Here is a 115,343-nt window from a genome sequence, read left to right on the forward strand (position 1 = left end):
CACCAGCTCCGATTTTTCGATGGAGATAGTACCCACCAGCACCGGCTGACCTTTCGCAGTACGTTCTTTGATATCTTCAATGATCGCCTGAATTTTTTCTGCTTCGGTCATGTAGACCAGGTCTGGCAAATCTTTACGAATCATCGGACGGTTGGTCGGAACGACGACGGTATCCAGCTTGTAAATTGAGCTGAATTCGAATGCTTCGGTATCAGCAGTACCGGTCATCCCCGCCAGTTTTTCATACAGACGGAAGTAGTTCTGGAAGGTGATAGAAGCCAGCGTCTGGTTTTCGTTCTGGATCTGCACACCTTCTTTAGCTTCAACAGCCTGGTGCAGACCATCGGACCAGCGACGCCCCTGCATGGTACGACCGGTGTGTTCGTCAACGATGATAACTTCGCCATCTTTAACGATGTAATCGACGTCGCGAGTAAACAGCGCATGAGCGCGCAGCGCCGCCGTTACGTGATGCATCAGCATGATGTTGGCCGGAGAGTACAGCGACTCCCCTTCGTCCATGATGCCTTCTTTCACCAGCAGTTCTTCAATCAGCACCAGACCACGTTCGGTCAGGTTCACCTGGCGAGATTTTTCATCAACCGAGAAGTGGCCTTCGCCCTGGAAGGTTTCGGAGTCTTCTTTTTCCTGACGGATCAAGTGCGGAATAATTTTGTTCACTCGCTTATACATTTCCGAGCTGTCTTCAGCCGGGCCGGAAATAATTAGCGGTGTACGCGCTTCATCGATCAGGATGGAGTCCACTTCGTCCACCAGCGCATAGTGCAGTTTACGCTGTACACGTTCTTCAGGGCTGAACGCCATGTTGTCGCGCAGGTAGTCAAAGCCGTATTCATTGTTAGTGCCGTAAGTAATGTCAGCCGCGTAAGCCTCACGCTTTGCCGGCGCAGGCATTCCCGGCAGGTTGACGCCGACGGTCAGGCCGAGAAATTCAAACAGCGGACGGTTGTTTTCGGCGTCACGTTGCGCCAGGTAGTCGTTGACGGTAACAACGTGCACACCTTTACCGGTTAATGCGTTCAGGTAAGCAGGCAGCGTTGCGGTCAGAGTTTTACCTTCACCAGTACGCATTTCCGCGATGCAACGTTCATTAAGAACCATACCGCCGAGCAACTGTACATCGAAGTGACGCATACCAAAGACGCGCTTACTTGCTTCACGCACGACGGCGAAGGCTTCCGGGATCAGATTTTCCAGCACTTCGCCTTTTTCCAGGCGCGCGCGGAACTCTGCGGTTTTCCCTTTCAGTTCTTCGTCGGAGAGTTTTTCCATCTCCGGTTCCATGGTATTGATGATGTTCACCACTTTGCGCATCCGGCGCAGGGTACGATCGTTACGACTACCGAAAACTTTAGTTAATAATTTGATTAGCATAATAAAATCTCAAACGCCCCGCGTTGCGGAGTTAATAAAATGAAATAAAGGTTTATTGTTGTTAGCTGAGGCGTTGAGGGCCAGCACGGATGCCTTGCGCCAGGCTTATCCAGACGGGCGTGCTGAATGTTGCTTGTGGGGTAAAATGCGCATAATCAATGCGATAATCATTTTCAGACGGCGTGCCTTCCTGGGTCAGCAGCGCGCTGAGCGTATCCAGTAAAGCAAGATGCTGCGCCTGAAGAGGCAAAGATTCTTCGGCAACGGGCAGCGTTTGCGGTGCCATTGCGAAGGAAAGATGACGGATTACCGTGCGAATTGCGTGCTGATGCCAGTAATCAACAGAATAGTTTGAGTTCGGGCGGCGCGTGTTCGCTTCCAGCAAGGCCAACTGACCAAAGTTAACTTTGGCGGAAGGCTCGTGGTTGCGGGTTGTCGCTTTTGCGGGCGCATTTGGTTCGGCGGCGTTGCTGAGCGCAGGCAGACCTAAACTCGCCGCGACCATCCCTAACAAGAGATGCGGCCAGAAGTAGCGTTTACCAAACTGTCGCCAGCGCGTCAGTATTCCACTCACGTTATTGCCATCCCGATCGTATTCAAACGTTTTTAGCGCACAAATCTTACCATTAAAGCCTGAAGTCCACAGCAGGAATGAAGATAAGTTGTGCGTAAAAGTGCTTAAGAAAACAGCGTTCGCACCGTTTCTTACGGCTCTGATAAAAGCTCAAAAAAAACGACTGGTTCACCTGGCCGGAGAGAGTGCCAGATTTGCCAGTCGAATTTTATACGACAGTATAAATGTCGTTATGCCAGTACGGCTGAAGGCGCTTTGAAGGCCAACGGCAGTTCTGCGTCGTCCTGGAAGGTCACATATTCCCAGGCTTCCTGTTTTGCCAGGACAGCCTGCAACAATTTATTATTCAGTGCATGACCGGATTTATAAGCGGTGAATGCACCAATAATGTTGTGACCACACATGAACAAGTCACCGATCGCATCGAGCATTTTGTGACGAACAAATTCGTCTTCAAAACGCAGACCGTCTTCGTTCAGTACGCGATAATCGTCAACAACGATGGCACAATCGAAACTGCCGCCCAGGCACAAACCACGAGACTGCAGGTATTCGATATCACGCATGAAACCGAACGTACGCGCACGGCTGATCTGGCGCATAAACGCATCAGCAGAGAAGTTCATCGCATAACGTTGATTGCTGGAATCGATAGCCGGATGGTTGAAATCGATGGTGAAATCCAGCGAAAAACCATTGTATGGCTTAAATTCAGCCCACTTATCGCCATCTTCGACACGAACAGTCTCTTTGATGCGAACAAATTTCTTGGCGCAGTTCAGCTCGTCGATACCCGCATCAAGCAGCAGGTAAACAAACGGAGCGGCACTACCGTCCATGATCGGGATTTCCGGTGCGTTAACTTCGATAACAATGTTATCGATGCCTAAGCCCGCGAGCGCAGCATTCAGGTGCTCAACGGTTGAAATCCGTACATCATGCTCGTTGACCAGACACGTACAGAGCATGGTATCACGCACAGATTTGGCATCGGCCGGAAAATCTACCGGTGGATTCAAGTCGGTGCGACGATAGATGACCCCGGTGTTGGCCGGCGCAGGGCGTAACGTCAGAGTGACTTTCTTGCCGGTATGTAAACCGACACCCGTCGCCTGAACGATACGTTTAAGTGTCCTTTGTTTGATCATCGTATTATCTCGCCAAATTACCTATCCAACCGAAGTGTACTATACATTCGGCAGGCCAGTTTAGCACAAAGAGCCTGGTAACCCAAATTCCAGCTTAATCTTAGTCAGCTTGCTTACGCAGGAAAGCTGGGATATCCAGATAATCCGGCTCTTTCGCAGTTTGCGGCGTATTGTCGTTCACCACTTTAGCTACCGGTTTCTGCTCTTGCGTCAGCGGTGCCATACCGTGCTGCTGGTAACGATCCATCACCGGCTGCTGAACTTGTTTATTGGTCACCAGAGTGATTTCAGGACGTTTGTCCATGCCGATACCTGTTGCAACCACGGTTACACGCAGTTCGTCGTTCATATCCGGGTCAAGAGAAGTACCGATAACCACAGTCGCGTTATCCGAAGCAAATGCACGGATGGTGTTACCTACGGTTTCGAACTCATCCAGACGCAAGTCGAAGCCCGCCGTGATGTTAACCAGCACGCCGCGCGCACCAGACAGGTCGATGTCTTCCAGCAATGGAGAAGAGATAGCCATTTCAGCCGCTTCTTCCGCACGATCTTCACCGCTCGCCACGCCAGAACCCATCATTGCGTAGCCCATTTCAGACATCACGGTACGTACGTCTGCAAAGTCCACGTTCATCAGACCCGGACGAGTAATCAGTTCGGCGATACCCTGAACTGCGCCTTTCAGCACATCGTTCGCGGCGCCAAACGCATCAAGCAGGGAGATACCGCGACCCAGCACTTTCAGCAGTTTGTCGTTCGGGATGGTGATCAATGAGTCCACATGCTTGGACAATTCAGTGATCCCCTGCTCCGCGAAGGCCATACGCTTCTTGCCTTCAAAGTTGAAAGGCTTAGTCACGACAGCAACGGTCAGGATACCCAAATCTTTTGCCACTTCAGCAACGACCGGCGCAGCACCTGTACCAGTACCACCCCCCATACCTGCTGCAATAAATACCATGTCTGCACCTTCCAGCGCCGCACGTAGTGCATCGCGATCCTCATCAGCCGCATTACGGCCAACTTCTGGATTAGCGCCAGCGCCCAGTCCTTTGGTGATACCACTACCGATCTGAATCGTCTGCCCAACCGCCGTTTTACGCAGCGCCTGTGCATCGGTATTTACCGCGAAAAATTCAACACCTTCAATGCGCTCACGCACCATGTGCTCAACAGCATTACCGCCGCCGCCGCCGACGCCGATGACTTTAATCACCGCGTCGTTGGTAAGTTCCATTGGTTCAAACATAGTTTCTCTCCGATATGTGCCTGTCGCCTGAGGCCGTAATCACCTTCGACCTCATAAAAATTAAAACTCTTTTCGCAGCCAACTATTGAGTCGCTTGATCCACGAGCCAACTGATGCTGTAACACGTTTTTCTACTTCCGCTTCACCGTTAAGATGTGACTCTTTCCCGTAGTGAAGCAATCCCACAGCCGTCGAGTAATACGGCTCCTGAGCATAATCAGTTAAACCGGTGATATTCAGCGGCGCGCCAATACGCACCTGCGTATGAAACACGCGCTGAGCGCAGGCGGCAAGTCCTTCGATCTGCGCCGCGCCACCGGTTAATACAATGCCCGCCGCCAGGTGATGTTTCACGCCTTGTTGGCGAAGCTTTTCCTGGAGCTGCAATATCTCTTCGTTGACCAGGTTGAGCAACTCGGTATACCGTGGCTCAATCACCTCCGCCAGCGTCTGACGTTGCAGACTACGCGGTGGTCGCCCACCTACGCTCGGCACTTCCACGCTCTCATCTTTACCGACGATGGAACCCAACGCGCAGCCATGGCGAACTTTAATCGCTTCGGCGTCGCTTGGCGGCGTGCCAAAGGCATAGGCAATGTCGCTGGTCACCACATTGCCAGCATAAGGAATTACCTTGGTGTGGCGCAATGCCCCACCGGTATAAACGGCGATATCCATTGTACCACCACCGATATCGACGACGCAGACTCCCAGTTCACGTTCGTCTTCCGTCAATACCGAATAACTTGATGCCAGTCCGGCAAATATCAGTTGGTCAACTTTCAGCCCACAACGTTCAACCGCTTTGACGATGTTTTTCGCCATATCGTTGTGACATGTGATCAGGTGCACTTTTGCCTGCATTCGCACGCCCGAAAGTCCTACCGGATTTTTGATCCCTTCCTGATAGTCAATCGCATATTCTTGCGGGATCACATGCAGCACACGATGTTCATCGCGCACACGCACCGATTTCGCGGTATGGACGACGTTTTCCACATCTTCTTGCGTCACTTCTTCTTCAGAAATGGGCACCATACCAATTTCATTCTGGCAGCTGATGTGCTTACCAGAAAGCGCCAGATATACCGAAGAGATCTGGCAATCTGCCATCAATTCTGCCTGGTCAATGGCGCGTTGTACGCATTTGACCACAGATTCGAGGTCGTTAACCCCGCCTTTATCCATACCACGTGACGGGCAGCTGCCCACACCAATGATATTGACCATACCGTCGGGCAGAACTTCCCCTACTAAAGCGGCAACCTTCGCGGTGCCGATCTCCAGTCCTACTACCAGTTTTCTGTCCGTCGCCTTGATCATTGTTGTTCTGCCTGTGCCTGATTTTGTTGCTGAGTAGATTCCTCCGGCGGCAAGGGCGCCCAGCCTACTGCCGCTCCAGAGTCATAACGCAAATCAACGTAGCTAATCCGTTTGCCATCGGTTTGCGCCTGCTGCTGTAAAACCGGATAAAGTTCTACAAAGCGAGCCAAACGTTTCATCGTATCGCCCCGGCCAAGGTTGAGCTTAATATCGTTATTCAGCGTCAACTGCCAGGAACGCCGCGCGGTCATTGCCGCTTCCTTCAGAGTAAATCTGTCCTTTGCCAGCATTTGCCCCATTTCGCGATAACCCTGCAACACTTCATTGGCGCTGCCTTCCGGGCCATACAACATCGGGAGCACCTGCTTGCTGGTGCGATCTGGCGGCACGCTGAAGGTGTTTCCTTCGGCGTCTACCATATGTTGATCATTCCACCGCGCAATCGGCACATATTCAACCAGATGAATCTTCAATTCATCAGGCCACTGCTTTCTGACGCTCACCTGCTTAATCCACGGCAGGCGTTGTTCAATTTGCGTCTGGATGATGTTGACATCCTGAGTCATAAAAGTACCCGGCTCACCCAATGCCAGGATCGACTGCCGGATATCGTCATTACGCGTGTAATGGCGTTCACCGGTCAACACCAGCTTTGAGAGCGGCAGGCGTTGCGCATCTTCCATCCAGCCCAACACGACCCAGCCGCTCACCAACACAGTCGTTAAAACCGTCAGCAGGAAAAGTATCCCCGCCAGACGCGTTCCATTATTGCGGTGAGAAGAAATTTCTTCTTCACTGTTTCGCGTGTTCAGAGCAGCCTGCGACATATTAGTCCGCCAGTTCCAGAATTCGTACTACCAACTGCGAGAAGCTTAAGCCTGCCTGACGTGCCGCCATCGGCACCAGACTGTGGCTGGTCATACCCGGAGAGGTATTGGCTTCCAGCAGATAAAACTGTCCATCGCTGTCCAGCATGACATCAATACGCCCCCATCCTTTGCAACCTAACGTCGTCCATGCTTTCAGCACTAATGCCTGCAAATTGGCCTCTTGTGCCGCGTCTAAACCTGCGGGGCAGAAATACTGTGTCTCATCAGAGAGATACTTCGCCTCATAATCATAGAAGGTTCCGGCGGGTTGAATACGTATTGACGGTAAAATTTCTTCACCGAGTATCGCAACAGTGAACTCCGGCCCACTTAGCCATTTTTCAATCAATACTTCTTCATCGTGCTGAAATGCCAATCTTAATGCATCTTGTAGAGCATTTTCTGCTACTACTTTTGACATTCCCACGCTGGAACCTTCGCGGCTCGGCTTAACGATTAATGGTAAACCCAGAGCAGAAATTTCGGCTAACTGCTTATCGCTAATGCCTTTTTCAAACTCTGCGCGGGTTAACGCTACCCACGGCGCTACGGGTAAACCAGCACCTTGCCACAGCAGTTTGCTGCGTAGTTTATCCATTGAAAGCGCAGATGCCATCACTCCGCTGCCGGTATAAGGCAGTCCCATCAGCTCAAGCATCCCCTGCAATGTGCCGTCTTCACCGCCGCGCCCGTGCAGAGCGATAAATACTTTCTGAAATCCCATCGATTTCAGTTGCGTCACGTCAACTTCTTTCGGGTCGACAGGATGCGCGTCGACGCCGCCTTCGCGCAGCCCGGCTAACACTGCGGCACCAGAGTTCAAAGAAACTTCCCGTTCTGCGGAGGTTCCGCCCAACAGAACCGCGATTTTATCAGTCATGTTGTTCTTCCTCCGGAGTTTGCGGCTTCAGTTTGATTTCAGCTAAAGAACGGGCAATTTTTCCGATATTACCAGCCCCCTGAACGAGAATCAGGTCGTTACCGGTTAATACCGGTGCTAGCATCTCGGCTACCTGCGCCGGGTCCGGCACCAGAATGGGGTCAATTTTCCCACGTCCACGAATCGTGCGACACAGCGAACGGCTGTCCGCTCCCGGAATTGGCGCTTCGCCAGCCGGATACACTTCCAGCATCAACAGGGTATCAACCTGCGTCAGCACATTGGCGAAATCATCATACAGGTCGCGCGTACGGGTAAAACGGTGCGGCTGAAACAGCATTACCAGTTTTTTATCCGGCCAGCCTGCACGCGCCGCCTTAATGGTGGCGTCCACTTCGGTCGGGTGGTGACCGTAGTCATCGACCAGCATTGCTGTACCACTTTTACCGTTGACCGGCTCCAGCGGGAATTCACCGAGGAAATCGAAGCGACGACCGGTTCCCTGGAAGCTCTCCAGCGCACGCAGAATAGCGTCGTCGTCAATCCCCTCTTCCGTAGCAACCGCAACCGCAGCCGCCGCGTTCAGCGCATTATGACGACCAGGCGCATTCAGGGTTACGCGCATTGGCTCTTTGTCCTGACGTAGCAGCGTAAAGTGTCCCTGCGGACCAATCTGCTGATAATCTTCTACACGCACGTCGGCATCTTCGCTGAAGCCGTAAGTTGTGGTCTGACGCCCCACGCGCGGTAACAATTCGCGGATCACCGGATCGTCAACACACATTACCGCACGCCCATAAAACGGCAGGTTGTGCAGAAAATTAATAAAGGTCTGTTTTAAATTCTCAAAGTCGCCCTGGTAGGTATCCATATGGTCGGCTTCGATATTGGTGACAATCGCCACCATGGGTTGCAGATGCAGGAACGATGCATCGCTCTCATCCGCTTCGGCAATCAGGTAGCGGCCATGCCCCAAACGTGCATGAACGCCAGCCGCTTTTACCAGCCCACCGTTAACGAAAGTTGGATCGAGACCCGCTTCCGCATAGATGCTGGAAACCATCGCGGTGGTTGTCGTTTTGCCGTGCGTTCCGGCAATGGCGATGCCATGACGAAAACGCATTAACTCAGCCAGCATTTCCGCGCGACGGATCACCGGAATACGCGCTTCATGGGCAGCAACAATCTCAGGGTTGTCAGCAGAAATTGCACTGGAAACAACGACCACGCTGGCGTCGCGCACATTTTCCGGGCGATGGTTGAAGTAAATCGTCGCCCCCAGATTCATTAACTGCTGCGTGACCGGATTTGGCGCTAAATCTGAACCACTGATCTGATACCCTTCATTGGCCAGAACTTCGGCAATACCGCCCATACCGGCACCACCGATGCCGACAAAGTGAATGTGCCGAACGCGACGCATTTCGGGCACGATGTAACGCAGTTTTGCCAATTGTTGTGTATTCATTCTTTACGCCATTAACTTCTCAAATTCATGCGATGCAAAAGGCATCGCCACAATTACGCCCGGGCAGCCCGGCTCACTTCATTTGCCACTCGCTCGGTGGCATCCGGGATGGATGCAGCACGGGCGCGTTCTGCCATGGTTAATAAGGTTTCTCGCGACCACCCGGCCAGGGTGTTGGCGACAGCATCCACAGTAAGCTGTGGTTGCTCGATAATTTTGGCTGCGCCCGCTTTTTCCAGCGGCAGTGCATTCCAGTATTGCTGGCGGTCTTTATGCTGAAACGGCACAAACAATGCTGGTAACCCCGCCGCAGCGATTTCACTCACCGTCAACGCACCTGAGCGGCAAACGACAACATCCGCCCACGCATACGCCGCCGCCATATCATCAATAAATTCCGTCACTTTATGCTGCGGTTGCCCTGCTTCGGCATACGCTTGTTCAACGGATTGTTGCGAACCTTTGCCGCTCTGATGCCAGATAGTGACTGAATCGCCCAGCTTTGCTGCAACCAGCGGCATTGTCTGGTTAAGAATGCGTGCGCCCTGAGAACCACCCACTACCAACACACGAACCGGACCTTCACGTCCAGCCAAACGTTGCTGCGGCAACGGCAGCGCCAGCACATCGGTACGAACAGGATTACCCACCACTTCCGCATTAGGGAAAGCGCCTGGAAACGCCTGCATCACTTTGGTCGCAATCTTCGCCAGCCATTTATTGGTTAAGCCCGCAATACCGTTTTGTTCATGAAGTACGACCGGAATGCCTAACGACCACGCGGCCAGACCTCCTGGGCCTGAAACGTAGCCGCCCATACCGAGCACCACGTCAGGTTTATACGCTTTCATAATCGCCCGCGCCTGACGCCAGGCGTTAAAGATACGCAACGGAGCTGCGAGTAACGCTTTAATACCCTTACCGCGTAGACCAGAGATACGAATAAAGTCGATCTCGATACCGTGCTTCGGTACTAAGTCCGCTTCCATACGATCGGCAGTACCCAGCCAGCGAACTTGCCACCCCTGGGCCATTAAATGATGCGCAACCGCAAGCCCCGGGAACACATGTCCGCCAGTGCCGCCAGCCATCACCATTAATCGCTTCCCTTGACCACTCATCGTGAACCTCGTACAAACGCCTGCGCTTTCTCCAGACGCGTTTCATAATCAATACGCAACAGCATCATGATGGCTGTTGACATAATCAGTAAGCTCGAACCACCGTAACTGATTAGCGGCAATGTCAAACCTTTAGTCGGTAACATCCCTGCCGCCGCGCCTACGTTAACCAGTGCCTGGAAACTAAACCAGATGCCAATTGAACAAGCGAGAAAACCGGAAAAACGATGGTCAATTTCTAACGCTTTACGACCAATCGACATCGCGCGAAAAGCGACGAAGAATACCATTAAAAGCGCCAGCACCACACCGATATACCCCAGTTCTTCGCCGATAATGGCGAAAATAAAGTCAGTGTGCGCTTCCGGCAGATACTCCAGTTTTTGTACCGAGTTACCTAAACCTTGCCCCCACAGTTCGCCGCGACCAAACGCCATCAGCGATTGCGTTAACTGATAGCCGCTGCCGAAGGGATCTTCCCACGGGTTCCAGAATGCGGTAACACGGCGGATACGGTACGGTTCAGCGAGGATCAGCAACACAACCGCTGAAATCCCCATACCGATAATGGCAATGAACTGCCACAATTTCGCCCCCGCCAGGAATAGCATTGCCAGCGTGGTCACAAACAGCACCACCACCGTACCGAGGTCTGGCTGCGCCAGCAGCAACACCGCCAGCACCAGAATCACGCCCATCGGTTTTAGGAAGCCACGCAGGTTATTACGCACTTCGTCGCCTTTGCGCACCAGATAGTTGGCGATATAGCAAAACAGCGACAGCTTGGTCAGTTCGGCTGGCTGGATACGCAACAAGCCAAGATCGATCCAACGCGATGCCCCTTTAACCGAGCTACCCACCACCAGCACGATCATCAACAGGATGATTGATCCGAGCAGCATCGTGGCACTGTAGCGTTGCCAGAACTCCATCGGCAGACGCAGCGTAATGATCGCCAGAATGAACGCCAGGATCAGATAGACGCCATCACGCTTCGCGAAGAAGAACGGATCGTTGGTTAAGCGTTGCCCTATAGGCATTGACGCCGAGGTCACCATGATAAAGCCAATCGCCGCGAGGCCGAAGGTCAGCCACAGCAAGGTGCGATCGTACATGATCAGGCTGTCGGTATCTTTTTCCCGCGAGCCCATCACCCAGCCCTTTAGCGCCGTGGAGATCCAGACCAGGATACTGAATCCCGGCAGGCGCGGCATTTTCAGGCGAGGGAGAGATAAACGCATCAACCTAACTCCTTCGCCAGACGAGCAAACTCATTGCCTCGTTGTTCAAAGTTCTTGAACTGATCAAGGCTGGCACATGCCGGGGAGAGCAGAACCATATCGCCCGGCTGAACACGCGGAGCCAGCAAGCGCATCGCCTGTTCCATCGTTTCGGTTTGCTCTGCCACTTCCGGGCGTAACGCCGCCAGCTGTGCGCCATCACGACCGAAACAATACAGACGCACGTTATCGCCATTCAGATAGCGCGCCAGTGGGCTGAAGTCTGCCGATTTACCATCGCCGCCCAGCAACAAATGCAGCGTGCCGTCTACGTGCAGGCCATTCAGCGCCGCTTCGGTACTACCGACGTTGGTCGCTTTCGAATCGTTAATCCAGCGCACACCGTTATGCTCCAGCACCACTTCAAAGCGATGCGGCAGACCGGTAAAGGTGGTTAATGCTTTCAGGCTGCTGGCACGCGGTAACCCTGCGGCATCTGCCAGCGCCAGTGCTGCCAGCGCATTGGTGTAGTTATGCTGCCCGGAAAGTTTCATCTCTTTCACGTTCAACACTTTCTCGCCTTTCACCCGCAGCCAGGTTTCACCCTGCTGATGGTTCAGGTGATAGTCACCCATATTGACGCCGAAGCTGACACAACGTTCATCTGCACCGCGAATCGGCATCGTTAAGGCATCATCGGCATTAACCACGCAAACTTTTGCGTTTTCGTAAATACGCAGTTTTGCCGCACGATACTGCTGTAAACCAAATGGATAGCGATCCATATGATCTTCAGTCACGTTCAGAATGGTCGCCGCCACTGCCTGTAAGCTGGAAGTCGTTTCCAGCTGGAAGCTTGACAGTTCCAGCACGTACAGTTCGCACTCAGCATCCAGCAGCATCAAGGCTGGCAGGCCAATGTTGCCACCCACGCCAACGTTAACACCTGCTGCTTTCGCCATTTCGCCCACTAAGGTAGTGACAGTGCTTTTGCCGTTAGAACCGGTGATCGCCACAATCGGCGCTTGTGCTTCGCGGCAGAACAGCTCGATATCGCCAACAATTTCAATTCCGGCATCGGCAGCGGCGCTTAGGGACGGATGCGCCAGCGCAATGCCGGGGCTGGCGACAATCAGATCTGCCGCCATCAGCCATTCATCATTGAGACCGCCAGTATGGCGCTCCACCGCTTCGGGTAATTTATCCAGGCCAGGCGGTGTCATACGCGTATCCATTACGCGCGGCGTCACGCCGCGAGCAAGGAAAAAGTCCACGCAAGAAAGCCCGGTGAGGCCCAGGCCGATAATGACGACATTTTTACCCAGGTAATCAGCCATGATTAACGTACCTTCAGCGTTGCCAGACCAATCAGGACCAGCATCAGCGAAATAATCCAGAAACGCACAATGACGCGCGGTTCCGGCCAGCCTTTCAGTTCATAGTGGTGATGAATCGGCGCCATGCGGAAAATACGTTGCCCGCGCAGTTTAAAGGAGCCGACTTGCAAAATAACCGACAGGGTTTCGACGACAAACACGCCGCCCATAATCACCAGCAGGAATTCCTGACGCAGCAGTACAGCGATAATGCCCAACGCGCCGCCTAACGCCAGCGAACCTACATCACCCATAAATACCTGTGCCGGATAGGTGTTAAACCACAGGAAGCCCAGCCCTGCTCCGACTATCGCGGTACAGACAATGACCAGTTCCCCTGCATGTCGCAGATACGGTATGTGTAAATAGCTGGCAAAGTTCATGTTTCCGGTCGCCCACGCCACCAGCGCAAAACCACCAGCGACAAATACGGTCGGCATAATCGCCAGGCCATCAAGACCATCGGTCAGGTTTACTGCGTTACCGGTGCCGACAATAACGAAGTAGGCCAGCAGGATGTAGAACAAACCTAACTGCGGCATCACATCCTTAAAGAACGGTACAACCAGTTGCGTTGCTGGCGTGTCTTTCCCGGCAAGGTACAAAGCGAAAGCAACACCCAGCGCAATGACCGACATCCAGAAATACTTCCAGCGTGCGATCAACCCTTTGGTGTCTTTGCGCACCACTTTGCGATAGTCATCAACGAAGCCAATGATGCCGTAACCAACCAGCACCACCAGTACGCACCAGACATACGGGTTAGACGGGTAAGCCCACAGCAGTACGGAGATCACAATCGCCGTCAGGATCATAATCCCGCCCATGGTCGGCGTACCGCGCTTGCTGAAGTGCGATTCCGGGCCATCGTTACGCACCACCTGACCAAAGGAGAGTTTTTGCAGATGAGCAATCATGCGCGGCCCCATCCACAATGAGATGAACAGCGCGGTCAGCAGGCTGACGATGGCGCGAAACGTCAGATAGGAAAAGACGTTAAAGCCGGAATAATATTTGACCAAATGTTCGGCCAGCCAAACTAACATGTCCCATTCTCCTGTAAAGCGCGTACTACCTCTTCCATGGCAGCACTACGTGAACCCTTAACTAAAATCGTAATCACCTGTTGCTCTGCAATCAGTGACTTAAGACGCGTAATTAACGCGGGTTTATCAGCAAAATGTTCGCCCACACCGCTGGCGGTACTAATAGCATGACTTTGTTTTCCCACGCTTAACACGCGGTCAATACCAGCAGCTTTTGCCGCTTCGCCCACCTGTACATGGCAAGCTTCGCTTTCAGCGCCCAGTTCCGCCATATCGCCAACGACCAGTACACGGTAGCCCGGCATCTCAGCCAGAACCTGAACAGCGGCGGTCATGGAGCCGACGTTAGCGTTGTAGGAGTCGTCGAGCAGCAACTGGTTTTCCGCCAGTTGAATGGGGAACAAACGGCCAGGAACAGCCTGTAGATTTGCCAGCCCCGCTTTGATGGCATCAAGCGTTGCGCCCACGGACATGGAGAGCGCCGCAGCAGCCAATGCATTCGCAATATTGTGACGCCCCGGCAGCGGCAGCAGGACATCGACGCTACCCGTTGGAGTTTGCAGCGTAAATTCAGTACCGTGCGAGGTCACATGAATATTGGTGGCGGTAAAATCACTGTTGGCGGCATTGGGTGAGAAACGCCACACTTTGCGATTGCCAATCACGCTTTGCCAGTTCAACCAGTCGTTGTTGTCGGCATTCATAATGGCGATACCGTTTTCCGGCAGGCCGGTAAATATTTCGCCTTTCGCTTTTGCCACGCCCGCCAAAGAACCGAAGCCTTCCAGATGCGCCGCCGCCAGGTTGTTGACCAGCGCGGCTTCCGGGCGGGTCAGGCTAACTGTCCAGGCAATTTCGCCCTGATGGTTCGCACCAAGTTCAATGACTGCGTAATCGTATTCTGGCGTTAAGCGCAGCAGCGTCATCGGCACGCCGATGTCGTTGTTGAGATTGCCTGCCGTATAAAGCGTGTTGCCGCACTGGCTTAAAATCGCCGCCGTCATCTCTTTAACGGAGGTTTTACCGGAGGAACCGGTCAGGGCAACCACACGAGCAGGAACTTGCTGGCGAACCCATGCAGCCAGTTCGCCAAACGCCAGATGCGTATCCTTGACGATTAACTGTGGCAGCTCGATATCCAGTGGACGGCTGACCAGCAGCGCACCCGCGCCGCCAGCTTTCGCCTGGTCGGCAAAATCATGGGCATCGAAACGTTCGCCTTTCAGAGCGACAAACAAGCAACCCGGCGTCAGTTTACGGGTGTCAGTCGTTACGGCATCAAGGGTGATATCTGCCCCTTGCAGTTCACCGTTGAGAATATCGGTAAGTTGGCTAAGAGTTACGCTAATCATGCGATCACCCCCAGCAGACGCGCCACCGTGACACGATCGGAGTAGTCCAGACGCTGGTTGCCAACAATCTGGTAATCTTCATGGCCTTTGCCCGCGACCAGCACCACATCATTCTCTTTAGCCTGCATAACGGCGCAAGTCACCGCTTCAGCGCGGCCTTCCATCACTTTGGCATGTCCGGCGTCTAACATTCCCGCCAGAATATCGTTGATGATGGCGCGCGGTTCTTCGGTACGCGGGTTATCGTCCGTCACCACCGCCACGTCAGCAAACTCTTCGGCAATTGCGCCCATCAGTGGACGCTTGCCTTTATCACGATCGCCGCCGCAGCCGAAGACGCACCACAGCTTGCCCGCACAGTGCAGGCGCGCCGCCTGTAAGGCTTTTTCCAGTGCATCCGGCGTATGCGCGTAATCCACCACCACCGTCGGTTTGCCTGGTGCAGTGAACACTTCCATACGTCCGCAAACCGGTTGCAGACGCGCGGCGGTTTTCAGCAGATCGGCCAGCGGATAGCCCAGCGCCAGCAGTGTCGCCAGCGCCAGCATCAGGTTGCTGACGTTAAAAGCGCCCATCAAGCGGCTTTCTATTTCCCCATCGCCCCAACTTGAGCTAAAGCGAATAGTCACGCCACTGTCGTGATAGTTCACGTCGATCGCTTTCAACCAGCGGCCATGACCGTTCGGATTGATATTGTCTTCCATCGACACCGCAACCGCGTCCGGCAGTTTTGCCAACCAGCGACGACCCACTTCATCATCAGCGTTAACAATCGCCTGACCGCAATGATGTTCAGAATAAAGCAGCCATTTCGCGGCTTCGTAGTGTTCCATATCACCATGATAATCAAGGTGATCGCGGCTTAAGTTGGTAAAGACCGACGCCGCAAATTTCAATGCCGCCACACGGTGCTGTACCAGCCCGTGGGAGGAAACTTCCATCGCGCAAAAAGTCGCGCCCTGATCCACCAGCCCCGCCAGCTCATGCTGAACGTCAACTGCCGATCCGGTTGTATTTTCCGTCGGGATGACTTTCCCCAGCAGGCCGTTACCAACGGTGCCCATTACCGCGCTGGTTTCGCCAAGCAATTGGCTCCACTGCGCCAGAAGCTGGGTAGTCGTGGTTTTGCCGTTAGTGCCCGTTACGCCCACGAGACGTAAATTGTCAGAGGGTTCATGGTAAAAGCGGCCCGCCAGTGCAGATAAACGCTCATTGAGCTGGCTGAGATAGATGACCGGTACGCCATGCATTTCACGGATTTCACCGTCGGTCGCCTCATCTTTCGCCTCTGCAATAATGGCAGCCACACCTTGCGCTATCGCCTGCGGGATATATCGACGCCCGTCCGCCTGATGACCTACTACAGCTACAAAGAGATCGCCCGCCGCAGCCACACGGCTGTCGAGTGTCATCTCTCGCAGTGCTCGCGAAGGTGCGTCTGGCACCCACGGAGCAAGAAGGTCGCGCAAATTACGATCTGCCACCTGTCCCCTCGCCTTGATTAATCACAAATTCATTTTTATCGCCCGTTGTCAGCGCATCCGGCTCGATGTTCATGGTGCGCAATACGCCGCCCATGATGGCACCAAAGACCGGCGCGGAAACGGCGCCGCCGTAGTATTTACCCGCCTGCGGATCGTTGATAACAACAACCAGCGCGAAGCGCGGCTGACTCGCAGGCGCAACGCCTGCGGTATAAGCAATATATTTATTGATGTAACGACCATCCGGCCCGACCTTTTTCGCAGTACCGGTTTTAATGGCGATACGATAGCCTTTAATCGCCGCCTTCACGCCACCGCCGCCCGGTAGCGCCACGCTTTCCATCATATGCACCACGGTGCGAACAATGGATTCCGGGAAGACACGTTCACCGGGAACCGGGGGGTCAACTTTAGTAATCGACAGCGGGCGATAAATGCCGTAGCTGCCGATAGTTGCGTAGACTCGCGCTAACTGTAACGGTGTTACCATTAGCCCGTAGCCGAAAGAGAAGGTGGCCCTCTCTATGTCAGACCACCGTTGTTTTTGAGGATATAAGCCACTGCGTTCTCCGACCAACCCCAAATTGGTCGCTTTTCCCAGTCCAAAACGTGAGTAAGTGTCTACTAACGCTGAGGACGGCATCGCTAACGCCAGCTTGGAAACACCGACGTTACTCGACTTCTGTAATACCCCGGTCAGGGTTAATTCGCTGTAGCGCGCCACGTCTTTGATTTCGTGGCCGTTAATTCGATAAGGAACGGTATTCAGTACCGAGTTTTCCCGCACGACGCCGCGTTGCAGCGCAGTCATCACCACCATCGGCTTGACGGTTGAACCTGGTTCAAACACGTCGGTGATGGTACGGTTACGCATCGCCTCTTTCGGCGTGCCACTCAGATTGTTTGGGTTATATGACGGGCTGTTAGCCATCGCCAGCACTTCACCGGTGTTGACATCCACCAGCACGGCACTACCGGATTCCGCCTTGTTAAAGGCCACCGCGTTGTTCAGTTCGCGATAAACCAGCGCCTGCAGGCGTTCATCAATACTCAGCGCCAAGTTGTGCGCTGCCTGGCTGTCGGTGGAAGAAATATCTTCAATTACGCGACCGTAGCGGTCTTTTCGCACAATGCGTTCGCCCGGCTGCCCGGTAAGCCATTTATCGAAACTCTTCTCGACACCCTCAATCCCCTGACTATCGACGTTGGTAAAGCCGATGAGGTGAGCGGTCACTTCGCCAGACGGATAATAACGGCGAGATTCTTCACGCAGATGAATCCCCGGTAGTTTCAGTTTCTTGATGTAGTCCGCCATGTCAGGGTTTACCTGACGCGCCAGATAAATAAAGCGTCCTTTCGGGTTGGCGTTAATGCGGGCTGAGAGCTGATCCAGCGGAATGTTAAGCGCGTTAGCCAGCGCCTTCCAGCGGTCACCGACGCTGATACCACCAGCGTCATGCACTTCTTTTGGGTCAGCCCAGATCGCTTTTACCGGCACACTTACTGCTAATGGGCGACCAGAGCGGTCAGTAATCATGCCGCGTGAGGTGGATACTTGTTGAACGCGAAGAGAGCGCATGTCGCCCTCTTTAACCAGCATATCCGGGGAGATAACCTGTAACCACGCTACGCGCCCGAGCAGAAAAGCCAGCGCCAGTAAAATACAGCCGCATAACAACGCAAAACGCCAACTGATAAAGTTGGCATGTTCTTCCTGACGTTTTGGTTTCTGCGTTTTCGCCGCTGCTTTCATGCGTCGCGTTTATCCTTATTTTTGCACTACGATATTTTCTTGTGATGGATCGACATGCTGCATTTGCAGCTTCTCCGTGGCGATCCTTTCCACCCGGCTATGGTCGCCGAGCGCATTCTCTTCAAGAATCAGGTTGCGCCATTCAATGTCTAAAGCGTCTCGCTCCAGCACCAATTGTTCGCGCTGAGCGGTCAGCAAACGGGTATGGTGTGCTGTGGTCACCACAGTCACCGCCGTCAAAATAATGCAAATGAACAGGCAGAGTGGCAGCTTCCCAAATCGCAAAAGATCGTCACCAATGACGCCAGGCAAGGCATGGCGCTCGTGACTTCCCATCGATCCTTTAACTTTGCTTAGAGCTTCTGTCACTCTGCTGATCATGCGTTCGTCCTCTCTGCAATACGCAGAACTGAACTACGGGCGCGAGGGTTCTCTGCCACCTCTTCTTCGCCCGGCATCAACTTGCCTAGTGCTCGCAACTGACGGCCACCCAGTTTTTTGAGCTGCTCTTCGGTCATCGGTAATCCTGCCGGAACCTGCGGACCACGACTGTTTTCACGCATAAAGCGTTTCACAATACGGTCTTCCAGCGAATGAAAACTGATGATCGAAAGCCGCCCACCTGGCGCCAGCACGTTGAGCGAGCTTTTTAGCGCCTGCTCTATCTCCTCCAGTTCACTGTTTACCCAGATGCGCACCGCCTGGAAGGTACGGGTCGCGGGATGTTTGAATTTGTCCTTCACCGGCGTTGCCGCCGCCACCACTTCTGCCAGTTCTTTGGTGCGTGTCATCGGCTGTTCGCGGTTACGCTCGACAATGGCGCGCGCAATACGTTTAGCGAAACGTTCTTCGCCATACGTTTTCAATACCCAGGCGATATCGGCTTCTTCGGCAGTTTGTAGCCATTCGGCAGCGGATTGACCGCGCGTCGGATCCATACGCATGTCCAGCGGGCCATCGCGCATAAAGGAAAAACCGCGTTCAGCATCATCGAGTTGTGGTGAAGAGACGCCAAGATCGAGGAGAATGCCGTCAATCTTGCCGATAAGATCACGCTCGGCGACATATTCGCCCAGCGCGGAGAAAGGTCCATGTATGATGGAGAAGCGCGGATCATCAATAGTCTTCGCAACGACAATAGCCTGCGGATCGCGATCGATCGCCAGCAAACGTCCCTCTTCGCCAAGCTGCGAGAGGATCAGACGTGAGTGACCACCGCGACCAAAAGTTCCATCAATGTAGATACCGTCAGGACGGATATTGAGGCCATTTACGGCTTCATCCAGCAGCACCGTAGTGTGTTTATAGTTTTCCATCATTTTATAGAGACAAGTCCTGCAGCCGCTCCGATAAGTTTTCGGTAGCCAACTGTTCTGCGTCGATATCTTCCCTGACTTGTTGATGCCAGGTTGTTTCATCCCACAGTTCAAACTTATTGAACTGTCCAACCAACATCACTTCTTTTGTCAGCCCGGCATGTTGCCGCAGTACTGGCGCGATTAACAATCGACCTGCGCCATCCATCTGACATTCGCTGGCATGACCTAACAGAAGGCGCTGCACACGGCGCTCAACCGGGTTCATGCTCGACAGACGCGATAATTTTTGCTCGATAATTTCCCATTCAGGAAGGGGGTAAAGCAGCAGACATGGGTGATGAATGTCAATGGTACACACCATTTGACCGGCAGCGTTCCCGAGCAGCTCTTCCCGATAACGGGTGGGCACCGATAAGCGCCCTTTACTGTCGAGATTGACTAACGTTGCTCCCCGGAACATGCCAGTCTTCCCCCAATTACCACTTTATCCCACAAATTCCCACTAAAAGGAGTTTACGGAGCGGAGGAAAAGCTTGTCAAGCCAGGAACATTCCTTACCGAAGCAAAAAACCCGATGTTTACGACTAATATCTGCATTGTTTAAAAATCGCCCAACGAACGAAGCAAATTAACGTTATGAATAGTTGTAAGAAAAAATCCCACTCATCATTACCGTTTTAAAAACGACTTCTTTTTCCTTAATGAAAATATAAAGTGTCAGTTTGCGACGCGAGCGGCATTTTAGGACATATCGCCCCCGGATAACAGTCCCTGTTGCGCACGCGCCATGCCTGACGTCAGCGACTTTGCGTAAAAGATTAGAAAAGTGTTTGTTTAATCGGCAATTGCCGATTTGCATGTAACAAAATAATGCAATCGCAATCCATCGTTACGACTTAATTATCATTAAGCACATCGAATGAAGTTAATTGGTGAGATATTTAGAAGGTCTTATGGATAATAGTCAGGAATAGTCTTATTTACATAAAGGATATTGATGTCCAATTACGTACTCAATGCGCCAGCCGCAATCAACCGGCGCATCATTTTTTGTTTAACGTTTAGCTACGACTGAGTACGCCGCGACGATAGAGATTTCGTTTGATGCGCGTTAAGCCTGGTTTTGGCTTACGCGGCTCGTCCAGACTCGCCAGGACAATCTCCAGCACGCGCTCAGCGACATCCCGATGACGCTGAGCCACGGCCAGCACAGGACATTGTAAGAAGTCGAGCAATTCGTTATCGCCAAAGGTGGCAATCGCCAGATCGGAAGGCAGTTTACCATCGCGACGCAACGTGACATCCATCACTCCCTGCAACAATGCAAAAGAAGTAGTGAACAGCGCCTGCGGCATCGGATGCGTTTCCAGCCATTTTTCGAATAACTGGGCAGCAGCTTCCCGCTCATAGCTATTGGCATAAAGGAAATGCACTTCGCGCGGATCATCTTTCCAGGCAGTTCGGAAACCCTGCTCACGCAGGAAGCTGACAGAAAGCTCCGGCAGCGCGCCAAGATAAAGCACCGTCTCGGCGGGAAACTTACGTAACTCTTCCGCCAGCATTTCGGCATCATCCTGATCGGCACCAACCACGCTGGTGAAATGTTCACGATCGAGGGCGCGATCCAGCGCGACAATTGGGAACGGGTCATTAGCCCAGCGTTGATAGAAAGGATGCTCTGGCGGCAGCGAAGTCGAAACAATGATGGCATCGACCTGACGCTGTAAAAGATGCTCAATACAACGCATTTCGTTGTCTGGCTGATCTTCGGAACAAGCAATGAGTAGCTGATAGCCGCGTTGACGCGCCTGGCGTTCAAGATAGTTAGCAATGCGGGTATAACTTGTGTTCTCAAGATCGGGGATAACAAGACCAATAGAACGTGTGCGTCCAGCACGAAGCCCAGCCGCCACGGCATTCGGGTGGTAATTGTGCTCACGCACCACTGCCATGACTTTCTCAACGGTTTTGTCGCTCACACGGTATTGCTTCGCTTTGCCGTTAATAACATAGCTTGCAGTGGTCCGCGACACTCCCGCCAGCCGAGCGATTTCATCCAGTTTCACAATTGCCCCTTGCGTAAAATGTAAAAACCATAACCATTGTACTGGTATGGATTAAATTCATTAACATCTAAGCGCAGAAAATTAACTGCGGCAACTGCTTTTATTCCAGGTTCCTACTAAATTCGCAAAAAAAGCCCAACGTGACTTATTGGGCTGCAAATTGCACATTGAGATCATTCTCAACGCATTATTTTATCGCCGCGCGAAAGACCGACGACGCCGGAGCGGGCAACTTCAACAATTTTCGCCACATCGCGAATCGATGCTAAAAATGCGTCGAGTTTATCGCTGGTGCCTGCCAGTTGAACGGTATAAAGCGAAGGCGTGACATCAATGATTTGCCCACGAAATATTTCCGTATTGCGTTTCACTTCGTCACGTCCATAGCCGCTGGCCTGAATTTTCACCAGCATAATCTCCCGCTCAACGTACGCGCCCTGCCCCAGCTCGCTCACGCGCAACACATCGACCAGCTTGTGTAATTGCTTTTCGATTTGCTCAAGCACTTTTTCATCGCCCACGGTCTGGATGGTCATACGCGATAATGTCGGATCGTCGGTTGGCGCAACGGTCAGGCTTTCAATGTTATAGCCACGCTGGGCAAAAAGGCCGATCACGCGGGATAACGCGCCTGATTCATTTTCGAGTAATACTGATAATATCCGGCGCATAATCAGGTTCTCTCCGTTTTGCTTAACCACATTTCATCCATTCCGCCCCCGCGAATCTGCATCGGATAAACGTGCTCACTGCCATCGACGGTGACATCAACAAATACCAGGCGATTATTTCGTACCTGTTCCAGCGCCTCGCCAAGTTTACTTTCCAGCTCATCCGGGCGCGAAATCTGGATACCAACATGACCATAGGCTTCTGCCAGGCGGACGAAATCTGGCAGAGATTGCATATAAGATTGTGAATGACGGCCGGAATAGATCATGTCCTGCCACTGTTTCACCATCCCCAGATAGCGGTTATTAAGATTCACCACCAGCACCGGAAGCTCGTATTGCAAGGCTGTAGACAGCTCCTGAATGTTCATCTGAATACTGCCGTCGCCAGTAACGCAGACCACAGTTTCTTCCGGCAACGCCATTTTGACGCCCAGCGCCGCAGGTAAACCAAACCCCATGGTGCCGAGGCCACCGGAGTTGATCCAGCGACGCGGTTTGTCGAAAGGATAATAAAGTGCGGCGAACATCTGGTGCTGCCCGACGTCGGACGTAACGTAAGCGTCCCCCTTCGTCAGTCGCCAGAGCGTCTCTATCACCGCCTGCGGTTTAATCTTTTCGCTCTGAGTGTCGTATTTCAGGCACTGGCGAGCGCGCCACTGTTCAATTTTCTGCCACCAGTCGCGGATTTCATCCAACGGTTGGTGAGCCGTTTCTTGTGCCAGCAACTCCAGCATTTGATCCAACACCAGCCGCGCATCGCCAACGATCGGGATGTCGGCGGTCACGGTTTTTGAGATAGAGGTTGGATCAATATCAATATGTAACACCGTCGCATTCGGGCAGTACTTTGCCAGATTGTTAGTAGTGCGATCGTCAAAGCGTACACCAACCGCAAAAATGACATCGGCATTATGCATTGTCATATTGGCTTCGTAAGTGCCGTGCATTCCCAACATTCCCAGCGCCTGACGATGCGTTGCCGGAAACGCGCCTAATCCCATTAATGACGAGACGACAGGAAGATTAAGTTGCTCAATAATCTGTTTGAGTTGTTGATGGCAAGCCGCAGTCACTGCGCCACCGCCTACGTAAACGACCGGTTTTTTCGCCGCAGCCAGCGTTTGTAGTGCACGTTTAATCTGCCCTTTATGACCCAACGTTGTCGGGTTATACGAGCGCATACTGACCGATTCCGGCCAGACGTAAGGTAATTTGTTCGCCGGATTAAGAATATCTTTCGGTAAATCAACCACCACCGGACCAGGACGCCCGCTTGCCGCCAGCCAGAAAGCCTTTTTCAGCACCTGCGGAATGTCTTCCGTTTGCTTAACCAGAAAACTGTGTTTAACCACCGGCCGGGAAATTCCCACCATGTCACACTCCTGAAAGGCATCGTAACCTATCAGCGAGGTTGCCACCTGCCCGGAAAGGATAACCAGCGGAATGGAGTCCATATAGGCGGTGGCGATACCGGTAATTGCGTTGGTGGCTCCAGGACCCGATGTCACCAGCACAACGCCCACTTCTCCGGTCGCCCGCGCCAGGCCATCGGCCATATGTACCGCTGCCTGCTCATGACGAACTAATACGTGATCAATACCGCCCACGGTATGCAATGCATCGTAAATATCAAGAACCGCGCCTCCGGGATAACCGAATACTTGCTTAACGCCCTGATCGATAAGCGATCGGACGACCATCTCGGCTCCAGACAACATCTCCATGGCTTGCCTCACTATTTGGCGGAAAAAATGTGTAAAACACATTAACCGTCCGATCTTGCTTAAGCAATTGACAAGCAGAGTCACAAGCGTGAAGAAATAAGAATAAACAGGAGGAAAGGAGAAAATAAACGATAAAATAATCCAGAATGGCGGACAGAATTGATAATAAATCGGTCAAATTCGACCAGTTACAGCAATTTCTCTATTTTTTCATTATTTCTAAAATCAGGGCAAACACGTATTCTTATTTCTAAAATCAGGGCAAACACGTATTCAGAATAAAATTCTACATTTAATAAAAAATGCAGAATAAACCAGAATTACGCGCCTGATTTATTCTGCCTTTGTTTAACGTTTACAAATAGAGACTAATTGCTCTTCCATCCATTGATGGCCTTTATCACGCCCGGCAGCCTCATGCCAGGAGAGGTAACAGGTTCTGCTATTTTGTTTTAATGGCAGCGGTAATACCTGTAACTCTAAGGACTCAGCGAACTCTTCAGCCAGCCAACGCGGCGCAATAGCAACCAGATGCGTTTGCGACACCACGCTAAGAACGCTCATCATTGCCATGCCCTGATACGCGATACTGGCTTGCTTATCTACCGTGTCATACCACGGTTGACTAAATGACGCGAAACGATCAAGCGAAACCGCCGCATGTTGTTCGTTATAAACGTCATGTTTCAGTAATGGGCCTTTAATAGTCGGATGGTTCTTGCTGGCTACCAGCACCATTTCATCTTTAAATAATGGCACACTGGTAAATTCAGGACGATGGAAGTCTTCATAACTAATAACAAACTCCGTTTCCTGATAACGTAGCTGATGTTCGGTGTTCTGATTTAATGAAGACTTGAATATCACATGAATATTTGGCGCGATTTGCTCAATGTGATTATAAATCTGCGAGGTAAGAATGCTATCTAACGGGCTGCAAACGCAAAGATGGAATACACGTTCGCTGCTGGCCGGCTCAAAACCTGAACCTGGTAATTCATTTTGCACTAATTGCAGCGCCTGACGCACAGAGCCAAAAAGTTGAAAAGCGCGGGCAGTCGGTTGGATACCACGCCCATAACGAACAAAAAGCTCGTCATTAAACATCACCTTCAGGCGTGCGACAGCGTTACTGACCGCAGGTTGCGACATGCCCAGAACATGCGCGGCACGGGTAATGTTCTGCTCCTGCATCACGGCATCGAAAACGGTTAATAAGTTTAGATCGACCATGCGTAGCTGTGGCTTGCTTAACTCCGCAATTTCTGGATGATCTGTTTTTACCTCTGACATAGTTAACTCCACTGTCACACTTAACTCCCTTTCCCTTATTGGAATGCAGAGAAATAATCCTGAAAAATATGATTTACCATGCATATAAAATAAGAAAAAGAAAAATGCGTAAAATTAGGAAAACATAAAGATACGGGTTCTGATAAAAACAGAATCCATTGCCGTGCGAAGAGTCATTCACCACAGCATAATAATCCATAATGTTTTTGTTGCGAAAACAATCTAATCATAAGTTCCGCGAATACTCAATCATCCAAAAAATGGATTAAACGTGCGCATTTAATAATTAATTTATATATTTGATGCATTAATTCTTAACATTAATCGATCAATAATATTCATAAAATCAATATCAAAACATTCACTCAAAATATAATTCAATACAAATCATCAGGATAGATAGGGTAAAGAATAAATTTCCCTCCTTCTTACCTCATTGATTAAATGCCATAAATTATTCTGAAGTATGTCCACCAATGAAAGGTATGTGTGGTTAAGCAGAAATTAATATCGACTGTTTTAACCCGCGCAGCACAATTAGCTAATTCAACTCATGCAGAACTCACGCTGACGGGACGTTTTTGTTGCGTCAGGGTTGACATCCGTTTTTGTATCCAGTAACTCTAAAAGCATATCGCATTCATCTGGAGCTGATTTAATGACTCACATCGTTCGCTTTATCGGTCTACTACTACTAAACGCATCTTCTTTGCGCGGTAGACGAGTGAGCGGCATTCAGCATTAAGCCAGCACGCAGTCAAACAAAAAACCCGCGCCATTGCGCGGGTTTTTTTATGCCCGAAGCGAGGCGCTCTAAAAGAGATAAGGACCCAAACCATGAGCCAGCAAGTCATTATTTTCGATACCACATTGCGCGACGGTGAACAGGCGTTACAGGCAAGCTTGAGTGTGAAAGAAAAACTGCAAATTGCGCTGGGTCTTGAGCGTATGGGGGTTGACGTGATGGAAGTTGGTTTCCCCGTCTCTTCGCCGGGCGATTTTGAATCGGTGCAAACCATCGCCCGCCAGATCAAAAATAGCCGCGTATGTGCGTTAGCCCGCTGCGTGGAAAAAGATATCGACGTGGCGGCCGAATCCCTGAAAGTCGCCGAAGCCTTCCGTATTCATACCTTTATTGCTACCTCCCCAATGCACATCGCCACCAAGCTGCGCAGTACGCTGGATGAGGTTATCGAACGTGCTATTTATATGGTGAAACGCGCACGTAATTACACTGATGACGTTGAGTTTTCTTGTGAAGATGCCGGACGCACACCGATTGCCGACCTGGCGCGAGTGGTCGAAGCGGCAATTAACGCCGGCGCCACCACCATCAACATTCCGGATACCGTGGGCTACACCATGCCGTTTGAGTTCGCCGGAATCATCAGCGGCCTGTATGAACGTGTACCGAACATCGATAAAGCCATTATTTCCGTGCATACCCACGACGACTTAGGCCTGGCGGTCGGCAACTCACTGGCGGCGGTACATGCCGGAGCGCGGCAGGTAGAAGGCGCGATGAACGGGATCGGCGAGCGTGCCGGTAACTGTTCGCTGGAAGAAGTGATCATGGCGATTAAGGTACGTAAGGATATTCTCAACGTCCACACCGCCATTAATCACCAGGAAATATGGCGCACCAGCCAGCTAGTTAGCCAGATTTGTAATATGCCGATCCCGGCAAACAAAGCCATTGTCGGCAGCGGTGCGTTCGCACACTCCTCAGGTATTCACCAGGATGGTGTGCTGAAAAACCGCGAAAACTACGAAATCATGACACCAGAATCTATTGGTCTGAACCAAATCCAGTTGAATTTGACCTCTCGTTCCGGCCGTGCGGCGGTGAAACACCGCATGGATGAGATGGGATATAAAGAAAGTGAATATAATTTAGACAACCTGTACGACGCGTTCCTGAAACTGGCAGATAAGAAAGGTCAGGTGTTTGATTACGACCTGGAGGCGCTGGCCTTCATCGGTAAACAGCAAGAAGAACCGGAGCATTTCCGTCTGGATTACTTCAGCGTGCAGTCTGGCTCTAACGATATCGCCACCGCCGCCGTCAAACTGGTCTGTGGCGAGGAAGTAAAAGCGGAAGCCGCCAACGGCAACGGCCCGGTCGATGCCGTCTACCAGGCAATTAACCGCATCACTGACTACAACGTCGAACTGGTGAAATACAGCCTGACCGCCAAAGGCCACGGTAAAGATGCGCTGGGTCAGGTGGATATTGTCGCCAACTACAATGGTCGCCGCTTCCACGGCGTCGGCCTGGCCACTGATATTGTCGAGTCATCCGCCAAAGCGATGGTACACGTGCTGAACAATATCTGGCGCGCCGCAGAAGTCGAAAAAGAGTTGCAACGCAAAGCTCAACACAACGAAAACAACAAGGAAACCGTGTGATGTCGAAGAATTATCATATTGCCGTATTGCCCGGAGATGGGATCGGGCCGGAAGTGATGACCCAGGCGCTGAAAGTGCTGGACGCCGTGCGCAACCGCTTTGCGATGCGCATCACCACCAGCCATTACGATGTAGGCGGCGCAGCCATTGATAACCACGGGCAACCACTGCCGCCTGCGACGGTTGAAGGTTGTGAGCAAGCCGATGCCGTGCTGTTTGGCTCAGTTGGTGGCCCGAAGTGGGAACATTTACCACCAGACCAGCAACCGGAACGCGGCGCGCTGTTGCCTTTGCGTAAGCACTTCAAATTATTCAGCAACCTGCGTCCGGCAAAACTGTATCAGGGACTGGAAGCGTTCTGCCCGCTGCGAGCAGACATTGCCGCTAACGGCTTCGACATCCTGTGCGTGCGCGAACTGACCGGCGGCATCTATTTCGGTCAGCCCAAAGGCCGCGAAGGTAGCGGACAATATGAAAAAGCGTTTGATACCGAGGTGTATCACCGTTTTGAGATCGAGCGTATCGCTCGCATCGCGTTTGAATCTGCCCGCAAGCGTCGCCACAAAGTGACGTCGATCGATAAAGCCAACGTGCTGCAATCCTCTATTTTATGGCGGGAGATCGTTAACGAGATCGCCATTGAATATCCGGATGTCGAACTGGCGCATATGTACATCGACAATGCCACCATGCAGCTGATTAAAGATCCATCGCAGTTTGACGTTCTGCTGTGCTCCAACCTGTTTGGCGACATTCTTTCTGATGAGTGCGCGATGATCACTGGCTCGATGGGGATGTTGCCTTCCGCCAGCCTGAACGAACAAGGTTTTGGACTGTATGAACCGGCGGGCGGCTCGGCACCAGATATCGCAGGCAAAAATATCGCCAACCCGATTGCGCAAATTCTGTCACTGGCGCTGCTGCTGCGCTACAGCCTGGATGCCGATGATGCGGCTTCCGCCATTGAACGCGCCATTAACCGCGCATTAGAAGAAGGCATTCGCACCGGGGATTTAGCCCGGGGCGCTGCCGCCGTTAGTACCGATGAAATGGGCGATATCATTGCCCGCTATGTGGCTGAAGGGGTGTAATCATGGCTAAGACGTTATACGAAAAATTGTTCGACGCTCACGTAGTCTACGAAGCTGAAAACGAAACCCCTCTGTTATATATCGACCGCCATCTGGTACATGAAGTGACCTCACCGCAGGCGTTCGATGGCCTGCGCGCCCACGGCCGCCCGGTGCGTCAGCCAGGTAAAACCTTCGCCACCATGGATCACAACGTCTCTACCCAGACCAAAGACATTAATGCCTGCGGTGAAATGGCGCGCATCCAGATGCAGGAACTGATCAAAAACTGCAAAGAGTTTGGCGTTGAGCTGTATGACCTGAATCACCCGTATCAGGGGATCGTCCACGTGATGGGGCCAGAACAGGGTGTCACCTTGCCGGGGATGACCATTGTTTGCGGTGACTCACATACCGCCACTCACGGCGCGTTTGGCGCACTGGCGTTTGGTATCGGTACTTCCGAAGTTGAACACGTACTGGCAACGCAAACCCTGAAACAGGGTCGTGCGAAGACCATGAAAATTGAAGTCCAAGGCAAAGCTGCGCCTGGCATTACCGCGAAAGATATCGTGCTGGCGATCATCGGTAAAACCGGCAGCGCAGGCGGCACCGGGCATGTGGTGGAGTTTTGCGGCGAAGCAATCCGTGATTTAAGCATGGAAGGCCGCATGACTCTGTGCAATATGGCAATCGAAATGGGTGCGAAAGCTGGTCTGGTTGCGCCGGACGAAACCACCTTTAACTATGTCAAAGGCCGTCTTCATGCGCCGAAAGGCAAAGATTTCGACGACGCCGTCGCCTACTGGAAAACCCTGCAAACCGACGAAGGCGCAACTTTCGATACCGTTATCACTCTGCAAGCAGAAGAGATAGCCCCACAGGTGACCTGGGGAACTAACCCAGGACAGGTGATCTCCGTTAACGAGAATATCCCTGATCCCGCTTCGTTTGCCGATCCGGTTGAACGCGCGTCGGCAGAAAAAGCGTTGGCCTATATGGGACTGAAACCGGGTATTCCGCTGACCGAAGTGGCTATCGACAAAGTGTTTATCGGCTCCTGTACCAACTCACGTATTGAAGATTTACGCGCGGCGGCGGAAATCGCCAAAGGCCGGAAAGTCGCGCCAGGCGTACAGGCACTGGTGGTTCCCGGCTCCGGTCCGGTAAAAGCCCAGGCAGAAGCGGAAGGTCTGGACAAAATCTTTATTGAAGCCGGTTTTGAATGGCGCTTGCCTGGCTGCTCAATGTGTCTGGCGATGAACAACGACCGTCTGAATCCGGGCGAGCGTTGTGCCTCTACCAGCAACCGTAACTTTGAAGGCCGCCAGGGGCGCGGCGGGCGCACGCATCTGGTCAGCCCGGCAATGGCGGCCGCCGCTGCCGTGACCGGACATTTCGCCGACATTCGCAACATCAAATAAGGAGCACACTATGGCAGAGAAATTTATCAAACACACAGGCCTGGTGGTTCCGCTGGATGCCGCCAATGTCGATACCGATGCGATTATCCCGAAACAGTTTTTGCAGAAAGTGACGCGCACTGGTTTTGGCGCGCATCTGTTTAACGACTGGCGTTTTCTCGATGAAAAAGGCCAACAGCCAAACCCGGACTTTGTGCTGAACTTCCCGCAATATCAAGGGGCTTCCATTTTGCTGGCGCGAGAAAACTTCGGCTGCGGTTCCTCGCGTGAGCACGCGCCGTGGGCGTTGACCGATTACGGTTTTAAAGTGGTGATTGCGCCGAGTTTCGCCGATATCTTTTACGGCAACAGCTTTAATAACCAGTTGCTGCCGGTGAAATTAAGCGATGAAGAAGTGGACGAGCTGTTTGCCCTGGTGAAAGCCAATCCGGGGATTCACTTCGATGTGGATCTGGAGGCGCAAGAGGTGAAAGCGGGAGAGAAAACCTATCGCTTTACCATCGATGCCTTCCGCCGCCACTGCATGATGAATGGTCTGGACAGCATCGGTCTGACCCTGCAGCACGACGACGCCATTGCGGCTTATGAAGAGAAGCAACCGGCGTTTATGCGTTAGTTTGTACACCGTCCGGCACTCAATCGCTAAAAAGAAAAAAGCCAGCAGGTATTCACTGCTGGCGTGGCGATTAACACCAATACTCAGTCACACATGATGTCTGCAAATCAGTAGTCAGAATCACTCCCCTCCCACTGCATCTTGTTCTTCAGGCATAGCTAAACGTTGTAGAACACTTAACCCGCGAAGCCAGCACATCTTCTCTGTCACGATAAAATAGTGCCGCTAAAACTGACGCATGGGATACCTCATTGCTTCATCGTTAAGAATTATTGACTTAATATAGGGAAAATAAAATTGCTGACTTTTGCGCAGGAGTTCCCCTTTTATGCCATCTGCTCGTCTGCAACAACAGTTCATCCGCCTGTGGCAATGCTGTGAGGGTAAATCTCAGGAGACAACGCTGAACGAACTGGCGGAGTTATTGAGCTGCTCCCGTCGTCATATGCGCACCCTGCTCAACACCATGCAGGATCGCGGCTGGCTGACGTGGGAAGCGGAAGTCGGGCGCGGCAAACGCTCGCGTTTAACGTTCCTCTATACCGGGCTGGCGCTACAACAACAGCGGGCAGAGGATCTGCTGGAGCAGGATCGCATCGACCAACTGGTACAACTTGTCGGTGATAAAACCGCCGTGCGGCAAATGCTGGTTTCTCATCTGGGGCGTAGCTTCCGCCAGGGGCGACACATCCTGCGCGTCCTCTACTATCGTCCGTTGCGCAACCTGCTGCCTGGCAGCGCATTACGCCGTTCCGAAACGCATATCGCCCGGCAAATCTTCAGCGCGTTAACCCGCATAAATGAGGAAAATGGGGAACTGGAAGCGGACATCGCCCACCACTGGCAACAAATTTCCCCGCTTCACTGGCGCTTCTTTTTACGTCCGGGTGTCCATTTTCATCATGGTCGTGAACTGGAAATGGACGACGTGATCACCTCATTGAAACGGATCAATACGCTGCCGCTCTATTCGCATATTGCTGAAATTGTATCGCCGACGCCCTGGACGCTGGATATCCATCTCACGCAGCCAGACCGCTGGTTGCCGTTACTGCTGGGGCAAGTTCCGGCGATGATCCTGCCGCGTGAATGGGAAAACCTCAGCAACTTTGCCAGCCATCCCATCGGCACCGGTCCGTATGCGGTAATGCGTAACAGCGCCAATCAACTGAAAATTCAGGCATTCGATGACTTCTTCGGTTATCGCGCGCTAATCGACGAGGTTAACGTCTGGGTCTTGCCGGAAATTGCCGACGAGCCAGCCGGAGGGCTGATGCTGAAAGGACCACAGGGCGAGGAAAAAGAGATTGAAAGCCGTCTGGAAGAAGGTTGCTACTATTTACTGTTCGACAGCCGCACCCATCGCGGGGCGAATCAGCAAGTCAGAAACTGGGTAAGCTATGTACTTTCTCCTACCAATCTGGTTTATTTCGCCGAGGAACAGTACCAGCAACTGTGGTTCCCGGCTTATGGAATGCTCCCCCGCTGGCACCATGCCCGCCCGACACATTGCGAAAAACCAGCCGGACTGGAACATCTCACCCTGACCTTTTACCAGGATCATATTGAACATCGGGTCATTGCCAGGATCATGCAGCAGATTCTGGCAAGTCACCATGTCACGCTGGAAATCAAAGAGATCAGCTACGATCAGTGGCACGAAGGTGAGATTGAAAGCGACATCTGGCTTAACAGCGCCAACTTTACGCTACCGCTAGATTTTTCGCTGTTCGCGCACTTGTGCGAGGTGCCGTTGCTACAACACTGTATTCCGATCGACTGGCAAGCCGACGCCGCCCGCTGGCGCAATGGCGAGATGAATCTGGCGAACTGGTGCCAGCAACTGGTCGCCAGCAAAGCAATGGTGCCGCTGATCCACCACTGGCTGATTATTCAGGGGCAACGCAGTATGCGCGGCCTGCGCATGAATACCCTCGGTTGGTTCGATTTTAAATCGGCGTGGTTTGCGCCGCCGGATCCATGATTGCTGGTTGATAACAAAATCACTACACTAACGCCGTTCTCAACGGGGTGCCACGCAGACGCGTGCGCTGAGAAAATACCCGTCGAACCTGATCCGGATAACGCCGGCGAAGGGATTTGAGGCTCCTTCTCAAGTCCTTTGCCACTCTTTTTTGAGGTGCAAAGTGTTAAAAAAATGTCTTCCCCTGCTGTTGCTGTGCACAGCGCCCGTTTTCGCTAAACCCGTTCTGACTGTTTATACCTATGACTCCTTCGCCGCCGACTGGGGGCCTGGTCCGGTGGTTAAAAAAGCCTTTGAAGCCGACTGTAACTGCGAACTGAAACTGGTGGCGCTGGAAGATGGTGTCTCACTGCTCAACCGTCTGCGGATGGAAGGCAAAAACAGCAAAGCCGATGTGGTGCTGGGGCTGGATAACAACCTGTTAGATGCCGCCAGCAAAACCGGACTGTTTGCCAAAAGCGGCGTGGCAGCCGATGCCGTTAACGTTCCCGGCGGCTGGAATAATGACACTTTCGTACCATTTGATTACGGCTACTTCGCCTTCGTCTATGACAAGAACAAACTAAAAAATCCGCCGCAAAGCCTGAAAGAGCTGGTTGAGAGCGATCAGAACTGGCGGGTGATTTATGAAGATCCGCGTACCAGTACGCCGGGGCTGGGTCTGCTGTTGTGGATGCAAAAAGTCTATGGCGATGACGCCCCGCAAGCCTGGCAGAAACTGGCGAAAAAAACCGTCACGGTAACGAAGGGCTGGAGCGAAGCCTACGGCCTGTTTTTAAAAGGCGAAAGCGATCTAGTACTGAGTTACACCACCTCTCCGGCTTATCACATTCTCGAAGAGAAGAAAGATAACTACGCCGCTGCGAACTTCAGCGAAGGTCACTATCTGCAAGTGGAAGTCGCTGCCCGCACCGCTGCCAGCAAGCAGCCGGAGCTGGCGCAAAAGTTCCTTCAGTTTATGGTTTCTCCGGCTTTCCAGAATGCGATCCCAACCGGCAACTGGATGTATCCGGTGGCAAACGTCGCGCTGCCTGCCGGATTTGAACAACTGACCAAACCAGCAACCACGCTGGAATTCACGCCAGCCGAAGTGGCGGCACAACGTCAGGCATGGATTAGCGAATGGCAACGCGCCGTCAGCCGTTAATTCCCGGCTGGTTAATTCCAGGCGTAAGCGCCGCCACGCTGGTAGTAGCGGTTGCACTGGCGGCGTTTCTCGCGCTGTGGTGGAACGCGCCGCAGGGTGACTGGGCGACAATCTGGCAGGACAGCTACCTGTGGCATGTGGTGCGCTTCTCCTTCTGGCAGGCGTTTCTCTCGGCGCTGCTCTCTGTCGTGCCCGCGATATTCCTTGCCCGCGCGCTCTATCGCAGGCGCTTTCCGGGTCGGCTGGCGCTGTTACGTCTGTGCGCAATGACCTTGATCCTGCCGGTGCTGGTCGCCGTTTTCGGCATTCTTAGCGTCTATGGTCGCCAGGGCTGGCTGGCATCACTCTGGCAAACGCTTGGTCTGGAATGGACATTTTCCCCCTACGGCCTGCAAGGCATTTTGCTGGCGCACGTATTTTTTAATCTGCCGATGGCGAGCCGTTTATTACTTCAGGCACTGGAAAATATTCCCGGCGAGCAGCGCCAGCTTGCCGCACAGCTTGGGATGCGCGGCTGGCACTTCTTTCGTTTCGTCGAATGGCCGTGGTTACGGCGACAAATCCCGCCGGTTGCTGCGCTGATCTTTATGCTCTGTTTCGCCAGCTTCGCCACCGTGCTGTCGCTGGGCGGCGGGCCACAGGCGACGACTATCGAGCTGGCAATCTATCAGGCGCTGAGTTACGACTACGATCCCGCCCGCGCGGCGATGCTGGCGCTGATCCAGATGGTGTGCTGCCTTGGGCTGGTGTTGTTGAGTCAGCGATTAAGTAAGGCCATTGCGCCCGGCACCACGATGCTGCAAGGCTGGCGCGACCCGGACGATCGTCTGCATAGCCGCATTTGCGACACTGTGTTGATTGTGCTGGCGCTGCTGTTATTGCTGCCACCGTTACTGGCGGTGATCGTCGATGGGGTAAATCGCCAGCTACCGGAAGTGCTGACGCAACCGGTGCTGTGGCAGGCGCTGTGGACCTCGTTGCGTATTGCGCTGGCAGCAGGCGTATTGTGCGTGGCGCTGACCATGATGCTGCTGTGGAGCAGTCGCGAACTACGGGCGCGGCAAAAAATACTGGCGGGTCAGGCGCTGGAGATGAGCGGCATGTTGATCCTCGCCATGCCGGGTATTGTACTGGCAACGGGTTTCTTTTTGCTGCTCAACAATACGACTGGCCTGCCGCAATCTGCTGACGGCATTGTGATTTTCACCAATGCGTTAATGGCGATCCCTTACGCGCTGAAGGTGCTGGAAAATCCGATGCGCGATATCACCACCCGCTACAGCATGTTGTGTCAGTCGCTGGGCATTGAAGGCTGGTCGCGCTTAAAAGTGGTCGAGTTTCGCGCCCTGAAACGTCCACTGGCGCAGGCGTTGGCCTTTGCCTGCGTGCTGTCGATTGGTGATTTTGGCGTGGTGGCGTTGTTCGGTAACGACGATTTCCGCACCCTGCCGTTTTATCTCTACCAGCAAATTGGCTCTTATCGCAGCCAGGACGGTGCGGTCACCGCGTTAATTCTGCTGCTGCTCTGTTTTCTGCTGTTTACCGTGATTGAAAAACTACCGGGGCGAAATGTTAAAACTGACTGATATCACCTGGCTTTACCACCATTTGCCGATGCGTTTTAGCTTAACGGTGGAACGCGGCGAGCAGGTGGCGATCCTCGGGCCAAGCGGCGCGGGTAAAAGTACCCTGCTGAATTTGATCGCCGGTTTTCTGACGCCAGCCAGCGGTTCGCTGACTATCGACGGCGTTGATCACACCACGACGCCACCGTCACGCCGTCCGGTGTCAATGCTGTTTCAGGAAAACAACCTGTTCAGTCACCTGAAGGTAGCGCAGAACATCGGGCTGGGGCTAAATCCGGGATTGAAGTTGAACGCGGTACAACAGGAGAAAATGCACGCTATCGCCCGTCAGATGGGGATTGATAATTTAATGGCGCGGTTGCCTGGCGAGCTTTCCGGCGGTCAGCGGCAGCGCGTAGCGTTAGCGCGTTGTCTGGTACGCGAACAGCCGATTTTATTGCTTGATGAACCGTTCTCCGCGCTCGATCCGGCGTTACGTCAGGAGATGTTGACGCTGGTGAGCACGAGCTGCCAGCAGCAAAAAATGACGCTGTTGATGGTATCGCACAGCGTGGAAGATGCGGCGCGGATCGCCACGCGCTCGGTGGTGGTCGCCGACGGGCGTATCGCCTGGCAGGGTAAGACCGAAGAATTATTGAGCGGTAAGGCGAGTGCTTCGCCTCTGTTGGGAATTAAAGGTTAAAAGCGCACGGACAGTCCCCTCGCCCCTCTGGGGAGAGGGTTAGGGTGAGGGGAACAAACCAGCGCCGGTGCAAACTATCCCCTAAACCCCAACCACTTTACGCAAAATATCGATATACACCGGCATCAACGGATGGCGAATTAACACCACCAGCGCCACCACGCCAGTGGCAGATATCAACGGTGTCAGCCACAACAAATGACCACGCGACAAATAATGACTTAAACGGTCAGTTGCTTTACCGCTGCGCCATAACCGCCAACACAGCCAGCCGCCAACCCACAAAAACACCGCCGTCGCCAGCAACAGCCACTTAAACTCACCGCTCTGCATTCCGGCAGGAATATCAATCGCCGCGCCCGCCAGAATCCCCGGCAGGAAGTAAAACGGCGGCCACAACAAACAGCCGATAATATTTGGCGTGATAAATTTCGCCACCGGCAGATCCAGCATCCCCGCCACCATTGGCACCAGCGGACGCGTCGGGCCGACAAAACGACCGACCAGAATGGTGAACATGCTGTGCTGATGCAGCGCATGTTCGGTTTTGTCGAGTAGTGCTTTGTTTTTCTTCAGAAATGACCAACGATGCAACGGCTTTTTAAAACGCCAGCCCAGCCAGAAGGAGATCCAGTCGCCCATCAGGCAGCCAATAATCCCTGCCAGCCAGGCGTGCCAGAAACTTAACTCGCCACTGCCAATCAGCGCCCCCAGCCCCGCCATCAGCACCGTACCGGGTAGAATCAACCCGACCAGCGCCAGCGACTCCAGAAAAGCCACCAATAACACCGCCATCAATGAGTACACGGTGGATTGGGTAATAAAGTGTTCCAGCAATGCTTGCATAATGTGCCTGTCAAAGGGACGAAGCAGGGATTCTGCAAACCCATTGCCACTCCGTCAAGCCATCAATTGTCTGATTCGTTACCAGTTATGACAACCTGACAGCTACATCATTCACTTTTTCTTCACAACCGGCACGGAACTCACTAGGGCTCGCCCCGGTACATTTTTTAAATACCCTGGAAAAATAGAGTTGATCATCAAAGCCAACATTGCGCCCGACGGTGGCGATAGGCATCCGGGTGGTGCTCAAAAGCAGCTTCGCCTGACTAATGCGCTGGTCCTCGCGCCAGCTTAAGACGCTAATCCCTAACTGCTGGCGGAACAGATGCGACAGACGCGACGGCGACAGGCAGACATGCTGCGCGACGCTGGCGATATCAAAATTGCTGTCCGCCAGGTGATCGCTGATGTACTGACAAGCCTCGCGTACCCGATTATCCATCGGCGGATGGAGCGACTCATTAATCGCTTCCATACGCCGCAATAACAATTGCTCAAGAAGATTTATCGCCAGTAATTCCGAATAGCGCCCTTCCCCTTGTCCGGCATTAATGATTTGCCCGAACAGATCGCTGAAATGCGGCTGGTGCGCTTCATCCGGGCGAAAGAAACCGGTATTGGCAAATATTGACGGCCAGTTAAGCCATTCATGCCAGTAAGCGCGCGGACGAAAGTAAACCCACTGGTGATACCATTCACGAGCCTCCGGATGACGACCGTAGTGATGAATTTCTCCCGGCGGGAACAGCAAAATATCGCCCGGCCGACAGACAAATTCTCGCCCCTGATTTTTTACCACCCCCTGACCGCGAATGGTGAGATTGAGGATATAACCTTTCATTCCCAGCGGTCGGTCGATAAAAAAATCGAGATAACCGTTGGCCTCAATCGGCGTTAAACCCGCCACCAGATGGGCGTTAAACGAGTAACCCGGCAGCAGGGGATCATTTTGCGCTTCAGCCATACTTTTCATACTCCCGCCAATCAGAGAAGAAACCAATTGTCCATATTGCATTAAACATCATCAGCATTGCGTCTCTGGTGGGCTATCTTCACTAATCCAACCAGCAACCCCGCTTGTGAAAAGCATTTTGTAACAAGGAGGGACGAAAGCCATGACAAAAACGCGTAACAAAAGTGTCTATAATCGCGGCAGAAAAGTCCACATTGATTATTTGCACGGCGTCACACTTTGCTATGCAATAGCATTTTTATCCATAAGATTAGCGAATACTGCCTGACTGTTTTTATCGCAACTCTCTACTGTTTCTCCATACCCGTTTTTTTTGGATGGAGTGAAACGATGGCGATTGCAATTGGCCTCGATTTTGGCAGTGATTCTGTGCGAGCTTTGGCGGTGGACTGCGCCACCGGTGAAGAGATCGCCACCAGCGTAGAGTGGTATCCCCGTTGGCAGAAAGGGCAATTTTGTGATGCCCCGAATAACCAGTTCCGTCATCATCCGCGTGACTACATTGAGTCAATGGAAGCGGCGCTGAAAACCGTGCTTGCAGAGCTTAGCGCCGAACAGCGCGCAACTGTGGTCGGAATTGGCGTGGACAGCACCGGCTCGACGCCCGCACCGATTGACGCTGACGGTAACGTGCTGGCGCTGCGCCCGGAGTTTGCCGAAAACCCGAACGCGATGTTCGTATTGTGGAAAGACCACACTGCGGTTGAAGAAGCAGAAGAGATCACCCGCTTATGTCACACACCGGGCAACGTTGACTACTCCCGCTATATTGGCGGTATTTATTCCAGCGAATGGTTCTGGGCGAAAATTCTCCACGTTACCCGTCAGGACAACGCTGTTGCGCAATCTGCCGCATCGTGGGTTGAGCTGTGCGATTGGGTGCCAGCCCTGCTTTCCGGCACCACCCACCCGCAGGATATCCGTCGTGGACGTTGCAGCGCCGGGCATAAATCACTGTGGCACGAAAGCTGGGGCGGTCTGCCACCAGCCAGTTTCTTTGATGAGCTGGACCCGATCCTCAACCGCCATTTACCTTCCCCGCTGTTCACTGATACCTGGACTGCCGATATTCCGGTGGGCACCTTATGTCCGGAATGGGCGCAGCGTCTCGGCCTGCCTGAAAGCGTGGTGATTTCCGGCGGCGCGTTTGACTGCCATATGGGCGCAGTTGGCGCAGGCGCACAGCCTAACGCGCTGGTAAAAGTTATCGGCACTTCCACCTGCGACATTCTGATTGCCGACAAACACAGCGTCGGTGAACGCGCGGTGAAAGGTATTTGCGGCCAGGTTGATGGCAGCGTGGTGCCTGGATTTATCGGTCTGGAAGCAGGCCAATCGGCCTTTGGTGATATCTACGCCTGGTTTGGTCGCGTACTCGGCTGGCCGCTGGAACAGCTTGCCGCCCAGCATCCGGAACTGAAAGAGCAAATCAACGCCAGCCAGAAACAACTGCTTCCGGCGCTGACCGAGGCGTGGGCCAAAAATCCGTCTCTGGATCACCTGCCGGTGGTGCTCGACTGGTTTAACGGCCGCCGCACACCGAACGCGAACCAACGCCTGAAAGGGGTGATTACGGATCTCAATCTCGCTACCGACGCCCCGGCGCTGTTCGGCGGTTTGATTGCCGCCACCGCCTTTGGCGCTCGCGCGATTATGGAATGCTTCACCGATCAGGGGATCGCCGTCAATAACGTGATGGCGCTGGGCGGCATCGCGCGGAAAAACCAGGTCATTATGCAGGCCTGCTGCGACGTGCTGAATCGCCCGCTGCAAATTGTTGCCTCTGATCAGTGCTGTGCGCTCGGTGCGGCGATTTTCGCTGCCGTCGCCGCGAAAGTGCACGCAGACATCCCATCAGCTCAGCAAAAAATGGCCAGTGCGGTAGAAAAAACCCTGCAACCGCGCACCGAACAGGCACAACGCTTTGAACAGCTTTATCGCCGCTATCAGCAATGGGCGATGAGCGCCGAACAACACTATCTTCCAACTTCCGCCCCGGCACAGGCTGCCCAGGCCGTTCCGACTCTATAAGGACACGACTATGACGATTTTTGATAATTATGAAGTGTGGTTTGTCATTGGCAGCCAACATCTTTACGGCCCAGAGACTCTGCGTCAGGTCACCCAACATGCCGAGCACGTCGTTAATGCGCTGAATACTGAAGCGAAACTGCCCTGCAAACTGGTGCTGAAACCGCTGGGCACCACGCCGGATGAAATCACCGCTATTTGCCGCGACGCCAATTACGACGATCGTTGCGCCGGTCTGGTGGTGTGGCTGCACACTTTCTCCCCGGCAAAAATGTGGATCAACGGCCTGACCATGCTCAACAAACCGTTGCTGCAATTCCACACCCAGTTTAACGCGGCGCTGCCGTGGGACAGTATCGATATGGACTTTATGAACCTGAACCAGACCGCACACGGCGGCCGCGAGTTCGGCTTCATCGGCGCGCGTATGCGTCAGCAACATGCCGTCGTTACCGGTCACTGGCAGGATAAGCAAGCGCATGAGCGTATCGGCTCCTGGATGCGCCAGGCGGTATCTAAACAGGATACCCGTCATCTGAAAGTCTGCCGTTTTGGCGACAACATGCGTGAAGTGGCGGTCACTGACGGCGATAAAGTTGCCGCACAGATCAAGTTCGGTTTCTCGGTGAATACCTGGGCGGTTGGCGATCTGGTGCAGGTGGTAAACTCCATCAGCGATGGCGATGTTAACGCGCTGGTCGATGAGTACGAAAGCAGCTACATCATGACGCCTGCCACACAAATCCACGGCGAAAAACGGCAGAACGTGCTGGAAGCGGCACGTATTGAGCTGGGGATGAAGCGTTTCCTGGAACAAGGTGGCTTCCACGCGTTCACCACCACCTTTGAAGATTTGCACGGCCTGAAACAGCTTCCGGGTCTCGCCGTACAGCGTCTGATGCAGCAGGGTTACGGCTTTGCGGGCGAAGGCGACTGGAAAACTGCCGCCCTGCTTCGCATCATGAAGGTGATGTCAACCGGTCTGCAGGGCGGCACCTCCTTTATGGAGGACTACACCTATCACTTCGAGAAAGGTAATGATCTGGTGCTCGGCTCCCATATGCTGGAAGTCTGCCCGTCGATCGCCGCAGAAGAGAAACCGATCCTCGACGTTCAGCACCTTGGCATTGGCGGTAAAGACGATCCTGCCCGCCTGATCTTCAACACCCAAACCGGCCCTGCGATTGTCGCCAGCCTGATTGATCTCGGCGATCGTTACCGTCTGCTGGTTAACTGCATCGACACGGTGAAAACCCCGCACTCCTTGCCGAAACTACCGGTGGCGAATGCGCTGTGGAAAGCGCAGCCAGATCTGCCAACTGCTTCCGAAGCGTGGATCCTCGCTGGTGGCGCGCACCATACCGTCTTCAGCCATGCGCTGAACCTGAACGATATGCGCCAGTTTGCCGAGATGCACGACATTGAAATCACGGTGATTGATAACGACACCCGCCTGCCTGCGTTTAAAGACGCGCTGCGCTGGAACGAAGTGTATTACGGATTTCGTCGCTAAGTAGCCGCATCCGGCATTCAGCGCCTGATGCGACGCTGGCGCGTCTTATCAGGCCTACACGCTGCGATTTTGTAGGCCGGATAAGCAAAGCGCATCCGGCATTCTTTTCCCCCTCGCCCCTTTGGGGAGAGGGCCGGGGTGAGGGGAAATGACCTCTCTGGAGTCAACATGTTAGAAGATCTCAAACGCCAGGTATTAGAAGCCAATCTGGCGCTCCCAAAACACAACCTGGTCACGCTGACCTGGGGCAACGTCAGCGCCGTTGATCGCGAGCGCGGCGTCTTTGTGATCAAACCTTCCGGCGTCGATTACAGCGTCATGACCGCCGACGATATGGTCGTGGTCAGTATCGAAACCGGTGAAGTGGTTGAGGGCAAGAAAAAGCCCTCCTCCGACACGCCAACTCACCGGTTGCTCTATCAGGCATTCCCGTCCATTGGTGGCATTGTGCATACACACTCGCGCCACGCCACCATCTGGGCGCAGGCGGGTCAGTCGATTCCAGCAACCGGCACCACCCACGCCGACTATTTCTACGGCACCATTCCCTGCACCCGCAAAATGACCGACGCAGAAATCAACGGTGAATATGAGTGGGAAACCGGTAACGTCATCGTAGAAACCTTCGAAAAACAGGGTATCGATGCGGCGCAAATGCCAGGCGTGCTGGTGCATTCTCACGGTCCGTTTGCGTGGGGTAAAAATGCCGAAGATGCGGTGCACAACGCCATCGTGCTGGAAGAAGTCGCTTATATGGGGATTTTCTGCCGTCAGTTAGCGCCGCAGTTACCGGATATGCAACAAACATTGCTGGATAAGCACTATCTGCGTAAGCATGGCGCAAAAGCCTATTACGGCCAGTAATGACTGTATAAAACCACAGCCAGTCAACCAAAACCAGGCTATACTCAAGTCTGGTTTTTTATTGGATTTTCAGCGTGGCGCAGGCAGGTTTTATCTTAACCCGACACTGGCGGGACACCCCGCAAGGAACCGAAGTTTCCTTTTGGTTAGCGACGGACAACGGGCCGTTGCAGGTCACGCTTGCGCCGCAAGAGTCCGTGGCGTTTATTCCCGCTGATCACGTTCCCCGCACTCAACATATTTTGCAGGGTGAGCAAGGATTTCGCCTGACGCCGCTGGCGTTAAAGGATTTTCACCGCCAGCCGGTGTATGGCCTTTATTGTCGCGCCCATCGCCAGTTGATGAATTACGAAAAGCGCCTGCGTGAAGGTGGCGTTACCGTCTACGAGGCCGATGTGCGCCCGCCAGAACGCTATCTGATGGAGCGGTTTATCACCTCACCGGTGTGGGTCGAGGGTGATATACGCAATGGCGCTATCGTTAATGCCCGTCTGAAACCGCATCCCGACTATCGTCCGCCGCTCAAGTGGGTTTCTATTGATATTGAAACCACCCGCCACGGTGAGCTGTACTGCATCGGCCTGGAAGGCTGCGGGCAGCGCATCGTTTATATGCTGGGGCCAGAGAATGGCGACGCCTCCGCGCTCGATTTTGAACTGGAGTACGTCGCCAGCCGCCCGCAGCTACTGGAAAAACTCAACGCCTGGTTTGCCAACTACGATCCTGATGTGATCATCGGTTGGAACGTGGTGCAGTTTGATCTGCGAATGCTGCAAAAACATGCCGAGCGTTATCGTATTCCGCTGCGGCTGGGGCGCGATAACAGTGAGCTGGAGTGGCGCGAGCACGGCTTTAAAAACGGCGTCTTTTTTGCCCAGGCTAAAGGTCGGCTAATTATCGACGGTATCGAGGCGCTGAAATCCGCGTTCTGGAATTTCTCTTCATTCTCGCTGGAAACCGTCGCTCAGGAGTTATTAGGCGAAGGAAAATCTATCGATAACCCGTGGGATCGAATGGACGAAATTGACCGCCGTTTCGCCGAAGATAAACCTGCGCTGGCGACTTATAACCTGAAAGATTGCGAGCTGGTGACGCAGATTTTCCATAAAACTGAAATCATGCCGTTTTTGCTCGAACGAGCAACGGTGAACGGCCTGCCGGTAGACCGCCACGGGGGATCGGTGGCGGCGTTTGGTCATCTCTATTTTCCCCGTATGCACCGCGCTGGTTATGTCGCGCCTAATCTCGGCGAAGTGCCGCCACACGCCAGCCCTGGCGGCTACGTGATGGATTCACGGCCAGGGCTGTATGATTCGGTACTGGTGCTGGACTATAAAAGCCTGTACCCGTCGATCATCCGCACCTTTCTGATTGATCCCGTCGGGCTGGTGGAAGGCATGGCGCAGCCTGATCCAGAGTACAGTACCGAAGGTTTTCTTGATGCCTGGTTCTCACGGGAGAAACATTGCCTGCCGGAGATTGTGACTCACATCTGGCACGGGCGCGATGAAGCCAAACGTCAGGGCAACAAGCCGCTGTCGCAGGCGCTGAAGATCATCATGAATGCCTTTTATGGCGTGCTTGGAACCACTGCCTGCCGCTTCTTCGATCCGCGCCTGGCGTCGTCGATCACCATGCGTGGTCATCAGATCATGCGGCAAACCAAAGCATTGATTGAAGCGCAGGGCTACGACGTGATCTACGGCGATACCGACTCAACGTTTGTCTGGCTAAAAGGCGCACATTCGGAAGAAGAAGCAGCGAAAATCGGTCGTGCACTGGTGCAGCACGTTAACGCCTGGTGGGCGGAAACGCTGCAAAAACAACGGCTGACCAGCGCACTGGAACTGGAGTATGAAACCCATTTCTGCCGTTTTCTGATGCCAACCATTCGCGGGGCCGATACCGGCAGCAAAAAGCGCTACGCCGGACTGATTCAGGAGGGCGACAAACAGCGGATGGTATTTAAAGGGCTGGAAACCGTGCGCACCGACTGGACGCCGCTGGCCCAGCAGTTTCAGCAGGAGCTTTACCTGCGTATCTTCCGCAACGAGCCATATCAGGAATACGTCCGCGAAACCATCGACAAACTGATGGCGGGTGAACTGGATGCGCGGCTGGTTTACCGTAAACGCCTTCGCCGTCCGCTGAGCGAATATCAGCGTAATGTTCCGCCTCATGTACGCGCCGCTCGCCTTGCCGATGAAGAAAACCAAAAGCGCGGTCGCCCCTTGCAATATCAGAATCGCGGCACCATTAAGTACGTATGGACCACCAACGGCCCGGAGCCGCTGGACTACCAACGTTCACCACTGGATTACGAACACTATCTGACCCGCCAGCTACAACCCGTGGCGGAGGGAATACTCCCTTTTATTGAGGATAATTTTGCTACACTTATGACCGGGCAACTTGGGCTATTTTGAGCAAAAAAAGAGTTCGCCAGATACCATTTTGATGCGTGACGAATGCTTTGCCATCCAGTACCATAGCGCCCTTTCCATTCCTGGACCTGAATAACACCACTACCTCATAAGCACGGTAGCGGGTGGTTATTGCCTGCAATTAAAGATATAGAGCCGAACACATATGCCTTTTACACTTGGTCAACGCTGGATCAGCGATACAGAAAGCGAATTGGGACTTGGAACCGTTGTCGCGGTGGATGCGCGAACTGTCACTTTACTTTTCCCATCTACTGGTGAAAACCGTCTGTACGCACGCAGTGATTCCCCCGTGACCCGCGTGATGTTCAACCCTGGTGATACCATTACCAGCCATGACGGCTGGCAGATGCAAGTCGAAGAAGTAAAAGAAGAAAATGGCTTGCTGACCTATATCGGTACTCGCCTGGATACTGAAGAGTCCGGCGTAGCCCTGCGTGAAGTTTTCCTTGATAGCAAACTGGTATTCAGCAAACCGCAGGACCGTCTGTTTGCCGGGCAGATTGACCGTATGGACCGCTTTGCACTGCGTTATCGCGCGCGTAAGTATTCCAGCGAACAGTTCCGTATGCCGTACAGCGGCCTGCGCGGTCAGCGTACCAGCCTGATCCCGCACCAGCTCAACATCGCTCATGATGTTGGCCGCCGCCACGCGCCGCGCGTACTGCTGGCTGACGAAGTCGGTTTAGGGAAAACCATTGAAGCTGGGATGATCCTGCATCAGCAGTTGCTCTCTGGCGCTGCTGAACGTGTGCTGATTATCGTCCCGGAAACCTTACAGCATCAGTGGCTGGTAGAAATGCTGCGCCGTTTCAACCTGCGTTTTGCTCTGTTTGATGATGAGCGTTATGCCGAAGCTCAGCACGATGCTTACAACCCGTTCGATACCGAACAGCTGGTGATTTGCTCGCTGGATTTTGCCCGTCGTAGCAAACAGCGTCTGGAACATCTCTGTGAAGCCGAGTGGGACCTGCTGGTGGTCGATGAAGCGCATCACCTGGTGTGGAGCGAAGATGCGCCGAGCCGTGAATATCAGGCCATTGAACAACTGGCAGAGCATGTGCCGGGCGTTCTGCTGCTGACCGCAACCCCGGAACAGCTGGGGATGGAAAGCCACTTCGCCCGTCTGCGTCTGCTGGACCCGAACCGTTTCCACGATTTTGCGCAATTCGTTGAAGAGCAGAAAAATTATCGTCCGGTTGCGGACGCCGTTGCCATGCTGCTGGCAGGTAACAAACTGAGCAATGACGAACTGAACATGCTCGGTGAGATGATCGGCGAACAGGATATCGAGCCGCTGTTGCAAGCAGCAAACAGCGACAGCGAAGATGCCCAGAGCGCCCGTCAGGAACTGGTTTCGATGCTGATGGATCGCCACGGCACCAGCCGCGTGCTGTTCCGTAACACCCGTAACGGCGTAAAAGGCTTCCCGAAACGCGAGCTGCACACCATTAAGCTGCCGCTGCCGACGCAGTATCAGACGGCTATTAAAGTGTCCGGCATTATGGGCGCACGTAAAAGTGCGGAAGACCGCGCCCGCGATATGCTCTATCCGGAGCGTATTTATCAGGAATTTGAAGGCGATAACGCCACCTGGTGGAACTTTGATCCGCGCGTTGAGTGGCTGATGGGCTATCTGACCAGTCATCGCTCACAGAAAGTGTTGGTGATCTGCGCCAAAGCCGCCACCGCGCTGCAACTAGAGCAGGTGCTTCGCGAACGTGAAGGTATTCGCGCAGCGGTGTTCCACGAAGGCATGTCGATTATCGAACGTGACCGCGCAGCCGCCTGGTTCGCCGAAGAAGATACCGGCGCACAGGTGCTGCTGTGCTCGGAAATCGGTTCTGAAGGACGTAACTTCCAGTTCGCCAGTCACATGGTAATGTTCGATCTACCGTTCAACCCAGACCTGCTGGAGCAGCGTATTGGTCGTCTGGATCGTATCGGTCAGGCGCACGATATTCAGATCCACGTACCTTATCTGGAAAAAACCGCTCAGTCGGTGCTGGTGCGCTGGTATCACGAAGGTCTGGATGCGTTCGAGCACACCTGCCCGACCGGACGTACTATCTACGATAGCGTGTACAACGATCTGATTAACTACCTGGCTTCACCCGATCAAACCGAAGGCTTTGACGATCTGATCAAAAACTGCCGCGAGCAACACGAAGCCCTGAAAGCACAACTGGAGCAGGGTCGTGACCGCCTGCTGGAGATCCACTCCAACGGTGGCGAAAAAGCCCAGGCACTGGCAGAAAGCATTGAAGAGCAGGATGACGATACCAACCTGATCGCCTTCGCCATGAACCTGTTCGATATTATCGGTATTAATCAGGACGATCGCGGCGACAACATGATCGTGCTGACGCCGTCCGATCATATGCTGGTGCCGGACTTCCCTGGCCTGTCGGAAGATGGCATCACCATCACCTTTGATCGTGAAGTGGCGCTGGCGCGTGAAGATGCACAGTTTATTACCTGGGAACATCCGCTGATCCGCAACGGTCTGGATCTGATCCTTTCTGGCGATACTGGTAGCAGCACGATTTCACTGTTGAAAAACAAAGCGTTGCCGGTAGGTACGCTGTTGGTGGAACTGATTTACGTGGTTGAAGCACAAGCGCCGAAGCAGTTGCAGCTTAACCGCTTCCTGCCGCCGACGCCGGTACGTATGCTGTTGGATAAAAACGGCAACAACCTGGCGGCACAGGTAGAGTTTGAAACCTTTAACCGTCAACTTAACGCAGTGAATCGCCACACCGGTAGCAAGCTGGTTAACGCCGTACAGCAAGAGGTTCACGCTATCCTGCAACTGGGTGAAGCGCAGATTGAGAAGTCTGCCCGTGCACTGATCGATGCGGCGCGTAACGAAGCTGACGAAAAACTGTCTGCGGAACTGTCGCGTCTGGAAGCACTGCGCGCAGTGAACCCGAACATTCGTGACGACGAACTGGCCGCCATTGAAAGCAACCGTCAGCAGGTAATGGAAAGTCTGGATCAGGCAGGCTGGCGTCTGGATGCCCTGCGTTTAATCGTTGTGACGCATCAGTAACGGAGCCGAAGATGGGGATGGAAAACTACAATCCGCCGCAGGAACCCTGGCTGGTTGTCCTGTATCAGGATGATCACATTATGGTGGTCAACAAGCCGAGCGGTTTGTTGTCTGTGCCGGGACGTCTGGAAGAGCACAAAGACAGCGTGATGACGCGCATTCAGCGCGATTATCCGCAGGCGGAATCGGTGCATCGTCTGGATATGGCCACCAGCGGCGTGATTGTAGTGGCGCTGACTAAAGCTGCGGAGCGGGAATTAAAACGCCAGTTCCGCGAGCGCGAGCCGAAAAAACAGTATGTGGCTCGCGTCTGGGGGCATCCATCCCCTGCGGAAGGTCTGGTGGATCTGCCGTTGATTTGCGACTGGCCAAACCGCCCGAAACAGAAAGTCTGTTACGAAACGGGTAAGCCTGCGCAGACAGAATATGAAGTCGTGGATTATGCGGCGGATAACACGGCAAGAGTGGTGTTAAAGCCGATTACCGGACGTTCGCATCAGCTACGTGTGCATATGCTGGCGCTGGGGCATCCGATTCTCGGCGATCGTTTTTATGCTTCACCAGAAGCCAGGGCGATGGCACCGCGTTTGCTGCTACATGCAGAGATGTTGACGATTACCCATCCGGCATATGGCAATAGTATGACGTTTAAGGCGCCAGCGGATTTTTGATAGTGACGACGGCGCAGTCCGGTAGTCCGGATAAGGCGTTCACGCCGCATCCGGCAATTTGTGCCGCCGGATGCGACGCTGGCGCGTCTTATCCGGCCTACAATTTCTCACTCGCTCTGAAACTTATTTAAACCCTTTCTGCTGCTTAATCAGCTCATACGCCTGCTGAATTTCCTGCGCTTTCTGCTTCGCCATCTCCATCATCTCTGGCGGCAAACCTTTCGCCACCAGCTTATCCGGATGGTGTTCGCTCATCAGCTTACGGTAGGCTCGTTTAATGGTGGTTGCATCGTCCGTCGGCTTCACGCCCAGCACGTTACAGGCATCTTCCAGCGTCGGGCCACGCTGCGCTTGCTGCCAGTTACCACCGCCAGATTGCTGCTGATAACCGCCGCCAAATTGCGCCCCCCCCTGCATCATGCGCAGAAACTGGTCAAACTGGGCGCGGGAAATCCCTAACTCTTCAGCAATCACATACAGCACCGCCCGTTCATTCGGGTGCAGTGAACCATCAGCAAACGCCGCCTGAATCTGGATCTCCAGAAACATACGAATTAAGTCGAAACGACCAAAGCAAACACTGCGAAACTGACGCATCTTTTCGCGCAGCGGGTAATTGTCTGATTTTCCCACCCGAAATGCATTTTGCGCCGCAGTACGGGAAGCACCGTGTAAATTCATCCGATCCATGAGCAATGTGGCAATATGAATATCAGCCTCAGTAACACGTCCTTTGGATTTGGTTAAATGCCCCATTACTTCAAAAGTGGTGGCAAAAAACAGCGCCTGACGCTCGCGCTGGTTGGCGAACCACGCCATTTTGCGGCTGCGGGCTTTATCAAACATATGGCCGATTAACAGACCTAATACAACGCCCCAAAAGCCGCCGCCCATCAGTAAGGCCACGGCCACGCCAATGATTTTTCCCCAATACTGCATATATTCCCCAAATCGACACACGGATATCAGGGCTATCTCCCACAATATAAAGGTGCTTTTACCGTTTTCCGGCTGCGGTCAATTGTGGGACATCGCCTATAATTTGCATTATCATACCTGTCATTCAATGCCGTGCCTAACACCACTGACGCTATTCGGACAGGATTAACACTAGCGTAGAGATGACGAGTACGTTAGTCTCTGACCGTTTGTCACGCGCAACGTTACCGATGATGGAACAATAAAATCAACGTATGAAAAAACGTATCCCCACTCTCCTGGCCACCATGATTGCCACCGCCCTTTATAGTCAACAGGGACTGGCAGCCGACCTCGCCTCACAGTGCATGTTGGGCGTGCCAAGCTATGACCGTCCTCTGGTACAGGGCGATACTAACGACTTACCCGTGACGATTAATGCTGACCACGCAAAGGGGAATTACCCCGATGACGCCGTGTTTACTGGCAGCGTAGATATCATGCAGGGTAACAGCCGTCTGCAGGCCGACGAAGTGCAGCTCCATCAAAAAGAGGCACCAGGACAACCGGAGCCGATACGTACTGTTGATGCGCTCGGTAATGTCCATTACGACGATAACCAGGTGATCCTCAAAGGGCCGAAAGGCTGGGCGAATCTGAACACCAAAGATACCAACGTCTGGGAAGGTGATTACCAGATGGTGGGTCGCCAGGGTCGTGGTAAAGCGGACCTGATGAAACAACGTGGCGAAAACCGCTACACCATTCTGGATAACGGTAGCTTTACTTCCTGTTTGCCAGGTTCCGATACCTGGAGCGTGGTAGGTAGCGAAATTATTCATGACCGCGAAGAACAAGTTGCGGAGATCTGGAACGCCCGCTTTAAAGTGGGTCCGGTTCCGATCTTTTACAGCCCGTATTTGCAGTTGCCGGTGGGTGATAAACGCCGTTCTGGTTTCTTGATCCCGAACGCCAAATACACCACCACCAACTACTTTGAGTTCTATCTGCCATATTACTGGAACATCGCGCCAAATATGGATGCCACCATCACGCCGCATTATATGCATCGTCGTGGCAACATCATGTGGGAGAACGAATTCCGTTATCTCACCCAGGCAGGCGCAGGCTTGATGGAACTGGATTATCTGCCTTCGGATAAAGTCTATGAAGATGAACATCCAGAAGATAGCAATTCACGCCGTTGGTTGTTCTACTGGCAACACTCCGGAGTGATGGACCAGGTTTGGCGCTTTAACATCGACTACACCAAAGTCAGCGACCCGACCTATTTCAACGATTTTGATAATAAATATGGTTCCAGTACCGATGGTTATGCCACGCAAAAATTCAGCGTGGGCTATGCGGTGCAGAACTTTGACGCCACGCTTTCAACCAAACAATTCCAGGTCTTTGACGATAACAGTGGCAACAGCTACGCCGCTGAACCGCAGTTAGACGTCAATTACTACCATAACGATCTCGGTCCGTTTGATACCCGCATCTATGGTCAGGCTGTGCATTTTGTAAATACCAATAGCAATATGCCAGAAGCCACACGTCTGCACCTTGAACCGACAATCAATCTTCCGTTGTCGAATAACTGGGGGAGTCTGAATACCGAAGCCAAACTGATGGCGACGCATTATCAACAGACCAATCTTGACTGGTATAACAGCAACCCACAAAACAATAAGTTGGCAGATTCTGTTAACCGTGTAATGCCGCAATTCAAAGTTGACGGCAAAATGGTCTTTGAACGCGATATGGAAATGCTGGCGCCGGGTTACACCCAGACGCTGGAACCGCGCGCACAATACCTGTATGTGCCGTATCGCGATCAGAGCGATATCTACAACTACGACTCGTCTCTGCTGCAATCTGACTACTCTGGCCTGTTCCGGGACCGGACTTACGGTGGTCTTGACCGTATTGCTTCGGCTAACCAGGTAACGACCGGCGTCACAACTCGCGTATATGATGACGCAGCCGTTGAACGTTTTAATATTTCCGTTGGTCAAATCTACTACTTCACGGAGTCTCGCACCGGCGATGACAACATAACATGGGAGAATGACGACAAAACGGGCTCACTGGTATGGGCAGGCGATACCTACTGGCGCATCTCCGAACGCTGGGGATTGCGTGGCGGCATTCAGTACGATACTCGTCTGGATAACGTAGCCACCAGTAACACCAGCATTGAATACCGTCGGGATGAAGACCGTCTGGTACAGCTGAACTACCGCTACGCCAGCCCGGAATATATTCAGGCTACGCTGCCTAAGTACTATTCCACCGCCGAGCAGTACAAAAACGGTATTTCGCAGGTAGGCGCAGTCGCCAGCTGGCCAATCGCCGATCGTTGGTCAATTGTCGGGGCTTACTACTACGACACCAATGCGAACAAGCAAGCCGACTCAATGTTAGGCGTGCAATACAGCTCCTGCTGCTATGCGATTCGCGTCGGTTACGAGCGGAAGCTGAACGGTTGGGATAACGATAAACAACATGCGGTATATGACAACGCAATCGGCTTTAACATCGAACTTCGCGGCCTGAGCTCTAACTACGGTCTCGGTACGCAAGAGATGCTGCGTTCGAACATTTTGCCGTATCAAAACTCTTTGTGATTTGTTGATTTACCACGTAATCCGCAGTGCGGTTAATTGAAATGGAAAAAGTATGAAGAACTGGAAAACGCTGCTTCTCGGTATCGCGATGATCGCGAATACCAGTTTCGCTGCCCCCCAGGTAGTCGATAAAGTCGCAGCCGTCGTCAATAACGGCGTCGTGCTGGAAAGCGACGTTGATGGATTAATGCAGTCGGTAAAAATGAATGCCGCCCAGGCAAGGCAGCAACTTCCTGATGACGCGACGCTGCGCCACCAAATCATGGAGCGTTTGATCATGGATCAAATCCTCTTGCAGATGGGGCAGAAAATGGGAGTGAAAATCTCCGATGAGCAGCTCGATCAGGCAATTGCCAATATTGCCAAACAGAACAACATGACGCTGGATCAGATGCGCAGCCGCCTGGCCTACGATGGTCTGAACTACAACACCTATCGTAACCAGATCCGCAAAGAGATGATTATCTCTGAAGTGCGTAACAACGAAGTGCGTCGTCGCATCACCATCCTGCCGCAGGAAGTTGAAGCTCTGGCGCAACAAGTCGGTAATCAAAACGATGCCAGCACTGAGCTGAACTTAAGCCACATCCTGATCCCGCTGCCGGAAAACCCGTCTTCTGAGCAGGTAAACGAAGCGGAAACACAGGCGCGTGCCATTGTCGATCAGGCGCGTAATGGCGCTGATTTCGGTAAACTGGCGATCGCTCACTCTGCCGATCAGCAGGCGCTGAACGGCGGCCAGATGGGCTGGGGTCGCATTCAGGAACTGCCGGGAATTTTCGCCCAGGCATTAAGCACCGCGAAGAAAGGCGATATTGTTGGTCCGATTCGTTCTGGCGTTGGCTTCCATATCCTGAAAGTTAACGATCTGCGCGGCGAAAGCAAAAATATTTCGGTAACCGAAGTTCATGCTCGCCATATTCTGCTGAAACCGTCGCCGATCATGACTGACGAACAGGCTCGCGTAAAACTGGAGCAAATTGCAGCGGACATCAAGAGTGGTAAAACCACGTTTGCCGCTGCGGCGAAAGAGTTCTCTCAGGATCCAGGCTCTGCCAACCAGGGCGGCGATCTCGGCTGGGCTACGCCAGATATTTTCGATCCGGCCTTCCGTGACGCGTTGACCCGCCTGAACAAAGGTCAAATGAGCGCACCGGTTCACTCTTCATTCGGCTGGCATTTAATCGAACTGCTGGATACCCGTAATGTCGATAAAACCGACGCTGCGCAGAAAGATCGTGCTTATCGTATGCTGATGAACCGTAAGTTCTCGGAAGAAGCAGCAAGCTGGATGCAGGAACAACGCGCCAGCGCCTACGTTAAAATCCTGAGCAACTAATGGTTAAAACCCAACGTGTTGTGATCACTCCCGGCGAGCCAGCCGGGATTGGCCCGGACTTAGTTGTCCAGCTTGCACAGCGTGAGTGGCCGGTCGAACTGGTTGTTTGTGCCGATGCCACTCTCCTTACTGACCGGGCAGCGATGCTCGGTTTGCCGCTTACTCTCCGCCCTTACTCCCCAGACTCCCCTGCACAACCGCAAACTGCGGGCACATTAACGCTACTTCCTGTCGCGCTACGTGCACCTGTGACTGCGGGGCAATTAACGGTTGAAAATGGGCATTACGTGGTAGAGACGCTGGCGCGAGCGTGTGATGGCTGTCTGAACGGTGAATTTGCCGCGCTGATTACCGGCCCCGTGCATAAAGGCGTCATTAACGACGCTGGCATTCCGTTTACCGGTCATACCGAGTTTTTCGAAGAGCGTTCGCAGGCAAAAAAAGTCGTGATGATGCTGGCAACCGAAGAACTTCGCGTGGCGCTGGCAACGACGCATTTACCGCTGCGCGATATCGCTGACGCCATCACCCCGCCCCTGCTGCATGAAGTCATTTCTATTTTGCATCACGATTTGCAAACCAAATTTGGTATTGCTGAGCCGCGCATTCTGGTCTGTGGCCTGAATCCGCACGCGGGCGAAGGCGGTCATATGGGCACGGAAGAGATAGACACCATCATTCCGGTGCTCGACGAGTTACGGGCGCAGGGGATGAAACTCAACGGGCCTTTGCCTGCCGATACCCTGTTTCAGCCTAAATATCTCGACAACGCCGACGCGGTGCTGGCGATGTACCACGATCAGGGTCTTCCCGTGCTAAAATACCAGGGCTTCGGGCGCGGTGTGAATATTACGCTGGGCCTGCCCTTTATTCGCACATCAGTGGACCACGGCACCGCGCTGGAACTGGCGGGACGTGGCAAAGCCGATGTCGGCAGTTTTATTACGGCGCTTAATCTCGCCATCAAAATGATTGTTAATACCCAATGAATAAACGAGTCCACCAGGGCCACTTAGCCCGTAAACGCTTCGGGCAAAACTTTCTCAACGATCAGTTCGTGATCGACAGCATTGTTTCTGCCATTAACCCGCAGAAGGGTCAGGCGATGGTCGAAATCGGCCCCGGTCTGGCAGCGTTGACCGAGCCAGTCGGCGAACGTCTGGATCAACTGACAGTCATCGAACTTGACCGCGATTTGGCGGCACGTCTGCAAACGCATCCATTCTTAGGCCCGAAACTGACGATTTATCAGCAGGATGCGATGACCTTTAACTTCGGTGAGCTGGCTGAGAAAATGGGTCAGCCGCTACGAGTTTTCGGTAACCTGCCGTATAACATCTCCACACCGTTGATGTTCCATCTGTTTAGCTATACTGATGCCATTGCCGACATGCACTTTATGTTGCAAAAAGAGGTGGTGAATCGTCTGGTTGCAGGACCGAACAGCAAAGCGTATGGTCGATTAAGCGTCATGGCGCAATATTATTGCAACGTGATCCCGGTGCTGGAAGTACCGCCATCGGCCTTTACACCACCACCAAAAGTGGATTCCGCCGTCGTGCGCCTGGTTCCTCATGCAACGATGCCTTACCCGGTTAAAGATGTTCGCGTGTTAAGCCGTATCACCACCGAAGCCTTTAACCAGCGTCGTAAAACCATTCGTAACAGCCTCGGCAACCTGTTTAGCGTCGAGGTGTTAACGGGAATGGGCATCGACCCGGCGATGCGAGCGGAAAATATCTCTGTCGCGCAATATTGCCAGATGGCGAACTATCTGGCGGAGAACGCGTCTTTGCAGGAGAGTTAACGATGATCAATTCGCCCCGAGTGTGTATTCAGGTTCAAAGTGTTTACATTGAAGCACAATCTTCACCTGATAATGAACGTTACGTTTTTGCTTATACCGTAACCATACGCAACCTGGGGCGAGCGCCAGTGCAGTTGTTGGGGCGTTACTGGCTGATCACCAACGGCAATGGCCGTGAAACCGAAGTCCAGGGCGAAGGTGTGGTGGGCGTTCAGCCGCATATCGCCCCTGGCGAAGAGTACCAGTACACCAGCGGTGCGATAATCGAAACACCGATGGGCACCATGCAGGGTCACTACGAAATGATCGATGAAAATGGCGTTCCATTCAGCATCGACATTCCTGTATTTCGACTCTCCGTTCCAATACTCATTCATTAAAATAATATGGCGACATACCTTATTGGCGACGTTCATGGTTGTTACGATGAACTGATCGCTTTGCTGCATAAAATAGAATTTACCCCTGGGAAAGATACCCTCTGGCTGACGGGTGACCTGGTCGCTCGCGGGCCTGGTTCGCTTGATGTTCTGCGCTATGTAAAATCCTTAGGCGACAGCGTGCGTCTGGTGCTGGGTAATCACGATCTGCATCTGCTGGCGGTATTCGCCGGGATCAGCCGTAACAAACCGAAAGACCGCCTGACACCGCTGCTGGAAGCGCCCGACGCTGATGAGCTGCTTAACTGGCTGCGTCGCCAACCTCTGCTGCAAATCGACGAAGAGAAAAAGCTGGTGATGGCTCACGCGGGGATCACGCCGCAGTGGGACTTAGAGACTGCTAAAGAGTGTGCTCACGACGTAGAAGCAGTATTGTCGAGTGACTCCTATCCTTTCTTCCTCGACGCCATGTACGGCGACATGCCAAACAACTGGACGCCAGAGTTACGCGGACTGGCACGACTGCGTTTTATCACCAACGCTTTTACCCGTATGCGTTTTTGCTTCCCGAACGGTCAACTGGATATGTACAGCAAAGAGTCGCCAGAAGACGCGCCAGCACCATTGAAACCGTGGTTTACCATTCCAGGGCCAGTTAGCGAAGAGTACAATATTGTGTTTGGTCACTGGGCATCGCTGGAAGGAAAAGGTACGCCGGAAGGTATTTACGCGCTGGATACCGGATGCTGCTGGGGTGGGACATTAACCTGCCTGCGCTGGGAAGATAAGCAGTATTTCGTCCAGCCATCGAACCGGCATAAGGATATGGGCGAAGCGGCGGCGTCTTAAACACAGCCTGATACAGGAAGGCCGGATAAGACGCGACCGGCGTCGCATCCGGCACTAGCCGTAAATTCTATACAAACTTACCGCCGTTCCAGAATCTCAAAACAATAGCTATGAGAGTTCTGCGCATCGGCGTCGTGGAATTCGCTGAACACCGATTCCCAGTCATCCGGCTCATAGTCCGGGAAATGGGTGTCGCCTTCCACTTCCGCGTCGATATGCGTCAGATACAGTTTTTGCGCTTTTGGCAGGAACTGCTCATAAACGCGACCGCCGCCAATCACCATAATCTCCGGTACGTCACCACACGCCGCGATGGCTTCATCCACCGATTTCACCCACGTTACGCGATCGTCCGTACCCGGCTGGCTGCTGATGATAATATTCTTGCGTCCTGGCAGCGGGCGGCCGATGGATTCCCAGGTATGGCGCCCCATAATCACGGGTTTATTTAAGGTGTTACGTTTAAACCAGGCGAGATCGGCAGGCAGGTTCCACGGCATGGCGTTTTCCATGCCGATAACGCGATCTACCGCTAACGCCGCAATCAGACTGATCATTGAGATTTCCCGATAAAAAAAATTGTCGCCACTATACGTAAAGCGTAAACCGTCGTCGACTGGTGTGAGGATGATGTTGAGGAAAATTTTATATTCTGCTGGCGAGTCCACGCTCTCCCCCTGGACTCGCCGCATTACAATGAAACAAAAACAAACAGTTAGCTGTAAAGTGTGATTTACGTCACTCTTTATTAGGATGAGGGTTTCGTTTCCGGTTCATCCGCCATGTTGCCGGTATGTTTACCTTCTTCGGTTCCCTGCCAGCCATGTCGTTGAATTAATGACAGATGTTCACGGTCTTCGGTAATGATCTCACTTAACATCGCGCTGGTGCGTTTATAGACCGCCGCGCGGGCTTTGGTGTCGTTCTCAACCATTGCCATCTCTTCCACCATCTCAATATTAAAGCGGCGGAACACATCGGCACGTTCTCGCGCTTCATATGGCCCAAGACCTAAACTTTCCAGCGCCAGACGCCCGGTTTTCAGCGCACCTTCAAAGGTTTCACGCTCCGGCTTTTCAACGCCAGCCTGTCGCAAACGGATGTAGTGATCGACATCGCGGGCGCGGGCAATAATCTGCAAATGCGGAAAATGTTCTTTCACCATCTCCGTCAGTTGCAGATTGGTTTGCGGATCGTCGATGGCGTTAATCAGCACTTCCGCTTTCGCCGCTCCCGCAGATTCCAGTAAATCCATCCGCGTGGCATCACCGTAAAAGACTTTCATGCCGAATTTACGCAAGGTTTCGATATGGTCAGGATCGTGATCGAGCACCACCATTTTCACCCCACTGGAGAGCAATAAACGTCCGGTTATCTGCCCAAAACGACCGAATCCAGCGATAATCACACGCGGCTGTTCTTCGTCGATCTCATCGGCTTCACGCGCTTCTTCAGTAGAAGATTGCTCAAGGCGATTGAGGATCACCAGCAGAATCGGCGTTGCTGCCATCGACAGCGCCACCGCCAGGGTCAGCGATTTCGCCCACTCCGGCTCCAGCACATTCGCCATCTGCGCCGCGCCAAATACCACAAAGGCAAACTCACTGCCCTGCCCTAACAACACCGCAAACCAGCGACGCTGTTTATTTGGCACCTGCAACGGTCGGGCAATCAGCCACAGCATGGCGATTTTGATGATGAGGAAACCAAGCAGCAAAATGACAATGCGCAATGGGTTTTCAAGCAGCGTGCCAAAGTCTATCGACATGCCAACACCGATGAAAAACAGCCCCAGCAGCAAACCTTTAAATGGTTCGATATCGCTTTCCAGCGCATGACGGTATTCCGAGCTTGCCAGCAGTACGCCCGCCAGAAACGCGCCCATCGCCATCGACAAGCCAACCTCTTCCAGCAGCAAACCAAAGCCAAACACGAGGAATAACGCCACGGCACTAAACACTTCCCGCAAGCCAGAGCGGGCAACAAAACGCAGCGCCGGACGCGTGACATAGCGCCCCAGCAATACCACCAGCGCCAGCGCCCCCGCCACTTTTAACGCCGAGAGAGCAAATGCGCCCATCGTCGTCGAGGCACTGCTCGCCGCCAGTAGCGGGATCATCGCTACCAGAGGGATCGCGGCGATATCCTGGAACAGCAGCACCGCAAAGGCGCTGCGTCCCATTTGCGTCACCATCAGGTTACGCTCATTCATCGCCTGCATGGCAATCGCCGTAGAAGAGAGCGCCAGCGTCATGCCGATCAATTCCGCTACCTGCCAGCGCAGCCCAAGTAACATACAGAACAGCCCCAGCAGGCCGCCGCAAATCACCATCTGCAATGCGCCACCGCCGAACACTGCCGCACGCAGCTTCCACAACCTTTGTGGATCGAGTTCGAGGCCGATAATAAACAGCATCAGCACCACGCCGATTTCAGCAAAGTGCAGGATAGATTCGGCATCGGTCACCAGTCGCAGCCCCCACGGGCCAATAATGCAGCCCGCGATCAGGTAGCCAAGTACCGATCCCAGACCGAGGCGTACCGCAATGGGTACAATCAGCGCCGCCGAACCGAGATAAATCAGCGCCTGAATCAGCGTATGGCTATCCATGATGTGCCTCCTGCCATTCCAGCAGACGTTGCTTATAGTGACGCGCCTGCCCTTCGAGGGTTTCGTCGTCACAAATAAAGGTGCAGTGCATGGCAAACGGCGGCAGCCAGTTCAGCCCGCAGTAGATTGCCGTCGCCTGTAGCGGCTGCGACAGCACATCAAAGCCCGGATGCGCACCAATTTCAAAATGGCTTTCCCCGCCGCCGGTCGTCACCGCCCACAGCAAGTGTTTGCCATGCAGCGCCGTACCGCCGTGACCGTAAGCCCAGCCGTGCGAGAGGACTTTATCGATCCAAAGTTTAAGGAGCGGTGGAATGCTGTACCACTGCATCGGGTGCTGCCAGACGATCAGATCGGCGCGAGACAGCGCCTCCTGCTCGGCGGCAATATCGATATTGAAGTCAGGATAGAGTTGATAAAGAGAGCGAATTTCGACGCCTTCCAGCGTCCTTGCCTGTTCAAGCATCCGTTTATTCGCATGGGAATGATGCGGATACGGATGCGCATAAATTATGAGGATCATAGTTATTAGCCCGCGTGTTTACGCCTTTATTTTCCCACAAAGTGTAGTCACATATTCACGCGGCTTATAGTCAATAATATTGATTCAGAAAAGAGAGAAATCTGAATAAATTACCCCGCTCGCTGCCTGCGGATCGTCATATTGCTGGTCTGCGCCAGTGACATCCCACGTGTTTCCGGGGCAAACGCTACGGAAATCAACAAGCCAAACAGCGAGATCCCCGCCCCCATTAGCATCGTGTTACTGATACCGTAATTATTGATAAAGATCGGCAGTGCCCAGGTCGAAACAATGGTGCCAATACGGCTTAAGGACATAATCACGCCCACGGCAGAGGCGCGAATATCTGTCGGGAAGAGTTCATTAGGATAGAGCCACTGCAAATTACCCGGCCCGCCAGAAAAAAAGGCATACACCGCAAAGGCCATTACTACCAGCCAGATCCCCATATCCGGGATCAGCCCCAAAACCGCCAGCGCCAGCGTCATCATGGCAAAACTGCCAATCAACAATGGACGCCGTCCGGCAGTGTTTAACCACAGCATCGGCGGAATACAGCCGAGCATAAAGAACAGGCTAATCACCACATTCCCCAGTGCCGCGTTTTTGCCAACACCCAGCCCCAACAAACCAACGATTTGCGGGCCAAAGGTGTAGATGGCGAACATTGGGATCACCTGGCAGGTCCAGATGGCGGCAACAAACAGGACAAAAGGAAAATGGCGGCGATTAAACAGATCGCGAAAACGGGTTTGCTGCGGCTGCTCTTCATCGAAAGCCACCGGTTCGCCAAACAGTTTGATCATCATCTCTTCGCACTCTTTTACTCGCCCTTTGCGTAACAACCAGCGGGGAGATTCAGGCAGTTCGAATCGACCAATCAAAATCAACAAACAGGGGATCGCCGCGCTGCCCAACATCCAGCGCCAGCCACCTTCCACATCATAAAGCCAGTAGCCAACCAGATCGGCACAGGTTGCGCCGACATACCACATGGCAGCAATAAAGCTGATGGAAAACGCCCGCTGACGGGTGCTGGAGAACTCGGTGATCATCGAGGTGGCGATGGGATAATCCGCGCCGATGACAATGCCGATGAGTACCCGCATCACCAACAGTTCGACGGGGGATGAGACAAACATCGTCGCCACCGATATCACGCCGATGGCGATGATATCAATGAGGAACATTTTACGCCGTCCAACTTTATCGGAGATATAGCCAAACAGCGATGTGCCGACGAACAGCCCGGCGAGCGTTCCCGCGCCCAGCAAGCCAATCCAGTCTGCATCCAGTTTCAGTGCCGGAGTCAGTTGCTCCAGCGCCACGCCTATCATTACCAGGACATAACCATCCAGAAACGGCCCACCGCTTCCCCACAGCAAAATGCGGCGGTGAATAGAGGAGAATTTGAGATCGTCAAAGTTTCTGGACGGTTGCATGGGTTATTCCTGTTTTTTTGCAATGAGAGTCAGTACGGCGTTACGTATCAAACCAACATCAGCCGTAACGGAACTCCACACCAAAGGTGCCGCGCGGGTATTCCCACTGTTCCAGCGCCGACCCCAGCCCCAGAATGCGACAGGTGCCGCACTCCAGACATCCGGCGTAATCGAAGCGCACACTGCCGTCATCCTGCTTCTTGTACAGACCAGCGGGGCACGCTTTCACCAGCAGTTCCAGCGCCTGTTTATCGGCATCGGCCTTCACAACGATGTGCGGATGCTCTTCATCGACATTGAATTTATTGACGCCCAGTTTGACGTCCACATTGACGGGAGAAGTCATAAAACGGTCACTCCTTTCATGCCATCCTTGATTAGATTGATGAAGCCCACTTTCTTACCGTGGCGGAGGATTTTCTTGCGCATCAGTTCCGGCGCGCTGCCGTCAATGGTGAACAGGTCACGCGCCACACCCACCGCCAGTTCCGGGTAGCCGCTAAACATGCGTGGGTTATCAAGGAACGCCGGTAGTTTCTGGTACATACGCATATCGCGCAGCGGGCCACTCTCAAGATGCTGACGATATTCCGCCAGTTTTTGCTTACTGAAATCGTCGCTTTTCATCGCTGAAAGCACGGTTTTTGCTGCGGCTTCCCCGGCGGCAATCGCCAGATCCATACCGCGAATGGTAAAACCGAGGTTCATACACATTCCGGCGGCATCACCGGCAATCAGTACGCCGTCACCGACCAGCTCCGGCAGCATGTTGATGCCTGCTTCCGGCACTACGTGAGCGGAATATTCCACCAGCTTGCCGCCTGCGATCAGCGGTGCAACGGCCGGATGTTGTTTGAAATCTTCCAGCATTTGCGGCACCGATTTTTTCGCGTCATGCAGATGATGCAGACCACAAACCAACCCCAGCGACAGAGTGTTTTCATTGGTATAAAGAAAGCCGCCGCCCATCAGGCCATCGGTGGGTGATCCCGCAAACAGGCAAGCCGCGCCCTGATTACCCTGCAACTGAAAACGGTCTTCGATTACCGACTTCGGTAACTCGATCAGTTCCTTCACGCCAACCGCCACATCCGTCGGTTTAACGCGTTTTGCCATCCCCAGCTTTTCGGCAAGAATGGAGTTCACCCCGTCAGCAAGGATCACCGTTTTCGCTTCAATTACATCGCCATCGGCTTCTACACCGACGACTTTACCATCGCGCTGTACGAGGTTATCGACACGAATCCCGGTAATTAACTGCGCGCCCGCTTCTTCGGCCTGCTCCATTAACCAGGCATCAAATTTACTGCGCAAAACAGAGTAAGAACGCTGGGATGGCGAGGTTTCGTCACCGTTGCAGTAGTCCATAGTCATCGCTGACTTTTCCGTCATAAACGCGAGTTTTTCATGGGTAATCAGGCGTTCTACGGGGGCGGATTCGGCGAAACCTGGAATAATGTGTTCCAGACTGTGGGCATAGAGACGCCCGCCGGTGACGTTCTTGGCACCTGCGGAATTGCCACGCTCGATAACTAACACTTGCGCCCCTTCGCGGGCGAGCACCAGTGCGGCAACCGAACCGGCAAGCCCTGCACCGACGATGATGGCGTCAAAGATATCTTCGGACATAAGAGCTCCCTGTCAGCGGCAGGGCCGAAATGCAGCCCTGCCAGAGTGGATCAACGCGCTAAAGCTGCGGTCAGCGCCGGAAGGATCTTCACGGCGTCGCCAACAATGCCGTAATCCGCGTACTGGAAGATCGGCGCATTTTTATCTTTATTGATGGCGAAAATGGTTTGCGACGCGTTAGCGCCAACCATGTGCTGGATCTGCCCGGAGATCCCCACAGCCAGGTACAGTTCAGGTTTCAGCATCAGGTTGGAGATACCGACATAGCGTTCGTGCTCCATCCATTTTTCGTTTTCTGCCACCGGACGAGAACAGGCCAACTCCGCACCTATCGCCCTGCAAAGCTGTTCTGCCAGCGCAATGTTCTCTTTGCTGCCAATACCGCGACCGACGCTGACCACCAGGCGGGCTTTGTCGAGATCGACGCTGTTGCTCTGGCGCGCCTGGGTTGCCGTGCGGGTAATCGCCACAGCCGGAGCCTGCCACTCCACGGTGTGCGTTTCGCCAGTACGTGACGCGTCTGGCTGAGCCGCATCGAACGTGCCGCTGCTGATGGTCAGTACCGCATACGGCGTGACAATGCGTTCTTCGCCAATCGCCAGACCACCGTAAACCATGTGTTTCACTGTCGCTTTACCGTCCTGTACGCTGACGGTGCTAGCATCGTTAGACACCGCCGCTTTAAGGCGATAACCCAGTTTTGCCGCCAGTAATTTGCCGCGACGGGTGTTTGGCAACAGCACCAGACCGTCTGCGCCGTGCTGGCGAATAGTGTCAGCCATGACACCGGCGTAATCTTCGATCATCCGATCGTCCGGTTTGCCGTTTAATTTCCAGACATGATTAGCGCCGAGCTGGATTGCCTGTGCGCCGTCGGCATCATTGAGGACAAAGGTGTTGATTTGATTAGCTAAAGCCTGCGCACCGTTCATCAGTTCCGGCAGACGAGAAGGGGTATCGCTGAATACCCAGACTTGAGAAAACGTGTTCATAGCATCCCCTGTAATTAAATGACTTTGCGAAGATTTTCAGCAAATGCGGCGATCTGTTCTTCGCCGTCGCCTTCAATCACGATGCGCTGACGCTCGCGCTGTTTCGGCGCGGCAACCTGTTGTTCTGACCAGGCTGCCTCTGCGTTAAAACCGATATCCGCCGCCGACCATACCTGGACGGGCTTTTTCGCCGCGCCGAGAATGGCTTTCATCGAAGGAATTTGTGGGGAGTTGATATCAGTGGAAACAGCAACAACCGCAGGCAGCGGAATGCTTAAGGTTTCGGTTTCATCTTCCAGTTCGCGCTCAACGGTGAGGGTATCTGCCGTCAGGGAGATAATTTTGCTGACGCCGTTAACTGCCGGAATATTGAGGATTTCGCCCACCAGCAGACCAACCTGCTGGGCATAAAGGTCGGAAGAACCATCGCCACAGAGGATCAGATCAAATCCTGCTTTCTGGGCGGCTGCAGCCAGTGCGCTCGCCGTTTGTTGCGGCAGTGCCTGCTCGAACTGGTCATCAATCACCACAATCAGTTCATCCGGGCCGCGCGATAGCACATCTTTACGCCCTTTGGCGTTGGTCAGGGCTTTACCGCCCACACTTAAGGCTGTCACCTGCGCCTCTGCTGCCTGTTGCTTTAGCTGGCAAGCCGCTTCAATAGCGTTGAGATCGTATTGGCTTATTTTGGCATCGGCTTTGCTGAAGTCTAATGAACCATCAGCATTATTGACCGCAATATCCTGTTCATCAGGCACGCACTTATAGCAAGTAATAATCTTCATTGCATCTCCAGAAATCATGAAGGAAACGTCGTTCATATCGGTGGTGTTAATTACAGATATCACGCCCTTTAATTTGGAAATAAAACTTTAATCACCAATATTGAAAATGTCACACGCAGATAAATCCAACTTTCAATATTGTTAAGTCCCTCACCAATATTGAAAAAATGGCGTAGCAAAAAGAAATTTTCAATATTGTTTTATAGATCACCAATATTGAAAGTCAGATGCTATTTTTTTACTCACAAAAGAGCATAACAAACTGATTAATAACAAAAATTAACGGAAAAACATCCTCTATTCACCCGAAACAAAAATGTGACACCAATCACAGAATACAGCTTATTGAATACCCATTATGAGTTAGCCATTAACGCGTCCACGAGGTTAATAATAATTATATTAAATGTTAACAAAAATAAAACAAACGGGAACGCAAAATAAATATTCGTTTTCACAGTGGAATTAACTCATGAAGAATGAAAAGAGAAAAACGGGAATAGAACCGAAGGTTTTCTTTCCGCCGTTAATAATCGTCGGCATACTTTGTTGGCTTACAGTCAGAGATCTGGATGCGGCGAATGTCGTTATTAATGCTGTATTCAGTTACGTCACCAATGTATGGGGATGGGCATTTGAATGGTATATGGTAGTGATGCTTTTCGGTTGGTTCTGGCTGGTGTTTGGCCCGTATGCCAAAAAGCGTTTAGGTAACGAACCACCTGAATTTAGTACCGCCAGTTGGATCTTTATGATGTTCGCCTCCTGTACGTCTGCTGCCGTACTGTTCTGGGGATCGATTGAGATCTACTACTACATCTCCACCCCGCCGTTTGGCTTAGAACCGAACTCGACAGGGGCGAAAGAGTTGGGGCTGGCTTACAGCTTGTTCCACTGGGGACCTCTGCCGTGGGCCACTTATAGCTTCCTTTCTGTCGCCTTCGCTTACTTCTTCTTTGTCCGCAAAATGGAAGTGATTCGCCCCAGCTCCACCCTGGTGCCGCTGGTAGGTGAAAAACACGCCAAAGGGTTGTTCGGCACTATCGTCGACAACTTCTATCTCGTCGCCTTGATCTTCGCGATGGGCACCAGTCTGGGCCTTGCCACGCCGCTGGTGACCGAGTGTATGCAATGGTTGTTTGGTATTCCACATACCCTGCAACTGGACGCTATCATCATTACCTGCTGGATTATCCTCAACGCCATTTGCGTCGCCTGCGGTCTGCAAAAAGGGGTACGTATCGCCAGTGACGTGCGTAGTTACCTGAGCTTCCTGATGCTGGGTTGGGTGTTCATTGTCAGCGGTGCCAGCTTCATCATGAACTACTTCACCGATTCGGTGGGGATGTTGCTGATGTATCTGCCGCGCATGTTGTTCTATACCGATCCCATCGCTAAAGGCGGCTTCCCGCAGGGCTGGACCGTGTTCTACTGGGCATGGTGGGTGATTTACGCTATCCAGATGAGTATCTTCCTCGCCCGCATCTCCCGTGGTCGTACCGTGCGTGAACTGTGCTTCGGCATGGTGCTGGGGCTGACAGCGTCAACCTGGATCCTGTGGACTGTACTCGGTAGTAACACTCTGCTGTTGATAGATAAAAACATCATCAACATTCCAAATCTGATCGAACAGTACGGTGTGGCGCGCGCCATCATCGAAACCTGGGCCGCTCTACCACTCAGCACCGCCACCATGTGGGGCTTCTTCATCCTCTGCTTTATTGCCACCGTTACGCTGGTTAACGCCTGCTCTTATACCCTGGCGATGTCCACCTGCCGCGAAGTACGCGACGGCGAAGAGCCGCCGCTGCTGGTGCGTATCGGCTGGTCAATTCTGGTTGGCATTATCGGCATTGTTCTGCTGGCGCTCGGCGGCCTGAAACCGATTCAAACCGCCATTATCGCCGGAGGATGCCCGCTGTTCTTCGTCAACATTATGGTGACGCTCTCCTTTATTAAAGACGCGAAACAGAACTGGAAAGATTAATTAACCCCCAAAATATCAAGAGGTTGAAAGATGGATTTTAATTTAAATGATGAGCAGGAACTGTTTGTCGCCGGTATCCGTGAACTGATGGCCAGTGAAAACTGGGAAGCCTATTTTGCCGAGTGCGACCGTGACAGCGTCTACCCGGAACGATTTGTTAAAGCACTGGCGGATATGGGTATCGATAGCCTGCTGATCCCCGAAGAACACGGTGGTCTGGACGCGGGATTCGTCACCCTCGCCGCCGTGTGGATGGAACTGGGGCGTCTGGGGGCGCCAACCTACGTGCTGTACCAGTTGCCGGGTGGGTTTAACACCTTCCTGCGCGAAGGCACACAAGAGCAGATCGACAAGATTATGGCGTTCCGTGGCACGGGTAAGCAGATGTGGAACTCGGCGATTACCGAGCCGGGCGCTGGCTCCGACGTGGGTAGCCTGAAAACGACTTATACCCGTAGAAATGGTAAGATTTATCTTAATGGTAGTAAGTGTTTTATTACCAGCAGTGCCTACACCCCGTACATCGTGGTGATGGCGCGCGACGGTGCTTCTCCGGACAAACCTGTCTACACCGAATGGTTTGTTGATATGAGCAAACCGGGCATCAAAGTGACCAAACTTGAGAAGCTCGGTCTGCGTATGGATAGCTGCTGTGAAATCACCTTTGACGATGTGGAACTGGACGAGAAAGACATGTTCGGTCGGGAAGGTAACGGCTTTAACCGCGTGAAAGAAGAGTTCGACCACGAACGTTTCCTGGTAGCCCTCACCAACTACGGTACGGCGATGTGCGCCTTTGAAGATGCGGCGCGCTACGCCAATCAGCGTGTGCAGTTTGGCGAGGCTATTGGTCGTTTCCAGTTGATTCAGGAAAAATTCGCCCACATGGCGATCAAATTAAACTCCATGAAAAACATGCTGTATGAAGCAGCGTGGAAAGCAGACAACGGCACCATCACCTCTGGCGATGCTGCGATGTGCAAATACTTCTGCGCCAATGCGGCATTTGAAGTGGTGGACAGCGCAATGCAGGTGCTGGGCGGCGTCGGGATTGCGGGTAACCACCGCATCAGCCGCTTCTGGCGTGACCTGCGTGTAGACCGCGTCTCCGGGGGATCTGACGAAATGCAGATCCTGACGCTGGGTCGTGCGGTGCTGAAGCAATACCGCTAAGTCCGTGCGCTGCCTGATGCGACGCTTGCCGCGTCTTATCAGGCCTACGGTTGGCCGGATAAGGCGTTTACGCCGCATCCGGCAGTCATGCGCTACATAAATTTTTCAGGAGCTAATATGGATCATCTACCCATGCCGAAATTCGGGCCGCTGGCCGGATTGCGCGTTGTCTTCTCCGGTATCGAAATCGCCGGGCCATTCGCCGGGCAAATGTTCGCAGAATGGGGGGCGGAAGTTATCTGGATCGAGAACGTCGCCTGGGCCGACACCATTCGCGTTCAACCAAACTACCCGCAGCTTTCTCGTCGCAACCTGCACGCGCTGTCATTAAATATCTTCAAAGATGAAGGCCGCGAAGCGTTTCTGAAATTAATGGAAACCACCGATATCTTCATCGAAGCCAGTAAAGGCCCAGCCTTTGCCCGCCGTGGCATTACTGATGAAGTCCTGTGGCAGCACAACCCGAAACTGGTTATCGCTCACCTGTCCGGTTTTGGTCAGTACGGCACCGAGGAGTACACCAACCTTCCGGCCTATAACACCATCGCCCAGGCCTTCAGTGGTTACCTGATTCAGAACGGTGATGTTGACCAGCCAATGCCTGCCTTCCCGTATACCGCCGATTACTTCTCCGGCCTGACCGCCACCACGGCGGCGCTGGCGGCACTGCACAAAGTGCGCGAAACCGGTAAAGGCGAAAGTATCGACATCGCCATGTATGAAGTGATGCTGCGCATGGGTCAGTACTTCATGATGGATTACTTCAACGGTGGCGAAATGTGCCCGCGCATGACCAAAGGTAAAGATCCCTACTACGCCGGTTGCGGTCTGTACAAATGCGCCGACGGCTACATTGTGATGGAACTGGTGGGTATTACTCAGATCGCAGAGTGCTTTAAAGATATTGGTCTTGCGCATCTGCTTGGTACGCCGGAAATCCCGGAAGGCACTCAGCTTATCCACCGTATCGAATGCCCTTACGGCCCGCTGGTTGAAGAGAAACTCGATACCTGGCTGGCAGCACACACCATCGCGGAAGTAAAAGAACGCTTTGCCGAACTGAATATCGCCTGCGCCAAAGTGCTGACCGTACCGGAACTGGAAAGCAATCCGCAGTACGTTGCCCGCGAATCAATCACCCAGTGGCAAACGATGGATGGTCGCACCTGCAAAGGACCGAACATCATGCCGAAATTCAAAAATAACCCCGGCCAAATCTGGCGCGGAATGCCATCGCACGGCATGGACACGGCTGCCATTTTGAAAAATATCGGCTACAGCGAAAACGACATTCAGGAGTTGGTCAGCAAAGGTCTGGCCAAAGTTGAGGATTAAACGCGTGGCGTAGGTCGGGTTACCCGACTAGCGCCCGCTCAATAACAAACGAACAAAATGGATAGAGGTGCAATGGATATCATTGGCGGACAACATCTACGTCAAATGTGGGACGATCTGGCGGACGTTTACGGTCATAAAACGGCGCTGATTTGTGAATCCAGCGGCGGAGTCGTTAACCGGTACAGTTATCTTGAGTTAAATCAGGAGATTAACCGCACGGCAAACCTGTTTTATACGCTGGGGATCCGCAAAGGCGACAAGGTCGCGCTGCATCTGGACAACTGCCCGGAATTTCTCTTTTGCTGGTTCGGGCTGGCAAAAATTGGCGCGATTATGGTGCCGATTAACGCCCGCCTGCTGCGCGAAGAAAGTGCGTGGATCCTGCAAAACAGCCAGGCGTGCCTGCTGGTGACCAGTGCGCAATTCTACTCCATGTATCAACAGATTCAGCAGGAAGATACCACGCAGCTACGGCACATTTGCCTGACCGATGTGGCGCTTCCCGCTGATGATGGCGTCAGTTCGTTTACTCAACTGAAAGAGCAACAACCTGCCACCTTGTGCCATGCGCCGCCGCTATCGACCGACGATACGGCGGAAATTCTCTTTACCTCCGGCACCACTTCCCGACCGAAAGGGGTGGTGATTACCCATTACAATCTGCGCTTCGCCGGATATTACTCCGCCTGGCAGTGCGCCCTGCGTGACGATGACGTCTACCTGACGGTAATGCCTGCATTTCATATCGATTGCCAGTGCACTGCGGCGATGGCGGCGTTTTCTGCCGGAGCCACCTTTGTGCTAGTCGAGAAATACAGCGCCCGCGCCTTCTGGGGACAGGTACAGAAGTACCATGCCACCGTCACCGAATGTATTCCGATGATGATCCGTACCTTGATGGTGCAGCCGCCTTCTGCGAACGACCGACAACACTGCCTGCGGGAAGTGATGTTTTATCTCAACCTGTCGGAGCAGGAAAAAGACGCTTTTTGTGAACGCTTCGGCGTTCGTTTGCTGACGTCTTATGGGATGACGGAAACCATCGTTGGCATTATCGGCGACCGTCCTGGCGATAAACGGCGCTGGCCGTCGATTGGCCGGGCGGGATTTTGCTACGAAGCGGAGATCCGCGACGATCACAATCGTCCGCTCCCGGCGGGAGAGATCGGCGAAATCTGCATTAAAGGCGAACCGGGGAAAACCATCTTCAAAGAGTACTTTCTCAACCCGCAAGCCACCGCCAAAGTCCTGGAAGCCGATGGCTGGCTTCATACTGGCGATACCGGATACCGCGACGAAGAGGGCTTTTTTTATTTCGTCGATCGTCGCTGCAACATGATCAAACGCGGTGGCGAGAATGTTTCCTGCGTGGAGCTGGAAAATATCATCGCCACCCATCCGAAAATTCAGGATATCGTGGTTGTTGTTATTAAAGATTCTATTCGCGATGAAGCTATCAAGGCCTTTGTGGTGCTGAATGAAGGTGAAACATTGAGCGAGGAAGAATTTTTCTGCTTCTGTGAACAAAATATGGCGAAATTTAAAGTGCCTTCTTATCTGGAGATCAGAAAAGATCTGCCGCGTAATTGCTCGGGGAAAATAATCAAAAAGAATCTGAAATAAACATAATGGCAGGGAATTATCCTGCCAGCTAATAATCACGCTCTAAAAACAAATGCATTCTTTGCAGGGATGTTGTCGTCCCTGAAAAAATAAAAATGGAGAAAAGGAATGAGTGAATCATTACATCTGACCCGCAATGGATCAATTCTGGAAATTACCCTTGATCGTCCAAAAGCCAATGCTATTGATGCAAAAACCAGCTTTGAGATGGGCGAAGTATTTCTTAATTTCCGTGACGATCCGCAATTGCGCGTCGCTATTATTACCGGAGCCGGAGAGAAATTCTTTTCCGCCGGCTGGGATTTAAAAGCGGCAGCAGAAGGCGAAGCGCCGGATGCTGATTTCGGGCCAGGCGGATTTGCTGGGTTAACCGAAATTTTCAATCTCGATAAACCGGTTATCGCAGCCGTGAACGGCTACGCCTTTGGCGGCGGCTTTGAACTGGCGCTGGCGGCAGATTTTATTGTTTGTGCCGATAATGCCAGCTTCGCCCTGCCGGAAGCCAAACTGGGTATTGTCCCGGACAGCGGCGGCGTGCTGCGTCTGCCGAAGATCCTGCCACCTGCCATCGTCAATGAAATGGTGATGACCGGCAGACGAATGGACGCAGAAGAGGCGCTGCGTTGGGGGATAGTCAACCGCGTGGTTAGCCAGACCGAACTGATGGATAACGCCCGCGAACTGGCGCAGCAGCTGGTTAACAGCGCCCCGCTGGCGATTGCGGCACTGAAAGAGATCTATCGCACCACCAGCGAAATGCCGGTTGAAGAAGCATATCGCTATATTCGCAGCGGTGTGTTGAAAAACTATCCCTCAGTTCTGCATTCGGAAGATGCCATTGAAGGGCCGCTGGCGTTTGCTGAGAAGCGCGATCCGGTGTGGAAAGGGCGTTAATAACCGTGAGCTATTACGCCTTTGAGGGATTAATTCCGGTGGTTCACCCGACGGCGTTTGTCCATCCCAGTGCGGTATTGATTGGCGATGTAATTGTGGGAGCCGGTGTCTACATCGGTCCCCTCGCCTCGCTGCGTGGTGATTACGGACGACTGATTGTGCAAGCGGGAGCCAATATTCAGGATGGCTGCATTATGCATGGCTACAGCGATACTGACACCATTGTCGGGGAAAACGGTCATATCGGTCATGGCGCTATCCTGCATGGCTGTGTGATCGGTCGTGATGCATTGGTCGGGATGAACAGCGTGATTATGGATGGCGCGGTCATTGGTGAAGAGAGCATTGTTGCCGCCATGAGCTTTGTCAAAGCAGGCTTTTGCGGCGAGAAACGCCAGTTGTTGATGGGCACGCCAGCCCGTGCGGTGCGCAGCGTCAGCGATGACGAGTTGCACTGGAAGAAATTAAATACTAAAGAGTATCAGGATCTTGTCGGGCGCTGCCATGCAGCGTTACATGAAACGCAACCGTTGAGGCAAATGGAGGAAAATCGTCCCCGTTTGCAGGGGACGACGGATGTGACGCCAAAGCGGTAACATCATCGGATGCGGCGTAAACGCCTTATCCGAACTGGCTGGAGAGCAACCGTAGGCCGGATAAGATGCGCCAGCATCGCATCCGGCAACCAGGCCGCACGGTATCAACGAAATTAAATTAACGACGCATACTCTTCGACAACATCATCTGCCACTTCTGCTCACGGTTAAGTTCTGTGAGCGGGACGGCAGGAATACGCGGCGTCTTTCTTACGCCGACTAATTTTTCCCGGCTGTTATTGCGCAGGCGCGCGTAAATTTGCTCATCAATATCGACCACTTTAACCAGTCGCTGGCACTGACATCCCCGCCCTTCCAGCTTATTAGGGATCATCTTAACTTCGCAGCTTATTTCTGCGACTTCCGACAGAATATAAGTTAGGGTATTAATCGCCTTGCTGTGTTCAATATCGAAATGAATAGAGATCTCTCTTGCTATCACCCAGCGATTTTCAGCCATCATCCATTCGGCGATTAACAAATAGAGTGGTTTTTCAACATATCCTTCACACATACGAACTCCAGTTTCACAAATTAAAAGTCTGGCTATGACTCGTTTTGAAGCAATCAAACAAGGCCATATTAAAATTGTGGATATATCGATAGTATGCAACTTCCCTGTCAATAAGTGTGAGCTAAATCCTGCTTACATCATCAAAAATAGAGTTTCCCGGAAAGATTATCCTTACTGGTAAAAAAACGGTTCTCATCAGAGAACCGTATTAGTTATTCGATCAAATTGGCGGATAAAAAATATCTGCCATGACACGCTATTATTTGATCTGCGCGTGCATTTCCTGTACCGAAATAACTTTTTCGGTCGCATCGGCATTCAGTGCCATCGCAGTAGCAAAACCGCCGTTCAGGGTGGTGTCGTAATGTACTTTATATTGCAGCGCGCTGCGACGAATCACGCGGGAGTCTTCAATCGCGCGACGACCTGACGTGGTGTTGATGATGTAGGTATATTCGCCATTCTTGATACGATCCTGAATGTGCGGACGACCTTCATGCACCTTGTTCACCAGACGCGGATTAATACCCGCTTCACCCAGCACAATCGCCGTGCCGTGGGTCGCATCCAGCTCGAAGCCCTGTTTCAGCAGTTTTGCCGCCAGATCAACCACGCGTTCTTTGTCGCCTTCACGCACGGAGAGCAGCGCACGACCGTGTTTCTTCATGGTGGAGTTACTACCCAGTTGCGCTTTAGCAAACGCTTCAGCGAAGGTGCGACCGACGCCCATCACTTCCCCGGTGGAGCGCATTTCTGGCCCTAACAGCGGGTCAACGCCGGGGAATTTGTTGAACGGCAGCACCACTTCTTTCACCGAGTAGTACGGCGGGATAACTTCTTTAGTTACGCCCTGCTCAGCCAGCGATTTGCCAGCCATCACGCGCGCCGCCACTTTTGCCAGCGGTACACCGGTGGCTTTGGAGACGAACGGAACGGTACGCGCCGCACGCGGGTTAACTTCAATCAGGTAGACTTCGTTGTTTTTCACTGCAAACTGCACGTTCATCAGACCGCGCACCTGCAATTCGAAGGCCAGTTTCTGCACCTGCTGGCGCATCACATCCTGAATTTCCTGGCTCAGTGTGTACGCAGGCAGAGAACACGCGGAGTCGCCGGAGTGCACACCTGCCTGCTCGATGTGCTCCATGATGCCGCCAATCAGCACCATTTCGCCGTCGCAGATGGCGTCCACATCAACTTCTACCGCGTCATCAAGGAAATGATCCAGCAGCACCGGCGCATCGTTAGAGACACTCACCGCCGTCTGGAAGTAACGGCGCAGGTCGGCTTCATCGTAGACGATTTCCATCGCCCGACCGCCGAGAACGTAAGATGGGCGCACCACCAGCGGGTAGCCAATCTCTTTCGCCTTCTCAACCGCCATTTCAATAGCGGTAACGGTAGCGTTAGCCGGTTGTTTCAGTTTCAGACGGTCAACCGCGTGCTGGAAGCGTTCACGGTCTTCCGCGCGGTCGATAGCATCCGGGCTGGTGCCGATAACCGGTACGCCAGCGGCTTCCAGCGCACGTGCCAGTTTCAGCGGGGTCTGACCGCCGTACTGGACGATAACGCCTTTCGGCTTCTCAATACGCACGATTTCCAGCACATCTTCCAGAGTTACCGGCTCAAAGTAGAGACGGTCGGACGTGTCGTAGTCGGTAGAGACAGTTTCCGGGTTACAGTTAACCATAATGGTTTCGTAACCATCTTCACGCAGCGCCAGCGAGGCGTGTACGCAGCAGTAGTCGAATTCGATACCCTGACCGATACGGTTCGGCCCGCCGCCGAGCACCATGATTTTTTCACGGTCAGTAGACGGATTCGCTTCGCACTCTTCTTCATAAGTGGAGTACATGTAAGCGGTGTCGGTAGCAAACTCTGCCGCACAGGTATCCACACGTTTGTAGACCGGATGTAGGTCATACTGGTCGCGCAGCTTGCGGATTTCCGCTTCACGCACGCCCGCCAGTTTTGCCAGACGCGCATCAGCAAAGCCTTTGCGTTTTAGCTGGCGCAGGAAGTCAGCGTTCAGGCCAGTGATGCCCACTTCTGCCACTTTCTCTTCCAGACGCACCAGCTCTTCAATTTGCACCAGGAACCAGCGATCAATGTTGGTCAGGTTGAAAACGCCGTCTACAGACAAGCCCGCACGGAAGGCATCGGCGATGTACCAGATACGCTCTGCGCCAGCATCTTTCAGTTCGCGGCGGATTTTGGTCAGGGCTTCCGGGTCGTCGAGACTCACTTTCGGGTCGAAGCCGGTCGCACCCACTTCCAGGCCGCGCAGGGCTTTTTGCAAGGACTCCTGCTGCGTGCGACCAATCGCCATCACTTCGCCAACCGATTTCATCTGGGTGGTCAGACGGTCATTCGCACCGGCGAATTTCTCGAAGTTGAAGCGAGGAATTTTAGTAACCACGTAGTCGATGGACGGTTCGAAGGAGGCCGGAGTACGCCCGCCGGTGATGTCGTTCATCAGCTCGTCAAGGGTGTAACCCACCGCCAGTTTCGCCGCCACTTTGGCAATCGGGAAGCCGGTGGCTTTCGATGCCAGCGCCGAAGAACGCGACACACGCGGGTTCATTTCGATAACAATCAGGCGACCGTTTTTCGGGTTAACCGCAAACTGAACGTTGGAACCGCCGGTTTCAACGCCAATTTCACGCAGTACCGCCATCGAGGCGTTACGCATGATTTGATATTCTTTGTCGGTCAGCGTCTGGGCTGGCGCCACGGTGATGGAGTCACCGGTGTGGATGCCCATCGCATCGAAGTTTTCGATAGAGCAGACGATGATGCAGTTGTCGTTTTTATCACGCACCACTTCCATCTCGTACTCTTTCCAGCCGATCAGCGACTCATCAATCAGCAGCTCTTTGGTCGGGGAGAGATCCAGACCACGGGCGCAAATTTCTTCAAACTCTTCGCGGTTATAGGCGATACCGCCACCACTACCGCCCATAGTAAAGCTAGGTCGAATGATGCACGGGAAGCCAACTTCAGCGGCAACCGCCAGCGCCTCTTCCATAGTATGTGCGATACCAGAACGCGCGGTTTCGAGGCCGATTTTCTTCATCGCCACGTCGAAACGGCGGCGGTCTTCTGCTTTATCAATCGCGTCGGCGGTAGCACCAATCATGGTCACACCGAACTCTTCCAGCACGCCCTGACGCTCAAGCTCAAGCGCACAGTTCAGCGCCGTCTGACCGCCCATCGTTGGCAGCACCGCATCCGGACGCTCTTTTTCAATAATCTTACGTACCACTTCCCAGTGAATCGGCTCGATGTAGGTCGCATCAGCCATTTCCGGGTCGGTCATGATGGTCGCCGGGTTGGAGTTCACCAGAATGACGCGGTAACCCTCTTCGCGAAGGGCTTTACATGCTTGCGCGCCAGAGTAGTCAAACTCACACGCCTGACCGATAACAATCGGGCCCGCACCCAGAATCAGGATACTTTTTATATCTGTACGTTTTGGCATGGCTCTTTTACTCCTGATTACTTAGCGGTTTTACGGTACTGCTCAATTAACTCGATAAAGTGGTCGAACAACGGCGCTGCGTCGTGTGGACCTGGGCTGGCTTCAGGGTGCCCCTGGAAGCTGAACGCCGGTTTATCGGTGCGATGAATCCCTTGTAACGTACCGTCGAACAGGGATTTATGTGTAACACGCAGGTTTGCAGGTAATGTTGCTTCGTCCACCGCAAAACCGTGGTTTTGCGCGGTGATCATCACCACATTTTTCTCAATATCTTTCACCGGATGGTTGCCGCCGTGGTGACCAAATTTCATTTTGATGGTCTTCGCCCCACTTGCCAGCGCCAGCAGCTGATGACCGAGGCAGATACCAAATACCGGGATGTCGGTTTCGAGGAATTTCTGGATGGCGGTAATGGCGTAATCGCACGGTGCCGGATCGCCAGGGCCGTTGGAGAGGAAGATACCGTCCGGATTCATTTTCAACACGTCTTCCGCAGAGGTTTGCGCCGGAACGATGGTCAGGCGACAGCCTCTGTCCACCAGCATCCGCAGGATGTTGCGCTTGGCACCGAAATCATAAGCCACGACGTGGAACGGCAGCTCGTCTTCTTTTTTCGCTTCTGGCAGGCCGCCGGTCAGCGTCCAACTCCCTTGTGTCCAGCTATAGGCTTCTGCGGTAGTCACTTCTTTTGCCAGATCCATACCATTGAGGCCAGGGAACGCGCGGGCTTTTTCTAATGCCAGCGCCGCATCCGGGTTGTCGCCCGCGATGATGCAGCCGTTCTGTGCGCCTTTCTCGCGCAGTAAACGCGTCAGCTTACGGGTATCGATATCGGCAATCGCTACGATGTTATGGCGCTTCAGGTAAGAAGAGAGGTCTTCGGTATTACGGAAGTTGCTGGCAATCAGCGGCAGGTCGCGAATCACCAGACCTTGTGCATGTACCTGAGAAGATTCTTCATCGGCGTCATTAGTGCCGACATTGCCAATATGGGGATAAGTAAGAGTAACGATTTGACGAGAATAGGAAGGATCAGTGAGGATTTCTTGATAACCGGTCATTGAAGTATTGAAAACGACTTCCCCAACCGCCGAACCTGTTGCCCCTATGGCCCGACCGTGAAACTGGGTTCCGTCTTCCAGAACCAATAGCGCTGACTTAATCAAAACACCCTCCAGAGAATATTCACTCACTTTATTTGCATATTAATTCACAATGATGCGATGAATCAATGCAAATCTGCTTACCGACGAATTTCTGGCAAACGGCGGCATTCTGGAGATATGGGCGCTAAAAGTCAACTCAATAGCGGGATTTATTATATAATTTTATGCCTCACACCTATTTTACAGGCACTAACCGACAAAAACACAATCTAACAAGGTCTGGAAAACGCTTGCGCAGCGAGAAGAATGTGTAAACAAAGAACACGAAGAAAAAAAGTGGACCAGATGGTCAAAATTTACATTAAAACAACAAAAGCAGAAGACAAAACATGTAATTTTTAGCACTTGAATAAAATTCAAAAACATAACACAAAAAATAAAAGGGCTTAAAATTAAAGCCCTTTACAATCAATAAATTAAATGTGTTATTTTTGCGTAATTACAAATGTTTTGTGGTTACAATTTATTGAGATTAAGCACATCTCTCATATCAAAAAGACCACTTTCCTTGCCACTCAGCCACAATGCCGATCTTACTGCGCCGTTAGCAAATGTCATGCGGCTGGAAGCCTTATGAGTGATCTCCAGACGTTCGCCGATATCGGCAAACATGGCGGTATGTTCACCCACGATGTCTCCGGCGCGGACGGTGGCAAAACCTATCGTTCCGGGAACGCGTTCACCGGTATGCCCTTCGCGGCTGTAAACGGCACAATCTTTCAGATCTTTATCCAACGCATGGGCAATCGCTTCCCCCATTGCCAGCGCAGTGCCTGACGGCGCATCGACTTTATGTCGATGATGCGCTTCGATAATTTCGATATCAGTGTAGTCACCCATGACCTGAGCCGCTTTCTCCAGCAACTTAAGCATGACGTTAACGCCGACGCTAAAGTTGGCGGCAAAGACAATCGCAATATCTTTGGCAGCTTCACCAATCGCCTGTTTACCTGCGTCATCAAAACCCGTGGTGCCAATCACCATCCCTTTGCCATGTTGGCGGCAAAAAGCGAGATGGTTCAGCGTACCTTCCGGACGGGTAAAATCGATAAACACATCAAAATCATCTTTTACAACATCAAGGCTGCTTTGTACGATAACGCCGGTTTTTCCTGCTCCAGCCAGTTCGCCAGCATCGCTGCCCAGTAAAGAAGATCCTTCGCGTTCCAGCGCCGCGCCAAGCTGCACGCCCTCTAATGCCAGCGCCGCCTGAATCAACTGGCGGCCCATACGCCCCCCGGCTCCCGCGATGGCAACGCGGATGTTTGCATCATGCATAGCTATTCTCTTTTGTTAATTTGTATAGACCGTTTTCAGAGTAACCAGCGCATCGCTACGCCGCCAGCCGAAAACGCTGATAATTAGAAATTAATGATAAACAGGGAGGGATATCAGTGAAAGGCATGAGTCAGTGAATGACTACATGCCGATAACATGTGACAGGTTACGGCGCCAGCGCCAGCACCTCCGCCACCCACTGCTGGAAACCTTTCACGTCCAGATCCAGCGCAACCTGAACATTTGCCGGTTTATCCAGCCGACCGTCAATATCGACGACTGTCGTACCCGCAGTAAATTCACCTTGTGTTTCTACCGCCACAAAACACGGCTTGAGAGTGAACAAATCCGGGCGAACCAGCCAGGCAATGGCACAGAGATCGTGCATTCGCAGGCCACTTTGCATACTGCCGCTGCGGTAGTGGCTAAACAGTGCATGAAGCATTTTTCCGGTGCGATTCAATTCCGGTAGTGTGGTGAGATATTCGGGAGTGAGCATCGCCTGATTGGTGACGTCCAGGCCACACATCACAATCTCCAGTCCGCTCTGGAAGACCTGGGCCGCCGCTTCAGGATCAATCGCAATATTAAACTCGGCATTCGGCGTGAAATTGCCACGACCGGCAGAACCGCCCATGATCACCAGACGACGAATATGCGGTTTGCATTCCGGGCACTGTGAAAGCAATAGCGCGATATTCGTCAACGGCCCGATCGCCACCAGGGTAACGGGTTCAGGCGCGCACATTAGCGCATCACGAATCGCCAGAAACGCCGGTTTCTCCAGTGGTTTTCGATTGTGCTCAACGAAGTCATAACCATCCATGCCGGATTCACCATGAACATAAGACGCATCACGCGGTGCGCGTACCAACGGTGTTGCCGCCCCCTGGGCGAGTGGGATATCCGCATCCCAGAAATGCAGCAATTGCAGCGCATTTCGGGTAGTTTTCTGCACCGATACATTGCCTCCGACAGTCGTCATCAGTTGGAGATCGAGTTGTGGGGCAAAGATCGCGGCAGCAATCGCTGCGGCATCGTCGATACCAGGGTCGGTATCCAAAAAAATCGGCAAGCGCATGTTTTCTCCATAAAAAATGCCGGTAATAAGACCGGCATTTTCACATAACTTAGGCTGCAAATGACTTAATCAACTTCACGAATATCGACACGCAGCTCTTTCGGCACTTCGAAAACAATGTTTTCTTCACGGCCTTCAAGCGAAATGGCTTCACCACCGCCAAGCTGCTGTAAACGTGCGACGACGTTCTGTACCAGAATATCCGGAGCTGATGCGCCCGCAGTCACACCGACGCATTTCGCTTCTTTCACCCACTCTTCCTGGATATCAGCCGCATCGTCAATTAAAAACGCGCGTTTGCCCATACGCTGTGCCAGTTCCGCCAGACGGTTGGAGTTGGAGGAGTTTTTCGAACCGACCACCAGCACAACTTCCGCCTGCTCTGCCAGGGCGCGTACTGCTTCCTGACGGTTGGTAGTGGCGTAACAAATGTCATCTTTGCGCGGCCCGACAATTTTCGGGAAGCGTTTACGCAGCGCGTCGATAACATCAGACGTGTCATCCACCGACAGCGTGGTCTGGGTCATAAAAGAGAGCTTCTCTTCGTTTTTGACCGTCAGCTTCCATACGTCATCTGGCGATTCAACCAGATACATTCCCCCTTCTGGGTTGCTGTACTGTCCCATCGTCCCTTCCACTTCCGGGTGCCCGGCGTGGCCGATGAGAATAGATTCTTCACCACGACGGCTGGCGCGAGCGACTTCCATATGTACTTTGGTCACCAGCGGACAGGTGGCGTCGAATACCGTCAGATCGCGACTTTTCGCTTCGTTGCGTACCGCCTGGGAAACGCCATGCGCAGAGAAAATCAGGATCGCACCGTCCGGCACTTCGCTGATCTGCTCAATAAAGATAGCCCCACGCTCGCGCAGGCTATCGACCACGTAGCGGTTATGCACCACTTCGTGGCGGACATATATCGGTGCGCCGTAAATGGCCAGCGCGTTTTCAACAATGCTGATAGCGCGGTCTACCCCGGCACAAAAACCACGCGGGTTGGCCAACAGGATCTGCATGTTACGCCTCCAGTGCCGGATCGATTTCCAGCACTTCAATATCAAAATGAACGGTCTGCCCGGCCAGCGGATGGTTAAAATCAACGGTAATAGAGTCGCCGTTAATTTCGCGGATCACGCCAGGCATCTCACTGCCATCCATTGCGGTAAAAAGCATTATTGCGCCAATTTCTGGCTCGCCTGCATCCATAAACTCACGGCGGGAGAAGTACTGAATCAGGTCTGGTGACGGCACGCCAAACGCCGCATCTGGCTCCAGCGTGAAGGTGGTTTTATCGCCCACTTTCAGCCCCAGCAGATGTTGCTCCAGCCCTTCGGAAAGAGAAGCATCACCCAGGCGGAACAGCGCCGGTTTACCGTTGTTGCGGGTAGACTCGGCGGTAGTGCCATCGTCGAGTTTTAGCGTGAAGTGCACCAGGACGGCGCTATTGCTCTGTACAGATTCAGACATGCAGGTTTGCTCTTGTATTTGAGGATTTTTGCCGGATGCGGCCTACGATTTCGCAGCAATCGGTAGGCCGGATAAGATGCGTCAGCATCGCATCCGGCAGGGTTTATTATTGTTTTTTCGCTTTAGAAGGTAAAAAACCTTCCAGCACAATCAATGCCGCACCGACACAGATTGCGCTATCGGCGAGGTTGAAGGTGGCGAAATGCCAGTCGCCGACGTAGAAGTCGATCATATCGACCACAAAGCCGTGCCACAGACGGTCGAACAGGTTGCCCAGTGCGCCGCCAATAATCAGCGCGTAAGCGATATTGTTTAGCTTTTGCGTAGCCTTCGAGCGATACATCATCACCGTCAGGATCACACTAATACCAATCGCAATACCGGCAAAAAACCAACGCTGCCAGCCGCCGCTATCGGCAAGGAAACTAAACGCCGCGCCATAGTTACGCGCATAATGCAGATTAAGCGACGGGAACAGCGGAACCGTATCCCCCAGAGCAAAGTTCTGGAGGATCAGGTATTTGCTGCCCAGATCGATAATCAGCACGACTACCACCAGCCACAGCCAGCGTAGCCCTGTTGAACAGATCGATTGACTCATCAGGCAAACTTACGTTTTTCACCGTCGCCGGCGACGTTGCTGACACAGCGGCCGCAGATTTCTGCGTGTTCCGCCACCTTGCCGACATCCTGGGTGTAGTGCCAGCAGCGTGGGCACTTATCACCTTCGGCTTTACTCAACGCGACTTTCAGCCCTTTGAGTACTTCGCTCTGCTGCGCATCAGCAGGTGCGTCGTTATAGTCTGCAACGGCAGCGCCAGAGGTCAACAGGACAAATCGTAATTCATCACCCAGCGCGGTCAGTTTCGCCGCCAGTTCGGGTTCCGCGTACAGGGTCACTGCCGCTTCCAGAGAACCGCCGACTTTCTTATCCGCACGAGCCTGCTCGATGACTTTGTTCACTTCGCCACGCACTTTCAGCAGCTCGTCCCAGAATGCATCGTTCATCGCTTCGCTGTCTGCCAGACCAAACAGGCCTTCGTACCACTCACCGGTGAAGACGTATTTTTCACGCTCGCCCGGCAGGTAGCCCCACACTTCATCAGCGGTGAAGGAGAGGATCGGCGCCATCCAGCGCACCAGCGCTTCTGCAATGTGATACAGCGCAGTCTGGCAGCTACGACGCGCCACGCTGTCCGCTTTAGCGGTGTACTGACGGTCTTTGATGATGTCGAGGTAGAAAGAGCCCATCTCAACGGAGCAGAAGCGCATCAGGCGCTGTACCACTTCGTGGAAATCGTATGCTTCGTAAGCCTTGAGGATGTCTTCCTGAGCCGCTTTCGCACAACCCACGGCCCATCTGTCCAGTACCACCATCTCTTCCGGTTTCACCATATCTTTTGCTGGATCGAAACCATTGAGGTTTGCCAGCAGGAAGCGCGCGGTGTTACGGATACGACGATAGCTGTCAGCAGCACGTTTCAGGATCTCGTCAGAAACAGCCATTTCGCCGGTGTAGTCGGTTGATGCCACCCACAGACGCAGAATATCCGCGCCAAGTTTGTTCATCACATCCTGCGGCGAAACGGTGTTGCCGATGGATTTAGACATCTTGCGACCCTGACCATCCACGGTAAAGCCGTGGGTCAGTACCTGACGATACGGCGCTTTGCCTTTCATCGCGGTGGAGATCATTAGGGAAGACATGAACCAACCACGGTGCTGGTCAGAACCTTCCAGATACATGTCCGCTGCGTGACCGGCAAATTCCGGACGCACGTCAACAACGGAAGAGTGGGTAGATCCGGAGTCAAACCATACATCCAATGTGTCCGGCACTTTCACGTACTGATCAGCTTCATCGCCGAGGATCTCTTTCGCATCAAGATCCCACCACGCCTGGATGCCGTCAACTTCAACGCGTTTTGCCACTTCTTCCATTAGTTCGAGGGTACGCGGATGCAGCTCTTCCGTGTCTTTGTGCACGAACAGTGACATCGGTACGCCCCAGGTGCGCTGACGGGAGATACACCAGTCAGGACGGTTAGCAACCATCGACTCGATACGCGCCTGGCCCCAGTCCGGGATCCACTGCACACCTTTGATCTCTTTCAGTGACTGCGCACGCAGACCTTTCTGATCCATGCTGACGAACCACTGCGGCGTCGCGCGGAAGATGATCGGCGTTTTGTGACGCCAGCAGCACGGATAGCTGTGCTGCATTTTCTCAACATGCAGCAGCGCGCCTTTTTCCTGCAACAGCGCAACGACGATGTCGTTCGCTTTGAAGACGTTCACACCATCCAGCGTCGGGTAAGTACCCGGCAGATAAGTGCCGTCCGGACCAACCGGGTTAGCGGTTTCCAGGCCGTATTTCTGACCAATCACATAGTCGTCCGGGCCGTGGCCAGGCGCGGTGTGAACAGCACCAGTACCGGCATCCAGGGTAACGTGATCGCCGAGGATTGCCGGAACGTCGAAGCCCATAAACGGATGAGTAAAGCGCAGCAGCTCAAGCTCTGCACCTTTCACCGTGCCGAGAATGGTGTAATCGGTAACGCCGATACGTTGCATTACGCTTTCAACCAGATCTTTCGCCAGAATCACGGCCTGACCGCCGATCTGCACCAGCGCATAGTCGAAATCCGGTGCAATAGAGATTGCGCGGTTCGCAGGCAGAGTCCACGGCGTAGTGGTCCAGATAACCAGCGAGATTGGGCCGTTAACGTTGCTGACGCCAAATTTCGCTTTCAGCGCATCCTGATCGACTGCCTGGAAAGCAACGTCGATGGACGGAGAGGTTTTGTCGTAATACTCAACTTCCGCTTCTGCCAGCGCAGAACGGCAGTCAACGCACCAGTGTACCGGCTTCGCGCCTTTGTGCAGGTGACCGTTGCCGATGATTTTGCCCAGCGCGCGGATGATGTTGGCTTCAGTTTTGAAGTCCATAGTCAGGTACGGGTGCGACCAGTCGCCCAGCACGCCCAGACGAATAAAGTCTTTGCGCTGACCGTCAACCTGGGTCGCAGCGTATTCGCGGCACTTGGCGCGGAACTCGGCGGCGGTGAATTTCTCACCCGGTTTACCGTATTCTTGCTCTACTTTCAGTTCGATCGGCAGACCGTGGCAGTCCCAGCCTGGCACATACGGCGAGTCATAACCGGAAAGCCCTTTGGACTTGATGATTATGTCTTTCAGAATCTTGTTAACCGAGTGACCAATATGAATGCTGCCATTCGCATATGGAGGGCCATCATGCAGAATGAAGGTTTTTTTGCCTTTTTTAGCCGCACGAATGATGCCGTACAGGTCATCATCAGTCCAACGCGCCAGCATTCCCGGTTCGCGTTTGGCAAGATCGCCACGCATCGGGAACCCTGTTTCCGGCAAATTCAGGGTTGATTTATAGTCACTCATCAGATTCTCGGTTCCGTATTTCGGTTTGATTACATAACAGGCTTAAGCCGGTTTTGTTAGCCCAAAAAATTCGCGGGCGGTTAATTCATCACGCGCAATCTGCGCTTTCAGTTCGTCCAGCGACGCAAATCGCTGCTCACTGCGTATTTTTTTACGCAGCACTACTTGTATATGGCGACCGTACAGGTCCATTGCAACATCTAACAAATGCACTTCCAGCTGCTGGCGAATACCGGCAACCGTAGGGCGTGTTCCGATGTTTGCCACGCCGGGTAACGGCTTTTCACCGAGGCCCAGCACTTCTACCGCATAAACCCCTTTCACCGGGGAAACCTGACGGCGTAGCGGTACATTCGCCGTCGGGAAACCAATAGTGCGCCCTAACTCATCACCGTGGACTACACGCCCGGAAATGGCAAACGGGTGCCCCAGTAAACTTTCCGCCAGAGCCAGATTGTCATCCGCCAGCGCCTGACGCACGGCGGTGCTGCTGATACGCACGCCACCTTCGCAAAAAGTTTGCGTACTGGTGATATCGAAGCCGTATTCCATGCCAGCTTTCTGTAATAACAAGAAATCACCTTCACGACCAGCGCCAAAGCGGAAATCATCACCAACAGCCAGAAATTTTACCCGCAAATGCTTCACCAGAAGATCGCTGATGAAATTTTGCGCGGTTAACGCCGCGAAACGTCTGTCGAAACGCACGCACAGCACGTAATCAACGCCACACTCTGCAAGGTAACGCAGTTTTTCCCGCAGTCGGGTCAGACGTGCCGGGGCTTTGTCGGTAGCAAACAGTTCCAGCGGTTGAGGCTCAAAAATCATCACCATCACCGGTAAGTTGCGCTTGCGCCCTTCTTCCTGCAACCCTTGCAACAGCGCGCGATGACCACGATGCACGCCGTCGAAATTACCAATAGTCAGCACACACCCTTCTTGCGGGGCCTGGCTGAGATTATGTATGCCGCGTATCAGCTTCATGTCTGGCTCAAAACAGTGAAAATCGTCCGAGTATACCTTGTACAGCGGTCAAGGTTAACCGGCGATTGAGTACTGAAATCAGAAAGAAGTGGCTTTTCATTGCCATGGCGCAAATCACGGTAAGAAACTAACGACCTGCTGCAATTTTATCGCGGAAAAGCTGTATTCACACCACGCAAGCTGGTAGAATCCTGCGCCATCACTACGTAACGAGCGCCGCCATATTAACGGCGCTTATTTGCACAAATCCATTGACAAAAGAAGGCTAAAAGGGCATATTCCTCGGCCTTTGAATTGTCCATATAGAACACATTTGGGAGTTGGACCTTGGCTAATATCAAATCAGCTAAGAAGCGCGCCATTCAGTCTGAAAAGGCTCGTAAGCACAACGCAAGCCGTCGCTCTATGATGCGTACTTTCATCAAGAAAGTATACGCAGCTATCGAAGCTGGCGACAAAGCTGCTGCACAGAAAGCATTTAACGAAATGCAACCGATCGTGGATCGTCAGGCTGCTAAAGGTCTGATCCACAAAAACAAAGCTGCACGTCATAAGGCTAACCTGACTGCGCAGATCAACAAACTGGCTTAATCGCCTTTTGTTGTCAGCTTTGTAAAAAAACCCGCGTAAGCGGGTTTTTTTATGTCTCCAGCAGGCCGAAACTGCAGCCTGCAAAGTACGAATAGTTATTTCGCGGCTGGCGTAAACAGCGCAGAGTAATCGGCATTGCAAATACGCTGTACCGCAGGGTGTTGAATCATCCTTTCGGCAAAAATCGCATGGTACTCTTCCATGACGTTCTCAACTCGCCCAATCTCCACAACCGAGTTATCATTATAAAAATCATTGGCATATAGCGAAGGCGCAACGAAAATAGCGTTATGCGTCGCCCCAAAGGCTTTCATCAACGCCGCATCATCAAACTCCCCCAGAATTTCAACGTTTAAGCCCTGAGAGTTAAACCAGTTTAATAGCTTGCGTCCCAACATTGAGCGACGCCCCGGAATAAGTAAACGACGCTCTTCCAGACAGGCAGGAAACGGCTTTTCCGGCAGCGGGTTAGTACACCAGAAACTGACGCCACACTCGCCAATTTTCATGGAAAACAGCCCTTCTTGTTGGGTGGAGTCGATCGGACAGTCAGAGATGATCATATCCAGCTTATGCTGACTCAACTGCTCTAACAGCATCTCGTGCGTCGATTCGAAACAGCGTAGATGGATCTGCTCGTCTTCTACAACGGCTGCATCCAGAACACTGCTGACCAGGCGTTTGGAAAGGGCATCTGCCACACCAACATCAAATAATAAGTTGGACTCTTTGCGATAGTTGACGATATCCAGCATTTCCTGGCTTAACGTGAACATTTTATCGGCATAGCGATAGACCAGTTCCCCCAGTTCACTGGGTTCCAGACCGCGTCCTTTACGCTTAAATAATTTCCCTTGCAGGCGCTCTTCCAGCGCCCGGATCTGTCCGGTAATGGTTTGTGGTGTTAAATAAAGCGCCTCCGCTGCGCCAACCACAGAGCCTTCTTTGTAGACATGCCAGAAGTAATACAAGTGGTTGTAATTGATATGAGACATGCTCATTTCTCTCCCTGATAAGAATGAAAAGGGAGCCATTTATGGCTCCCCGGAACATCGTCCTGTCAAACTGATGGACGTAAACGAATGCGTAACCAGCTATATCCAATTACCGCCGAAGAGATTGAGCCAACCAGAATGCCCAATTTCGCCCAGTTAATCAGTTCTGGATCTACGCTACCAAAAGCCAGGCTGGCGATAAAGATAGACATAGTAAAACCGATACCGCACAGGATACCAACCGCCATAATTTGCTGATAAGTGGTTCCCTCCGGCAAATGCGCCAGTTTCAAACGCAGCGCCAGCCAGCAGAACACACTAATACCCAACGGCTTGCCAATCAGCAAACCGGCGATGATCCCTAATGGCAGGATGGAGGTCAGGCCATCCAGCGTCACGCCTTGCAGAGAAACGCCGGCATTGGCAAAAGCAAACAACGGCAAAATCAGATAAGCCACCCACGGGTGCAATACATGCTCCAGGCGCTTCGCCGGAGAACGACCATGCTTCTCTTTCAATGGAATAAAGAAACCGACAATGACGCCTGCCAGCGTTGCGTGGACGCCTGATTTCAACACTGCAGTCCACAACACCACGCCGACCAGAATATAAACTCCCGTGCGGCGAACACCACAAATGTTCAGCACCGCGAGCACCGCAATTGCTACAGCAGCAACGCCAAGAGAGGCCATTGACAAGTCATTAGTGTAAAACAAGGCGATGATAATGATGGCTCCAAGATCGTCGATAATAGCCAGTGCCATCAAAAAAATCTTCAGTGCTAACGGTACACGGCTTCCCAATAACGCCAGGACACCGAGGGCAAAGGCAATATCAGTCGCCGCCGGGATTGCCCACCCTTCACGAGTGATAGGATCGGCGTAGTTAAAGGCCAAATAGAGCAATGCCGGGACAATCATCCCGCCGATTGCGGCAATAACCGGAAACGCAGCCTGGCGCAAACTGGCCAGCGATCCTTGCATCAGCTCGCGTTTAACTTCCAGACCAACTAACAGGAAAAATATCGCCATTAGCGCGTCATTTATCCATAACAGCATGTTTTTATTGATTTCAAGAGAACCTACCCGCAGCTGAACCGGCGTCTCAAGAAAGTCGTGATACCATCCACTGGTTGCACCGCTATTGGCCATAATCATCGCCAGAACAGCGGCAATGATGAGAATAATGCCTCCCGAGGCATCACTGCTAAAGAATCGATGCAGATGTTTCACTTTTTATTTCTCTTTCAGGTGAATAGATCGTTTTTACTATTTTACTCTGCACGAATCATCGTTAAAATCAGATTATAGTGTAGGAACAATTCGCTTTTAACGATCTATAAAGAAGATTATGTCACCAGCAGAGGAAGTGTTGTTGGCGCTCGAAAGCGGTGGCTGATGACCTCAAACCCTGATAATCATAGCCTAATGTCAAGATTTCTGAGGGGTTTATTCGGAATAAGTAATAATTAATTTGCAATAAACCGGAGCTGTTTGTTAAGGCGATATTTCAAATATCTCCAATTTATCGTCAATAATCGCAATAAAAAGCTAAATCAAAGTTAACTAATTGAATCCTTAAAAAATTACGCCATAAAAATGCGAGGCGTCTTCAGGATTAGAATCGATAAAACAGAATGGATTAAAGAGAGCAGTATAATAGCGGCGGGTGCTTGAGGCTGTCTGTCTCAGGCATTAGCTGGATGGCAGATAGAGAAAAGCCCCGAGTGATATTTTACCATCAACCCGAGGCCCCCTATATGCAGACCCATGTAGAGTGCCTCTTACTGACCGTAAGGTCAAGGAGAAGAGAGCAATGAAGCAGCATAAGGCGATGATAGTCGCCCTGATCGTCATCTGTATCACCGCCGTAGTGGCGGCGCTGGTAACGAGAAAAGACCTCTGTGAGGTTCACATCCGAACTGGCCAGACGGAGGTTGCTGTTTTCACGGCTTACGAATCCGAGTAAGAGCAACGGCGGGGAGCGATCCCCGCCACTTTACAGGTGCCCGCATATCTTCAACGCACCCTATTTTTTTTACCCTGGCCTGCCCACGGGCAGGCCTTTGGGAAAATTAGCGAGTCAGGTCGTCAAAAAACTTCTTCACGCCATCAAAGAAACTCTTCGAGCGTGGGCTGTTGTGCTCGCCGGTTGGGCCACCGAAGCTTTCTTGCAGCTCTTGCAGCAGCTGTTTCTGCTTCTCGTTCAGACCTACCGGCGTTTCGACGACAACGCGACACAGCAAATCGCCCTGTGCACCGCCGCGAACAGACTTAACGCCTTTACCGCGCATACGGAACAACTTACCGGTCTGGGTTTCGCCAGGCACTTTCAGCTTGACGCGACCATCAAGGGTCGGCACTTCGATTTCGCCGCCCAGCGCCGCCATAGCGAAGTTGATCGGGACTTCACAATACAGGTTGTTGCCTTCACGCTCGAAAATCGGGTGCTGTTTAACCTGAACCTGAACGTACAGATCGCCTGCCGGTGCGCCATGCTCGCCTGCTTCACCTTCGCCCGCAAGACGGATGCGGTCTCCAGTGTCCACCCCTGCCGGGATTTTAACGGACAGCGTTTTGCTACGCTCAACACGACCATGACCATGGCATTTGTTGCACGGATCTTTGATAAGCGTACCGCGCCCCTGACAGTGCGGACAGGTCTGCTGCACGGCAAAGAAGCCCTGGCGCATCTGCACCTGACCAGAACCATGACAGGTCGGACAGGTCTGCGGCTGCGTACCTGGTTTTGCACCGCTACCGTGGCAAACGTCACACTCTTCCAGAGTCGGAATGCGGATCTCTTTGGTCACGCCACGTACAGCTTCTTCGAGGGTGAGCTCCATGTTATAGCGTAAATCAGCACCACGCGCCGCACGTTGACGACCACGTCCGCCGCCAAAAATATCGCCGAAAACGTCACCAAAAATATCGCTGAAGTCTGCTCCGCCGCCAAAACCGCCGCCGCCCATGCCGCCTTGCTCAAACGCCGCATGACCGTACTGATCATATGCCGCGCGTTTTTGCGAGTCGGTCAGAACTTCATAAGCTTCCTTGATCTCTTTAAATTTCGCCTCGGCCTCTTTGTCACCCTGGTTACGGTCCGGGTGATATTTCATGGCCAGGCGTTTATAGGCCTTTTTGATTTCACGCTCTTCCGCTGTTTTGGAAACGCCTAAAATCTCGTAATAATCTTGCTTAGCCATTTTTTTTGATTTGCCCCTAGATGAATGCACGGGCGGAGAGGAAAATCCCCTTCGCCCGTGTCAGTATAATTACCCGTTTATAGGGCGATTATTTTTTGTCTTTGACTTCTTCAAACTCAGCGTCGACAACATCGTCATCTTTCGCGTTGTTTGCAGAAGCATCAGCACCGGCAGTCTGCTGCTGTGCATGTTGCTGCTGGGCGATTTCCATCAGTTTCTGGGAAACCTGTGCCAGTTCCTGCATTTTCGCTTCGATAGCGGCTTTGTCTTCACCTTTCAGAGCAGTTTCCAGTGCAGTCAGCGCAGACTCGATAGCAGTTTTGTCGTCAGCCGGCAGTTTGTCGCCTGCTTCTTCAACCTGCTTACGGGTGCTGTGCAGCAGATGGTCGCCCTGGTTGCGAGTCTGTACCAGCTCTTCAAACTTACGGTCTGCTTCGGCGTTAGCTTCCGCGTCGCGTACCATTTTCTGGATTTCATCTTCGTTCAGACCAGAAGAAGCCTTGATGGTGATCTTCTGCTCTTTACCGCTGTTTTTGTCTTTCGCGGAAACGTGCAGGATACCGTCAGCATCGATATCGAAGGTAACTTCGATCTGCGGCATACCGCGCGGAGCCGGGTTGATACCATCCAGGTTGAACTGACCCAGAGATTTGTTATCAGCCGCACGTTTACGTTCACCCTGCAGCACGTGGATGGTTACCGCAGACTGGTTGTCTTCAGCGGTAGAGAACACCTGGCTGTGCTTGGTCGGGATAGTGGTGTTTTTCGCGATAAGCGTCGTCATCACACCACCCATGGTTTCGATACCCAGAGACAGCGGGGTAACGTCCAGCAGCAGTACGTCTTTCACGTCGCCAGTCAGTACACCACCCTGAACGGCAGCACCGATTGCCACAGCTTCGTCCGGGTTAACGTCTTTACGCGGCTCTTTACCAAAGAACTCAGCAACTTTCTTCTGAACCATCGGCATACGAGTCTGACCACCAACGAGGATAACATCGTCGATATCAGATACGGACAGGCCAGCATCCTGCAGTGCAACTTTCAGCGGCTCGATGGAACGGTTCACCAGGTCTTCGACCAGGCTTTCCAGTTTTGCACGAGTCACTTTGATGTTCATGTGTTTCGGACCAGTCGCATCTGCGGTGATGTACGGCAGGTTAACGTCGGTCTGCTGAGCGGAAGACAGTTCGATTTTCGCTTTTTCTGCCGCTTCTTTCAGGCGCTGCATTGCCAGCGGATCGTTGCGCAGGTCAATGCCCTGATCTTTCTTGAATTCTTCAACCAGGTAGTTGATCAGACGGCTGTCGAAGTCTTCACCACCCAGGTGGGTATCACCGTTGGTTGCCAGAACTTCGAAGGTTTTTTCGCCGTCAACTTCGTCGATTTCGATAATAGAAATATCGAAAGTACCACCACCCAGGTCATAAACCGCGATAGTACGGTTGCCAGTACCTTTGTCCAGACCGTAAGCCAGTGCAGCAGCGGTCGGTTCGTTGATGATACGTTTTACTTCCAGACCAGCGATACGGCCTGCGTCTTTGGTTGCCTGACGCTGAGCATCGTTAAAGTATGCCGGTACGGTGATAACAGCTTCAGTTACCGGTTCGCCCAGGTAATCTTCTGCAGTTTTCTTCATTTTTTTCAGCACTTCAGCAGAGATCTGCGGTGGTGCCATTTTTTGGCCTTTAACTTCGACCCATGCGTCGCCGTTATCAGCAGCAATAATTTTGAACGGCATGATGGAAACATCACGCTGCACTTCTTCGTCCTGGAAGCGGCGGCCAATCAGGCGTTTAATCGCAAACAGGGTGTTTTGCGGGTTCGTCACTGCCTGACGTTTAGCCGGCTGACCAACCAGAGTTTCACCATCCTGGGTATAGGCAATGATAGAAGGCGTGGTGCGATCGCCTTCGGCGTTCTCCAGCACACGAGGAGTGGTGCCATCCATAATCGCTACACAAGAGTTGGTAGTACCCAGGTCGATACCAATTATTTTACCCATCTAAACGTCTCCACTATATATTCGGTCATCATGTGGTTGTGAGTCTGTAATAGGGGCGAAACGTCTGGTTTCAACTGCCCAATTTCATTTTTTTGCAGACTCACTCACTGCGGTTGACTACTAAATGGGGTCGTAACCCACGTCATCAAGGGGGAGATGCAAAAATTTTTTGTGCTTTTGCGCAGAAATTTCACGATATGCCGGAAGAAGTGAAAAAAAGGGAGCAATAATATTCACGTAAAAAATGAATTTCACACAAATCATTCACTAAAAAATTGTAATAAAAAGAAAAGATTACGCACCTGAATCTTCTTTTCGTCAGCAGTAAACTAGTGGCTATTCTTCCCCCGACTGCTCCCCGCTAAGAGAATCTTCATGAAATCCATTTTTATGATTTCCGCCAGCCTCGTGCTCGGCCTGATGCTGTGCTGCACCGCGCAGGCCAACGACCATAAAATCCTCGGCGTCATTGCCATGCCGCGTAACGAAACCAACGATCTGACGTTGAAACTCCCCGTTTGCCGCATTGTAAAACGCATACAACTCACTGCCGATCATGGCGATTTACAGTTAAGCGCCGCGTCGGTTTATTTCAAAGCAGCCCGTAGCGCCAGCCAAAGCCTGAACATTCCGGCCGAAATCAAAGAAGGGCAAACCACCGGCTGGATCAACATTAACAGCGATAACGACAACAAACGCTGCGTGTCAAAAATCACCTTTTCCGGTCATACGGTGAACTCATCGGATATGGCCACGCTGAAAATTATCGGCGACGACTAATCTTTTAATACAGAAGCCACAATGACATGAACGTCAATTATCTACATGATTCGGACTTAGATTTTCTACAGCATTGCAGCGAAGAACAGCTGGCAAACTTTACCCGCTTACTCACTCATAATGAAAAAGGCAAAACCCGCCTGTCCAGCGTATTAATGCGCAACGAACTGTTTAAATCGATGGAAGGGCATCCAGAGCAGCATCGCCGCAACTGGCAGCTAATTGCCGGGGAATTACAACATTTCGGCGGCGATAGCATCGCTAACAAACTGCGCGGACACGGCAAACGGTATCGCGCTATTTTACTCGACGTCTCCAAACGGCTGAAACTGAAAGCCGATAAAGAGATGTCTACCTTTGAAATAGAGCAACAGTTACTCGAACATTTTCTGCGCAACACCTGGAAGAAAATGGACGAGACGCATAAAAAGGAGTTTTTGCAGACCGTCAACGCGAAGGTTAACGAACTGGAAGAGCTGCTGCCGTTATTGATGAAAGACAAGCAACTGGCCAAAGGCGTGTCGCATCTGCTTTCCAGCCAGCTGACCCGCATTTTGCGTACCCACGCTGCGATGAGCGTGCTTGGGCATGGTCTGCTACGCGGCGCGGGTCTGGGAGGGCCGGTGGGTGCAGCATTAAATGGGGTTAAAGCCGTTAGCGGCACTGCCTTTCGGGTGACAATTCCAGCGGTGTTACAAATCGCCTGTCTGCGACGAATGATTAGCGCCACTCAGCCCTGATACCTGACACAGGGGAAAATTTTCATTTTCCCCTCAAAAGATCGTAGACACTGCCCCACTGGCTGATTATTATGCCGCGCCCTGAAAACACTACAGTTATTCAGGGAAATTATTTCACCATTCATTCGATGATGATTTTTGAGGAATTATGGGCAACACTAAGTTGGCTAATCCGGCACCGCTGGGCCTGATGGGCTTCGGCATGACCACCATTCTGCTTAACCTGCACAACGTGGGTTATTTCGCTCTGGACGGTATTATTCTTGCCATGGGCATTTTCTACGGCGGCATCGCGCAAATTTTTGCTGGTCTGCTGGAGTACAAAAAAGGCAACACTTTCGGTTTAACCGCATTCACCTCTTACGGTTCTTTCTGGCTGACGCTGGTTGCGATTCTGCTGATGCCGAAACTGGGTCTGACCGATGCGCCAAATGCACAGTTCCTTGGTGTCTACCTGGGTCTGTGGGGCGTATTTACGCTGTTTATGTTCTTCGGCACGCTGAAAGGCGCACGCGTTCTGCAATTCGTTTTCTTTAGCCTGACCGTGCTGTTTGCCCTGCTGGCGATCGGTAACATTGCCGGTAACGCCGCAATCATCCACTTTGCCGGCTGGATTGGTCTGATCTGCGGTGCCAGCGCAATCTATCTGGCGATGGGTGAAGTACTGAACGAGCAGTTTGGTCGCACCGTTCTGCCGATTGGTGAATCCCACTAATTGTTTGAGATCCCCCCGCTCGGGGGGATTTTTTTATTCGTTAACTTCGCGTCTTGCACTCTTTGGTCTGAATGCCGCTACCACTTCCGGTGCCGTTTCAACGTATGGCCCTTCCAGCAACTGAATGCAGTACGGTACGCTGGCAAAAATACCGTGCACCACGACGTTACCCTCAGCATCCTTCACACCTTCCAGCGTCTCTTTGATGGACTTCGGCTGACCGGGTAAGTTAAGGATCAGTGCCTGTTTGCGAATCACACCCACCTGACGCGAAAGGATCGCGGTTGGTACAAAATGCAGGCTAATCTGGCGCATCTGTTCACCAAAGCCCGGCATCTCGCGGTCAGCTACTGCCAGCGTCGCATCGGGCGTTACGTCACGACGCGCCGGGCCAGTTCCGCCCGTGGTGAGCACCAGATGGCAACTCATTTCATCCACCAGCTCACACAACGTTTGCTCGATGATCGCCTGCTCATCGGGGATTAAGCGGGTTTCCAGTTCAAACGGCGTGGTTAGCGCCGATGTCAGCCATTCTTCCAGTGCAGGGATACCTTTGTCCTGATAAACGCCGCTGGATGCGCGATCAGAGATGGAAACTAAGCCAATACGTAAAGTATTCATCAAGATTTTTCCGTTTAAACAGTCTCGTTAAACAGAATGATACACTGCGAAGGGAGTGACAGACAGGCTTCAGAAGAGGTAGCGTGACCGACTTCCCGGTCACGCTAAGAATGATTACAGCAGATCGCCGATCATTTTTTCCAGTTTTTCCTGGTCAACAGCAAACTTACGGATACCTTCCGCCAGTTTATCTACTGCCATTGGATCCTGGTTGTGCTGCCACAGGAACTCAGACTCGGTGATACGCGCCGGACGCGCTTTCACTTCGCCGGTGTAAGACAGTTTACGTTCGATAGCCCCTTCGCTCTCAGCCAGCTCTTTCAGCAGTGCCGGTGCGATGGTCAGACGGTCGCAGCCTGCCAGTTCCAGAATTTCGCCGATGTTACGGAAGCTTGCGCCCATAACCACGGTTTCATAACCGTGCTCTTTGTAGTACTGGTAGATTTCAGATACAGAAACCACGCCCGGATCTTCTGCCGGAGCGTACTCTTTCTTATCGGTATTCGCTTTGTACCAATCCAGAATACGACCAACGAACGGAGAGATCAGGAACACGCCCGCTTCCGCACAAGCACGCGCCTGAGCGAAGGAGAACAGCAGAGTCAGGTTACAGTTGATACCTTCTTTTTCCAGCTGTTCAGCAGCACGGATACCCTGCCAGGTAGACGCCAGTTTGATCAGAATACGATCGTTGCTAATACCCGCATCGTTGTAGAGTTTGATCAGGCGTTTTGCTTTCGCAATTGACGCTTCAGTGTCATAAGAAAGACGCGCATCAACTTCAGTGGAGATACGACCCGGAACCAGTTTAAGGATTTCCAGACCAATATTTACTGCCAGTTTGTCGGTCGCGTCCACGATCTGCTGCGCGCGATCGTTACTCTGCTGTTTCGCCCAGGCGACAGCATCATCAATCAACTTACGGTATTCCGGAATCTGCGCTGCGTTAAGAATGAGAGAAGGGTTGGTTGTGGCATCCTGCGGTTGATACAGCTTCATTGCCGCGATGTCCCCAGTGTCGGCCACTACAGTGGTGTACTGACGAAGGGAGGTCAATTTGTCCGTCATGATAGTATTTCTCTTTAAACAGCTTGTTAGGGGGATGTAACCGGTCTGCCCTGATGATATCACGACGCAACGACAGCGCAACCGCAGACGAGAGGGTTATAGCCAGGCGAGACTGTTTACGTTTTCTGACACTGCGTTGATATCGCTCGCCATTTTTAAACAAAAACTCGAGTATGCTACACAGGCGTTATCTACCAATGCACATCGTATATAATTCTTAATCAATTGGTAACGTTTACACAGGAATGTAACCGCGTGCCGGCGACAAGAGGGATACGAATGCCTGATTTTTTCTCTTTTATTAACAATGTACTATGGGGATCAGTGATGATCTACCTGCTCTTCGGTGCAGGTTGCTGGTTCACTTTTCGCACCGGATTCGTTCAGTTTCGCTACATTCGCCAGTTTGGCAAAAGTCTCAAAAATAGCGTTCATCCCCAACCGGGTGGCTTAACCTCTTTTCAGTCACTGTGCACTAGTCTTGCCGCGCGCGTCGGCAGCGGTAACCTCGCAGGTGTTGCGTTGGCCATTACTGCCGGTGGCCCCGGGGCTATCTTCTGGATGTGGATTGCCGCGTTTATCGGCATGGCAACCTCTTTTGCAGAATGTTCCCTTGCCCAGCTTTATAAAGAACGTGACGCTAATGGGCAGTTTCGCGGTGGTCCAGCATGGTATATGGCACGTGGATTGGGGATGCGCTGGATGGGCGTGCTATTCGCTATCTTTTTGCTCATTGCCTACGGATTGATTTTCAGCGGTGTTCAGGCAAACGCCGTTGCCCGCGCGATGAATTTTGCGTTTGATGTTCCACCATTAGTAACTGGCATCATTCTCGCCGTCTTTACTCTGTTGGCGATAACCCACGGTATTCATGGCGTAGCCCGACTGATGCAATGGTTTGTCCCTGCGATGGCATTAATCTGGGTACTCACCAGTCTGGCCATTTGTGCGATGAATATCGAGCAACTTCCTCACGTCATTTGGTCTATTTTTGAAAGCGCCTTTGGCTGGCAGGAAGCGGCAGGCGGCGCGGCGGGCTACACCCTGAGTCAGGCGGTTACAAACGGCTTTCAGCGCAGTATGTTTTCTAATGAGGCGGGAATGGGTTCGACACCAAACGCAGCAGCGGCAGCGGCATCCTGGCCGCCGCATCCGGCTGCGCAAGGCATTGTCCAGATGATCGGCATTTTTATCGACACCCTGGTCATCTGCACGGCGAGCGCCATGCTGATATTACTGGCCGGAAACGGTACAACCTATATGCCGCTGGAGGGTATACAACTTCTCCAGAAAGCGATGCGAGCACTAATGGGTTCCTGGGGAGCAGAGTTTGTTACAATAGTGGTAATTCTGTTTGCCTTCAGCTCCATCGTCGCCAATTACATTTATGCAGAAAATAATCTTTTCTTTTTACGCCTGAACAGCCCCAAAGCGATCTGGTGCCTGCGTATCTGCATCTTTACCACCGTGATTGGTGGCACGTTACTTAGTCTGCCCATGATGTGGCAACTGGCTGATATTATTATGGCGTGTATGGCTATCACTAATCTGACCGCTATTTTGCTGCTCTCTCCGGTAGTGCATACCATTGCCAGTGATTATCTTCGCCAGCGCAAACTTGGTGTGCGTCCGGTGTTTGATCCGCTGCGCTACCCGGATATCGACCAGCAACTCGCGCCTGATACGTGGGATGATGTTTCGCGGGACTAATCACAACTATCGATCAATTCATCCGCTTTTTTTGCTACAGTCGCTGTAAATTTCCTGCAAGGACTGGATATGCTGATTCTGATTTCACCTGCGAAAACGCTTGATTATCAAAGCCCGTTGGCTACCACGCGCTATACGTTGCCGGAGCTGTTAGACAACTCTCAGCAGCTTATTCACGAAGCGCGGAAGCTGACGCCCCCGCAGATTAGCACGCTGATGCGCATCAGTGACAAACTGGCGGGTATCAACGCCGCTCGCTTTCAAGACTGGCAGCCAGATTTCACCCCGGAGAATGCCCGACAGGCGATTCTGGCGTTCAAAGGCGATGTCTACACAGGTTTGCAGGCCGAAACCTTCAGTGAAGAAGATTTCGCTTTTGCCCAGCAGCACCTGCGTATGCTTTCCGGTTTGTATGGCGTACTGCGCCCACTTGATTTAATGCAGCCATATCGTCTGGAGATGGGTATTCGTCTTGAGAACGCCAGGGGTAAAGATCTGTACCAATTCTGGGGTGATGTGATCACAAACAAGCTGAACGAGGCGCTCGAAGCGCAAGGCGATCAGGTAGTGATTAATCTGGCGTCAGATGAGTATTTTAAATCAGTGAAACCGAAGAAACTGAATGCTGAGATTATCAAGCCGGTGTTCCTCGATGAGAAGAACGGTAAGTTTAAGGTTATTAGCTTCTACGCTAAGAAAGCGCGTGGCCTGATGAGTCGTTTTATTATTGAAAATCGCCTGACCAAACCAGAGCAACTGACTGGTTTTAATAGTGAAGGTTACTTCTTCGATGAAGCCAGTTCCAGCAATGGCGAACTGGTGTTTAAACGCTACGAACTGCGTTAAGTTTGCGGTAAATGCCGGAGGTCATCCGGCATTTGTATTTACCGATGGTGCCTGTCCGGACCCGGACGATGATCGCCGCCGTGATCGTGTCGATGATCTCCACGGTGATCATTTCGATGATCATTATACCAATTATGACGCGGCGCTCCGTGTGGGTGCCAGCGATTGTCTCGCCATTCATAATTTCGATACCACCAGTCACGGTCACGCCAGTAACCGCCATCCCAGTAGTAACCACGGTGGTCGCGATCGCCAATCTGTAATTTCACTGATGGTACTAGCATTATTTCCCCAGCCTGCGCTGCCATAGGAGCGACCAGAATCAGGGAAAGTGCGAGTAAGATAGGTTGCATCTTTTTCACAGGTGACTCCTTTTATCATTGCCAGTTATGGGCCGATATCAGGAGCTTACGGTAAAAGAATCCCCGTTGTCATTCTCTACAATTCAAAGAGCTAAGTTACCGCATTTATTGAAAATTTCTCCTTTTTTTCTGTCGATTTTTCTCATGTTTTCTCCATAAAAAAGCCGAACTGCATAAACGCAAGCCCGGCCATTTTCAGGAAATTAATGGATACTACTTATGATTCATCATCAGCTTGCGCAACGCGGCAAAATCGGCGGGCAGATTATGAGAAAGCAGCGGTAATTCAGCTCGTTCTGCCAGCTCTTTTGGCAGCGCCAGCGATTCACCGAGAATCGCTTCCACACTCTCTTTAAACTTCGCCGGATGTGCGGTGCCAAGGAACAGACCATATTCGCCTGGATGCAACTGGTCACGCAGCGCACGGTAAGCCACAGCAGCGTGCGGTTCTGAGGTATAGCCCAGCTCTTTTAACTCACGCATCGTCTGTTGCGTGGTTTCATCATCCACCGCCGCATAACCCAGCTCTTTCAGTTGCCAGATTTTGCGGCGAAACAACTCTTCCACGCGCGGCCAGTTGTTCGGCTGACTCACGTCCATCGCGTTGGATAACGTCGCCTGGGTGGCTTTTGGCGACCACTGCCCGTCGTGCAGGAAACGCGGCACGGTATCGTTCACGTTGGTCGCAGCAATAAAACGCTTCACCGGCAGGCCAAGAGATTTCGCCAGCAGGCCTGCCGTCAAATCGCCGAAGTTACCGCTCGGCACCGAGACAACCAGCTGGTTGCGCGCTTCCTGCGGCAACTGCGCCACAGCTTCAAAGTAGTAGCAAATTTGCGCCAGCAAACGGCTGATGTTAATGGAGTTAGCGGAGTTTAACCCCAGCGCCACTTTCAGTTCTTCATCATCAAACGCCTGCTTCACCAGCGCCTGACAGGCATCGAAATCGCCGTCGATGGCAACGGTTTCAATATTGCCGCCCAGCGTACAGAACAGCTTTTCTTGCAGGGGACTGATTTTGCCGCGTGGATAGAGGATAACCACTTTTACATTCGGTAAACCGTAAAAAGCGTGAGCCACTGCCGCCCCGGTATCGCCGGAGGTTGCAGTCAGAATGGTCACTGGCTTATCACCCGCAATATGGGTCAGCATTTGCGCCATAAAGCGACCGCCGAAATCTTTAAATGCCAGCGTTGGCCCGTGGAACAATTCCAGACAACCGACATCGCTTTCAACATTGGCGACCGGAGCCGGGAAGGCAAACGCCGCGCGCACGCGCTCTTCCAGTATTTCCTGCGGGATTTCATCACCAATAAACGCCGAAAGGATCTTCGCACTGCGGGTGACAAAATCCAGCTTCAGCATCTCATCAATTTCAGTCAGGCTGAATTCCGGCAGGTCGTGCGGAAAAAACAGCCCCTGATTTTTGCCCAACCCCTGGGTTACGGCTTGCGCAAAGCTGACCTGCTCGTTGTGATCTTTCAGATTGTAGAGTTTCATTTAGTTTTCCAGTACTCGTGCGCCCGCCGTATCCAGCCGGCAAATATGAACAAAACCTTCCTGATTTTGCAGGTAGTTCTTACCCAACCAGTCGGCAACGCGCTGGGCGGTATCCGGCTTGTCACACAGAGCGAACAATGTCGGACCGGAGCCGGAGATACCGCTCGCTACCGCGCCGATTTCCGCGACCGCCTGCCGCGCCTGCCGGAAGCCAGGCAGTAAACGTTCACGGTAGGGTTCAGCGATAACATCTTTCATCAGCTTCGCGGCAAGCTCAGGCTGACGGGAATAGCAGGCGTGAATGAAGCCCGCCAGATGTCGCCCGTGCGCAATGCAATCCTGGCGGCGATACTGCGCCGGTAATATAGCTCGAGCTTCTGCTGTCGAGACTTTAATCCCCGGATACGCCAGCACCCACAGCCACTCATCAAACCCCGGCACTTGCTGACTGATGATGCCATTTTCTTCGATCATCAACTGCATACCACCAAGAAAGCACGGTGCCACGTTGTCATAATGAATGCTGCCGGAGATACGTCCTTCCAGCTCGCCCATCAAAGCCAGCAAACGGGTATCATTGAGCGGCTTGCCGCAGTGTTCATTCATCGCTACCAGTGCCGCGACCACCGAACAGGCGCTGGAACCTAAACCAGAACCGATCGGCATATTCTTTTCCAGGGTCATCGCCACTGGAATTTGCTTGCCCAACTCCTGGCAAAAACGCTCCCAGCACTGATAAACGATATTTTCTCGTGGTTCTGACGGTAGCTTGTCGGCAAACCGTCCAAGGTTGTTGAGGCTGAATGTCTCTGCCGCCGCAACCGTCACCACATCCCCAAGCAACTCGCCATCAACAGGCGTTACCGCCGCGCCAAGCACATCAAACCCGACGCTCATATTGGCACTGGAAGCCGGAGCATAAACTTTAACCATGTTAGACTCCTAACTTCCATGAGAGGGTGCGTAGCAGATCGGCAAAGACACCGGCAGCCGTAACGTCATTGCCCGCGCCGTATCCGCGCAGAACCAACGGCAGCGGCTGATAATAGTGGCTATAGAAGGCCAGGGCGTTTTCGCCATTTTTCACTTTGAACAGCGGATCATTACCATCCACTTCGGCAATCTTCACGCGGCAGACGCCATCGTCATCAATATTGCCAACATAGCGCAAAACTTTTCCTTCATCACGGGCCTTCGCCACGCGCACGGCAAAGAGATCGTCGAGCTGTGACAGATTCGCCATAAAAGCGGCAACATCACCCTCGGCATTAAACTCTGCAGGCAGCACAGGTTCAATTTCAATATCCGCCAGCTCCAGTTCACGTCCAGTTTCACGGGCGAGAATCAACAGTTTGCGCGCCACATCCATACCAGAAAGATCATCACGCGGATCCGGTTCGGTATACCCCATTTCCCGCGCCAGCGTGGTCGCCTCAGAGAAACTCATGCCTTCGTCTAGCTTGCCGAAGATGTATGAAAGCGAACCAGAAAGAATGCCGGAGAATTTCATCAACTCATCACCTGCATTGAGCAGGTTTTGCAGATTCTCAATGACCGGTAATCCCGCACCGACGTTGGTGTCATAGAGGAATTTACGTCGCGATTTTTCCGCCGCATAACGCAACTGGTGGTAGTAATCCATCGACGAGGTGTTGGCCTTTTTGTTCGGCGTGACAACGTGGAAACCTTCGCGCAGGAAGTCGGCATATTGATCCGCCACCGCCTGGCTGGAGGTGCAGTCAACAATGACCGGGTTCAGCAGATGATATTCTTTCACCAGGCGAATTAAGCGCCCAAGGTTGAACGGCTCTTTGGCCTGCGCCAGCTCTTCCTGCCAGTTTTCCAGGTTAAGGCCATGCACATTGGTGAGCAGTGCCTTCGAGTTGGCAACGCCACAGACTCGTAAATCAATATGTTTGTTCTTCAGCCAGCTTTGCTGACGCTTCAGTTGCTCCAGCAGCGCGCCGCCAACGCCACCGACGCCAATCACAAACACTTCGATAACCTGATCGGTATTGAACAGCATCTGGTGGGTAACGCGCACGCCAGTCGTCGCGTCATCGTTATTTACCACGACAGAAATTGAGCGTTCAGAAGAACCCTGAGCAATGGCGACAATGTTGATATTGGCACGAGCCAGCGCGGCAAAGAATTTCGCCGAGATCCCACGCAGCGTGCGCATACCATCGCCCACCACCGAGATAATGGCCAGTCGTTCCGTCACCGCCAGCGGCTCCAGTAAACCTTCTTTCAGTTCAAGATAGAACTCTTCCTGCATTGCCCGTTCAGCTCGCACACAGTCGCTTTGTGGAACGCAGAAACTGATGCTGTATTCGGAAGACGATTGCGTAATCAGCACCACTGAAATGCGGGCGCGTGACATTGCTGCAAAGACGCGCGCCGCCATGCCGACCATCCCTTTCATTCCTGGACCTGAAACGCTGAACATCGCCATGTTATTCAGATTGGAAATACCCTTGACCGGTAATTCGTCTTCATCACGGCTGGCACCGATGAGCGTCCCCGGCGCTTGTGGATTTCCGGTGTTTTTAATCAGGCAAGGGATCTGGAACTGAGCGATGGGGGTAATGGTGCGGGGGTGAAGAACTTTAGCGCCGAAGTAGGAAAGCTCCATCGCTTCCTGATAGGACATCGACTTTAACAACCTCGCATCGGGCACCTGACGCGGGTCGCAGGTATAGACACCGTCGACGTCCGTCCAGATCTCGCAACAATCGGCACGTAAACAGGCGGCCAGCACCGCAGCGGAGTAGTCGGAACCGTTACGTCCCAGCACCACCAGTTCGCCTTTTTCATTACCGGCGGTGAAACCTGCCATCAGCACCATGTGGTCAGCCGGAATGCGGCTTGCCGCAATACGGCGGGTGGACTCAGCAATATCGACGGTAGATTCGAGGTAATGACCGACTGCCAGCAGTTTTTCGACCGGATCGATAACGGTAACGTTATGTCCGCGCGCTTCCAGTACACCGGCCATAATGGCGATCGACATTTTTTCACCACGGCAGATCAACGCAGCGTTGATGCTGTCCGGGCACTGTCCCAACAGGCTGATACCATGCAGAACATGTTTAATTTGGGCAAATTCTTGATCGACGAACGTTTTCAGTTGCGCCAGCGGAAATCCCGGCTGGGCGGCGGCGAGTCCCGTCAGAAGTTCGGCAAAAATACGTTCGGCATCGCTGATATTGGGCAAAGCATCCTGGCCGCTAATCGTTTTTTCAATCATCGCCACCAGATGGTTGGTTATTTTGGCGGGAGCAGAGAGGACTGTAGCCACCTGCCCCTGCCTGGCATTGCTCTCCAGAATATCGGCAACCCGCAGAAAACGTTCTGCATTTGCCACTGATGTACCGCCGAACTTCAACACTCGCATGGTTGTTACCTCGTTACCTTTGGTCGAAAAAAAAGCCCGCACTGTCAGGTGCGGGCTTTTTTCTGTGTTTCCTGTACGCGTCAGCCCGCACCGTTACCTGTGGTAATGGTGATGGTGGTGGTAATGGTGGTGCTGATGCGTTTCATGGATGTTGTGTACTCTGTAATTTTTATCTGTCTGTGCGCTATGCCTATATTGGTTAAAGTATTTAGTGACCTAAGTCAATAAAATTTTAATTTACTCACGGCAGGTAACCAGTTCATAAGCTGCTGGCAGATGCTCTTTTTTAATCCATTCAGAGACAGATTTCCCGTTGCAGTCAGAATGAAAACCTAAAAACAACATGACGTGGCGTTTTTTATTTGGTGATATTTTTTTCAATATCATGCAACAAACGATGCAACATTGCGGTATCCCGTTGCTCTAAAAGCCCCAGACGTTGCTGTAACCAGTCGACCAGTTTTGTGTCATCTGCCACCGCTAACGTCGTTAACAACGACATGGCACGTTCGCGTAAAGCGTGCAGTTGATGTTGGTCTGCCGTTGCGTTACTTTTCGTCGGTTGTTGTATTAATGTTGCTAATTGATAGCAATAGACCATCACCGCCTGCCCCAGATTGAGCGAAGGGTAATCCGCCACCATTGGCACGCCGGTAAGAATATCAGCCAGTGCCAGTTCCTCGTTGGTCAGCCCGGAATCTTCACGACCAAAGACCAGCGCCACATGATTCATCCACGCCGATTTTTCTTCCAACAATGGCACCAGTTCCACCGGTGTCGCGTAGTAATGATATTTCGCCCGACTACGCGCTGTAGTGGCGACCGTGAAATCTACGTCATGTAACGATTCAGCCAGCGTCGGAAAAACTTTAATATTATCAATAATATCACCGGAGCCATGAGCAACCCATCGGGTGGCTGGCTCCAGGTGTGCCTGACTATCGACAATCCGCAGTTCGCTAAAACCCATCGTTTTCATTGCCCGCGCTGCTGCCCCAATATTTTCTGCTCTGGCGGGTGCAACCAGAATAATCGTCAAACGCATGTTGCTACTCTTCTTGACCAAATAACCGCGAATAGAGTGATGAATGTCAACTTACTGCGCGGAGAGAATTTACAAAATATTAACGCAAATCGCAGAAAAAGCCCTTTACTTAACTTAAAAAAAGCTAAACTATTTCTTGACTGTACTAACCGTTCAATTGTTAAAAAACGCTACATATCTTTCTGTTTACTTAGGATAATTTTATAAAAAATAAATCTCGACAATTGGATTCACCACGTTTATTAGTTGTAGGATGCAACTAGTTGGATTATTAAAATAATGTGACGAAAGCTAGCATTTAGATACGATGATTTCATCAAACTGTTAACGTGCTACAATTGAACTTGATATATGTCAACGAAGCGTAGTTTTATTGGGTGTCCGGCACGTCTTAGCCTGTTATGTCGCTGTTAAAATGGTTAGGATGACAGCCGTTTTTGACACTGTCGGGTCCTGAGGGAAAGTACCCACGACCAAGCTAATGATGTTGTTGACGTTGATGGAAAGTGCATCAAGAACGCAATTACGTACTTTAGTCATGTTACGCCGATCATGTTAATTTGCAGCATGTATCAGGCAGGTCAGGGACTTTTGTACTTCCTGTTTCGATTTAGTTGGCAATTTAGGTAGCAAACATGCAGACCCCGCACATTCTTATCGTTGAAGACGAGTTGGTAACACGCAACACGTTGAAAAGTATTTTCGAAGCGGAAGGCTATGATGTTTTCGAAGCGACAGATGGCGCGGAAATGCATCAGATCCTCTCTGAATATGACATCAACCTGGTGATCATGGATATCAATCTGCCGGGTAAGAACGGTCTTCTGTTAGCGCGTGAACTGCGCGAGCAGGCGAATGTTGCGTTGATGTTCCTGACTGGCCGTGACAACGAAGTCGATAAAATTCTCGGCCTCGAAATCGGTGCAGACGATTACATCACCAAACCGTTCAACCCGCGTGAACTGACTATCCGTGCACGCAACCTGCTGTCTCGTACCATGAATCTGGGTACTGTCAGCGAAGAACGTCGTAGCGTTGAAAGCTACAAGTTCAATGGTTGGGAACTGGACATCAACAGCCGTTCGTTGATCGGCCCTGATGGCGAGCAGTACAAACTGCCGCGCAGCGAGTTCCGCGCCATGCTTCACTTCTGTGAAAACCCAGGCAAAATTCAGTCCCGTGCTGAACTGCTGAAGAAAATGACCGGCCGTGAGCTGAAGCCGCACGACCGTACTGTAGACGTGACAATCCGTCGTATTCGTAAGCATTTCGAATCTACGCCGGATACGCCGGAAATCATCGCCACCATTCACGGTGAAGGTTATCGTTTCTGCGGTGATCTAGAAGATTAATCGGTTTACCACCGTCAAAAAAACGGCGCTTTTTAGCGCCGTTTTTATTTTTCAACATTATTTCCAGATGCGTAACTCATCGTCTGTTGTGACTTCTTTACTGGTTTTCATTTTCGGTAGTGAAAATGCATACCAGTCGATATCACGTGTCACAAACATCATGCCAGCCAGCGCCACCACCAGCACACAGGTTCCCAACAACAGCGCGCTATCGGCAGAATTCAGCAGTCCCCACATCACGCCATCCAGCAACAACAGCGCGAGAGTAAACAACATGCTGTTGCGCCAGCCTTTTAATACTGCCTGCAAGTAAATACCGTTCATTAACGCCCCAATCAGACTGGCGATTATCCATGCCACGGTAAAACCGGTATGTTCAGAAAGCGCCAGCAAGAGCAAATAAAACATCACCAATGACAGCCCTACCAGCAAATATTGCATCGGGTGTAAACGCTTTGCCGTTAATGTTTCAAAGACAAAGAAGGCCATAAAAGTTAGCGAGATCAGCAAAATGGCGTACTTGGTCGCCCGATCCGTTAATTGATACTGATCGGCTGGCGTAGTGACTGCGACGCTAAACGCCGGGAAATTTTCCCAGCCGCTATCATTGCCTGAAGCAAAACGCTCACCGAGATTATTAGCAAACCAGCTACTTTGCCATTGCGCCTGAAAACCGGATGCACTTAACTCCCGTTTCGTTGGCAAAAAATCGCCTAAAAAACTGGGGTGCGGCCAGTTGCTGGTTAAGGTCATCTCGCTATTACGTCCCGTCGGCACCACAGAAAAATCACCAGTACCGCTTAAATTCAGCGCCATATTCAGCTTCAGGTTCTGCTTCAGCCAATCTCCTTCGGGTAAAGGGATATGCACGCCCTGCCCGCCTTGCTCTAACCCGGTGCCAGGTTCAATGCTCAGCGCAGTTCCGTTAAGTTCAGGCGCTTTCACCACGCCAATACCACGCGCATCCCCGACGCTAATCACAATAAACGGCTTGCCTAAGGTGATATTTGGCGCGTTGAGTTCGCTAAGACGCGAAACGTCAAAATCGGCTTTCAGCGTTAAATCACTGTGCCAGACCTGGCCGGAATAAATACCGATCTTCCGTTCTTCCACGTTCTGATTGCCATCAACCATCAACGACTCAGGTAACCAAAAATGGATAAAACTTCGTTTCCGCTCCACGGTTTTATCCTCTTCCTGCACCGTATAAAGCTCGGTCACAGGAATAGCGATGAGCGGCCCAACGAGTTTTTGCGGCCCGCTGGTGCTTTGGCGAATCGCATCTTCCACATCGCTCCGGTAATCGGCACGTTCGACAATCACCTGCCGAATCAACATTAATGGAATTAACAACAGCAACACCGTGCCAAACAAAGTGGTCATTTTCCAGAACAGGGGGGATTTCAACATAGTCTTCTCCTTTGCAATGACGGCAGTGTATGAAGGCTATGTGGGAATAATTTGAAGTTATGTGAAGTGACGGTGAAGCCGAAGCGAGGCCAGCACACCGCTTTCCGGCATGTTGTGCAGCGTGACTTCGCCATTGAGCAAACGGGCAACTTCGCTGACAAACGCCAGCCCAAGACCACTGCTTTTTTGCCCATTTGCACGCGGTAAAGAGTAAAAGCGTTCAAAAATGCGCGACAGCGCGTAGTCAGGAATGCCACTGCCTGTATCCTGCACCTTAAGCGTAACGTGTTCCTGATCCACTTCGGCGCTTAGCGTTATGCGACCGCTCTCGGGAGTAAAATCGATGGCGTTATCCAGTAAATTCCCCAGCGCCTGCTCCAGTAACGCAGGTTCAGCAGCAACCTTAACCTCTGTAGGCATAACATGCAGAGTGATATTTTTTTCTGCCAACTGCACGGTGCGCGCTTCGCTGATGCGGTTAAATAATGCCGCTACGTCAACCGCAGAAAGAACCACTTCCTGGCGATTCTCCAGTCTTGCCTGGCGTAATAACGTTTCCACCAGTGCCTGCATTCGCGCATTTTGCGTCAAAATATTATCGGTAAAGCGAGCCACCACTTCTGGCGGCGGGCCTTCACGTAAAATTTCCGCTGCGCCACGAATCGCCGCCAGTGGGCTTTTTAGCTCATGAGTTAATGCGTAAACATACTGCTCAATATAGTTTTTCCCTTCCAGCTTCACGCGCATACTTTCCAGCGCCTGCGCTAACTTACGCAGCTCGCTACTGCCGAGTTCAGGGAGAGGAACGGGTTTATTGTCGGTAACGGAATCAGCATAGCGGGTGAGTCGGGCAATGGAGCGGTTGATCCACCAAACCATTCCCGCACCAATCACCAGCGCAATCCCCAGCAAAATGGTACTCGCCCATAAAATTCGTCGCTCGCTGCGTTTAATGACCGGTGCCATCGCCGCGTTCGGTTTGCCTACGCTCAAAACGCCAATAAGCCGTGAACCGTCCATAATCGGCGCGGCGACATACATCACAGAACTTTCGGGGTCGGCAGGATTTTGCAACGTGCTGCGCGCACCATACTGACCACGCAACGTTAGCCAGACATCATTCCAGCGGGAATAATCCTGTCCCACGGCTTTGTTTGCCGAATCGAACAATACTTTGCCCTGCGCATCAGTCATATAGACATGGTATTCATTGCGCACTTTGTTAATGCCGCCGATATTGGCGCGAAACGGGCGATTTTGTAGCTGGTTAAACGCCTGCGCCAGTTGTCCATGCTCGGGGTCACCAGAGAGCAAATCGGGACGCGCCAGCTCCGCCAGCAACGTTGCGGTGTCGATCAGCGTACCTTCCGTCGCCCTTCGCACACCCGGTTTAACTTCTTTGACAAAAATTGCCAGTACGAACCAGGCTGCCACCGCCACCAGTAAAAAATAGCCCAGCAACAGGCGCATCCCGATGCGCATTACAGGCTCCTCAGGCTGTATCCCATTCCGCGATGAGTATTAATTGGCGAAAGGTCGGGATTTATAGCGCGCAGTTTGGCGCGCAGCGTTTTGATGTGAGTATCGACAGTGCGATCGTAAGTGTCCTGTGCATCTTCCCAGACGCTATCCATCAATTGCTGGCGTGACCAGACGCGGCCTGGCGACTTGAGTAACGTTTTCAACAACAGAAATTCGTACCGCGTCAGCGTTAATGGCGTGTCAAACCAGCTGATCTGCGCCGCAGGTTCATTCAGTTCAAAATGACCAATACGGATGACGGGAGACGGCGTAGAAAACTTCTTCACCCGACGCAGTAAGGTGCGCACCCTGGCGCACACTTCGCGAGGTGAAAACGGTTTAGCCACGTAGTCGTCAGCGCCAATCTCCAGCCCAAGCAGGCGATCCACCTCTTCACTACGGGCGGTCAGAAACAGTACAGGCAACGCAGGATGGAGCGCCAGCAACTGGCGACACAGTTCGAAACCGCTAATATCAGGCAGGCCGACATCGAGAATGATAACGTCAGGAACCTGCAGGCGCGCTTTATCCAGCGCCGGTAAGCCCCGTTCAAAGAACTCGACGGCAAAACCTTCCTGCTGCAACATGTAGACCAGCGTGTCGGCTATCCCTTGCTCGTCTTCCACTAACCAGACCGTTTCCCGTTGCATAAATCGCCTCTGTTATTGTCGCCACGGCATGACAGGAACGGCGCTGATGGCATTTTTCGGTGAACCATCGACAACTTTGTCGGAGTAAGCCAGGTAAGCGAGCGCGTTGCGTTTGGCGTCATAGAAACGCACGACCTGTAACGACTTAAAGACCAGAGAAGTCCGTTTTTTGAACACGACTTCGCCTTGAGCTTTGCCGTTTTTAATGCGATCCGACAGTTCAATCGGCCCTACCTGCTGGCAGGAAATGGCCGCATCGGAAGTATCTTCCGCCAGACCTAATCCCCCTTTAATACCGCCGGTTTTCGCCCGACTCACATAACAAGTGACATTTTTTACATCGGGATCGTCAAAGGCTTCCACGACAATTTTGTGATCCGGGCCGATCATTTTAAATACGGTGTCGACCGAACCAATTTCTTCCGCATGAGCCAATGGTCCCAGCATTATCAGGCTTAAGGACAAGATCAAATGCTTGTATTTCATATTGTTACCATTTTTATAAGTTACACTGAGCAATTAGTTCGTCATGATAAATAACATATTGATTAAGAACAAAAACTCAATATTTTTATCTCCGTCAAGACCTAAAACATACTCTGCTAAGAAAAAAAACACTGAATGCTAAAACAACAAAAAATGCTATTATCCAATTACCTGATGTCAGGTGCTCGTTGTTGAAAGGATGAGGATATTTTATGGATCAGGCCGGCATTATTCGCGACCTTTTAATCTGGCTGGAAGGTCATCTGGATCAGCCCCTGTCGCTCGACAATGTAGCGGCGAAAGCAGGTTATTCCAAGTGGCACTTACAGAGAATGTTTAAAGATGTCACTGGCCATGCTATTGGCGCGTATATTCGTGCTCGTCGTTTGTCGAAATCGGCGGTCGCACTACGCCTGACTGCGCGTCCGATTCTGGATATCGCGCTGCAATACCGCTTCGACTCTCAACAGACATTTACCCGCGCATTCAAGAAGCAGTTTGCCCAGACTCCCGCACTTTACCGCCGTTCTCCTGAATGGAGCGCCTTTGGTATTCGCCCGCCGCTGCGTCTGGGTGAATTTACCATGCCAGAGCACAAATTTGTCACCCTGGAAGATACGCCGCTGATTGGTGTTACCCAGAGCTACTCCTGTTCGCTGGAGCAAATCTCTGATTTCCGCCACGAAATGCGCTACCAGTTCTGGCACGATTTTCTCGGCAACTCGCCAACCATTCCACCAGTGCTTTACGGTTTGAACGAAACGCGTCCAAGCCAGGATAAAGATGACGAGCAAGAAGTGTTTTACACCACGGCTCTGGCTCGGGATCAAGCTGACGGCTATGTACTGACGGGACATCCGGTACTGTTGCAGGGTGGCGACTATGTGATGTTTACCTACGAAGGTCTGGGAACCGGCGTGCAGGAGTTTATTCTGACGGTATACGGAACCTGTATGCCGATGCTCAACCTGACCCGCCGTAAAGGTCAGGATATTGAGCGATACTACCCGGCAGAAGATGCCAAAGCGGGAGATCGCCCAATTAATCTGCGCTGCGAGCTGCTTATTCCAATACGTCGTTAACGCTGTAGCTCGTCTAATGCAGGGGCGTCCAGATGCGAGATGTCCCCTGCGGTTTCAACTACCCAGCCAGATGCCAGCCACAGGCTTTCCTGATAATCCACGCGCGAAATAGAACAGTTACGCAGACGTAAGCGGCGTTCTGCCCATGCCGGTAAGCCCAGAATGGTACTCACCAGGCATCCCAGCGCGATACCGTGACTCACCAGCAGTGGTCGACTTCCCGGTGGTAAATCCCGACAAGATTCCAGTGCTGCGTTAACGCGATCGCTAAGTTCCTGCATCGACTCGCCTTCAGGAATACGCCCGTCAACGGTGCCATTGACGAGTTGACGACGCCAGTTCTCTTCTTCTTCAGTCAGAGAGTCAATGTGTCTTTTCTCCAGCACGCCCATATTTAACTCACGCAAGCGGGAATCAAAGATGATGTCACAACCACAAGCCTGGGCGATGATTTCCGCCGTACGCCGGGTGCGGCCTAAATCACTACTGATGATATGCGTAATGCCAAGCTCTTTGGCACGGTTCGCCACCTGCATTGCCTGTTGCTCACCTTTTGCAGTCAGCGGGCTGTCAGACTGGCCCTGAATACGTCGCTCGGCGTTCCACTGTGTTTCACCGTGGCGGACAAGGTATACCTGTAACATGCTTTTTTTCCGTATACTGCTTTAACGTTAATTTTGTGAGTAATCCTGATTATGCACCATGTTGTCTGTGCGACCACCAATCCCGCTAAAATTCAGGCCATTCTGCAGGCATTTCACGAGATCTTCGGCGAAGGATCCTGCCACATTGAGTCCGTTGCCGTCGAGAGCGGCGTACCGGAACAGCCCTTTGGCAGTGAGGAAACGCGCGCTGGCGCACGAAATCGGGTAGCAAATTCTCGTCGTTTACGCCCAGAGGCTGATTTTTGGGTAGCAATTGAAGCGGGTATTGATGGTGACAGCACCTTCAGTTGGGTGGTGATTGAAAACGCGAGCCAGCGCGGTGAAGCGCGTTCGGCAACTTTGCCGTTACCTGCGGTAATTCTGGAGAAAGTGCGTGAGGGCGAGGCGCTTGGCCCCGTGATGTCGCGTTATACCGGCATTGATGAGATTGGCCGTAAAGAGGGCGCGATCGGCGTGTTTACCGCCGGGAAACTCACCCGCGCCAGCGTCTATCACCAGGCGGTGATCCTGGCGCTAAGTCCGTTTCATAATGCGATATATCAGCCATTGTAGGACGGATAAGGCGTTCACGACGCATCCGGCATTCGGTGCGCAATGCCTGATGCGACGCTGACGCGTCTTATCAGGCCTACAAAATCAATCGCTTTTCAGCAGCACTTCTTCCAGCCACTGGCGCAACTCGACAGGCGCGGCTTTCAGACTGTTAGATCCACGAGTAATGGTCGCAATGCCCGCGCCGAGTTCGTTTTTTAACTCACGCTGGCTCATTTCACCGCGCAACAACTCTTCTACGATACGCACGCGAGTCCCCAACGCTTCGCGCTCATCCGGCGTCAGCATCAGGTTTAGCAACGGTAAATGGAGATCGTTTTCGTAGGCATTCTTAAGCAGGTCAACAAAACGTAACCACTCCTGGTGACGCTGTTCTGCCATCGCTGCTGAATAGGGTGATTGTTGAGCCATAGTGTGTCGCCATTGTTAGCGGGGGAAGCCTGATGCCTCCCCCGGTTGTACTCGCAAAAGAGTACGATAGCATATCATAAACGGGCGGTTCAGTAACGACGCCCCCATTCTGTGGCGCTCAAAAGCGTCGGTTTATCGCCCATGAAATAGCGATAGTACGCGTCATAAGCCAGCACGTTCTTCACATAACCGCGCGTCTCGGAGAACGGGATACTCTCGACAAACGCCACCGCGTCGATACGTCCGGCGCTGTTGCCAAGCCAGGTACGCACTCTCCCTGGTCCCGCGTTATAGGCTGCCGATGAGAAAATACGGTTATTACCAAACTGCTGATAAACATATTGCAGGTAACTGGTGCCAATGTTGATGTTCGTTTCCGGATCAAGCAATTGTCCTGGGCTGCTGTAACCTGGAATTGAGAACATCTTCACCGTATGGGTCGCTGTGCCAGGCATAATCTGCATCAGGCCGCTGGCGCCTACCGGCGACTTCACTTTCGGATTCCAGGCGCTCTCCTGGCGGGCAATCGCCATTGCATAGCTTTGCGGGATATCTTTGCCATTGGTGTAGCGTTTGAAAAGATCGTTGTAGGCCAGCGGGAATCGCTCTTCCAGATGATCCCACAGCTTCCCGGCGATCGTTGCCTGAACGCTAAGATCCCACCATTGGTTATTGAAAGCATATCGCGCCAGTTGAGCCTGCTCTGCTTTTGACTTGCTCTTCACAAGATTGGCCCACTCGCTACGCGCGGTATTATCGAGATTCCAGTACATCAACTCGCGCACGCGCGCCATCTCCGACCCCTGAGTCAGGGCGCTGTCAACATTCTGCGGCGCTTTATCAATCTTCAGCTCATACTCTTCGCCGATCCGCTGTGCAGCAACCATCGGGTAGAAACCACGCTGTTGCATGAGTTGATGCAAAATCTCTTTTGCTTCCGCTTCACGACCGCGTTCCAGCAGTAAATCCGCCTGCCAGTAACGCCATTCATCTTTCTCTTTCGCTTCCATCGGCAAGCGTGCCAGCCAGGTATTCAGGCCAGAACGGTCGCCAGTGCCAAGCGCCATCCGCACGCGTCGTTCAATTAACGACGTGGATTGCGAACGCATAATGGCGTCATCGCGCCATTTCGCCTGCTCGTCGGTGACGTCGTTGCCCATCAGACGCCAGGCGACGATATCGCGTAGCTCCTGAATCTGATCTTCATTAAGCTGCTGCGCCTGGGCAAGTGACGGGATCATCAGCCGTGCGTTTTCTGCATCCTGGCGCGCCACGCTGGCAAACGCCACCGCTGCCATCTGGCGGGTAAAATCAGTCGCTCCGGTAGTACGCGCGAAGGTCAGCACTGTATTAGGATCGTTCGCCAGCGAAATAATCGCCGAGGCGATAGTTTGATAATCGGCAGGCATCTGCCCTGCGAGTACCGTCACCAGCCCGGTATTGCCCGCTTTCATCGCCAGGCGGATACGCTCTAAATAAGCCAGTGGTTCTTGCTTACCGGACGCGCGCCAGACGCTAAACAACTTATCGCAAGCGTTAGGCTGACTCTTTCCGGTTAGCCAAAGTTCTTTCGCCCCCTGCCAGGCTTCTTCGCTCTGCCCGATATTCCATTTCGCATAGTAATAATTACATTGCGCTTCGGTAGTCCCTGGTTTTTCCGGGCTAAAAGCTAACAGACCACGCCAGTCTTCACGCCGCGCCAGTTCATTGACGAAGCGAGATTGTAGCGTGCGAGCGGGAGGAAGCGTGGGGTTAGCGCGAACAAAGTTAGTGACCTTGACCGCCGGTTGATTCATCAGGTCATCGGTAATCTGGCGGTATTCCAGGTAGGGATAAAGCGGATAATCCTTCAGTCCAGGCATCATTTGTTCGACCACATCCATTTGTCGATTATCCCAGGCCTGCTTGATTTGCGCGTAACGGCTACGCTGCTCATCCAGTGAGTCGGCTCGCGCCACGCTGCTGACCGTCAGCAGACAGACACCGGCAGCCAACAGCCGCCAGGTAACTTGTTTGGCTTTTTCCACAAGCGCATCCTCTAAGTGTAAATACATCAATGCAGCGTCATGCCGCCTAAT

Annotated in this window: 101 protein-coding genes, 1 pseudogene, 1 riboswitch and 1 other annotated feature (1 of these 104 cut by a window edge); of the genes and pseudogenes, 37 read left to right on the forward strand and 65 right to left on the reverse strand. The window is 52.5% G+C overall.

Features of this window, described 5'->3' with window-relative positions; genetic code table 11:
* The 23 genes from secA to leuO form a co-directional block, all read right to left on the reverse strand.
* On the reverse strand, positions 1-1,395 hold the 5' portion of the coding sequence (gene secA, locus A7Z06_RS04440; protein ID WP_000905805.1) for a preprotein translocase subunit SecA. It extends 1,311 nt beyond the left edge of the window; only the first 1,395 of its 2,706 coding nucleotides appear in the window; its start codon is at positions 1,393-1,395; its stop codon lies beyond the left edge, outside the window.
* A 61-nt stretch (positions 1,396-1,456) separates the two neighbouring features.
* The gene (gene secM, locus A7Z06_RS04445) at positions 1,457-1,969 is read right to left on the reverse strand and encodes a secA translation cis-regulator SecM (RefSeq protein WP_000014323.1); all 513 of its coding nucleotides are present in this window, start codon (positions 1,967-1,969) and stop codon (positions 1,457-1,459) included.
* A gap of 230 nt (positions 1,970-2,199) precedes the next feature.
* Complete coding sequence (lpxC, locus tag A7Z06_RS04450; RefSeq protein ID WP_000595482.1) at positions 2,200-3,117, reverse strand: UDP-3-O-acyl-N-acetylglucosamine deacetylase; 918 nt, start codon at positions 3,115-3,117, stop codon at positions 2,200-2,202.
* A gap of 100 nt (positions 3,118-3,217) precedes the next feature.
* Entirely contained in the window at positions 3,218-4,369 is a 1,152-nt protein-coding gene (ftsZ, locus tag A7Z06_RS04455; RefSeq protein WP_000462777.1) for a cell division protein FtsZ, read from the reverse strand.
* A 60-nt stretch (positions 4,370-4,429) separates the two neighbouring features.
* Positions 4,430-5,692, reverse strand: a complete 1,263-nt coding sequence (gene ftsA, locus A7Z06_RS04460) for a cell division protein FtsA (RefSeq protein WP_000588474.1) — start codon at positions 5,690-5,692, stop codon at positions 4,430-4,432.
* Positions 5,689-6,519 carry a cell division protein FtsQ gene (ftsQ, locus tag A7Z06_RS04465; RefSeq protein ID WP_000075731.1) on the reverse strand — a complete coding sequence of 277 codons (831 nt, stop codon included), beginning with the start codon at positions 6,517-6,519 and terminating at the stop codon, positions 5,689-5,691. Before ftsQ ends, ftsA begins: the two co-directional genes overlap by 4 nt.
* A gap of 1 nt (position 6,520) precedes the next feature.
* The gene (gene ddlB / locus A7Z06_RS04470; protein ID WP_032224424.1) at positions 6,521-7,441 is read right to left on the reverse strand and encodes a D-alanine--D-alanine ligase; all 921 of its coding nucleotides are present in this window, start codon (positions 7,439-7,441) and stop codon (positions 6,521-6,523) included.
* Positions 7,434-8,909, reverse strand: coding sequence for a UDP-N-acetylmuramate--L-alanine ligase (gene murC, locus A7Z06_RS04475; RefSeq protein WP_001096082.1), 1,476 nt, complete (start codon positions 8,907-8,909; stop codon positions 7,434-7,436). Before murC ends, ddlB begins: the two co-directional genes overlap by 8 nt.
* A gap of 53 nt (positions 8,910-8,962) precedes the next feature.
* Positions 8,963-10,030 carry an undecaprenyldiphospho-muramoylpentapeptide beta-N-acetylglucosaminyltransferase gene (murG, locus tag A7Z06_RS04480; protein ID WP_000016572.1) on the reverse strand — a complete coding sequence of 356 codons (1,068 nt, stop codon included), beginning with the start codon at positions 10,028-10,030 and terminating at the stop codon, positions 8,963-8,965.
* A complete protein-coding gene (gene ftsW, locus A7Z06_RS04485; RefSeq protein WP_010345404.1) occupies positions 10,027-11,271 on the reverse strand; it encodes a cell division protein FtsW in 1,245 nt (414 codons plus the stop codon). Before ftsW ends, murG begins: the two co-directional genes overlap by 4 nt.
* On the reverse strand, positions 11,271-12,587 hold the full coding sequence (gene murD / locus A7Z06_RS04490) for a UDP-N-acetylmuramoyl-L-alanine--D-glutamate ligase (protein ID WP_000796424.1): 1,317 nt from the start codon (positions 12,585-12,587) through the stop codon (positions 11,271-11,273). Before murD ends, ftsW begins: the two co-directional genes overlap by 1 nt.
* A gap of 2 nt (positions 12,588-12,589) precedes the next feature.
* A complete protein-coding gene (mraY, locus tag A7Z06_RS04495) occupies positions 12,590-13,672 on the reverse strand; it encodes a phospho-N-acetylmuramoyl-pentapeptide-transferase (protein ID WP_000964122.1) in 1,083 nt (360 codons plus the stop codon).
* The gene (murF, locus tag A7Z06_RS04500; RefSeq protein ID WP_000626706.1) at positions 13,666-15,024 is read right to left on the reverse strand and encodes a UDP-N-acetylmuramoyl-tripeptide--D-alanyl-D-alanine ligase; all 1,359 of its coding nucleotides are present in this window, start codon (positions 15,022-15,024) and stop codon (positions 13,666-13,668) included. The genes mraY and murF overlap by 7 nt, the downstream gene beginning before the upstream one ends.
* Positions 15,021-16,508 carry a UDP-N-acetylmuramoyl-L-alanyl-D-glutamate--2,6-diaminopimelate ligase gene (murE, locus tag A7Z06_RS04505; RefSeq protein ID WP_000785132.1) on the reverse strand — a complete coding sequence of 496 codons (1,488 nt, stop codon included), beginning with the start codon at positions 16,506-16,508 and terminating at the stop codon, positions 15,021-15,023. The genes murF and murE overlap by 4 nt, the downstream gene beginning before the upstream one ends.
* A complete protein-coding gene (ftsI, locus tag A7Z06_RS04510; protein WP_000642204.1) occupies positions 16,495-18,261 on the reverse strand; it encodes a peptidoglycan glycosyltransferase FtsI in 1,767 nt (588 codons plus the stop codon). The genes murE and ftsI overlap by 14 nt, the downstream gene beginning before the upstream one ends.
* Positions 18,262-18,276: 15 nt before the next feature.
* Positions 18,277-18,642 (reverse strand): cell division protein FtsL, encoded by a 366-nt coding sequence (gene ftsL, locus A7Z06_RS04515; RefSeq protein WP_000625658.1) that lies wholly within the window; start codon positions 18,640-18,642, stop codon positions 18,277-18,279.
* Positions 18,639-19,580, reverse strand: a complete 942-nt coding sequence (gene rsmH, locus A7Z06_RS04520) for a 16S rRNA (cytosine(1402)-N(4))-methyltransferase RsmH (protein WP_000970494.1) — start codon at positions 19,578-19,580, stop codon at positions 18,639-18,641. The genes ftsL and rsmH overlap by 4 nt, the downstream gene beginning before the upstream one ends.
* Position 19,581: 1 nt before the next feature.
* On the reverse strand, positions 19,582-20,040 hold the full coding sequence (gene mraZ, locus A7Z06_RS04525) for a division/cell wall cluster transcriptional repressor MraZ (RefSeq protein WP_000488288.1): 459 nt from the start codon (positions 20,038-20,040) through the stop codon (positions 19,582-19,584).
* Positions 20,041-20,641: 601 nt separating this feature from the next.
* Entirely contained in the window at positions 20,642-21,646 is a 1,005-nt protein-coding gene (gene cra, locus A7Z06_RS04530; RefSeq protein ID WP_000762401.1) for a catabolite repressor/activator, read from the reverse strand.
* 81 nt (positions 21,647-21,727) lie between these two features.
* Positions 21,728-21,814, reverse strand: coding sequence for a hypothetical protein (locus A7Z06_RS21625; RefSeq protein ID WP_032224418.1), 87 nt, complete (start codon positions 21,812-21,814; stop codon positions 21,728-21,730).
* 11 nt (positions 21,815-21,825) lie between these two features.
* Entirely contained in the window at positions 21,826-22,317 is a 492-nt protein-coding gene (gene ilvN, locus A7Z06_RS04535; RefSeq protein ID WP_010345411.1) for an acetolactate synthase small subunit, read from the reverse strand.
* 2 nt (positions 22,318-22,319) lie between these two features.
* On the reverse strand, positions 22,320-24,044 hold the full coding sequence (gene ilvI / locus A7Z06_RS04540; RefSeq protein WP_032224415.1) for an acetolactate synthase 3 large subunit: 1,725 nt from the start codon (positions 24,042-24,044) through the stop codon (positions 22,320-22,322).
* 348 nt (positions 24,045-24,392) lie between these two features.
* On the reverse strand, positions 24,393-25,337 hold the full coding sequence (leuO, locus tag A7Z06_RS04545) for a transcriptional regulator LeuO (RefSeq protein WP_010345415.1): 945 nt from the start codon (positions 25,335-25,337) through the stop codon (positions 24,393-24,395).
* 658 nt (positions 25,338-25,995) lie between these two features.
* On the opposite strand from leuO, the gene leuL reads away from it, so the two are divergent.
* The 9 genes from leuL (at position 25,996) to thiQ (ending at position 36,255) form a co-directional block, all read left to right on the forward strand.
* A complete protein-coding gene (gene leuL / locus A7Z06_RS04550) occupies positions 25,996-26,082 on the forward strand; it encodes a leu operon leader peptide (protein WP_001300467.1) in 87 nt (28 codons plus the stop codon).
* 92 nt (positions 26,083-26,174) lie between these two features.
* The gene (leuA, locus tag A7Z06_RS04555) at positions 26,175-27,746 is read left to right on the forward strand and encodes a 2-isopropylmalate synthase (RefSeq protein WP_000082869.1); all 1,572 of its coding nucleotides are present in this window, start codon (positions 26,175-26,177) and stop codon (positions 27,744-27,746) included.
* Positions 27,746-28,837: a 3-isopropylmalate dehydrogenase gene (leuB, locus tag A7Z06_RS04560; RefSeq protein ID WP_000042349.1), complete on the forward strand. Its 1,092-nt coding sequence runs from the start codon at positions 27,746-27,748 to the stop codon at positions 28,835-28,837. The genes leuA and leuB overlap by 1 nt, the downstream gene beginning before the upstream one ends.
* A gap of 2 nt (positions 28,838-28,839) precedes the next feature.
* Entirely contained in the window at positions 28,840-30,240 is a 1,401-nt protein-coding gene (gene leuC, locus A7Z06_RS04565) for a 3-isopropylmalate dehydratase large subunit (protein ID WP_001140644.1), read from the forward strand.
* A 10-nt stretch (positions 30,241-30,250) separates the two neighbouring features.
* Positions 30,251-30,856 (forward strand): 3-isopropylmalate dehydratase small subunit, encoded by a 606-nt coding sequence (leuD, locus tag A7Z06_RS04570; RefSeq protein WP_000818244.1) that lies wholly within the window; start codon positions 30,251-30,253, stop codon positions 30,854-30,856.
* Positions 30,857-31,184: 328 nt separating this feature from the next.
* Positions 31,185-32,840, forward strand: a complete 1,656-nt coding sequence (gene sgrR, locus A7Z06_RS04580; RefSeq protein WP_010345421.1) for a DNA-binding transcriptional regulator SgrR — start codon at positions 31,185-31,187, stop codon at positions 32,838-32,840.
* A 33-nt stretch (positions 32,841-32,873) separates the two neighbouring features.
* A riboswitch (TPP riboswitch) is annotated at positions 32,874-32,973 on the forward strand.
* 30 nt (positions 32,974-33,003) lie between these two features.
* A complete protein-coding gene (gene thiB / locus A7Z06_RS04585) occupies positions 33,004-33,987 on the forward strand; it encodes a thiamine ABC transporter substrate binding subunit (RefSeq protein ID WP_010345422.1) in 984 nt (327 codons plus the stop codon).
* Positions 33,963-35,573 (forward strand): thiamine/thiamine pyrophosphate ABC transporter permease ThiP, encoded by a 1,611-nt coding sequence (gene thiP, locus A7Z06_RS04590; protein WP_000235654.1) that lies wholly within the window; start codon positions 33,963-33,965, stop codon positions 35,571-35,573. The genes thiB and thiP overlap by 25 nt, the downstream gene beginning before the upstream one ends.
* Positions 35,557-36,255, forward strand: coding sequence for a thiamine ABC transporter ATP-binding protein ThiQ (gene thiQ / locus A7Z06_RS04595; RefSeq protein WP_000916282.1), 699 nt, complete (start codon positions 35,557-35,559; stop codon positions 36,253-36,255). The genes thiP and thiQ overlap by 17 nt, the downstream gene beginning before the upstream one ends.
* An 81-nt stretch (positions 36,256-36,336) precedes the next feature.
* On the opposite strand, the gene A7Z06_RS04600 is transcribed toward thiQ, so the two are convergent.
* Positions 36,337-37,101: a DedA family protein gene (locus A7Z06_RS04600; RefSeq protein WP_001148380.1), complete on the reverse strand. Its 765-nt coding sequence runs from the start codon at positions 37,099-37,101 to the stop codon at positions 36,337-36,339.
* An 85-nt stretch (positions 37,102-37,186) separates the two neighbouring features.
* Positions 37,187-38,065 carry an arabinose operon transcriptional regulator AraC gene (gene araC, locus A7Z06_RS04605; RefSeq protein WP_016159393.1) on the reverse strand — a complete coding sequence of 293 codons (879 nt, stop codon included), beginning with the start codon at positions 38,063-38,065 and terminating at the stop codon, positions 37,187-37,189.
* Between the two features lie 339 nt (positions 38,066-38,404).
* On the opposite strand from araC, the gene araB reads away from it, so the two are divergent.
* The 6 genes from araB (at position 38,405) to rluA (ending at position 48,649) form a co-directional block, all read left to right on the forward strand.
* Positions 38,405-40,105: a ribulokinase gene (gene araB, locus A7Z06_RS04615; protein ID WP_000951851.1), complete on the forward strand. Its 1,701-nt coding sequence runs from the start codon at positions 38,405-38,407 to the stop codon at positions 40,103-40,105.
* Between the two features lie 10 nt (positions 40,106-40,115).
* A complete protein-coding gene (gene araA / locus A7Z06_RS04620; protein WP_000151749.1) occupies positions 40,116-41,618 on the forward strand; it encodes an L-arabinose isomerase in 1,503 nt (500 codons plus the stop codon).
* Between the two features lie 168 nt (positions 41,619-41,786).
* Complete coding sequence (gene araD / locus A7Z06_RS04625) at positions 41,787-42,482, forward strand: L-ribulose-5-phosphate 4-epimerase (RefSeq protein WP_000888664.1); 696 nt, start codon at positions 41,787-41,789, stop codon at positions 42,480-42,482.
* A gap of 74 nt (positions 42,483-42,556) precedes the next feature.
* Positions 42,557-44,908 carry a DNA polymerase II gene (polB, locus tag A7Z06_RS04630; RefSeq protein WP_105279356.1) on the forward strand — a complete coding sequence of 784 codons (2,352 nt, stop codon included), beginning with the start codon at positions 42,557-42,559 and terminating at the stop codon, positions 44,906-44,908.
* 163 nt (positions 44,909-45,071) lie between these two features.
* Positions 45,072-47,978 carry an RNA polymerase-associated protein RapA gene (gene rapA / locus A7Z06_RS04635; RefSeq protein WP_001117013.1) on the forward strand — a complete coding sequence of 969 codons (2,907 nt, stop codon included), beginning with the start codon at positions 45,072-45,074 and terminating at the stop codon, positions 47,976-47,978.
* Positions 47,979-47,989: 11 nt separating this feature from the next.
* Positions 47,990-48,649 (forward strand): bifunctional tRNA pseudouridine(32) synthase/23S rRNA pseudouridine(746) synthase RluA, encoded by a 660-nt coding sequence (gene rluA / locus A7Z06_RS04640; RefSeq protein WP_000525207.1) that lies wholly within the window; start codon positions 47,990-47,992, stop codon positions 48,647-48,649.
* Between the two features lie 123 nt (positions 48,650-48,772).
* On the opposite strand, the gene djlA is transcribed toward rluA, so the two are convergent.
* Positions 48,773-49,588, reverse strand: coding sequence for a co-chaperone DjlA (gene djlA / locus A7Z06_RS04645; RefSeq protein ID WP_001200584.1), 816 nt, complete (start codon positions 49,586-49,588; stop codon positions 48,773-48,775).
* 254 nt (positions 49,589-49,842) lie between these two features.
* Between djlA and lptD the strand changes: the two genes are divergently transcribed.
* Genes lptD through apaH form a run of 6 tightly spaced genes read left to right on the forward strand, consistent with a single transcriptional unit; the run spans position 49,843 to position 56,575 of the window.
* Positions 49,843-52,200, forward strand: coding sequence for an LPS assembly protein LptD (gene lptD / locus A7Z06_RS04650; RefSeq protein WP_000746180.1), 2,358 nt, complete (start codon positions 49,843-49,845; stop codon positions 52,198-52,200).
* A 52-nt stretch (positions 52,201-52,252) separates the two neighbouring features.
* Positions 52,253-53,539, forward strand: a complete 1,287-nt coding sequence (surA, locus tag A7Z06_RS04655) for a peptidylprolyl isomerase SurA (protein ID WP_000800488.1) — start codon at positions 52,253-52,255, stop codon at positions 53,537-53,539.
* Entirely contained in the window at positions 53,539-54,528 is a 990-nt protein-coding gene (gene pdxA, locus A7Z06_RS04660; RefSeq protein ID WP_000241237.1) for a 4-hydroxythreonine-4-phosphate dehydrogenase PdxA, read from the forward strand. Before surA ends, pdxA begins: the two co-directional genes overlap by 1 nt.
* A complete protein-coding gene (gene rsmA, locus A7Z06_RS04665) occupies positions 54,525-55,346 on the forward strand; it encodes a 16S rRNA (adenine(1518)-N(6)/adenine(1519)-N(6))-dimethyltransferase RsmA (RefSeq protein WP_001042779.1) in 822 nt (273 codons plus the stop codon). Before pdxA ends, rsmA begins: the two co-directional genes overlap by 4 nt.
* 2 nt (positions 55,347-55,348) lie before the next feature.
* The gene (gene apaG, locus A7Z06_RS04670) at positions 55,349-55,726 is read left to right on the forward strand and encodes a Co2+/Mg2+ efflux protein ApaG (protein ID WP_000610899.1); all 378 of its coding nucleotides are present in this window, start codon (positions 55,349-55,351) and stop codon (positions 55,724-55,726) included.
* Between the two features lie 6 nt (positions 55,727-55,732).
* Positions 55,733-56,575 carry a bis(5'-nucleosyl)-tetraphosphatase (symmetrical) ApaH gene (gene apaH / locus A7Z06_RS04675; RefSeq protein ID WP_000257166.1) on the forward strand — a complete coding sequence of 281 codons (843 nt, stop codon included), beginning with the start codon at positions 55,733-55,735 and terminating at the stop codon, positions 56,573-56,575.
* Between the two features lie 77 nt (positions 56,576-56,652).
* Here apaH and folA read toward each other — a convergent pair whose 3' ends face one another.
* The 8 genes from folA to A7Z06_RS04715 all read right to left on the reverse strand — a co-directional run bounded on the left by folA (position 56,653) and on the right by A7Z06_RS04715 (position 64,557).
* Positions 56,653-57,132: a type 3 dihydrofolate reductase gene (gene folA, locus A7Z06_RS04680; protein WP_024212612.1), complete on the reverse strand. Its 480-nt coding sequence runs from the start codon at positions 57,130-57,132 to the stop codon at positions 56,653-56,655.
* A gap of 191 nt (positions 57,133-57,323) precedes the next feature.
* On the reverse strand, positions 57,324-59,186 hold the full coding sequence (gene kefC, locus A7Z06_RS04685; protein ID WP_000377110.1) for a glutathione-regulated potassium-efflux system protein KefC: 1,863 nt from the start codon (positions 59,184-59,186) through the stop codon (positions 57,324-57,326).
* Positions 59,179-59,709 carry a glutathione-regulated potassium-efflux system oxidoreductase KefF gene (kefF, locus tag A7Z06_RS04690; protein ID WP_000600737.1) on the reverse strand — a complete coding sequence of 177 codons (531 nt, stop codon included), beginning with the start codon at positions 59,707-59,709 and terminating at the stop codon, positions 59,179-59,181. Before kefF ends, kefC begins: the two co-directional genes overlap by 8 nt.
* Before the next feature lie 110 nt (positions 59,710-59,819).
* A complete protein-coding gene (locus A7Z06_RS04695) occupies positions 59,820-61,151 on the reverse strand; it encodes an MFS transporter (RefSeq protein WP_001183199.1) in 1,332 nt (443 codons plus the stop codon).
* Between the two features lie 58 nt (positions 61,152-61,209).
* On the reverse strand, positions 61,210-61,497 hold the full coding sequence (gene fixX / locus A7Z06_RS04700; RefSeq protein WP_000203741.1) for a ferredoxin-like protein FixX: 288 nt from the start codon (positions 61,495-61,497) through the stop codon (positions 61,210-61,212).
* The gene (locus tag A7Z06_RS04705) at positions 61,494-62,780 is read right to left on the reverse strand and encodes an FAD-dependent oxidoreductase (RefSeq protein ID WP_001287739.1); all 1,287 of its coding nucleotides are present in this window, start codon (positions 62,778-62,780) and stop codon (positions 61,494-61,496) included. Before A7Z06_RS04705 ends, fixX begins: the two co-directional genes overlap by 4 nt.
* Before the next feature lie 50 nt (positions 62,781-62,830).
* Positions 62,831-63,772, reverse strand: coding sequence for an electron transfer flavoprotein subunit alpha/FixB family protein (locus A7Z06_RS04710; RefSeq protein ID WP_001091504.1), 942 nt, complete (start codon positions 63,770-63,772; stop codon positions 62,831-62,833).
* Between the two features lie 14 nt (positions 63,773-63,786).
* Positions 63,787-64,557, reverse strand: a complete 771-nt coding sequence (locus A7Z06_RS04715; RefSeq protein WP_000692204.1) for an electron transfer flavoprotein FixA — start codon at positions 64,555-64,557, stop codon at positions 63,787-63,789.
* Positions 64,558-65,029: 472 nt separating this feature from the next.
* Here A7Z06_RS04715 and caiT point away from each other — a divergent pair, with 472 nt between their 5' ends.
* The 6 genes from caiT (at position 65,030) to caiE (ending at position 72,168) form a co-directional block, all read left to right on the forward strand.
* A complete protein-coding gene (gene caiT, locus A7Z06_RS04720; RefSeq protein WP_000787103.1) occupies positions 65,030-66,544 on the forward strand; it encodes an L-carnitine/gamma-butyrobetaine antiporter in 1,515 nt (504 codons plus the stop codon).
* Positions 66,545-66,574: 30 nt separating this feature from the next.
* Complete coding sequence (gene caiA, locus A7Z06_RS04725; protein ID WP_000347117.1) at positions 66,575-67,717, forward strand: crotonobetainyl-CoA dehydrogenase; 1,143 nt, start codon at positions 66,575-66,577, stop codon at positions 67,715-67,717.
* Between the two features lie 117 nt (positions 67,718-67,834).
* Positions 67,835-69,052 (forward strand): L-carnitine CoA-transferase, encoded by a 1,218-nt coding sequence (caiB, locus tag A7Z06_RS04730; protein ID WP_000349946.1) that lies wholly within the window; start codon positions 67,835-67,837, stop codon positions 69,050-69,052.
* A 72-nt stretch (positions 69,053-69,124) separates the two neighbouring features.
* Entirely contained in the window at positions 69,125-70,678 is a 1,554-nt protein-coding gene (gene caiC / locus A7Z06_RS04735; RefSeq protein WP_010345447.1) for a crotonobetaine/carnitine-CoA ligase, read from the forward strand.
* 108 nt (positions 70,679-70,786) lie between these two features.
* On the forward strand, positions 70,787-71,572 hold the full coding sequence (gene caiD, locus A7Z06_RS04740) for a crotonobetainyl-CoA hydratase (protein ID WP_000004395.1): 786 nt from the start codon (positions 70,787-70,789) through the stop codon (positions 71,570-71,572).
* A gap of 5 nt (positions 71,573-71,577) precedes the next feature.
* Positions 71,578-72,168 (forward strand): carnitine operon protein CaiE, encoded by a 591-nt coding sequence (gene caiE / locus A7Z06_RS04745; RefSeq protein WP_000122892.1) that lies wholly within the window; start codon positions 71,578-71,580, stop codon positions 72,166-72,168.
* A gap of 118 nt (positions 72,169-72,286) precedes the next feature.
* Here caiE and caiF read toward each other — a convergent pair whose 3' ends face one another.
* From caiF to A7Z06_RS04805, 11 genes and pseudogenes are all read right to left on the reverse strand, one after another.
* A complete protein-coding gene (caiF, locus tag A7Z06_RS04750; RefSeq protein ID WP_000333116.1) occupies positions 72,287-72,682 on the reverse strand; it encodes a carnitine metabolism transcriptional regulator CaiF in 396 nt (131 codons plus the stop codon).
* A 259-nt stretch (positions 72,683-72,941) separates the two neighbouring features.
* Positions 72,942-76,163: a carbamoyl-phosphate synthase large subunit gene (carB, locus tag A7Z06_RS04760; RefSeq protein ID WP_001126394.1), complete on the reverse strand. Its 3,222-nt coding sequence runs from the start codon at positions 76,161-76,163 to the stop codon at positions 72,942-72,944.
* A gap of 17 nt (positions 76,164-76,180) precedes the next feature.
* Positions 76,181-77,329 carry a glutamine-hydrolyzing carbamoyl-phosphate synthase small subunit gene (carA, locus tag A7Z06_RS04765; RefSeq protein ID WP_010345452.1) on the reverse strand — a complete coding sequence of 383 codons (1,149 nt, stop codon included), beginning with the start codon at positions 77,327-77,329 and terminating at the stop codon, positions 76,181-76,183.
* A gap of 456 nt (positions 77,330-77,785) precedes the next feature.
* Positions 77,786-78,607, reverse strand: a complete 822-nt coding sequence (gene dapB / locus A7Z06_RS04770; RefSeq protein WP_000543577.1) for a 4-hydroxy-tetrahydrodipicolinate reductase — start codon at positions 78,605-78,607, stop codon at positions 77,786-77,788.
* Positions 78,608-78,773: 166 nt separating this feature from the next.
* On the reverse strand, positions 78,774-79,688 hold the full coding sequence (rihC, locus tag A7Z06_RS04775) for a ribonucleoside hydrolase RihC (RefSeq protein WP_001239108.1): 915 nt from the start codon (positions 79,686-79,688) through the stop codon (positions 78,774-78,776).
* A 65-nt stretch (positions 79,689-79,753) separates the two neighbouring features.
* Complete coding sequence (gene ispH / locus A7Z06_RS04780; RefSeq protein ID WP_001166392.1) at positions 79,754-80,704, reverse strand: 4-hydroxy-3-methylbut-2-enyl diphosphate reductase; 951 nt, start codon at positions 80,702-80,704, stop codon at positions 79,754-79,756.
* A gap of 1 nt (position 80,705) precedes the next feature.
* Positions 80,706-81,155 carry an FKBP-type peptidyl-prolyl cis-trans isomerase gene (gene fkpB, locus A7Z06_RS04785; protein ID WP_000004661.1) on the reverse strand — a complete coding sequence of 150 codons (450 nt, stop codon included), beginning with the start codon at positions 81,153-81,155 and terminating at the stop codon, positions 80,706-80,708.
* Positions 81,156-81,261: 106 nt separating this feature from the next.
* Positions 81,262-81,756 carry a signal peptidase II gene (gene lspA / locus A7Z06_RS04790; protein WP_000083378.1) on the reverse strand — a complete coding sequence of 165 codons (495 nt, stop codon included), beginning with the start codon at positions 81,754-81,756 and terminating at the stop codon, positions 81,262-81,264.
* A complete protein-coding gene (gene ileS / locus A7Z06_RS04795; RefSeq protein WP_105279357.1) occupies positions 81,756-84,572 on the reverse strand; it encodes an isoleucine--tRNA ligase in 2,817 nt (938 codons plus the stop codon). The genes lspA and ileS overlap by 1 nt, the downstream gene beginning before the upstream one ends.
* A 42-nt stretch (positions 84,573-84,614) precedes the next feature.
* On the reverse strand, positions 84,615-85,556 hold the full coding sequence (gene ribF / locus A7Z06_RS04800; protein ID WP_000767319.1) for a bifunctional riboflavin kinase/FAD synthetase: 942 nt from the start codon (positions 85,554-85,556) through the stop codon (positions 84,615-84,617).
* 7 nt (positions 85,557-85,563) lie between these two features.
* Positions 85,564-85,781: pseudogene (locus tag A7Z06_RS04805) on the reverse strand (DUF2575 domain-containing protein).
* Positions 85,782-85,883: 102 nt separating this feature from the next.
* Between A7Z06_RS04805 and rpsT the strand changes: the two are divergent.
* A complete protein-coding gene (rpsT, locus tag A7Z06_RS04810) occupies positions 85,884-86,147 on the forward strand; it encodes a 30S ribosomal protein S20 (RefSeq protein ID WP_001274021.1) in 264 nt (87 codons plus the stop codon).
* Between the two features lie 95 nt (positions 86,148-86,242).
* On the opposite strand, the gene nhaR is transcribed toward rpsT, so the two are convergent.
* Together nhaR and nhaA are read right to left on the reverse strand one after the other, a co-directional pair.
* Positions 86,243-87,148 carry a transcriptional activator NhaR gene (nhaR, locus tag A7Z06_RS04815; protein WP_000062880.1) on the reverse strand — a complete coding sequence of 302 codons (906 nt, stop codon included), beginning with the start codon at positions 87,146-87,148 and terminating at the stop codon, positions 86,243-86,245.
* 59 nt (positions 87,149-87,207) lie between these two features.
* On the reverse strand, positions 87,208-88,374 hold the full coding sequence (gene nhaA, locus A7Z06_RS04820) for a Na+/H+ antiporter NhaA (protein ID WP_000681377.1): 1,167 nt from the start codon (positions 88,372-88,374) through the stop codon (positions 87,208-87,210).
* A gap of 583 nt (positions 88,375-88,957) precedes the next feature.
* Between nhaA and mokC the strand changes: the two genes are divergently transcribed.
* Positions 88,958-89,110, forward strand: a complete 153-nt coding sequence (gene mokC, locus A7Z06_RS04825) for a type I toxin-antitoxin system toxin MokC (RefSeq protein ID WP_000809168.1) — start codon at positions 88,958-88,960, stop codon at positions 89,108-89,110.
* A gap of 106 nt (positions 89,111-89,216) precedes the next feature.
* Here mokC and dnaJ read toward each other — a convergent pair whose 3' ends face one another.
* Together dnaJ and dnaK are read right to left on the reverse strand one after the other, a co-directional pair.
* Positions 89,217-90,347, reverse strand: a complete 1,131-nt coding sequence (gene dnaJ, locus A7Z06_RS04830) for a molecular chaperone DnaJ (RefSeq protein ID WP_001118464.1) — start codon at positions 90,345-90,347, stop codon at positions 89,217-89,219.
* An 88-nt stretch (positions 90,348-90,435) separates the two neighbouring features.
* On the reverse strand, positions 90,436-92,352 hold the full coding sequence (gene dnaK, locus A7Z06_RS04835; RefSeq protein WP_000516135.1) for a molecular chaperone DnaK: 1,917 nt from the start codon (positions 92,350-92,352) through the stop codon (positions 90,436-90,438).
* 375 nt (positions 92,353-92,727) lie between these two features.
* Here dnaK and A7Z06_RS04840 point away from each other — a divergent pair, with 375 nt between their 5' ends.
* The 3 genes from A7Z06_RS04840 to satP all read left to right on the forward strand — a co-directional run bounded on the left by A7Z06_RS04840 (position 92,728) and on the right by satP (position 94,587).
* Complete coding sequence (locus A7Z06_RS04840) at positions 92,728-93,132, forward strand: DUF2541 family protein (protein ID WP_000835565.1); 405 nt, start codon at positions 92,728-92,730, stop codon at positions 93,130-93,132.
* Positions 93,133-93,158: 26 nt separating this feature from the next.
* A complete protein-coding gene (msyB, locus tag A7Z06_RS04845; protein WP_001102347.1) occupies positions 93,159-93,872 on the forward strand; it encodes an acidic protein MsyB in 714 nt (237 codons plus the stop codon).
* A 148-nt stretch (positions 93,873-94,020) separates the two neighbouring features.
* On the forward strand, positions 94,021-94,587 hold the full coding sequence (gene satP, locus A7Z06_RS04850; RefSeq protein WP_000528538.1) for an acetate uptake transporter: 567 nt from the start codon (positions 94,021-94,023) through the stop codon (positions 94,585-94,587).
* A 33-nt stretch (positions 94,588-94,620) separates the two neighbouring features.
* On the opposite strand, the gene mog is transcribed toward satP, so the two are convergent.
* A complete protein-coding gene (mog, locus tag A7Z06_RS04855) occupies positions 94,621-95,208 on the reverse strand; it encodes a molybdopterin adenylyltransferase (RefSeq protein WP_024212610.1) in 588 nt (195 codons plus the stop codon).
* A gap of 114 nt (positions 95,209-95,322) precedes the next feature.
* Positions 95,323-96,276 (reverse strand): transaldolase, encoded by a 954-nt coding sequence (tal, locus tag A7Z06_RS04860; protein WP_000130187.1) that lies wholly within the window; start codon positions 96,274-96,276, stop codon positions 95,323-95,325.
* 279 nt (positions 96,277-96,555) lie between these two features.
* Here tal and A7Z06_RS04870 point away from each other — a divergent pair, with 279 nt between their 5' ends.
* Positions 96,556-97,986 (forward strand): alanine/glycine:cation symporter family protein, encoded by a 1,431-nt coding sequence (locus A7Z06_RS04870; protein ID WP_001112545.1) that lies wholly within the window; start codon positions 96,556-96,558, stop codon positions 97,984-97,986.
* A gap of 69 nt (positions 97,987-98,055) precedes the next feature.
* Positions 98,056-98,832 (forward strand): peroxide stress protein YaaA, encoded by a 777-nt coding sequence (gene yaaA / locus A7Z06_RS04875; protein WP_000906161.1) that lies wholly within the window; start codon positions 98,056-98,058, stop codon positions 98,830-98,832.
* Positions 98,833-98,870: 38 nt separating this feature from the next.
* Here the strand turns inward: yaaA and A7Z06_RS04880 are convergent, their stop codons facing one another.
* The 7 genes from A7Z06_RS04880 to yjjY form a co-directional block, all read right to left on the reverse strand.
* Positions 98,871-99,194, reverse strand: a complete 324-nt coding sequence (locus A7Z06_RS04880; RefSeq protein ID WP_032224357.1) for a DUF2502 domain-containing protein — start codon at positions 99,192-99,194, stop codon at positions 98,871-98,873.
* 213 nt (positions 99,195-99,407) lie between these two features.
* Positions 99,408-100,694 (reverse strand): threonine synthase, encoded by a 1,287-nt coding sequence (gene thrC, locus A7Z06_RS04885; protein ID WP_000781060.1) that lies wholly within the window; start codon positions 100,692-100,694, stop codon positions 99,408-99,410.
* Entirely contained in the window at positions 100,695-101,627 is a 933-nt protein-coding gene (gene thrB, locus A7Z06_RS04890; RefSeq protein ID WP_000241672.1) for a homoserine kinase, read from the reverse strand.
* A 1-nt stretch (position 101,628) separates the two neighbouring features.
* Entirely contained in the window at positions 101,629-104,091 is a 2,463-nt protein-coding gene (gene thrA, locus A7Z06_RS04895) for a bifunctional aspartate kinase/homoserine dehydrogenase I (protein ID WP_001264709.1), read from the reverse strand.
* Between the two features lie 25 nt (positions 104,092-104,116).
* Positions 104,117-104,236 (reverse strand) — a sequence feature (Thr leader region).
* Positions 104,172-104,237: a thr operon leader peptide gene (gene thrL / locus A7Z06_RS04900; protein ID WP_001386572.1), complete on the reverse strand. Its 66-nt coding sequence runs from the start codon at positions 104,235-104,237 to the stop codon at positions 104,172-104,174. Its footprint overlaps the feature before it by 65 nt.
* 212 nt (positions 104,238-104,449) lie before the next feature.
* Complete coding sequence (locus A7Z06_RS04905; RefSeq protein ID WP_001241209.1) at positions 104,450-105,136, reverse strand: tRNA/rRNA methyltransferase; 687 nt, start codon at positions 105,134-105,136, stop codon at positions 104,450-104,452.
* Positions 105,137-105,535: 399 nt separating this feature from the next.
* A complete protein-coding gene (gene yjjY, locus A7Z06_RS04910) occupies positions 105,536-105,676 on the reverse strand; it encodes a YjjY family protein (protein ID WP_001303782.1) in 141 nt (46 codons plus the stop codon).
* 95 nt (positions 105,677-105,771) lie between these two features.
* Here yjjY and arcA point away from each other — a divergent pair, with 95 nt between their 5' ends.
* On the forward strand, positions 105,772-106,488 hold the full coding sequence (gene arcA, locus A7Z06_RS04915) for a two-component system response regulator ArcA (RefSeq protein ID WP_001194358.1): 717 nt from the start codon (positions 105,772-105,774) through the stop codon (positions 106,486-106,488).
* A 57-nt stretch (positions 106,489-106,545) separates the two neighbouring features.
* On the opposite strand, the gene creD is transcribed toward arcA, so the two are convergent.
* From creD to creA, 4 genes are read right to left on the reverse strand one after another with little or no spacing between them, the layout of a single operon-like run.
* On the reverse strand, positions 106,546-107,898 hold the full coding sequence (gene creD, locus A7Z06_RS04920) for a cell envelope integrity protein CreD (RefSeq protein ID WP_000920370.1): 1,353 nt from the start codon (positions 107,896-107,898) through the stop codon (positions 106,546-106,548).
* Positions 107,899-107,955: 57 nt separating this feature from the next.
* The gene (gene creC, locus A7Z06_RS04925) at positions 107,956-109,380 is read right to left on the reverse strand and encodes a two-component system sensor histidine kinase CreC (RefSeq protein ID WP_001219558.1); all 1,425 of its coding nucleotides are present in this window, start codon (positions 109,378-109,380) and stop codon (positions 107,956-107,958) included.
* Positions 109,380-110,069: a two-component system response regulator CreB gene (gene creB, locus A7Z06_RS04930; RefSeq protein ID WP_001188653.1), complete on the reverse strand. Its 690-nt coding sequence runs from the start codon at positions 110,067-110,069 to the stop codon at positions 109,380-109,382. Before creB ends, creC begins: the two co-directional genes overlap by 1 nt.
* Before the next feature lie 12 nt (positions 110,070-110,081).
* Positions 110,082-110,555 (reverse strand): protein CreA, encoded by a 474-nt coding sequence (creA, locus tag A7Z06_RS04935; protein WP_000875485.1) that lies wholly within the window; start codon positions 110,553-110,555, stop codon positions 110,082-110,084.
* A 212-nt stretch (positions 110,556-110,767) separates the two neighbouring features.
* Between creA and robA the strand changes: the two genes are divergently transcribed.
* Positions 110,768-111,637, forward strand: a complete 870-nt coding sequence (robA, locus tag A7Z06_RS04940; protein ID WP_000371672.1) for an MDR efflux pump AcrAB transcriptional activator RobA — start codon at positions 110,768-110,770, stop codon at positions 111,635-111,637.
* Here robA and gpmB read toward each other — a convergent pair.
* Positions 111,634-112,281, reverse strand: a complete 648-nt coding sequence (gene gpmB, locus A7Z06_RS04945; RefSeq protein ID WP_000942335.1) for a 2,3-diphosphoglycerate-dependent phosphoglycerate mutase GpmB — start codon at positions 112,279-112,281, stop codon at positions 111,634-111,636. The two genes, robA and gpmB, sit on opposite strands and share 4 nt — an antisense overlap.
* 51 nt (positions 112,282-112,332) lie before the next feature.
* On the opposite strand from gpmB, the gene yjjX reads away from it, so the two are divergent.
* Positions 112,333-112,854 carry an inosine/xanthosine triphosphatase gene (yjjX, locus tag A7Z06_RS04950; RefSeq protein ID WP_000546621.1) on the forward strand — a complete coding sequence of 174 codons (522 nt, stop codon included), beginning with the start codon at positions 112,333-112,335 and terminating at the stop codon, positions 112,852-112,854.
* A gap of 84 nt (positions 112,855-112,938) precedes the next feature.
* Here the strand turns inward: yjjX and trpR are convergent, their stop codons facing one another.
* Together trpR and sltY are read right to left on the reverse strand one after the other, a co-directional pair.
* A complete protein-coding gene (gene trpR / locus A7Z06_RS04955) occupies positions 112,939-113,265 on the reverse strand; it encodes a trp operon repressor (protein WP_000068670.1) in 327 nt (108 codons plus the stop codon).
* A gap of 89 nt (positions 113,266-113,354) precedes the next feature.
* Positions 113,355-115,292 (reverse strand): murein transglycosylase, encoded by a 1,938-nt coding sequence (sltY, locus tag A7Z06_RS04960; protein WP_000409436.1) that lies wholly within the window; start codon positions 115,290-115,292, stop codon positions 113,355-113,357.
* Positions 115,293-115,343: the final 51 nt, after the last annotated feature.

Source organism: Escherichia sp. MOD1-EC6819 (assembly GCF_002965765.1).
Classification (GTDB): Bacteria; Pseudomonadota; Gammaproteobacteria; order Enterobacterales; family Enterobacteriaceae; genus Escherichia; species Escherichia ruysiae.

Coding starts and splice junctions, on each gene's coding strand:
- apaH (WP_000257166.1), top strand. CDS start 55,733: ATGGCGACATACCTTATTGGCGACGTTCATGGTTGTTACGATGAACTG.
- surA (WP_000800488.1), top strand. CDS start 52,253: ATGAAGAACTGGAAAACGCTGCTTCTCGGTATCGCGATGATCGCGAAT.
- caiF (WP_000333116.1), bottom strand. CDS start 72,682: ATGTGTGAAGGATATGTTGAAAAACCACTCTATTTGTTAATCGCCGAA.
- lptD (WP_000746180.1), top strand. CDS start 49,843: ATGAAAAAACGTATCCCCACTCTCCTGGCCACCATGATTGCCACCGCC.
- A7Z06_RS04905 (WP_001241209.1), bottom strand. CDS start 105,136: ATGCGTTTGACGATTATTCTGGTTGCACCCGCCAGAGCAGAAAATATT.
- yjjY (WP_001303782.1), bottom strand. CDS start 105,676: ATGACTAAAGTACGTAATTGCGTTCTTGATGCACTTTCCATCAACGTC.
- ribF (WP_000767319.1), bottom strand. CDS start 85,556: ATGAAGCTGATACGCGGCATACATAATCTCAGCCAGGCCCCGCAAGAA.
- ddlB (WP_032224424.1), bottom strand. CDS start 7,441: ATGACTGATAAAATCGCGGTTCTGTTGGGCGGAACCTCCGCAGAACGG.
- leuO (WP_010345415.1), bottom strand. CDS start 25,337: ATGTCAGAGGTAAAAACAGATCATCCAGAAATTGCGGAGTTAAGCAAG.
- satP (WP_000528538.1), top strand. CDS start 94,021: ATGGGCAACACTAAGTTGGCTAATCCGGCACCGCTGGGCCTGATGGGC.
- A7Z06_RS21625 (WP_032224418.1), bottom strand. CDS start 21,814: ATGTGCAATTTGCAGCCCAATAAGTCACGTTGGGCTTTTTTTGCGAAT.
- leuD (WP_000818244.1), top strand. CDS start 30,251: ATGGCAGAGAAATTTATCAAACACACAGGCCTGGTGGTTCCGCTGGAT.
- creA (WP_000875485.1), bottom strand. CDS start 110,555: ATGAAATACAAGCATTTGATCTTGTCCTTAAGCCTGATAATGCTGGGA.
- kefC (WP_000377110.1), bottom strand. CDS start 59,186: ATGGATAGCCATACGCTGATTCAGGCGCTGATTTATCTCGGTTCGGCG.
- mokC (WP_000809168.1), top strand. CDS start 88,958: ATGAAGCAGCATAAGGCGATGATAGTCGCCCTGATCGTCATCTGTATC.
- pdxA (WP_000241237.1), top strand. CDS start 53,539: ATGGTTAAAACCCAACGTGTTGTGATCACTCCCGGCGAGCCAGCCGGG.
- lpxC (WP_000595482.1), bottom strand. CDS start 3,117: ATGATCAAACAAAGGACACTTAAACGTATCGTTCAGGCGACGGGTGTC.
- thrA (WP_001264709.1), bottom strand. CDS start 104,091: ATGCGAGTGTTGAAGTTCGGCGGTACATCAGTGGCAAATGCAGAACGT.
- caiB (WP_000349946.1), top strand. CDS start 67,835: ATGGATCATCTACCCATGCCGAAATTCGGGCCGCTGGCCGGATTGCGC.
- mog (WP_024212610.1), bottom strand. CDS start 95,208: ATGAATACTTTACGTATTGGCTTAGTTTCCATCTCTGATCGCGCATCC.
- A7Z06_RS04715 (WP_000692204.1), bottom strand. CDS start 64,557: ATGAAGATTATTACTTGCTATAAGTGCGTGCCTGATGAACAGGATATT.
- caiA (WP_000347117.1), top strand. CDS start 66,575: ATGGATTTTAATTTAAATGATGAGCAGGAACTGTTTGTCGCCGGTATC.
- djlA (WP_001200584.1), bottom strand. CDS start 49,588: ATGCAGTATTGGGGAAAAATCATTGGCGTGGCCGTGGCCTTACTGATG.
- murC (WP_001096082.1), bottom strand. CDS start 8,909: ATGAATACACAACAATTGGCAAAACTGCGTTACATCGTGCCCGAAATG.
- trpR (WP_000068670.1), bottom strand. CDS start 113,265: ATGGCTCAACAATCACCCTATTCAGCAGCGATGGCAGAACAGCGTCAC.
- creD (WP_000920370.1), bottom strand. CDS start 107,898: ATGTTGAAATCCCCCCTGTTCTGGAAAATGACCACTTTGTTTGGCACG.
- dnaK (WP_000516135.1), bottom strand. CDS start 92,352: ATGGGTAAAATAATTGGTATCGACCTGGGTACTACCAACTCTTGTGTA.
- creB (WP_001188653.1), bottom strand. CDS start 110,069: ATGCAACGGGAAACGGTCTGGTTAGTGGAAGACGAGCAAGGGATAGCC.
- murD (WP_000796424.1), bottom strand. CDS start 12,587: ATGGCTGATTACCTGGGTAAAAATGTCGTCATTATCGGCCTGGGCCTC.
- araB (WP_000951851.1), top strand. CDS start 38,405: ATGGCGATTGCAATTGGCCTCGATTTTGGCAGTGATTCTGTGCGAGCT.
- yjjX (WP_000546621.1), top strand. CDS start 112,333: ATGCACCATGTTGTCTGTGCGACCACCAATCCCGCTAAAATTCAGGCC.
- mraZ (WP_000488288.1), bottom strand. CDS start 20,040: ATGTTCCGGGGAGCAACGTTAGTCAATCTCGACAGTAAAGGGCGCTTA.
- A7Z06_RS04870 (WP_001112545.1), top strand. CDS start 96,556: ATGCCTGATTTTTTCTCTTTTATTAACAATGTACTATGGGGATCAGTG.
- A7Z06_RS04695 (WP_001183199.1), bottom strand. CDS start 61,151: ATGCAACCGTCCAGAAACTTTGACGATCTCAAATTCTCCTCTATTCAC.
- araD (WP_000888664.1), top strand. CDS start 41,787: ATGTTAGAAGATCTCAAACGCCAGGTATTAGAAGCCAATCTGGCGCTC.
- sgrR (WP_010345421.1), top strand. CDS start 31,185: ATGCCATCTGCTCGTCTGCAACAACAGTTCATCCGCCTGTGGCAATGC.
- thrB (WP_000241672.1), bottom strand. CDS start 101,627: ATGGTTAAAGTTTATGCTCCGGCTTCCAGTGCCAATATGAGCGTCGGG.
- rihC (WP_001239108.1), bottom strand. CDS start 79,688: ATGCGCTTGCCGATTTTTTTGGATACCGACCCTGGTATCGACGATGCC.
- murG (WP_000016572.1), bottom strand. CDS start 10,030: ATGAGTGGTCAAGGGAAGCGATTAATGGTGATGGCTGGCGGCACTGGC.
- rsmH (WP_000970494.1), bottom strand. CDS start 19,580: ATGATGGAAAACTATAAACACACTACGGTGCTGCTGGATGAAGCCGTA.
- gpmB (WP_000942335.1), bottom strand. CDS start 112,281: ATGTTACAGGTATACCTTGTCCGCCACGGTGAAACACAGTGGAACGCC.
- dapB (WP_000543577.1), bottom strand. CDS start 78,607: ATGCATGATGCAAACATCCGCGTTGCCATCGCGGGAGCCGGGGGGCGT.
- folA (WP_024212612.1), bottom strand. CDS start 57,132: ATGATCAGTCTGATTGCGGCGTTAGCGGTAGATCGCGTTATCGGCATG.
- tal (WP_000130187.1), bottom strand. CDS start 96,276: ATGACGGACAAATTGACCTCCCTTCGTCAGTACACCACTGTAGTGGCC.
- leuL (WP_001300467.1), top strand. CDS start 25,996: ATGACTCACATCGTTCGCTTTATCGGTCTACTACTACTAAACGCATCT.
- araA (WP_000151749.1), top strand. CDS start 40,116: ATGACGATTTTTGATAATTATGAAGTGTGGTTTGTCATTGGCAGCCAA.
- caiT (WP_000787103.1), top strand. CDS start 65,030: ATGAAGAATGAAAAGAGAAAAACGGGAATAGAACCGAAGGTTTTCTTT.
- leuA (WP_000082869.1), top strand. CDS start 26,175: ATGAGCCAGCAAGTCATTATTTTCGATACCACATTGCGCGACGGTGAA.
- caiC (WP_010345447.1), top strand. CDS start 69,125: ATGGATATCATTGGCGGACAACATCTACGTCAAATGTGGGACGATCTG.
- murF (WP_000626706.1), bottom strand. CDS start 15,024: ATGATTAGCGTAACTCTTAGCCAACTTACCGATATTCTCAACGGTGAA.
- creC (WP_001219558.1), bottom strand. CDS start 109,380: ATGCGCATCGGGATGCGCCTGTTGCTGGGCTATTTTTTACTGGTGGCG.
- ftsA (WP_000588474.1), bottom strand. CDS start 5,692: ATGATCAAGGCGACGGACAGAAAACTGGTAGTAGGACTGGAGATCGGC.
- ftsL (WP_000625658.1), bottom strand. CDS start 18,642: ATGATCAGCAGAGTGACAGAAGCTCTAAGCAAAGTTAAAGGATCGATG.
- ilvN (WP_010345411.1), bottom strand. CDS start 22,317: ATGCGCCGGATATTATCAGTATTACTCGAAAATGAATCAGGCGCGTTA.
- dnaJ (WP_001118464.1), bottom strand. CDS start 90,347: ATGGCTAAGCAAGATTATTACGAGATTTTAGGCGTTTCCAAAACAGCG.
- ftsQ (WP_000075731.1), bottom strand. CDS start 6,519: ATGTCGCAGGCTGCTCTGAACACGCGAAACAGTGAAGAAGAAATTTCT.
- A7Z06_RS04705 (WP_001287739.1), bottom strand. CDS start 62,780: ATGTCCGAAGATATCTTTGACGCCATCATCGTCGGTGCAGGGCTTGCC.
- nhaR (WP_000062880.1), bottom strand. CDS start 87,148: ATGAGCATGTCTCATATCAATTACAACCACTTGTATTACTTCTGGCAT.
- rsmA (WP_001042779.1), top strand. CDS start 54,525: ATGAATAAACGAGTCCACCAGGGCCACTTAGCCCGTAAACGCTTCGGG.
- caiD (WP_000004395.1), top strand. CDS start 70,787: ATGAGTGAATCATTACATCTGACCCGCAATGGATCAATTCTGGAAATT.
- thrC (WP_000781060.1), bottom strand. CDS start 100,694: ATGAAACTCTACAATCTGAAAGATCACAACGAGCAGGTCAGCTTTGCG.
- yaaA (WP_000906161.1), top strand. CDS start 98,056: ATGCTGATTCTGATTTCACCTGCGAAAACGCTTGATTATCAAAGCCCG.
- leuB (WP_000042349.1), top strand. CDS start 27,746: ATGTCGAAGAATTATCATATTGCCGTATTGCCCGGAGATGGGATCGGG.
- fkpB (WP_000004661.1), bottom strand. CDS start 81,155: ATGTCTGAATCTGTACAGAGCAATAGCGCCGTCCTGGTGCACTTCACG.
- ftsW (WP_010345404.1), bottom strand. CDS start 11,271: ATGCGTTTATCTCTCCCTCGCCTGAAAATGCCGCGCCTGCCGGGATTC.
- ilvI (WP_032224415.1), bottom strand. CDS start 24,044: ATGGAGATGTTGTCTGGAGCCGAGATGGTCGTCCGATCGCTTATCGAT.
- robA (WP_000371672.1), top strand. CDS start 110,768: ATGGATCAGGCCGGCATTATTCGCGACCTTTTAATCTGGCTGGAAGGT.
- arcA (WP_001194358.1), top strand. CDS start 105,772: ATGCAGACCCCGCACATTCTTATCGTTGAAGACGAGTTGGTAACACGC.
- ftsZ (WP_000462777.1), bottom strand. CDS start 4,369: ATGTTTGAACCAATGGAACTTACCAACGACGCGGTGATTAAAGTCATC.
- lspA (WP_000083378.1), bottom strand. CDS start 81,756: ATGAGTCAATCGATCTGTTCAACAGGGCTACGCTGGCTGTGGCTGGTG.
- ftsI (WP_000642204.1), bottom strand. CDS start 18,261: ATGAAAGCAGCGGCGAAAACGCAGAAACCAAAACGTCAGGAAGAACAT.
- fixX (WP_000203741.1), bottom strand. CDS start 61,497: ATGACTTCTCCCGTCAATGTGGACGTCAAACTGGGCGTCAATAAATTC.
- rluA (WP_000525207.1), top strand. CDS start 47,990: ATGGGGATGGAAAACTACAATCCGCCGCAGGAACCCTGGCTGGTTGTC.
- thiQ (WP_000916282.1), top strand. CDS start 35,557: ATGTTAAAACTGACTGATATCACCTGGCTTTACCACCATTTGCCGATG.
- msyB (WP_001102347.1), top strand. CDS start 93,159: ATGAACGTCAATTATCTACATGATTCGGACTTAGATTTTCTACAGCAT.
- apaG (WP_000610899.1), top strand. CDS start 55,349: ATGATCAATTCGCCCCGAGTGTGTATTCAGGTTCAAAGTGTTTACATT.
- A7Z06_RS04710 (WP_001091504.1), bottom strand. CDS start 63,772: ATGAACACGTTTTCTCAAGTCTGGGTATTCAGCGATACCCCTTCTCGT.
- mraY (WP_000964122.1), bottom strand. CDS start 13,672: ATGTTAGTTTGGCTGGCCGAACATTTGGTCAAATATTATTCCGGCTTT.
- rapA (WP_001117013.1), top strand. CDS start 45,072: ATGCCTTTTACACTTGGTCAACGCTGGATCAGCGATACAGAAAGCGAA.
- carB (WP_001126394.1), bottom strand. CDS start 76,163: ATGCCAAAACGTACAGATATAAAAAGTATCCTGATTCTGGGTGCGGGC.
- kefF (WP_000600737.1), bottom strand. CDS start 59,709: ATGATCCTCATAATTTATGCGCATCCGTATCCGCATCATTCCCATGCG.
- A7Z06_RS04600 (WP_001148380.1), bottom strand. CDS start 37,101: ATGCAAGCATTGCTGGAACACTTTATTACCCAATCCACCGTGTACTCA.
- araC (WP_016159393.1), bottom strand. CDS start 38,065: ATGGCTGAAGCGCAAAATGATCCCCTGCTGCCGGGTTACTCGTTTAAC.
- A7Z06_RS04840 (WP_000835565.1), top strand. CDS start 92,728: ATGAAATCCATTTTTATGATTTCCGCCAGCCTCGTGCTCGGCCTGATG.
- ileS (WP_105279357.1), bottom strand. CDS start 84,572: ATGAGTGACTATAAATCAACCCTGAATTTGCCGGAAACAGGGTTCCCG.
- thiP (WP_000235654.1), top strand. CDS start 33,963: ATGGCAACGCGCCGTCAGCCGTTAATTCCCGGCTGGTTAATTCCAGGC.
- ispH (WP_001166392.1), bottom strand. CDS start 80,704: ATGCAGATCCTGTTGGCCAACCCGCGTGGTTTTTGTGCCGGGGTAGAC.
- leuC (WP_001140644.1), top strand. CDS start 28,840: ATGGCTAAGACGTTATACGAAAAATTGTTCGACGCTCACGTAGTCTAC.